Raw genomic sequence first — 111716 nt, 5'->3', positions numbered from 1 at the left:
GCGCGATCCTCAGGCGCCGCTGCCGTCCGGGGCGCCGGCCGTCCTGCCCCAACTGGAGCGGCGGACGGCCAAGCCTCACTCTTAACGCGACGTTTACCATCCAGGCGGCATTTTCTGCCTAGCGGGGCGTGAGCATTTCCCGCGAGTTTGGGGCGGGATCGCGTGGGCGGCTTTACGGCGGCGTTGCAGAAGTTCGGGATCGGCCGCCTGGCGGCGGTGCTCGGCGTCGCCGCCGGCGTCGCCGCCGTGCTGGTCGCCGTCATGCTGCGGATGGGCCAGGCCCCGGACGCGCTGCTCTATTCCAACCTGGACCTGCGCGAGGCGGGCGAGATCACCGCCGCCCTGGATCAGGCCAACATCAAATATTCGTCCAAGGGCGACGGCTCGACCATCATGGTCAATCGCGACGAGGTGGGCGCGGCCCGGATGCTGGTCGCGGGCAAGGGGTTGGTGACGTCCGGTTCGGTCGGTTACGAGCTGTTCGACAACCAATCGGTCCTGGGCCAGACCGAGTTCCAGCAGCAGTTGAATGAGCAGCGCGCCCTGCAGGGCGAGCTGTCGCGGACCATCATGTCGATGCGCGGCATCACCGCCGCCCGCGTTCACATCACCATGCCGCGCCGCGAAATGTTCACCTCCGCCGCCGGAGAACCGACCGCCGCCGTCCTGGTCGGCGTGGGCGGACGCGATCTGACCGGCGACCAGGTGCGGGCGATCCGCAATCTGGTGGCGTCGTCCGTGCCGAATCTGAAGCCCGACCGCGTCACCGTGGCCGACCAGAACAATCGCACCCTGGCCGCCGGCGGCGACGACCAGGGCTTCAACTCCGCCTCGGCCGAGGAGGCCAAGGGCAATACCGAGGCTCAGCTTCAGGCCCGCATCAAAGACATCGTCGAGGGCGTCGTCGGCGTGGGGGCCGCGCGCGTGCAGGTGACGGCCGACATCGACCACAGCCGTTCGACCACCCAGGAGCAGAAGTTCGATCCCGACGGCCAGGTGGTGCGCTCGACCACCACCAACGGCTCCCAGTCCAGCGACACGACCGGCCAACCCGATGGCGGGGTGACGGCGACCAACAACATCCCCGGCGGCGCGGCGCCGGGGACGACCCCAGTCGGCTCGACCAACGCCGAGAACGCCGAGACCACCAACTACGAAATCTCCAACACCACCACCACCACGACCAAGGAGCTGGGCGAGGTCAAGAAGCTGGCCGTCGCCGTCGCCGTGGACGGCAAGTGGACGCCGGCCAAGGACGGCAAGGGCGAGGCGACCTACGCCCCGCGCACCACCGAGGAGATCAACCAGATCAAGTCGCTGGTCGCCGCCGCCGCCGGCATCGACGAAAGCCGCGGCGACAAGATCGAGGTCGTCAACGTCCGCTTCAACCACGACACCGGCGTCGCCGGCGGGCTGGACGGCGCCTCTTCGATGTTCGACTTCTCCAAGAACGACATCATGCGGGGCGTGGAGCTGCTGGTTCTGCTGATCACCGGCGTCCTGCTGATCTTCTTCGTGCTGCGACCGCTGCTGAAGACGGCGGCAGGCGGAACGAACCTGCCGGCGCTGGTCTCGTCCGAGGGGGCGTCGGTGACGCCGGTGACGACCACCATCATCGGGCCGGACGGCCAGCCGCAGATGGTCCAGCTGCCCCCGCCCAGCGAGATGGAGCAGAAGATCGACATCGCCCGCATCGAGGGTCAGGTGAAGGCGTCCTCGGTCAAGAAGGTCGCCGACTTCGTCCAGTCGCATCCCGATGAGGCGGCCGGCATCCTGCGCACCTGGGTGGCCGAAGGCTGATGGCGAAGCTGGTCAACAAGAAGTCCGCCGTCGAGGACCCCAACAAGCTGACGGGGCCGGAGAAGGCCGCCGTCATCCTGCTGGCGCTGGGCGAGGAGCACACCGCCTTGTGGGAGCGGCTGGACGACGACGAGGTCAAGGAGATCTCCCAGGCGATGGCGACCCTGGGCAATGTCACGGCCGAGGCGGTCGAGGCGTTGATGATCGAATTCGTCTCGGGCCTGTCCGGCTCCGGCTCGGTGATGGGCAGCTACGAACAGACGCAGAAGCTGCTCAGCGCCTTCCTGCCCAAGGACCGCGTCGACGGTCTGATGGAGGAGATTCGCGGTCCCGCCGGCCGCACCATGTGGGACAAGCTGGGCAATGTGAACGAGGCGGTGCTCGCCAACTATCTGAAGAACGAATACCCCCAGACGGTGGCGGTGATCCTGTCCAAGGTCCGCACCGACCACGCCGCCCGCGTCCTGACCAGCCTGCCCGAGGACTTCGCCCTGGAGTGCGTGCAGCGGATGCTGCGCATGGAGCCGGTGCAGCGCGAGATCCTGGACAAGATCGAGGCCACGCTGCGCACCGAATTCATGTCGAACCTGGCCCGCACGTCGAAGCGCGACAGCCACGAGATGATGGCCGACATCTTCAACAGCTTCGACCGCCAGACCGAGGCCCGGTTCATCGGCGCCCTGGAAGAGCGAAACCGGGAATCCGCCGAACGCATCCGGGCCCTGATGTTCGTGTTCGAGGACCTGTCCAAGCTGGATCCCGGCGGCATACAGACCCTGCTGCGCAGCGTGGACAAGGATTCGCTGGGCCTGGCGCTGAAGGGCGCCTCCGAGGGACTGCGCGAGATGTTCTTCTCCAACATGTCCGAGCGGGCCTCCAAGATCATGCGCGAGGACATGGAATCGATGGGCCCGGTGCGCCTCAAGGATGTCGACGCCGCCCAGATGGCGATGGTCCAGGTGGCCAAGGATCTGGCCGCCAAGGGCGACATCATGCTGGCCGGCCAAGGCGCAGACGACGAGTTGATCTACTGACATGACCGCGCCCGCCGAACATCGCCGCCCCTTCGCCTTCGATACCGAGTTCGACGCCGACGGCGCCGTGGTGCGCCCCGGCGCCTGGACGCCCGCCAAGCGCGCCTATCTCCCCGCCGAGGTCGACGCCCTGGTGGCGCAAGGGCGTCTGGAGGCGCGTCAGCAAGCCCTGGCCGAGATCGAGAACATCCGCGCCCTGGCCCTGACCAGCGTGGCCCAGGCCGCCGCTGCGGCCATGCCGACCCTGCGGGCGGCGGCCCAGGCGCATCGCGAGCAGTCGGCCGCCCTGGCCCTGGCCGCCGCCCGCGCCATCGCCGGCGCCGCGCTGGAGCGCTTTCCCCAGGCGCCGCTGAAGGCCGCGCTGGAAATCCTGGCCCAGGAGATCGACGCCTCGCCGCGCCTGGTGGTGCGCGCCTCGAACCTGGACGAGGCGGCGCGGGGCCTGATCGAACGAGCCTGCGCCGACAGCGGCTTCACCGGGGCGGTCGCCTTCCGCGACGAGCCGGGCCTGCATCCCGCCGCCTTCCAGCTGGAATGGGCGGACGGCCGCGCCGACCACGATCCGCAGATGTCCGCCCAGCGCGTCGCCGAGGCCCTGACGGCCGCCTTGGCGGCGGAGGCCGGACACGCCGAAACCCTTCCCGTCGACAGGAGCATGTTCTGATGGCGTCCGACGACCTGGCCCTGGAGGAATTCTCCGCCCTTTCCGGCCCGCCGCCCATCGACGACGCGGGCGAAAAGACCGCCGCCGACCTGGCCACCGTCTTCGACGTGCCGGTCAACATCTCGGCCGTGCTGGGCAAGTCGCACATGTCGGTGGCCCAACTGCTGAAACTGAACAAGGGCTCGGTGCTGGAGCTGGACCGCAAGGTCGGCGAGGCCATCGACATCTTCGTCAACAACCGCCTGATCGCGCGCGGCGAGGTCGTCGTCGTCGACGATCGTCTGGGCGTGACCATGACGGAAATCATCAAGACCGAGGACAGCGGCGCCTGACGGGCGACGCGGTTCGAAACAGCGATTAGAGGAGAAGAACGATGCGTCTTCTGGTGGTAGGCAGACTGAGCGGCCAGCTCGCTTCGGCGGTCAAGATGGCCATGGCGCACGGCGCCAAGGTCAACCATGTCGAACGCGCCGATCAGGCGACCGAGCAGTTGCGGCGCGGGCAGGGCGCGGACCTGCTGATGGTCGACTATCAACTGGACATCGCCGGCCTGATCGCCGCCAACGAGGCCGAGCGGATCACCATTCCGGTGGTGGCCTTCGGCGTCGACGCCGATGCGCGAGAGGCCGCCGCCGCGATCAAGGCCGGGGCCAAGGAATTCATCCCGCTTCCGCCCGACGCCGAACTGATCGCCGCCGTCCTGTCGGCCGTCGCCGACGACGAAAAGCCGATGATCTCGGCCGATCCGTCGATGAAGGCCGTGCTGCAACTGGCCGATCAGGTCGCCCGCTCCGAGGCCTCGATCCTGATCACCGGCGAAAGCGGCGTCGGCAAGGAGGTGATGGCGCGGTATCTGCACGAACATTCGCGCCGGTCTGAAAAGCCCTTCATCAGCGTCAACTGCGCCGCCATCCCGGACAATCTGCTGGAATCCGAACTGTTCGGCCACGAGAAGGGCGCCTTCACCGGGGCCGTCGCGCGCCGCATCGGCAAGTTCGAAGAGGCGGACGGCGGCACCCTGCTGCTGGACGAAATCAGCGAGATGGACGCCCGGCTTCAGGCCAAGCTGCTGCGCGCCATCCAGGAACGGGTCATCGACCGCGTGGGCGGCTCCAAGCCCGTTTCGGTCAACATCCGCATCATCGCCACCTCGAACCGCGACCTGGCCAAGGCCGTGGCCGAAGGGACGTTCCGCGAGGACCTGCTGTATCGACTGAACGTGGTGAACCTGCGCCTGCCGTCCTTGCGCGAGCGGCCGGGCGACATCGGCGTGCTGGCCGATCACTTCATCAAGAAATACGCCGCCGCCAACGGCGTGCCGGCGCGCCCCATGTCGGCCGCAGCGCGCCAGGCCATCGCCGCCCATCGCTGGCCCGGCAATGTGCGCGAACTGGAAAACGCCATGCACCGGGCGGTGCTGCTGGCGACCGGACCCGAGATCGACGTGGACGCCATCCGTCTGCCGGACGGCCAGCCGCTGTCGGGAACGGGCGGGTCCCTGACGGCGGGCCGGGCCTATGAGGCGCCGCAAGGCGGCGTCGCCGCCCGCGCGGCCCAGGCGGCGGACGCCGTGACCCGCAGCTTCGTGGGCCAGACCGTGGCGGCGATGGAGAAGACGCTGATCCTGGACACCCTGACCCACTGCCTGGGCAACCGCACCCATGCGGCCAACATCCTGGGCATCTCGATCCGCACCCTGCGCAACAAGCTGAACGAATACGCCGACGAAGGCGCGGCCATCCCGGCGCCGCAGAGCGGGGTCGCGGCCTCGGGCTATGCGGCCTGACGGATGCGGCGGGGCTTTGATCGCAGGACGCTGATCGGCGGCGCGGGCGCGCTGGCGCTGGCGCTGGCCGGCTGCTATCCGCGTCGCGACACGCCCGAGGCCGAAGACGACCAGCCCGAGTTTTTGCTGTCGGATCTGGAAGCGCGCCATGGCGGACGGCTGGGCGTCGCGGCGTTCGACATCGGCAGTCAGCGCCGCGTCTCCTGGCGGGGCCAGGAGCGGTTCCCCTTCTGCTCGACGTTCAAGGCCTTCCTCGCGGCGGCCACGCTGGAGCGGGTGCAGCGGGACGAGGAGCAGCTAGACCGCGCCGTGGCGGTGGTGCGCGCCGACCTGATCCCCCACGCGCCCGTGACCGAAAGGGCTGTCGGCCGCACCCTGACGATCCGCCAACTGATGCAGGCCGCCGTCGAGGTCAGCGACAATCCGGCCGCCAACATCCTGATCCGCGAAATGGGAGGAATCGCCGTATGGCGTTCGTGGTGGCCCAGGTTCGGCGACACCACCACCCTGATCTCGCGCCTGGAGCCGGACCTGAACACCGCCTTGCCCAACGACCCGCGCGACACCTGTCTGCCCGACCAGACCGTGGCGAACATTCGCGAACTGGCCTTCGGCGACCGGCTGACGCCCGAGCACGACCAGATGATCCAGGGCTGGATGACGGCCTCGCCGACCGGCCCGAACCGCATCAGGGCCGGCGCGCCGGCGGGCTGGACCATCGCCCACAAGACCGGCACGGGGGCAAACGGGACCGGCAACGACATCGGCATGGCCATTCCCCTGTCCGGTTCGCCCATCGTGCTGGCGACCTATTTCACCGGCGCGGCCGACGCCACGGAGGACCAGCGGGACGCCGTGATCGCCGAGGCGACCCGCCGCGTCTTCAGGGCGCTGGGCCGTGACTGACGCGCCCGTCCTGATGAAGGACGGCATGGCGCGGCCGACCGGGCGCGATGTGCTGAGCTGGCTGAACCGCGGCGAAGTGCTGATGGCGGTCGGCGTGATCGGCGTGATCATGCTGCTGATCCTGCCGGTTCCGAAGATGCTTCTGGACCTGCTGCTGGCGATCTCGCTGGTGTCCAGCGTGCTGATCCTGATGACGGCCGTGATGATGAAGCGGCCGCTGGACTTCGCCATCTTCCCGACGGTCCTCTTGGTCTCGACCCTGTTCCGCCTGGGGCTGAACCTGGCCTCGACGCGGCTGATCCTGACACATGGCCAGGAGGGGCACGAGGCCGCCGGCCAAGTGATCAACGCCTTCGGCCAGCTGATGATGGGCGGCAACTTCATCATCGGGGTGATCATCTTCTCGATCATCCTGGTGGTGAACTTCGTCGTCATCACCAAGGGTTCGACCCGGATCGCCGAAGTGTCCGCCCGCTTCACCCTGGATTCAATGCCGGGCAAGCAGATGGCGATCGACGCCGACCTGTCGTCGGGCCTGATCACCGAGGACCAGGCCAAGACCCGCCGCAAGGAGCTGGAGCAGGAATCGACCTTCTTCGGCGCGATGGACGGCGCCTCGAAATTCGTGCGCGGCGATGCGGTCGCGGGCCTGATCATCACCTTCATCAATGTGATCGGCGGCATTCTGATCGGCACGCTGCAGCACGGCATGCCGGCGATGGAGGCCGCCAACACCTATGTCCAGCTGACCATCGGCGACGGCCTGGTGACGCAGGTTCCGGCCATCATCATCTCCATCGCCGCCGGCTTCCTGGTGTCCAAGGCGGGCGTGGAGGGCACGGCGGACAAGGCCCTGGTGACGCAGCTGGCCACCAACCCCGTGTCGCTGGGCGTGGTGTCGGGGGCGGCGGGCCTGATCGGCCTGATCCCCGGAATGCCGCTGATCCCCTTCGCCGCCCTGGCCATCGGTTCGGGCTTCATGGCCTGGCGTCTGGGCCGCAACCGGCTGAAGCCCCAGCCGACCGAGGCCGAGCGCGCCGCCGCCGAGGCCGCCGCCAACCCCAAAGAGGACGCCGAGGAGCCGATCGCCAACGTCCTGACCATCGACGAGGTCAAGATCGAGCTGGGCTATTCGCTGCTCAGCCTGATCAACGACCTGGAGGGACGGCGGCTGACCGACCAGATCCGCGCCCTGCGGCGGTCGCTGGCCCAGGAGTACGGCTTCGTCATTCCCCAGGTCCGCATTCTGGACAATATGCGCCTGCCGACCCAGGGTTACGCCATCCGCATCAAGGAGATGGAGAGCGGGGCGGGCGAGGTGCGCCTGGGCCATCTGATGGCGATGGACCCGTCTGGCCGTCAGGTCGAACTGCCCGGCGAACATATGCGCGAGCCCGCTTTCGGCCTGCCGGCGACGTGGATCGAGGAAGGCCTGCGGGAAGAAGCGACCTTCCGAGGCTACACCCTTGTCGATCCGTCCACCGTTCTGACCACCCACCTGACGGAAATCCTGAAGGAGAACATGGCGGACCTGCTGTCCTATGCCGAGGTGCAGAAGCTGCTGAAGGACCTGGGCGCCGAGGAGAAGAAGCTGGTGGAGGAATTGATCCCCAGCGTGGTCACGGTCACGACCCTGCAGCGGGTGCTCCAGGCCCTGTTGCGCGAGAAGGTGTCGATCCGCGATCTGCCCGCCATCCTGGAAGGCCTGGCGGAGGCGGCGCCGCACAGTTCCAGCGTCACGACCCTGGTCGAACACGTCCGCGCGCGCCTGGGGCGTCAGCTGTGCTGGCAGAACAAGGACGGGGAGGGGGCGCTGCCCATTGTCACCCTGTCGCCGGAATGGGAGGCCGCCTTCTCTGAAAGCCTGATCGGCAATGGCGAGGACAAGCAACTGGCCATGGCGCCGTCGCGGCTTCAGGACTTCATCCGCGCCGTGCGCGACACCTTCGAGCGTATCGCCATGTCGGGCGAGAACCCGGTGCTGCTGACGGGCCCCATGACCCGGCCCTATGTTCGTTCGATCATCGAACGCTTCCGCGGCCAGACGGTGGTCATGAGCCAGAACGAAATCCATCCCAAGGCCCGGCTGCGGACCCTGGGCCAAGTCTGAGCGCGACGCGGGCGCCGGCCGCCCCGCGATAATGAGGTTTGACGCCGGATCGCGCCCCGCTAAAGCTTCGCGCCATGATCCCCACAACTCGGCGGCAATGGTCGCGCTTTCAGAATTTCGTCCGCACGCCGTCGCTGGCGCGGTCGATGTCGGCCACTCTGATCCTGGCCTTCGGGCTGCTGATCCTGGTCAACGCCACGACCTTCGTGATGATCCAGCGGACGGCGGCCGTGAACCGCACCATCGAGCACGACCAGCAGATGCGGCGGGCGTCGCGGACCACCCTGATCTCCATGCTGAACGCGGAAACGGCCCAGCGCGGCTTCCTGCTGACCGGACGCGGGGACTTCCTGCAGCCCTACCGCATTGCGCGAGAGGAAATGCGGCCGGCCCTGGCCCTTCTGGACCAGGCCGCCGTCGCCGATCCGGCGTTGAGGCGGGCGGTGGACGAAATCCATCGCCTCGCCGGCCTGAAATGGGCCGAGATGGATCGCACCATCTCCCTGGCGGCCCAGGGGCGGATCGGCCAGTCGATCCAGACCGTGCGCTCGGGCGAGGGCAAACGCTACATGGACGATCTGAGGATCGCCATCGAGGCCTTCGACGTTCTGAAGTCCGGCAAGATAGCCGACCTCCAGAAGCGGTCGGAACGGTTCGCCCTGCTGACGGTGGCGATGAACGCCATCGCCGGCGTTCTGGTGATCCTGCTGGCGCTGCTGTCGGCCTGGATGGTTCGGCGCTATGTCGCCGAAATCGAACGCGCCCGCGCCGTGCTGGACGCCGCGAACGCCAGCCTGGAAGACAAGGTCAAGGAACGGACCGGGGATCTGATGCGCGCCAACGAGGAGATTCAGCGCTTCGCCTATATCGTCAGCCACGACCTGCGCGCGCCCCTGGTCAACGTCATGGGCTACACCTCCGAACTCGAGCAGGCCGGCAAGGTCATCGACAAGGCCATCCAAGAGGCGGAGAAGACGCGCGCCGTCGACGCCGAGGTCGTCACCGCTGTCCGCGAGGATATGCCGGAGGCCATCGGCTTCATCCGCGCCTCGACCGAGAAGATGGACCGGCTGATCAACGCCATCCTGAAGCTGTCTCGCGAAGGCCGGCGCAATCTGCTGCCCGAGACGCTGGACATGACGGCGATGGCGGAAGGCATCGCCAAGAGCGTCCATCACCAGACCGAAGCCTCGGGCGCCCGCATCGAGGTTCAGCCCCTGCCTGAAATCGAAAGCGACCGGATTTCGATGGAGCAGATCATCGGCAATCTGATCGACAACGCCGTCAAATATCTGGACCACGACCGGCCGGGCGAAATCGTCGTCACGGGCGAGGACGTGCCGGGCGGCTGGGTCGTCTATCGCATCGCCGACAACGGCCGCGGCATCGCGCCCCGCGACCATGAACGGATTTTCGAACTGTTTCGCCGGTCCGGCCGGCAGGATCGCGCGGGCGAGGGGCTGGGCCTGGCCTTCGTGCGCAACAGCGTCCGGCGACTGGGCGGCACGATCGACGTGCAATCCGAGCTTGGCAAGGGCTCGACTTTCCTGCTGAAATTCCCCAAACGACTGATCGTAGCCGAACCTGGAGTCGCGTCGTGACGCAGCCTGTCAAAATCATCATGGTCGAAGACGACCACGGTCACGCCAAGCTGATCGAAAAGAACATCCGTCGCGCGAACATAAACAATGAAATCAAGCATTTCGACGAGGGCGGCGCGGCGCTGGACTATCTGTTCAGCGACGAAATCCTGACCAATGGGCCGTTGCTGATCCTTCTGGACCTCAACCTGCCGGATATGTCGGGAACCGACATTTTGGAGAAGGTGAAGGGCAATGAGCGGTTGCGGCGCGCCCCCGTGGTGGTTTTGACCACGACGGACGATAAGGTGGAGATCCAGCGCTGCTACGACCTGGGCTGCAATGTCTACATCACCAAGCCGGTGGACTATGAGTCCTTCGCGGGCGCGATCCGCCAACTGGGGCTGTTCCTGTCGGTGATCCAGGCGCCGGAGATCGAGTGATCGAGGCGAACCCGCCGATCCGCCTGCTTTACATCGACGACGACCGGGGCCTGTCCCGGCTGGTCGAGAAGGAGCTGGGGCGCCACGGCTACGCCGTCACCTGCGCGCCGGACGGCGATGCGGGGCTGGAGCTGTTGCAGCGGCATGAGTACGATGTCTGCGCCTTGGACCATTATATGCCGACGCGCGACGGGCTGGACGTGCTGCCCGACATCCTGGCGCTGAGCGCGCCGCCGCCGGTCGTCTATGTGACGGGCGCCCAGGACGGGAGGATCGCCGTGGCCGCCCTGCGCGCCGGCGCAGCCGACTATGTCATCAAGGACGTGTCCGAAGACTTCACCTCCCTGCTGCGCGCCGCGCTGGAGGACGCCCTGTTGCGGCGGCGCCTTCAACGCGAGAACGACCAGGCGCAGGAGGAGATTCGTCTGGCGCGCGACCGGGCCGAGGCCATGCTGCGCGAGGTGAACCACCGGGTCGGCAACTCCCTGCAACTGGTGTCCAGCTTCATGTCGCTGCAGATGCGCCATATCGCCGACCAGGCCGCCAAGGAGGCCCTGCGCGAATCCCAGGCGCGGATCGAGGCGGTCGCCCACGTGCATCGACGCCTCTACACCTCGGGCGACATGAGCCGCGTGGCCATGGACGACTATCTGGTCGGATTGATCGACGAACTGTCCAAGTCCATCGGGCCGGATCAGGGTTCGCCGCGCCTGAAGCTGAAGGCCGCGCCCCTATCCGTCACCACGGATCAGGCCGTCTCCATCGGCGTCATCGTCACGGAACTGGTCACGAACGCCGTCAAATACGCCTATGCCCCCGGCCAGGGCGGCGAAATCCGCATACTGTTGGAGCATGAGGGCGACAATCGCGTCGTCCTGACGGTCGAGGACGACGGTCCCGGCATGGGCGACGGCGCCCCGAAGGGCACGGGCCTGGGCGCCAAGATCATCTCGGCCATGGCCTCGGGCCTGCGCTCGGCGGTCGAATTCGACGGCGCTCACAAGGGCGTGCGCGCCAGGCTGGCCTTCGACCTTTAAGGTCGGCGTCGTCATGCTTCAGTTCGGCGTCCGAAAGCCTGGTATCGACTACCGCCATCGCACCGTCGCCTTCGGCGTGGCCGAACGCGACGGGCTGATCGCCTGCGTGCGGGTGGAGCGGCCGTCCGGCCCCTATTTCGACCTGCCGGGCGGGGGGCTGGACCTGGAGGAAACCGAGGTCGAGGCCCTGCGGCGCGAGTTCCTGGAAGAAACCGGGCTGACGATCGCGCCCCTGAACCGAATCGCCGAGGCCGGGCAGTATTTCGTGCGCTCGACCGATGAGCCGGTGAACAACGTCGGCGGTTTCTGGACCGCCCGCGTCGCCGCCGAGGATCCGGCCGCCAAGTGCGAGGACGATCACACGCTGGTATGGCTGGATCCGACCGTCGCCCTGTCCCGTTTGCGCCACGATTCGCACGCCTGGGCCGTGGCGGTCTGGCTGCGTCGGCCAAGCTGAGCCTTACGGAACAAGGCTTTGGCGTTTCCGTTTTTTGATCAACGCGCGCCGCTGTCCCGGCGGCGCTGGATCAGGAGACAAGACGATGGCCGATCATGACCGCATCGAAGGCGCCGCCAAGAATATCGGCGGCAAGGTGAAGGAAGCCGCCGGCAAGATGACCGGCGACACCAAGCTCCAAGCCGAAGGCAAGGCCGACCAGGTCGAAGGCAAGGTCCAGAACGCCGTCGGCGGCGCCAAGGACAGCCTGCGCGACAAGGCTTGATCTCAGCCTGACATGCCGAATACGGGAAGCGCCGTCCGCGAAAGCGGGCGGCGTTTCGCCATGTGTGGTCAGTCGTTCTTGTCACCCCAAAGGGTCAGCGACAGCCCCTTCTTGCCGGTTTCGTCGACGGGGCGGCATTCCGAACTGAAGCCGCCTTCGACCGGGCGGGGACGGCAGTCCATCTCGCGCAGCCCGGATGGCGCGCTGGCCGCCCGCGACTGCGGCCCGCACTGGATCGAATAGGCGCCGCCGCCGGCCGACGCCTGCATCATCTGACAGTCTCCGGCCATGCCGGCGGGGCGCAGCGCCTCGGGCAGGTCCGACCCCAGAGCCGTGGCCAGTTGCGCGCGCACTTCGGTCTGGCAGGTTTCCATCGATTTCGCGCCGCGCACCAGCGGACTGCACCGCGCCCGCTCGAACCCGAACGGATCGGCCAGGCCCCAGGCGGGCACGGAATGCGGCGTGGCCGGGGCGACGGCGGTTGCTGCGGTCGCCGGCGGTTCGGCGGCGGAGGTCTCCCACACCACGGAAGGCGCGGCCTCCTGCATCAGGACAAGGGCGAAGGCGGCGGCGATCATCGGTCGAACCCTTCTGTCGCGCCTCCGGTTCGCCCCGGCGCGTCGCCTACCTTGTCAGGGCCCGCATGGCCTTGTCCAGTCCGTCCAGCGTCAGCGGATACATCCGCTGGTCCATCACCTCGCGCAGCAGGCCGACCGAGGCGGTGTAGGTCCAATGGCGTTCGTGGACCGGGTTCAGCCAGACCGACCTTTCCCACTGGTCCCGCGCCCGTTTCATCCACACGGCCCCGGCCTCCTCGTTCCAGTGCTCGACCGAGCCGCCGGGCATGGTGATCTCATAGGGCGACATGGTCGCGTCGCCGACGAAGATGGCTCGCCAATCGCCCGGATATTTGTGCAGCAGGTCCCAGGTCGGAATCTTTTCCGTGTGGCGGCGCCGATTGTCCTTCCAGACACCCTCGTAGAGGCAGTTGTGGAAGTAGAAGAACTCAAGGTTCTTGAACTCGGTCCGGGCCGCCGAGAACAGTTCCTCGACCAGCTTGACGTGACCGTCCATCGAGCCGCCGATGTCGAGGAACAGCAGGACCTTGATCGTATTGCGCCGCTCGGGCCGCATCTGAATGTCCAGCCACCCCTGGCGAGCCGTGCCGTCGATGGTGCCGTCGATGTCCAGTTCCTCGGCCGCGCCCTGGCGTGCGAAGCGCCGCAGGCGACGCAGGGCGACCTTGATGTTGCGGGTGCCCAGTTCGACCGTGTCGTCCAGGTTCCTGAACTCGCGCTTCTCCCAGACCTTGACTGCCCGGCCATGCCTTCCCGGCCCGCCGATGCGAACGCCCTCGGGATTGTAGCCGCCGTGGCCGAAGGGACTGGTCCCGCCCGTGCCGATCCAGCGATTGCCGCCGGCGTGGCGTTCCTTCTGCTCCTCCAGCCGCTGTTTCAGCGTCTCCATCAGCTTGTCGAACCCGCCCAGGGCCTCGATCTGGGCCTTTTCCTCGTCGGTCAGATATTTCTCGTTCAGCAGCCGCAGCCAGTCCTCGGGGATGTCCGCAATCGGGTCTTGGCCCGCCCCGACCGTCTCGACTCCCTTGAACACCGTTCCGAAGACCTGGTCGAACCGGTCATAGTGTTTCTCGTCCTTGACCAGGACCGCGCGCGACAGATGATAGAAGGTCTCCACCTCCCGCCCCGCCAGATCGCGATCCAACGCCTCCATCAGATGGAGCCATTCCTTCATCGACACCGGAACCTTGGCGTCGCGCAGGGCGGTGAAAAAGGGCAGCAGCATGGGTCAGACCCTATCAGGTCGGCGACAGCATTTCGATCAGTTGCTGGGCGTCGGCCGGCGCCGCGCTTTTGATGTCGTTGTCGAAGTAGACGAAAACGTCGTGGTCCTTGCGCCAGCGCCCAATGTGATCGACCCAGCCCTTGAGGGCGGCCTCGCCATATCGGCCATGGTACCGCCCTCCGGGGCCATGCCCGCGCAGATAGACGAAGTCGGCCGTGGCCGCCCACGGCGAAGGCGCGTCGTGATGGTCGGAGATGCAGAAGCCGACGCCATGGTCGCGCAAAAGGTCCAGCACGGCGGGGTCATGCCAACTGGAATGGCGGAACTCGAAAGCGAAGCGACCCCTGTGCGGCAGCGCCTTCAAGAAGTCGGTCAGCCGTTGGTCGTTCCGTCGCAGATTGGGCGGCAGTTGAAACAGGATCGGCCCCAACTTGCCGCCCAGCCCCTCGGCCCGTTGGAACATATAGGCCAGGCTGTCGGCCGGGTCGGTCAGTTTCTTGTTATGGGTGATGTAACGCGAAGCCTTCCAGGCGAAGACAAAATCGTCTGGCGTCTGTTCGCGCCATCCGGCCACCGCCTTGTCCGTGGGCATGCGATAGAAGCTGGCGTTGATTTCCAGCGTCGTGAAGCGGCGTGAAATATGGGCCAGGCGATCCTTGGCCTTGACCTCGTCTGGATAGAAGGGGCCGTTCCAGTCCTTGTAGGCCCAACCTGACGTGCCGATGCGAACCTCGCCCATGCAAGCCTAGCGGCTGGATGATCAATCGGTTCAGCCTCGCCGCAGAATGAATTCGCGGTCGCGCCAGGCGCCGACGGGATAGTCGTATTCGCCGACCTTTTCGAAGCCGTGGGCGGCGTAAAGGCGCTGAGCCTTGGCGTTGCCGCTCCAGACGCCGATCCACAGGGCGCCTGCGGTGTTCGTCCGCATCCAGTCCAGCGCCACGGTCAGCAGCGCCGTGCCCAGGCCCAGGCCCTGGGCTGTCCTGGCCACATAGAGACGGCGCAACTCCAGATCGCCGGCCCGCGCTTCGGGATGGGGCAGGCCGTTGGGGCCGGCGTTGGCGAAGGCCATCAGTTCGCCGTCGCGTTCGGCCACCCACCAGGCGCAGCCCGGCTCGGCCAGCTTCCTCCGGGTCGGCTCCAGGTCGAAGCTGGCGTCGAGAAAGGCGTTCAAATCGGCTTGCGGATAAGGAATGCCGAACCCCGTGACGAAGGTGTCCACGAATGTCTGGCGGCCCAGGGCGCCCAAGGCTGCGGCGTCGTCGGGGCGGGCGGGGCGGATCACGGGCGCGGTCATGATCCGCCCTTAGAGCGAGGGGTCAGAAGCCGTCCAGAACGATCTTGCCGATGGTCGTCCCGCTCTCCAGCCGACGATGGCCTTCCAGCAGGGTCTCGACCGACAGCGGTCCCAGGTTTTCCGTCAGGGTGCTCCGCATCGCGCCCGCATCGACCAGGCGCGAGACCTCGGCCAGCAGTTCGTGCTGCTTGATCATGTCCGGCGTCTGCTGCACCGGCCGGGTGAACATGAACTCCCAGACGAAGCCGGCCGCCTTGGGCTTCAGAAGTTCGATCGGCAGCCCCCTGAAGTCGTCGATGGCGCCGATCACCCCTTGCGCCGCCACGGCGCGGGCCAGGGCCTCGAAGTGGGACTGGGTATGGGTCAGGGCGGCGATGTAGCGGGGCGGCCGCTCGCCGGCGGCGCTCAGCGCTTCGTCGATCGGGCCGGAGTGGTCGATCACGGCGTGGGCGCCCAGGTCCAGGCACCAGTGGCGGGTGTCGGGCCGCGAAGCCGTGGCGACGACCCGCAGCCCGGTGGTGGCCCGCGCGATCTGGATCAGGGCCGAGCCGACGCCGCCGGCCCCGCCGAGCACCAGAAGGGTCTCGTCTTCGTCGCGCCCGGCCTTCATCCGGTCGAACAGCAGCTCCCAGGCCGTGATGACGGTCAGGGGCGGGGCGGCGGCCTCGGGGAAGGTCAGGGACGTCGGTTTCGGCCCCACGATCCGTTCGTCCACCGCCTGCCGTTCGGCGTTGGAGCCGGGACGGTCGATCTGACCGGCGTAGAAGACCTCGTCCCCGACCTTGAACAGGCTGACCTCTTCCCCCACGCCGATCACGGTTCCGGCCGCGTCATAGCCCAGTATGCTGGTCTCACCCGCCTCGGGCTGGCGGCTGTTGCGGACCTTGGCGTCGACCGGGTTCAGGCTGACGGCCTCCACCTGAACCAGCAGGTCGCGCGGCCGCAAAACGGGTTCGGGCGCATCGAACGCCGTCAGGGCGGCGGGGTCGGTCGCGGGACGGGGGCCGGTCGTGCCGATGGCCTTCATGGCGCTCTCCTGGGGATGTCTGGTCGCCCTGCACATCGGTTCGCGATCGGCCGGGCGCAAGGCGCTTCCGTCGCCCGGGGGGCGGGATTTCGCACAGGCCGCCCGCGCCGTCGTGCGCGCCGCGCGACAGAGGTGTTCAGGCACGGTTGTATCCGCGCGCGAGGGGGGCTACCACCTTGAAGGATCGGGCCGTTCGCCGGCCGCACACGTCGCCGCGCTTGGGGAGGACTGAGGACGCATAAAGCCTTGAAACCGAAGGCCCGTCCGCTTGTCATGTCAGCCCCCGCACTGTCCCTCGATTCGACCGAACCGCCGGCGGCTTCTTCTCCCGCCGCGCCCTCGGTCGGCGCCATGGCCGGCGTCCGGCCCGGCGCCATCATCTTGACGCGGCACGGCGAGCCCGCCCTGTCGCGCAAATGCCTGATCACGGCGCGCCAGTATGGCGACTGGTGGGCCAGATACGAGGTCGGCGGCCTGCTGGCCGGCCAGACCCCGCCCCCCGAACTGATCACCGCGGCCCAGGGTGCGGGCGCCATCTACGCTTCCACCCGCCAACGCGCCCAGGAGACCGCCGCCGCCGTCGCCGCCGGGCGCGAGGTGATGTCGGACGTCATGTTCATCGAGGCCCCCCTGCCGCCGCCGCCGGTTCCCGAATGGATCAAGCTATCGCCCAAATGGTGGGGCGTGGTGTCGCGTTTCTGGTGGCACGCCTTCGACCATCACGACGGCCAGGAGACCCGTGCCCAGGCCGAGGCGCGCGCCGCGCAGGCGGCGCGAAAACTGATCGCGCGGGCCGAAGGCGGTCAGGACGTGCTGGTCTTCGCCCACGGCTACTTCAACCATATGGTCGGCCGCGCCCTGAAGGGCGACGGCTGGAGACTGGTGCAGAACCAGGGCTTCAAATACTGGTCCCAGCGTCGCTACGAGAAGCGATGACCGCTTCGGGCGTTGAAGCGGGCGGCGACCCCCTCTAGGGTCCGCGTCATGACCGACGCCGCCCCCGCCATTCCCGCAGACCTCAGTTTCGAAGACGCCCTGCAACGCCTGGAGACCATCGTGTCCCGCCTGGAATCCGGCCAGGCCCCGCTGGAGGAATCCATCGCCCTTTACGAGGAGGGCGCGCGGCTGAAGGCGCATTGCGAGGCGCGGCTGAAGGCGGCCCAGTTGCGCGTCGAGAAGATCGTGGTCGGCCCCGACGGCCAAGCCAGGGGCGTCGAGGCGGCGTCGTTCGAATGAACCTTCGTCGTCCCGGCTTGGCGAAGGGCGGTCGGTCCTCTTGAACCGCGTCATCGCCGCCAATTCGCCCGAACAGGCGGTGATCGACCGCGTAGGCGAGATCGCCGATCTGGTCACGGTCGCGCTGGACGAGTTGCTGCCGCGCGCCGAGGGGCCGGAATCGCGGCTGACCGAGGCCATGCGCTACGCCGCCCTGGGGCCGGGCAAGCGGCTGCGGCCGTTCTTCGCGCTGGAGGCGGCGCGGTTGTTCGACATCGACGAACGCTCGGTGCTGCGCGCGGCCTGCGCCCTGGAATGCGTCCACGCCTACAGCCTTGTTCACGACGATCTGCCGTGCATGGACGACGACGATGTTCGGCGCGGCCGCCCGACCGTCCACCGGGCCTATGACGAGGCGACGGCGGTCCTGGCCGGCGACGCGCTTCAGACCGCCGCCTTCGACATCCTTCTGCACGAGGACACGCACGAGGACGCGGCCGTGCGCTGCGAACTGGCGGCGCGGCTGTCGCTGGCGTCGGGCGCGCGAGGCATGGCGGGCGGCCAGATGATCGACCTTCTGGGCGTGCGCGACGACCTGGGCGGGGTGGCGCGGATGCAGCGGCTGAAGACCGGCGCCCTGTTCGCCTATGCGTTCGAGATCCCGCTGATCGTCGCCGACGCCTCGGCCCCGCATCGCCACGCCCTGATCAGCTTCGCCCACGACGTGGGCCTGGCCTATCAAATCGTCGACGATCTGCTGGACGCCGAAGGTTTGGCCGAGGAGATGGGCAAGGCGGCGGGCGGCAAGGATGCGGCGCTGGGCAAGACCAACTTCGTCACCCTGCTGGGGCTGGAGGCGGCGCGGCACAGGGTCGCGCATCTGGCGCGGCAGGCCCGCTCCCACCTGGAGCCGTTCGGCGAAGAGGCGGAAATCCTCAGGGCCAGCGTGGACTTTGTGCTAAAGCGCCGGTCCTGATACGAAACATCCGGCCGACCTGCGGGTTGATCCGCAGACTTCTCCAAGGTTCTTACGCCTAAATGCCCGACACTCCGCTACTCGACACCGTCAGGGTCCCCGCCGACATGCGGAGTTTCGACATCGCCCAGCTGAAGCAGCTGGCGGACGAGGTGCGGGCCGAAACCATCGACGCCGTGTCGGTCACGGGCGGACACCTGGGCGCGGGTCTGGGCGTGGTCGAGCTGACCACGGCCCTGCACCATGTGTTTGAGACGCCCAGGGACATCCTGATCTGGGACGTCGGGCATCAGTGCTATCCGCACAAGATACTGACCGGACGACGCGACCGCATCCGCACCCTGCGCCAGGGCGGCGGCCTGTCGGGCTTCACCAAGCGCGCCGAGAGCGAATACGACCCCTTCGGCGCCGCTCACGCCTCGACCTCCATCAGCGCCGCCCTGGGCTTCGCCGCCGCGCGCGATCAGAAGGGCGAGAAGAACCGCGTCGTGGCCGTGATCGGAGACGGGTCGATGTCGGCGGGCATGGCCTATGAGGCGATGAACAACGCCGCCGAGGCGACCAGCGGCCAGTTGATGGTCATCCTGAACGACAACGACATGTCCATCGCCCCGCCGGTGGGCGGGATGAGCGCCTATCTGGCCGGGCTGGTGTCGGGCGGCGCCTATCGGAACGTGCGCCGGCTGGGAAAATCCGTGGCCCAGCATCTGCCGCGCCCCTTCCGCCAGGCGGCCAAGAAGGCCGAGGAATACGCGCGCGGCATGGTCACGGGCGGCACCTTCTTCGAAGAGCTGGGCTTCTACTATGTCGGTCCCATCGACGGGCACGACATGGACAATCTGGTGCCGATCCTGAAGAAGGCGGCCGCCATCGAGGACCGGCCGGTGCTGGTCCATGTCGTGACGCAAAAGGGCAAGGGCTACGCCCCGGCCGAGAGCAGCGCCGACAAGCTCCATGCGGTCGTCAAGTTCGACGTGGTCTCGGGCAAACAGGCCAAGGCCGTCTCCAACGCCCCCAGCTACACCAAGGTGTTCGGGACCGAGCTGATCAAACACGCCAAGGTCGATCCGACCGTGGTGGCCATCACCGCCGCCATGCCGTCTGGCACGGGTCTGGACCTATTCGGCCAGGCCTTCCCCGAGCGGACCTATGACGTCGGCATCGCCGAACAGCACGCCGTGACCTTCGCCGCCGGCCTTGCTGCGGACGGCATGAAGCCGGTCTGCGCCATCTATTCCACCTTCCTGCAACGGGGTTACGACCAGGTCGTCCACGACGTGGCGATCCAGTCGCTGCCGGTGCGGTTCGCCATGGACCGGGCCGGTCTGGTGGGGGCGGACGGCGCCACCCACGCCGGGTCGTTCGACATCGGCTTCATGGGGGCGCTGCCCGGCATGGTGCTGATGGCCGCCTCGGACGAGGCGGAACTGGCGGCGATGATCTCGACATCCCTGGCCATCGACGACCGGCCCAGCGCCTTCCGCTATCCGCGCGGCGACGGCGTGGGCGTGGACATCCCCGAACTGGCCGCCCCGTTGGAGATCGGCAAGGGCCGGATCGTGCGCGAAGGAACCTCCGTCGCCATCCTGTCGCTGGGCACCCGGTTGCAGGAATCGCTGAAGGCGGCGGACCTGCTGGCCGCCAAGGGCGTGTCGGCCACCGTCGCCGACGCCCGCTTCGCCAAGCCGCTGGACGCCGACCTGATCCTGCGCCTGGCGCGCGGGCATGAGGCCCTGATCACGGTGGAAGAGGGCGCCATGGGCGGTTTCGGCGCCTTCGTGCTGCAACTGCTGGCGGAAAAGGGCGCGCTGGATGCGGGGCTGAAAATCCGCACCCTGAACCTGCCCGACGTCTTCCAGGACCAGGACGCCCCGGCCGCCATGTACGCCCAGGCTGGTCTGAACGCCGACCATATCGCCGCGATCGCGCTCCAGGCGCTGGGCGTTCCGGCCAGTCGCGCCGCGCGCGCCTGACCGGCGCCTTTCAGGCCCGGTCGCGAATCCGCATTCCGCCCGGCCCCTTGCTCTCGACCTCGAACCGGCCCGTGGCGCGGATCAGATCGGACAGTTTGGCGTAGCCATAGGTGCGCTGGTCGAAGTCGGGATAGGCGTTGCGCAGCCGATTGCCGATCGCGCCGGCCGGCACCCAGCCGTCGCCGTCCTCGTCCATGTCGGCGATGACCGAGGCGATCAGACGTGCGGCCTCCGCCGGCTTGCGCTTGGCCGGGGCGGGTTCCGCGACCGTCTTCTTGCCAGCGTCGCCGTCCGGCTCGGCCTGGGTGGTCAGGTTTTCGGTGTAGATGAAGCGGGTGCAGGCCTGGCGGAAGCTTTCGGGCGTCTTCTGTTCGCCGAAGCCATAGACGTCCACGCCCTCCTCGCGGATGCGCGCCGCCAGCCGGGTGAAGTCCGAATCCGAAGACACCAGGCAGAAACCGTCGAACCGGCCCGAATGCAGCAGGTCCATCGCGTCGATCACCAGGGCGATGTCGCCCGAGTTCTTGCCCTTGGTGTTGGCGAAATTCTGCTGGGGCTGGATGGCCCAGCGGGCCAGGACCTTGGTCCAGCCGGCGATCTGGGCGCTGGAGAAGTCGCCGTAGACGCGCCGCGCAGAGGCTTCGCCCAGGGTGGCGATCTCGGTGAACAACGCCTCGGCGATGCGCGGCGAAGCGTTTTCCGCGTCGATCAGCACGGCCAGGCGCGCCGGTTTTCCATCGGCCATGACAGCCTCCTTGCCGGGTTAGAGTTGGCCCATCGTATTGTCGTGATCCACCGCCTGCTTCTTCAGCCAGGCGACGAAGGCGGTGGCGCTGGGCGACGGCGGGCGGTCGCGCGGCTGGACGACGTAATAGGCGAAACCGACCGCCTCCGACCCATCCGGGAAGGGGGCGACCAGCCGCCCCGACGCCAGGTCCGCCTGGGCCAGGGTGCGTTTGGCCAGGGCCACGCCGCGCCCGGACGCCGCCGCCTCGATCAGCAGGCTGGACTGGTTGAAGCGCGACCCCCGACGCGGATCGGGATGGCGTACGCCCCGCGCCTTCAGCCACATGGCCCAATCGGGCCGGCTGGGGTCGCCGTCGTTGGACATGTCGTGAAGCAGAGTGTGTCCGATCAGGTCGGCCGGCTTGCGGATGGGCTTGTCGCCGTCCATCAGCGACGGGGCGCAGACCGGCAGAACCGTCTCGGTCATCAGCCGGTCGACCGTCAGCCCCGGATAGTCGCCGGGACCGTAGCGGACGGCCAGGTCGATCTTGCCCTCCGACAGGTCCGCCGTCTCCATGTCGGCGGAAATCCACAGCTCGATCTCGGGATGGGCGGTGTGGAAGTCGTCCATGCGCGGCATCAGCCACTTGGAGGCGAAGCCGGGCGCGACGCTGATCGACACCTGTTTCCGGCGCGGCGGCTCGCGCAACAGGGCCGAGGCGTCCATCAGCCGTTCGAACCCCTCGCGCAGCAGGGGCACGGAGGATCGGCCGAGATCGGTCAGTTGCAGGCCCCGCGCCTCGCGCACGAACAGCGGCCCGCCCACGATGTCCTCCAACAGGCGGATCTGCTGGCTGACGGCGCCCGGCGTCACCGCAAGCTCGTCGGCGGCGCGCGAGAAGTTCAGATGACGCGCGGCGGCCTCGAAGGCGCGCAGGGCGTTGAGCGGGAGCAGGGGACGGGCCATCGCCGTTAGAAAACCTATCAGCGAGACAAAGGCAATCTGGTTTGCGGCCCTGGATCATCACGCCGATGCTCCCCGACCTGCCGTCGTCCCTTCTTCCCCTTTCGACGGCCCTGAAAGCAAGACGATGCGCGTATTTCTCGCCTCCATCCCGCTGGAGGCCGCAAAGGTCATCATCATCGGGGGCGGCGAACCCGCCCTGGCGAAGTTGCGACTGTTCCTGAACACGCCGGCCGACGTCGTGTGGTTCGCCCCCGACGGCGCGCCCCCCAAGATCGAAACGCCTCTGGCGGCGCCGGAGCCGGTTCTGCGTTCGCCAGAGGCTGGCGATCTGGCGGGCGCGCGTCTGGTCTTCATGGCCCTGGACGATGCGGACGAATTGACCCGGCTGGGCGCTTTGGCGCGTGCGGCGGGCGCCCAGATCAATGTGGTCGACAAGCCCCATCTGAGCGATTTCCAGACCCCGGCCCTGATCGACCGGGACGAGGTGGTGATCGGCGTGGCGACCGGCGGATCGGCCCCGATCTTGGCCCGCGACATCCGCACCGCCATCGAGGGCGTGATGCCGGCCGGTCTGGCTCACGTGGCGCGGCTGGCGCGCGAACTGCGCGACACGGTCAAGGCCAGCGTGCCCGATTTCATGGCCCGCCGTCGCTTCTGGGAAAAGGCCTTCCGGGGCCCGGCGGCGACCCTGGCGGCCGAGGGTCGGACGGCCGAGGCGCGCCGCGAGATGTTGCGCCTGCTGAATGTCGCCGCGCCGGAACAGGGCGTGGTCCATCTCGTCGGGGCGGGGCCGGGCGATCCCGAACTGCTGACGCTGAAGGCGCTGCGGGTGCTGCAGGACGCCGACGTCATCATCCACGACCGGCTGGTGCCCGAGGCCGTGCTGGCGCGGGCGCGGCGCGACGCCAAACGCCTGTATGTCGGCAAGGCGCGCGGCGATCATTCCGTGCCCCAGGACCAGATCGAGGCCCTGATGGTCGCCGAGGCCAAGGCCGGTCATCGCGTCGTCCGGCTGAAGGGCGGCGACCCCTTCGTCTTCGGGCGCGGCGGCGAGGAGCTGGAAGCCATGCGGGCGGCGGGCGTGCCGGTCTTCGTCGTGCCGGGCGTGACGGCGGCCTTGGCCTGCGCGGCCTCGGCGGGCGTGCCGTTGACCCATCGCGACCACGCCCAGGCCGTGACCTTCGTGACGGCCCAGGCCAAACCGGGCGGCGTCGAGGCCGACTGGACGCGACTGGCGGCGCCGAACCACACTCTGGCCATCTACATGGGCGCGGACCGCGCCGAGGAGACCGCGGCCAGGCTGATCGAAGCGGGCCGCTCGCCATCGACGCCCGTGGCCCTGGTCGAGAACGGCAGCCGCCCCGACGAACGGGTGCTGACCGGCCGGCTGGACGGCCTGGGCGCCCTGGTGCGCGGCGCCGGTCTGACCGGCCCGGCCCTGCTGTTCGTCGGCGAGACGGCCGCCTTTTCCGCCGCCCAGCTGGATGTGCGCGCGGAGGTCGCGGCATGAAGATCGTCACCGCCAACCGCCTGTCGGACGGGCGCGTCATCTATGCGGGCGTGGACAACCAGCCGGTGGACCGCATCGACCAGGCGTCCGTGCTGGACGAGACGACGGCCGACATCGTCCTGGCCGAGATCGCCGGACGCCCGGATGTCTTCGTCAATCCCTATGCGGTGGAGGTGGACGGCCATGTCCCCTCGGGCCGCGACCGGCTGAAGGAGCGTATCCGCTCGGCCGGACCGACCGTGGGCCACAGCATCGCCGGGGGCGTGGGCTGATGTATCGCTATGACGAGTTCGACCACGCCCTGGTGCGCGAACGGGTCGAGGAATTTTCCGATCAGGTCGCACGCCGCGCCTCCGGCGCCCTGACCGAGGACGAGTTCAAGCCGCTAAGGCTGATGAACGGCGTCTATCTGCAACTGCACGCCTATATGCTGCGGGTCGCCATACCTTACGGCGTGATGAGCAGCCGCCAGATGCGGCGTCTGGCCCATATCGCCCGCGCCTATGACAAGGGCTATGGCCATTTCACCACCCGCTGCAACATCCAGTACAACTGGCCGGCCCTGACCGATCTGCCGGCGATCCTGAGCGATCTGGCCGAGGTCGAGATGCACGCCATCCAGACGTCGGGCAACTGCATCAGAAACACCACGACCGACGTCTTCGCCGGCGCCGCCGAGGACGAGATCGAGGATCCGCGTCCCTGGTGCGAGATCATCCGCCAGTGGTCCACGATCCACCCGGAGTTCAGCTTCCTGCCGCGCAAGTTCAAGATCGCGGTGATCGGGGCCGAGAAGGATCGGGCGGCGATCCGCACCCACGACGTGGGCCTGCAGATCGTGCGCGGGGAGAATGGCGGAACCGCCTTCCGCGTCTTCGTCGGCGGCGGGCAGGGGCGTCTGCCCCATATCGGCCAGGAGATCGCCTCGGCCATTCCGGCGGCAGACCTGCTGGCCTATCTGACCGCCATCCTGAGGGCCTGGAACCTGCTGGGCAGACGCGACAACATCCACAAGGCGCGGATCAAGATCCTGGTCGCTTCCTTGGGCATCGACGCCTTCCGCGAGGAAGTGGACAAACACTACGCTGCGCTGCGCCACGAAGACCTGCGCGTGCCGGATGACGAACTGGCGCGTATCGGGGCCTATTTCGCCCCGCCCGCGTTCGAGGACCTGCCGAAGGCCAGCGCCCCATTCGACCGCGCCCTGCTGGCCGATCCCGACTTCGCCCGGTTCGCCCGCAACAATGTGCGGCGTCATCGCCAGGCGGGCTACGCCTCGGTGGTGGTGTCGCTCAAACCGGTCGGCGGCGTGCCCGGCGACATGACGGCGGACCAGATGGACGCCGTGGCGGACCTGGCCGAGCGTTATTCCTTCGACGAACTGCGCGCCGCCTATGAGCAGAACCTGGTCCTGCCCCATGTGAAGCTGGACGACGTTCCGGCGGTGTGGCGGGCGCTGCGCGAGGCGGGGCTGGCGACGGCAAATGCGGACCTGGCGACCGACGTCATCGCCTGCCCCGGACTGGACTACTGCAGCCTGGCCAACGCCCGCTCGATCCCGGTGGCCCAGGCCCTGTCCAAGCGGCTGGCGGACATGGACTATCAGGAGAAGCTGGGGCCGGTCCGCATCAACATGAGCGGCTGCATCAACGCCTGCGGACACCACCATGTCGGCCACATCGGCGTGCTGGGCGTGGATCGCAAGGGCGAGGAATATTACCAGATCACCGTCGGCGGCTCGCCCAACGAACAGGCGGCGCTGGGCGACATCGTCGGCAAGAGCCTGCCTTCACACGAGGTCGCGCCCGCCATCCAGCGGACGCTGGACCGCTATCTGCAAATCCGCGCCGAGGGCGAACGGTTCATCGACACGGTCCGCCGCGTCGGTCCCGATCCCTTCCGCGACGCCATCTACGAGACTCTCGATGCTGCAAACGCTTGAAGGCCGTCAGAACGGTCTGCGCCTGTCGGTCGCGACGCCGGTGGACGAGGTCGAGGCCGCCGCCGCCGATGAAGACGTGCTGGTGCTGGAGTTCGACGCCTTCCGCGACGGGCGCGGCTTCTCCCTGGCCGCCATCCTGCGCGAGCGGGGCTATGCCGGGCGGCTGATCGCGGCGGGCAAGTTGTTGCCGGACCAGGCGCGGCACCTGCGCCGGTCCGGGTTCGACGGCGTCGAACTGGGCGAGGGCGCGGACGCCGCCGCCTGGGCGCGGATGGACCAGGCCTTCAGCGCCGCCTATCAGCCCGCGGTCGACCCCGCGCCGACCATCTGGCGCCGCCGTCGCGCCGCCTCCAACGATCCCGACCTCGAGGCGCTGGCCGACCGGCTGAACCGCGAGACGGAGGGCAAGGACGCGAGCGAAATCGTCGAGGCGGCGCTGGACCCGGCGCTGGGTCTGCGCGTCGGCGCCATCTCTTCGTTCGGCGCGGAATCGGCGGTGCTGCTCGATACAATTGCTCGACAAAATCTCGACGTTCCGGTGGTTTTTTTAGAGACCGGACAACATTTTTTGCAGACCCTGTCCTATCGCACTCAGCTGACGAAGGTCCTGGGCCTGACCGACGTGCGTCTGGTTGCGCCGGACGCCGGGGAGAAGGCGATGCTGGACGCTCGCGACGACCTTTGGAAGACCGACGCCGACGCCTGCTGCGATCTGCGCAAGGTGCGACCGCTGGCGCGGGCGACGGCAGGGTTCAACGCCTTGATCACCGGACGCAAACGCTATCAGGCCGCGACGCGGGCGGCGCTGAAGCCGTTCGAGGTTCTGGACGGGGTGTTGCGGATCAATCCGCTGGCGAACTGGGACGCCGCCGATGTCGAAGCCTGGCTGGACGATCACGACCTGCCGCGCCATCCGCTGGTCGAGCAGGGTTATCGCTCCATCGGGTGCTGGCCCTGCACGCGGGCGGTGCAGGACGGGGAGGACGCGCGCGCCGGACGCTGGTCGGGCATGGACAAGGTGGAATGCGGCATCCACTTAGGCCAACGTCAGGCCGCCGCCTGATCCCTTCTCGTTTCGACCTCCTCCGAAAGCTTCGCCTTGTTTGTCACGCCTAACGTCATCGACCTGATCGGCGATACGCCGCTGGTGCGCCTGAACCGTCTGTCCGATCAGACGGGCTGCGAAATCCTGGGCAAGGCCGAGTTCTTGAATCCCGGCGGCTCGATCAAGGATCGCGCGGCCCTGTCCATCGTCCAGACCGCGCGGGCGTCGGGCGCGCTGAAGCCTGGCGGAACCCTGGTGGAGGGGACGGCCGGCAACACCGGCATCGGCCTGGCCCTGGTCGGGGCGGCCCTGGGCCATCCGGTGGTCATCGTCATTCCGCGCACCCAGTCGGAAGAGAAGAAGTCGGCCATCCGTTCGCTGGGCGCGCGCCTGGTCGAGGTGGACGCCGCCCCCTTCTCCAGCCCCAATCATTTCGTTCACTATTCGGGCCGCCTGGCCGCCGAACTGAACGACAGCGAAGAGGCGGGCGCCCTCTGGGCCAATCAGTTCGACAACACCGCCAACCGCGACGCCCATTACGCCGCCACCGGCCCCGAGATCTGGGCCCAGACGGACGGCCGGGTGGACGCCTTCGTCTCGGCGGTCGGCTCGGGCGGCACCATCGCCGGCGTCTCGGCCTATCTGCGTGAAAAGAAGCCCGATGTGACGATCGCCCTGGCCGATCCGGCGGGCGCGGCCCTGTTCAACTGGTTCAGCAAGGGCGAAATGTCGGGCGAAGGCTCGTCCATCACCGAAGGCATCGGGGTGGCGCGGATCACCGGCAATCTGGAGGGGTTCACGCCCGACCACGTCTACCGGATCGAGGACGCGGAGTTCCTGCCCCTGTTGTTCGATCTGGTGAAACACGAAGGCTTGTCGCTGGGCGGTTCGGCCGGGGTGAATATCGCCGGCGCCGTGCGCCTGGCCCGGGAGATCGGGCCGGGCAAGACCATCGTCACCTGCCTGTGCGACCCAGGCTCGCGCTATGCGTCCAAGCTGTTCAACCCGGAATTCCTGCGGTCGAAAGGCTTGCCCGAGCCGGATTGGGCCTAGGTTTCACATCGCCTTCTGCTCCGCGATCCAGGCGTCCATGCGCCGGTCCAGCAAGTCCAGCGGCAACGGGCCCTCGGTCAGCAGCGCGTCGTGGAACGTCCGCACATTGAACTTCGGCCCCAGTTCACGCTCGGCCCTGGCGCGGATTTCGCGCAGGCGGATTTCGCCGATCTTGTAGGCGGTCGCCTGGCCCGGCCAACCGATATAACGCTGCAGCTCGGTCTCGATATTGTGCGGCGCCAGGGCCGAGTTGTCGCGGAAACAGGCGCGCGCCTGTTCCTCGCTCCAGCCCATCCAATGCAGGCCGGTGTCGGCCACGAGGCGACAGGCGCGCCACATCTCGTAGGACAGCCGGCCGAACCGTTCGTAGGGCGTGCGATAGAAGCCCATCTCCTCGCCCAGATATTCGGCGTACAGGCCCCAGCCCTCGGTGAAGGCGCTGACATTGGCCTGCCGCCGGAAATAGTGTTGGCCGGCCGCCTCCTGCTGCAGGGCGATCTGGATGTGGTGGCCGGGCACGGCCTCGTGAAGGGTCAGGGCCGGCAACTCATAGAGGGGCCGCTGGTCCAGCTTGGACGTATTGACGATGTAGTGGGCGGCCACGCCGTTCTGCATCGACCCGCCGTTGTAGCGGCCTGTGGTGTAGTTCGCCTCAATCTGGGGTGGAACGAGCTGCACGTCATAGGGAAGACGGGGCAGGGTGGCGAACAGGGCCGGCAGGCCGCCGTCCGCGCGCTTGGCCATTTCCGACGCCTTTTCCAGCAGTTGTTCGCGGCTGGCGGCATAGAACCGGGGGTCGGTGCGCAGGAAGTTCAGGAAACCGGCGAAGTCGCCGGTCCAGCCCGCCGCCTTCATCTCCGTCTCCATCCGGGCGCGGATGCGGGCCACTTCGGACAGGCCTATCTGGTGGATCTGGTCGGGCGTCAGGTCGGTGGTGGTGTGCCCCCGCACCAGATAGGCGTAGAGCGCCTTGCCGCCCGGACGGGCGCCGATGCCGGGTTCGACAGGCGCCTTGGGCAGGTAGTCGGTTTCCAGGAAACTCAGCCAGGCCTGACGCGCCGGGACGATGACCGAGGCGACGGCGGCGGCGCCCTCGGCCCTCAGTCGATCCTTGTCGGCCTGGGACACGGTCGCGGGCAGGGTGTCGAAGGGTTTCAGCAATGGCTCGGCGTCGGGCGCTATCGCCACGTCGTTGCGGGCCAGGGCGACGGCGCTTTCCGTCACCGACCTGGCCTGGATCAGGCCCGTGTCCAGGCCGCGCCGCGCATTTTCGGTCGTCTGGGCGTAGATGCCGCCGAAGCCCCGGATGCGCCGGATATAGGCCTGGGCCTCCGCCGTCGAGTTCAGCCGCGTGCTTCCCCCGACATACAGGGCCCAGGTTCCCGGCCCGCCCTCGCTGTCGAACGCCAGTCGGCCGGCGTCGTAGTCCAGCCCTTCGATGCTGCGTTTCAGGCTGTAGAGCAGGAAGGCGTGGTTGATGGCGCCCGCGTGGGAAAGACTTACCGGGTCGACGGCGTCCAGCCGACGCACGAACGCCTCCAGCGGCGCCCGTTGGGCCAGTTCGAAGGCGCGCGACAGGTCGGGCACCCGGCCCATCGCCTCCACGTCGCCCTCGCCGCCGGCCGAAAAGGGGTCGACCGACTTCAGATAGGTCTCGTAATCGGCGATCAGGACGTTCAGTGCGGCGTCCGACGGCGCGGCGATCGCAGCGCTCGTGGTCTGGGCCAGGACGAATGCAGGCGAGGCCGAGGCGAGCAGGGCCGCCAAGGCCATGTGGGAAATCTTCATCGTGCGCCCTCCGGTGCAGGGGCGCAGTGCAAGCCTAGCCTTGGGGCGGCGTCAACCGCAGACGGCGAAGAACTGTTCGATCCCGGCCTTGGCGGTCGGGTGGGCGACATAGACTTCGCGTTCACCGTCGGCCCAGTTGGCGATCCAGCCCAGGCGGCGGAACCGCTGGAAGACCGGGTCCTTGGTCGCGGCGTGCGCGGTCAGCAACTCGCCTTCGTGAACGACGGCCGGCTCCGATGTCGCAGCATAGCGTTCGGTGTCGCCGCCCGATTCCAGATGGATTTCCCGGCCCGGCTTCTCGCTGGACGCCGTGACCTCCAGCGCGCCCGTGCCGGCCTGACACAGCAGATGCAGCTTCACCTCGTCGCTGTTCGCCACCCCATAGGCCAGGCTGGCCTCCGAACCGTCGCGGTTCATGAACCAGTCCAGGCCGGGCGTGGCGGCGGGGGCGCCGGACGCGCCGGACAGAGCGTCGCCCGGCGACGGCGCATGGGTGGCGCAGGCGGCCACGGCGGAGACGGCGATCAGGGACGGGATCAGGCGGGACAGGCGCATGCTTGATCTCTTCTATCCGGCGCAGCGGTCGGCGAAGCGGCGAAGCTTGGCCAGATGGGGGCGTTCGACCGTGATCGACCTGACGTCGTCGCCGACGGCTATGGTCATGCGGCCGTCGGCGACGAAGGCCGAAAAGGCGGGGTGTCCGACGGGTATGCCGGCTTCCAGCTTGCCGTCGCGTCCGACCCGCGCCTGGCTGGCCGCCGTCGCCCCGCCGGCGGTGATGCGGGCGAAGCCGGCCGAGACGGGCGGGCCGTAGACGGAGACGGTCACGGCCCCGGAACCGGGCTGACATTGAAGCGTGGCGCGCAGTTCGGCCGTGTCGGGAATGTCGTTGGCCAACACCAAGGGGCCGTCGCCTTCATAGAGGCTCCAGGTCCAGCCCCCCGAAGCGGCCTGCAACGCCAGGGCCGCCAGGGCCGAAACCATAGGAATCATGCGCCAGCCCCCGCCGACGACGCGCATCGCCGCGTCTGGCCCAATGTCGTCGGGCCGGCGCCAAACCGCAAGAGATCAGACAGCCGCACGTCCTCCCGACAGGCTTCAGCAGGACGAAACGCGGTTATCCGCGGACGGTTCAATCGGGCGGATCAGAAGGGGCTGAACCGCTCCACCAGGCTCTGGGCGGCCGGGGCCGACTGGACGCGGCTGATGTCGCCGCGCCCGCCGTAGGAGATGCGCGCCTCGGCGATCTGGGTGTGGTTGATCGCATTGGCTGAGGAGATGTCCTCGGGCCGCACGATGCCGGCGACGGTCAGTTCGCGGACCTCGCGATTGGTGCGCACTTCCTGCCGGCCCTGGATCACCAGATTGCCGTTGGCGAGGACATCGGTGACGACGGCTGCGATGGTCAGGGACACCTTCTCCGCCCGGTTGACCGAGCCGGTTCCCGCCGACTTCGATTCGCCCTCCATCCCGACCATGTTCGACGGGTCGAATCCGCCGGGGAGGATGCGGCCCAGGCTGCTTTCCAGACCGAACAGGTGAGAGACGCCGCCTGAAATGTCGTTGGAACGCGACCGCTGGGTCGAGTTCTGCGTCTGGGCGCGGTCGTCGATGTCGATCTTGACCGTCAGGATGTCGCCGATATGCCGCGCGCGCTGATCGCCGAAGAAGGTTCGGGCGCCGGCGCGCCACAGGCTGTTGGCGCTGGCGGGCGCGGTCTGGGGGGCCGGCAGATAGGCCTGCTGCACCGGGACCAGGGCGGCCGGATAGCCGATGGGAGCCAGTTCGGGGCCGCGCACCGTCTCCGCGACGGTGGAACAGGCGGCCAGGGGGGCGATGGCGGCGATGGTCAGGATGATCTTGCGCATGACGGGGTCCCTAGCGGGCGGCGAACTGTTGAGGGGCGGCGCGGGCGACGTCGGCGGCCGGACCGGCGACGGCCTGGCCGGGACCGGAGGCGACCGCGTCGATGACGCGGTTGGACGCGGTGTTCATGATGGCGACGGGTTCGCCCAGGCCGGCGCCGCGCATGGCCTTGCCCATGACGGCCAGGTTCACCCCGCCTACCTGATAGGTGACGCGAACCATGTCGTTGCGGGCGATGACCTGCTGGACCGGGCCGGGTCGATAGGCGGCGCGGGCGGTCGGCTGGACCGCGGCGGACGCAGCGGGGGCCTCCGCCATGCCCTGAACCGGCGCCTCGGCGCGACGCACGGCGACCCGGCGCAGGCCGTTGGGATTGGCCCAGTCCAGACCGGCCTGGCGCGCCTGGGCCTGAAGCTGACCGGCCTCCAGCACGACGGACGGACCCACGCGCTGGGCCACCATGACGTCGGCGGCGGGCCCGGCGCCCTCGAACAGATCGCCCAGGGTGACGCGGCCGTCGTCGTCGACCGGATTGGCGCGCAGCACGACCGGGCCGGCCCATGCCGAGCCGGCGAAGGCGCAGGCGGCGGCCGAAAGGATGAGCGTTCGGGTCAGGCGCATGGCTCAGCTCTTCACTTGCGAGGCGACCGACAGCATCTGGTCGGCGGTCGAGATGACCTTGGAATTCATCTCATAGGCGCGCTGGGCCACGATCAGGGCGCTGATTTCCGAGACCGCGTCCACGTTCGACGCCTCGGTGTAGTTTTGCAGCACCTGGCCGAAGCCCACGTCGCCCGGCGTGCCGACGATCGCCGGACCCGAGGCCGCCGTCTCCAGCAGCAGATTGTCGCCGATGGCTTCCAGCCCCGCTTCGTTGAAGAAGTTGGCCAGTTCGATCTGGCCCACGGTCGTCGGGGCGGTCTGGCCGTCCTGCGTCACCTGGACCAGGCCGGTCTTGGAGATGGTCAGCTTGGTCGTGTCCTGCGGGATGGTGATGGCGGGTTCAAGCAGATAGCCGTCGTCGGTGACGATCTGGCCTTCCGGATTGACCTGCAGATTGCCCGCGCGGGTGTAGCCGATTTCGCCGGACGGCAGGGTGATCTGGAAATAGCCCTTGCCGTCGATGGCCATGTCATAGGGATTGCCGGTCGCCTGGGGCGTGCCCTGTTCGGTGACGCGATAGACGGCGCCCGCCTTGACGCCCGCGCCGATCTGGATGCCGGTCGGAACGACGGTGCCGGCGCTGGACGACTGCGCGCCCATCCGTTCGACGTTCTGATAGAGCAGGTCCTGGAACTCGGCGCGCTGCTTCTTGAAGCCCACCGTGTTCATGTTGGCGATGTTGTTGGAGATGACCTCCACGTTCAGCTGCTGAGCAGCCATGCCCGAGGCGGCGGTGCGAAGTGCGCGCATCTTTGGGGCTCCCTTTAGGCGGCCTTGCCGAGGCGCTCGACGGCGCGGCGGCTAAGGTCGTTGGTGTTGTCGATCATCCGGGACACGCTTTCGTAGGCGCGGCTGATCTCGACCAGATTGGTGATTTCGGTCAGCGGATTGACGTTGGAGGATTCCAGCGCGCCCTGGTGGATTTGGGCGTCCGCAGCCTCGATGGGTTGGGTGTTGGATCGGTTGCGGTAAAGGCTGTCGCCGCCCTTTTCGAGTACGCCCAGCGTTTCGAACCGCACCACCGACAGCCGGCCCGTGACCTGGCCGTTCTGGGTGATCGTTCCGTCTTCATCGACGCTGGGCGCGCCCAGATCGGGGTCCAGGACGATCTCGGCGCCGCCGCCCAGCACGGCCTGGCCCTGTTTGGTGGTCAGTCTGCCTTCCGGGTCCAGGGTGAAGGCGCCGTCGCGGGTGTAGGCCTGGCCGTTCGCGCCGTCGCGCACGGTGAAGAAGGCGCCTTCCCCCGAGATGGCGAAGTCCAGGTTGCGACCCGTCTGCTGCATCGATCCCTGGCCGAAGTCGCGGCCGACGCCGTTGTCGAGCACGAAGCTGGCGGAGGGGCGGATGCTGTCGTTCCTGGCGCGCTGGCCCACCTGGACGCCGAGCATCAACTGCTCGACCTTGAAGCCGGTGGTGTTGGCGTTGGCGACGTTGTTGGCCACGATGTCCAGTTCGCGACGCAGCGTCATCTGCCGTGACAGTCCGATATAGGCGGCGTTTTCCACGAGAGGCGTGCTCCTTCGCCCGCATTCTCGCAACGGCCGTGCCAACAGGGTTAATCCAGGCGGAATGCGGGTTCTGGCGGCGCCGGGCAGGGGGCGACCCGGCAAATCCTGCCCATTGTAAACGCGGCGTTAACCAAACCCGGTCGATCTTCCCCCAAAGAGGGTCTCCGGGGCGCGCGCATGTTCAAGTTCGGCAAGAAGAAGGGCGACGCGGCTGCGGACGCCGCCCTGCCTGCCGTCCAGGACGGGGCGGCTGGGGCCGATGGCGACGCCGCCGCGGCCAAGAAGAAGAAATTGCCGCTGCTGTTCATCATCGCCCCCGTGGCGCTGCTGGTGCTGGGCGGCGGCGGGGCGGCGGCCTTCTTCATGATGAAGCCCAAGCCGGCCGAGGCCCACGGCGCCGCCGCCGAGCAGGGGCATGGCGCGGAGAAGGCCGAAAAGAAGGAAGAGAAGGGCGGCGGTCACGGCGGAGGCGGCAAGGAAGGCGAGGCCGACCCGTCGCTGGGCGTCATCGCCGCCGGGCCGGACGGCGTGACCTTCTACACCCTGCCCGACATGGTCATGAACATTCAGTCGGCCGACAGCCGTCCGACCTTCCTGAAACTGAAGCTGACGCTGGAGATGCGCGACGCCGCCGTGGCGACCCATCTTCAGGAAGAGATGCCGCGCCTGCAGGACATGTTCACCGGCTTCGTGCGCGAACTGCGCCCCGAGGACCTCAGCGGTTCGGCCGGCACCTATCAGCTGCGCGCCGAAATCCTGCGTCGTGTCAACATGATCGCCGCGCCAGGCAAGGTCGACGCCGTGCTGATCGAAGAAATGCTGGTGCAATAGGCATGAGCGACGCGGCGCAACTGGACCCGTTCGGCGGCCTGGGCGATCCGGGCGACGCCCTGTCCGAACGGGTGCTGAACCAGGACGAGATCGACAGTCTGCTGGGCTTCGACCTGGGCGATGACGACGGCGCGGAGCGTTCGGGCATCCGCGCCATCATCAACTCGGCCCTGGTGTCCTACGAACGCCTGCCGATGCTGGAGATCGTGTTCGATCGCCTGGTGCGGTTGATGACGACGTCGCTTCGCAACTTCACCTCCGACAATGTCGAGGTGTCGCTGGACAACATCTCTTCGATCCGGTTCGGCGACTATCTGAACTCCATCCCCCTGCCGGCGATACTGGCGGTGTTCCGGGCCGAGGAGTTGGACAACTACGGCCTGCTGACGGTCGATTCCAACCTGATCTATTCGATCGTGGACGTGCTGCTGGGCGGACGTCGCGGCACGGCGGCCTTGCGGATCGAGGGGCGGCCCTACACCACCATCGAGCGGGTGCTGGTCCAGCGGATGGTCGAGGTCGTGCTGAACGACGCCCGCCAGGCGTTCGAGCCCCTGACGCCCGTTCATTTCAATCTGGACCGGCTGGAGACCAATCCCCGTTTCGCCGCCATCGCGCGTCCCGCCAATGCGGCGATCCTGATCAAGCTGCGCATCGACATGGAGGATCGCGGCGGTCGGATCGAGCTGTTGCTGCCCTATGCGACACTGGAGCCGATCCGCAAGATGCTGCTGCAGCAGTTCATGGGCGAGAAGTTCGGCCGCGACAACATCTGGGAGGGCCACCTGGCCACCGAGATGTGGACCACCGAGACCGAGGTGCGGGCGGTGCTGGACGAGCAGATGATGCCTCTGTCCGACGTGCTGGATCTCAAGGTCGGCGACACCCTGATGCTGAACGCCACGCCGGATTCGGAAGTGTCGATCCGCGCCGGCTCCATCCCCCTGACGACCGGCCGCATGGGCCGCAAGGGACAGTTCATCGCCGTGCGCGTGGAAGGGCCGGTCAATCCCGAGACCGCCGCCCGCCTAGGAGGAAAATCCTGATGGCCGGAATGATCATGGATGCGGTGCTGATGCTGCTGCTGGTCGCGGCGGTCGGCTATGGCGTCAAGCTGGAGCGCAAGCTGTCGGCCCTGCGCGCCGGGCAACTGGCCTTCGCCCAGGCCGTGACCGAACTTAACGCCGCCGCCGGCCGGGCCGAGACCGCCCTGGCCACCCTGCGCGCCTCGGGCCAGGAAACCGATCTGCTGCACGACCGCATCATCAAGGCGCGCGAGGTCAAGGCGCAGCTTGAAGTCCTGATCGCCCGCGCGCCCGTGTCGACCGCCGCCCCGGCCCGCCTCGGCGAGGAAGATTTGACGCTGAGGGCGGAAGCGGCGCGTCGCGCCCCATCCGCCGCCCCGGCTCCGTCTCCGACCCCCGCCGCCCCTGCCTCCGAGGACGAGGCGCGCGCCGAACGCATGGCCGCCCTGGCCGAGCGCATCCAGGGTCTGACCGGCCCGGCGACCACCCGCCGCGCCGCCGCCGCTTCCGCCCCGATGGCCGTCCAGACCGGCCGCGACAATGTCGCCGCCATCGTCCAGGCCCTGACCGCCGGTCGATCCGCTAACCATTCCGCCAAACAAAGCCTCAACGCCGCGCGTCGTAATCTGGACGACGACCTGTTCGCCGCCTGAGTTCGGAACCGCATTTCATGGCCCGCATCCCCCGCCTTCTGCCCCTGATCGCCATCGCCATCGGCGGGGTGGTCGCCGTGCGCGCCGTGGGGGTGGCGCCGGGCTTGTTCGAGGGCGCCAAGGCCTGGGCCGAGGAGACCGCGCCCGCCGTCGCCGGCGCGCCGGCCAAGCCCGCGCTTCCGGGAACCTGCGCCGCCCTGTCGCCCGAACAATTGGCTCAGCAGGCGGGGATTTCACCGGCCGAACTGAAGATCATCCAATCCCTGTCGCAGCGTCGTGCAGCCCTGGACGCTCGCGATCAGGATTTCGCCACCACCCTGCCGCTGATGGTCGCCGCCGAACAGAAGCTGGACGCCAAGATTCAGGCCATGGCCGCCCTGAAGGCCGAGATGCGGCAGATGCTGGGCCAGGTGGACGAACGCGAAAAGGCCGAGATCGACCGGCTGGTTCAGGTCTATTCGGCCATGCGTCCCAAGGAGGCCGCGCCGGTCATGGCCACGTTGGAGGACAAGGTCCGCCTGCCGGTCGCCGCCGCCATGCGCCCGCGCACCCTGGCCGCCATCATGGCGCAGATGCAGCCGGCCCAGGCCCGCGAACTGACCGAAAAGCTGGCCGCCCGCTTCCAGGCCCAGCAGATGGCCGCCCGCGCCGCCGCCGCCGAGGCCGCCGCCCCGCCGCCCGCGCCGACCCCGGCCGTCCAGCCCGCCGCCTCGACGCCGCCCGCCGCTCAGGCCGCCCGCCCGGCGACGCCTCGTGCTTTGACGCCCCGTCCTGCGGCGTCGCGCCCCGCCCAGCGGCCGGCGGCCGCGCCCGCGCGCCGTCCCGCCGCCGCGACCTCGTCCGCGCCCGCCGGTCCCCAGGCCTATCAGCCCTCGGGCGCCCCGAACGCCCAACCGCGCCAGACGGTCCAGTAGGGCCTGCGCCGCCGACGCTTTCGGTTGGCATCCGCGCCGGGCGCCGCTATCACCGCGCCTTTCCTGAGACCCCGAGCCCGCGCCATGTCCGACACGCCCCCCGACCGCCTTTCGGTCGATCCGTCCAGCCCCCACCATGACGCCGAGGCGCTGCAACGCGGCGTGGGCGTCCGCTTCAAGGGCGAGGAAAAGACCAATGTCGAGGAATATTGCGTCTCCGAAGGCTGGGTGCGGCTGGCCCTGGGCAACCGCGTCGACCGCAAGGGCAAGGCCCTGACGGTCAAATTGCAGGGCGCCGTCGAACCCTATTTCCAGAACGGCTGACACTGAATAGGGTCCGGTTCTTCCCGTTCTGGAGCCTGCCCTCATGTCCCGTCGTCTGCCGACCGCCAGCGCCTTAGCGCTGGGCCTCGCCGTCTTCGCGCCCCTGGCGCACGCCCAGGACGCGGCCACCGTTCAGCAGGCTGTCGTCGTGCGCGACGCGGCGATGCGCGCCAACATCGCCCTGGACTACGTCACCCAACTGACCACGCGCTTCGGCGCGCGGCCGGCGGGGTCGAAGTCCGAACAGGACGCCGCCGTCTGGGCGGCCGACTACCTGCGCAGCCAGGGCTTCCAGAACGTCCGCATCGAAACCTTCCCGCTGGTGGGCTGGGAGCGGGGCGAAAGCTCGGCCGCCATCGTCGGCGACAACGCCCAGACCCTGGCGGCCGCTGCGCTGGGCCATTCGCCCGCCACGCCGCGCGGCGGGGTCGAGGCCGAAATCGTGCGGTTCGCCTCGCTCGAAGACCTCCAGGCCGCCCCCGACGCAGCCGTTCGCGGCAGGATCGTCTATGTCGACCTGGGCCAGATGCACGCCATGCAGGACGGCTCGGGCTATGGTCCCCAGACCCGCGTGCGCGGCGCAGGACCCGGCGTGGCGGCGGCCAAGGGAGCGGCGGCCTTCGTCATGCGGTCCGTAGGTTCGGACGATAACCGTCTGCCCCACACCGGCTCGACCCGCTATGTCGACGGCAAGCCGACCATTCCCGCCTTCGCCCTGGCCGCGCCCGACGCCGATCAGGTCAGCCGTCTGGTCGCCATGGGCCAGCCGGTGCGGATGCGCCTGACCTCCACCGCCCGCACCTATCAGACCCATAGCCAGAACGTGATCGGCGATCTGCCGGGCGCGACCCGGCCGGACGAGATCATCGTCCTGGGCTCGCACATGGACAGCTGGGATCTGGGCACGGGGGCCATCGACGACGCGGCCGGCGGCGCCATCACCGTCGCCGCCGCCAAGGCCATCGCCGACAGCGGCCGCCGCCCGGCCCGCACCCTGCGCGTGATCTTCTACGGTTCGGAAGAGGTGTCCCAGCCGACGCCCCAGACCGGAAACGGCGGCGCGGTCTATGCGCGCGCCCAGGGCGCGGCCCTGGACAGGCACGTCATCGCCGGCGAGAGCGATTTCGGCGCCGACCGGGTCTATGCCCTGCGCCTGCCCGCCGGCGCGCAAGGATCCGACTTCCAGAAGGCGGCGACGCGGGTGCTTTATCCGATCGGCGTCCTGGCCTCGGATCGGGTCGAGACGGAGGGCGGCGTGGATATCGGCCCGATGGGTCCGCTGGGTGTGCCCTTCTTCGGTCTGGCCCAGGACGGAACCCGCTATTTCGACCTGCACCACACGGCCAACGACACGCTGGACAAAATCGACCCGGCGCAACTGAGCCAGAACGTCGCCGCCTGGGCCGGCCTGCTGTGGCTGATCGCCGATTCCGACGTCGATTTCCGCGCCATGAAGTCCGCAGCCTCCGCCCCGGCCGCCCCCGCGCATTAGATCGCTTGGAGACCCGAACCGGTTCTGTCTATAGGGGCCGGACCAGCAAGCGGGCGTGGCGAAACTGGTAGACGCAGCAGACTTAAAATCTGCCGGACGAAAGTCCTTGCCGGTTCGATCCCGGCCGCCCGCACCAGCGGATTTCAGCGCGACCGCCCCGCGGTCAGCGACGAACACTTCCGACGGGGGAGCAAGGCGGGGCGGTCGCTCTGGCCCGGCCGAAGCCTAGGCCTGCGCCGGACGGGTCAGGCGCCAGCCCGCCAGGGCGCCGAACAGGATCGCCAGCAGCAGCAGGGTCAGCAGTTCGGGGGCGACCTCGGGGATGCGGGCGCCTGCGGCGTTCAGCTTGACGAAGGCCTGGATGGCCGAGGTCGAGGGCGATAGATGCGCCAGCCAGGCCAGGGGCTGGGGCATCAGGAACAGGGGCCAGGCCGCGCCGCCCAGGAAGAACAGCGGCACCGAGGTCCCGACCAGGATCTGCATGGCCCGCTCGTGCCGGTCGAACAGGCTGCCGATGGCCAGTCCCAGGGCCGATACGCCCGCCGCGAAGATCGGCGTGGCCAGCAGCACTCCCGCCAGGTCGCCCATCCGGGGGTAGTCCTGAAACCAGAAGACGAAGCCGAAATAAAACAGGCTGGACAGGCAGCCCACCGTGGTCAGCGCCGTCCACAGGCCCAGAAAGCCGCGCAAGGCCAGAGGCTGTGCGCCGGTCTCGCGCCGCAGGCCCGCGAACAAGGCCGCGCCCAGCAGCAGGGTCTGTTGCAGGATGATGGCGCTGACCGCCGGCACGGCGTAGCTGCCGTAGCCTTCAGCGGTGTTGTAGAGCGGGCGCTGCACCACGGACGGGGCGCGTTCTGCCAGGCGCGCGGCCTCCGATACGGGGGTCAGGGCGTGTTCGGCCGCCGCCGCCGCCGCGCCGGCCAGGGCCTTGCCCATCGCCGTCACGCGAACCAGATAGGCGCCGTTCAGATAAAGGCCCACGCCCTTGGGGTCGCCGTGGACCAGGCTGGCCTCGAAGCGGGACGGGATGTTCAGGACGGCGTCGACCCGACCGTTGCGCATCATCCGCTCGGCCTCGTCGGGGGATCGAACGATGGCCACGGGGTCCAGGGCCTGGGTGGCGGCGATCTCCCTCACCAGTCGGCGGCTAAGGGCGGAGTCGTCCTGATCCACGATAGCCAGCGGCAATTTGACCGGCGTCTGACCGGCATAGGCCAGCGGATAGTAGAAGGCGTAGGCGACGACCGCCAGCAGCAGGGTGCTGGACAGGGGGCGATGCTTGAAAATGCCTGCGAAGCCGCCCAGGAAGGCGCCGCCGAAGCTGCGGGGCGGCAGTTCCAGGCTTAAATCTTCCGCCTTGGGCGCTCGGCGGGCCAGGCGGTGCGCCAGGGGAACGGCCAGGGCGAAGGCGGCCAGGGCGACGCCCGCCAGGATCAGCAGGGACGGCAGCGAGGCGGCCAGGTCGGACCCCAGCACCATCTGCTGGCTCTGCAGACGCAGATAGTGGGTGAAGGGCAGGATGGCGCTCCAGACCTGTGAAAAGACCGGACCGTGGTTCAGGGGAAGGGTGCCGTTCGAAAAGGCGATGGCGGCCCCGGCGTAGATGGCGGTGGCCGAAAAAGTGACGTCCATGTCGCCGGTCAGGGCGACCAGCAGGGCCGACAGCGCCGCCGTCACGGCCATCAGCGCGACCAGGCCGGCGGCCAGCATGGCAAGACTGCCTTCGACCCCCCAACCGCGCCAGCCGCACAGCCAGGCGATCCAGGCCAGGCCCCACAGGGTGAAGACGACGACATAAGGCGTCAGCTTGCCGGCCAGGGCGGCCGCCAGCCGGCCGTCCATTCGCGCCGACCAGGCCATCAGAGATCCGCCGCGCAACTCGCGCCCCACGCCCATCACCGCTGCGCAGGCCATCAGCAGGTGCAGCACGCCCGGCGCGATCAGGCCGCCCAGAAACAGTTCGAAACTGAGCTGGGGATTGCCCAGCAGCGTCACCTGCACGGCCGGCGGGTTCACCTCGGCGGCGGGCAGGCCGGCGGCCCGCGCCCGTTCCAGGATCATCGGCGCGGCGGCCTCGGCCAGGGCGAGGGTCTGGGCCGTGGACGCCAGCGCCCCGACGGTCTGGAAGGCGCCGTTGTAATAGACGATCAGGGCGTCGGACTGACGAAAGGCGTTCCGCTCGATCCCCTTGGGAATATAGGCGACGCTGTAGATTCGGCCCGCGCGCATCAGGGGCCAGGTGGCCTGGAGATCGGGGGGCTGGGCCACGACGCGCAGGCCTGGACTGGACTGCATGTTGCGGATGGCGGCGCGGCTGAAGGCGGAATGATCCTGGTCCACCACCGCGACCGGCGCGTCGCGCACCACGCCTTGGAACAGCATGGCCGTGACCGCGCCCAGCAGCGCCAAGGGCATGACGACCAGCAGGACCTGGTCCCAGCGGCTGCGGGCCAGGTGCGCGATCTCGGCGCGCAGGGCGCGGGCGAAGACGCCGCCCGACCGCCGCCCGGCCGGGCTCGTCACCGGGCGGGCCAGTCGAACAGCACGCTCATGCCCGGGCGCAGGCCCTGGACGGGCGTCACGGGTTCGGCGTGAATCTCGAAGCTGCGCACGTCATAGCCGCGCGACTGACGGGTGGCGCGCCAGGTGGCGAAGTCGCCCTGGGGGCTGATGTAGGTGACGCGGAAGGGCGCGGCCTTGCGGTTCAGGGCCGGGATGTCGCCCCGCACCGTCTGGCCGATCTTCAGCCCGGCGAAGTCGCTTTCCTTCAGGTTGAACGAGACCCAGACGCGGCCGAGGTCGATCACGGTGAAGACCGGCACCCCGATCAACACCAGTTCGCCGGGGTTGGCGAAGCGTTCGGCGATCTCTCCCGCCACGGGGGCGACCAGGCGGGTCTCGCTCTGAAGCGACTGGGTTTCGCCGACGCCGGCTCGGGCGGCGGCGACCTGGGCGTCGGCGATGGCCTTGTCCTGTTCGCGGGTTCCGGCGACGGCCTTCAGATACTGCTGGCGCGCCGCCTCGGATTGGGCGGCCGAGGCGGCGCGGGCGGCGACCGCCTCGTCGCGTCGCTGAGCCGAGATGACCCCTTCGGCGAAAAGGTTTTCGGCCCGCCGGGCGGTCTGGGCCGCCAGTCGCGAAGCGGCCTGGCTGCTGCGCCAGATGGACTCCAGCGACCGCACGTCCTCGGCCCGCGCGCCCAGGCGGCTGAGCTGCTGCACCGCCTCGGCGCCTTGCAGAGCGGCGACGGCCTGCTGGTCGCGGGCCTCGATCTCGGGGCTGGACAGGATGGCCAGGGCCTGACCCTTGGCGACCCGGTCGCCGGCCGAGGCCAGAAGCTGCTCCACGCGGGCGGGGGCCTTGGTGGCCACGGTGAAGGTTTCGGCCTCGACCATGCCATGGACCTGGGGCGCGGCCGGGCGGGCGGCCAGATAAAGGCCCACGCCGATGAAGACCAGGACAGCCAGAACGGCGCCGCCGATCAGCACGGTCCTTATCGTCGCGCGGGACCGCCGGCGCGGGGCGGTCGGGGCGTCGACGGGGGCAGGGTCGGTCATGGGGCGATCACCCGGTCGGCGCGGTTGAGATAGTCGGTGAACTGGTCGCTGCGGCGGCTGGCGGCGAGCAGGGCGGCCAGGGCCAGTTCGTATTCATAGGCGGCGGCCGCGCGTTGGAGCCGGGCCGTCCCCAACAGATTGCGCGCGTCGATCAGGGCCGAGGCCGGGGCCTCGCCCTCGCGGAAGGACAAGTCCTGGATGCGCAGGTTCTCTTCGGCGGCGGCCAGGCTGGAGTCCAGCGACAGGAACTGGCGGCGCGACAGTTCGACCAGATTATAGGCGCGGATCACCAGCAGGCGCACCTCGTCGCGCGCCCCGCGCTCGACCTGTTCGGCGGCCTGGGCCCTGGCCTGGGCGGCGCCCAGCATCCTGCCCCGATCCAGCGACGACAACAGGGTGATGCGCGCGCCCACGCCCACGGCCCAGTCCGGTTCTGTCGGCAGGGCGTGGTCCGGGTTCAGATTATAGGTCCCGAAGGCGAAGACCGAAGGCTTGAACCGCGATCGGGCCAGATCGACGCCCGCCTCGGCCAGGTCGCGCCCGGCCTGGGCCTGGGCGATCCGGGGATGGTTGGCCGCCCCGGCCGCGATGAAGTCGTCGACCGGGGCGACGGGCTGGGCGTTGACGAACAGCGGGCTGGTAGGCCGCACCTGGCCTTCCACCTCCATCAGCCGGGCCAGGCTCTGGACCGCCGTATCGTGCTCCAGGTCGGCGCGGTCGACCTGACGCTGGGCGGCGTCGCGGGCGACCTGGACCTGAAGCCGCTGGCCGGCGCTGAGCACGCCTTCGCGCTCCATCAGCCGGGCGTTGCGCAGATGCAGGTCGAAACCGTCGCGGGTGTCGCGCGCGATGGTCAGGGCCTCCAGGGTCAGGGTCTGGCCGAAATAGGCGCGGACCAGGTTGACGCTCTCGATATCTCCCGCCTCGGCCTGACGGGCGCGGGCCATCTCCACATTGGCCCCGGCCGCGTCGCGCAGCGCCGGAATGGCCCCGCCGGTGTAGATCGGCGCCACCGCCGTCGCCACGGGGCGGAAGGCGGTGTCGGCGGTCCTCAGGCGCACGTTGCCCGGCAGGCTGGCGAAGAACTCGGGCAGGGCCTGCTGCAGCCGGTCGTTGATGGTCTGGAGGATGTCGCCCGGCACGCCGGGAAGATCGCCGACCAGGCCGGGCAGAAGCTGGCCCGCCACATCCTGGGCTTGGCCCAGAGCGTCGGACAGGTCGATGTCGAATGTCTTCTGATAGCGCAAAAGCTGGGCGTCCAGCGACACGGTGGGGCGGTTCAGGGTGGCGACCGCCCCGGCCTGGGCCTGGGCCGCCGCGACATTGGCGTCTGCCGCGCGGCGCACGCTGGACACCCCGTCCAGCCGGGCCGCAGCCGCCTCGAACGACAGGGCGACGCCGCTCGTCGCCGGCGGCTCCTGCGCCCAGGCCAGGGTCGTCGGCCCCAGGGCGAACGCGCCGGCCAGGATCGACAGGCCAAGCCTGCGCCGTCCGAACCTCCTCAACCTCATCGCCACCCCTTCCGCCGTTGCGAAAGGGTGACATCGCCCGCCCATCCCCTCAAGTCCAGACACCTTCCGTCGCGCCGTCACAGATTGGTGCGCGCCAATTCCAGAACCTCGTCGCCTCGGCCGTTCATGACGGCCTTCAGCATGAACAGGCTGAAGCCCTTGGCCTGTTCCTTCTTGATCTTGGGCGGGATGACCAACTCCTGGGCGGCGGTGACGACGTCCACCAGGGCGGGGCCGGGATGGGCCAGGGCCTGGGCCACCGCATCCTCGACCTGATTCGACGCCTCGACGCGGAAGGCGGCGACGCCCATCGCTCGCGCCATGGCGGCGAAGTCCGGGTTCTTCAGGTCGGTCCCCACGTCCAGGAAGCCGGCGGCCTTCATCTCCATCGCCACGAAGCCCAGCGAGCCGTTGTTGTAGACCACGACCTTCAGCGGCAGACCCAGTTGCGACAGGCTGATGAAGTCGCCCATCATCATGGTGAAGCCCCCGTCGCCGGACAGGGAGATCACCTGGCGGCCGGGGGCTGCGGCCTGGGCGCCGATGCCCTGCAACATCGCATTGGCCATCGAGCCGTGGTTGAAAGAGCCCAGCAGCCGCCGCTGGCCGTTCATGGTCAGATAGCGCGCCGCCCAGACGGTCGGGGTGCCGACGTCGGCGGCGAAGACGGCGTCCTGAGCGGCCAGTCGGTCGATCACGGCGGTCAGATATTGCGGATGGATGGGGCGGTCCGCCGGCGCGGGGCGGGCCAGTTCGTCCAACCCTTTGCGCGCCTCCGCATAGTGTTTGCGGGCGGCCTGAAGGAAGCGCGGGGAGCGATCCGTCTTCAGATGCGCAATCAGTGCGGGCACGGCCTCCGCCACGTCGCCGACGATCCCTTGCGCCAGATGGGCGCGCTTGCCCAGGGCGGAGGGGTCGCGGTCGATCTGGATGATCCTGGCGTCCGACGGGTAGAAGTTGCGATAGGGAAAATCGGTCCCCAGCATGACCAGGGCGTCGCAGTTCATCAGGGCGTGATAGCCGGACGAGAAGCCGATCAGGCCGGTCATGCCCACGTCGTAGGGATTGTCCCATTCGACGTGCTCCTTGCCGCGCAGGGCGTGGACGACGGGGGCCTGGAGCGCCTCGGCCAGGGCCAGGACCTGGTCGTGGGCGCCCGCGCAGCCGCTGCCGGCCAGTATGGCGACCTTGTCGGCGCCGTTCAGCATCTGTGCGGCGCGCGTCACGTCCTCGGCGGCGGGGCTGATGCGCGCGCGCGCGCGCGCGCTCCAGTCAGGCGAGGCGCCGTCCGGCGCCCGGGCCAGGGCGACGTCGCCGGGCAGGACGATCACCGCCACCCCGCCCTTGCCGACCGCCGTGTTCAGGGCGCGGGCCAGGATGCCGGGAATCTGGGCCGGATTGGACACCAGTTCGCAGAAGTCGCTGCATTCGCGGAACAGCTCCTGCGGGTGGGTCTCCTGGAAATAACCCAAGCCGATCTCCGACGAGGGGATGTGGGCGGCGATGGCCAGGACCGGAACCCGGTTGCGATGACAGTCGAACAGGCCGTTGATCAGGTGCAGGTTCCCAGGTCCGCAACTGCCGGCGCAGACGGCCAGTTCGCCTGTGACGGCGGCCTCCGCCCCGGCGGCGAAGGCGGCCGTCTCCTCGTGGCGCACGTGCATCCATTCGATGTCGTCGAAGCGGCGCAGACTGTCGTTCAGTCCGTTCAGGCTATCGCCCGTTACGCCCCAAATCCGCTTCACCCCAGCCGAGGCCAGGGTCTGGGCCAGAAGGTCCGCGACGGTCATCGCCATGTTAAAGTCCCCGATAGGTCCGCTGTCCGCGGCGGGCGCTCGATGCGCCCGGTCCAGCTTAACAATGCGCGGGACGGCGTTCGGCTGCGTGCGATCTGTCGCCTCGCGGCGAAGCGGCTATGCTGCGGCGATGAATCGGGCGGCGGCATGATCAAATACATCGGCTCCAAGCGCGCCCTGCTGGGCCATGTGACCGGGGCGGTGGCGGGGGTGCTGCCGCAGGGCGGGCGGGTCTGCGACCTGTTCTCCGGCACGGCGAGGGTCGGCCACGCCCTGAAGAAGCAGGGATTCCAGGTCTGGTCGAACGATGTGAACGCCTATGCCCACGCCCTGGCGACGACCTATGTCCAGGCGGATCGGGCGCGGTGGATCGCGCGGGCCGAGGCGGTGCTGGCCGAGTTGCGAACGGTGAAGCCCCAGGCCGGCTGGTTCACTCAGGCCTTCTGCCGCGACGCCCGCTACTTCCACCCCGACAACGGCGCCCGGATCGACGCGGCGCGCGAACGGATCGAGGCGATGGGGCTGGAGCCCGAACTGAAGGCCATCGTCCTGGTCAGCCTGATGGAGGCGGCCGACCGGGTGGATTCCACGGCCGGCGTGCAGATGGCCTATATGAAGCAGTGGGCGCCGCGCGCGCTGAAGCCGCTGGAGTTGCGGACGCCGGACCTGGTTCCCGCCGTGGCGGGCGGCCCCTGTCGGGCGACCCAGGGCGATGCGGTGGCCATGGCCGATCAGGTGGAGGCGGACCTGGTCTATCTGGACCCGCCCTACAACCAGCACTCCTATCTGGCCAACTACCACTGCTGGGAAAGCCTGGTGCTGTGGGACCGGCCCGAGACCTATGGGGTGGCCAACAAGCGGGTGGACGTGAAGACCCGCAAGAGCGCCTTCAACAGCCGCCCCGGCATCGGCCCGGCCCTGCGGTCGGTGGTGGAGCGGATCCGGGCGCCGAACCTGATCGTCAGCTTCAACGACGAGGGCTATCTGAGCCGCGCCGAACTGGTCGAGATGCTGTCGTCGCGGGGCCATGTGCAGGTGATCGAGGTGGCCCATTCCCGCTATGTCGGCGCCCGGATCGGCATCCACAATCCCAAGGGCGAGAAGGTCGGACAGGTCGGGCGGCTGCGCAATGTGGAGCAGCTGTTCGTGGTGACGGACCGGCCCGTGGCCCTGCCGGTCGCCGCATAATCGTCGGAAAAACAACACGACTCGCCCTGGAACGCGAATCGGGGCCTGCCGTTGTCGGTGCATGGAACCGCGTTTCGACACCGCCCGCCCCAGGCCCCGCGCCGACGCCGACATCGGCGCGGAAGGCACGGTCGCGCCGGCCGAACCGCGCTCCTGGGCGCCGCCGTGCGAGGCCCGGGCGGACCGGTCTTGGGATACGTCCCCTGCCCAGGCGCGACCCGTTTTCACCCACAACGCCGCCCGCTACGCCCGGTCGGCCGAACCCGTCGCCCCGGTCGAGCCGGTCGACCAGGAGCCGGAGCTGTCGCCGCCGCCGCGCTGGATGATGATGGTGGCGGGTGCAGCGGTCGCGGCCCTGCTGGGCGCCCTGCTGGGCGGCTTCATGCATATCTGACGCGCGGTCAGGGCTCTTCCAGCAGGGCCTTGATCGGAGACCAGCCCCGCCGGTGCGCGGGGCAGGGACCAAGCGTTTTCAGGGCTGTCTGATGGATCGGGGCGTTGTAGCCTTTGTGCGCGGCGAAGCCGTAGCCGGGATATTGGGCGTCCAGGTCGATCATCAGCCGGTCACGCGCGGTCTTGGCCAGGATCGAGGCGGCCGCGATGGACAGGGACAGGCCGTCGCCGCCGACCACCGTCTGGATTTCGCACGGCAGCTTGAACCGGTAGGCGCCATCGACCAGGGCGGCGACCGGCTGCACCTGCAGCGCCTCGATGGCGCGGCACATGGCCAGGCCGGTGGCGTGCAGGATGTTCAGGTCCTCGATCTCCTCCACCGAGGCGAAGCCGACGCCCCAGGCGACGGCGCGGGTCTTTATCTCCGGCTCCAGCGCGGCGCGGCGCTTTTCGGTCAGGGCCTTGGAGTCGTCGATGCCGGCGGGCAGATCGTCGGGGTTCAGGATCACGGCCGCGGCCGACACCGGCCCCGCCCAGGGACCGCGCCCCGCCTCGTCCACCCCGCACACCAGGCCGCCGACGCGCTGGATCAGCACGGTCTCCAGCGCCAGGGTCGGGAAGGGGCGCGCCTTGGGTCGAGTTTTGGGCGTCGTCTTAGCCATGCCCCGCCATCGCACGAACCTAGGCGTGACGAAAGCCGGTCGTCTGTCGATCGTTGACGACGCGACCGCCTGCGACGGCTGCGTCGAGTCCCATCAACCGGCTTGCGGGCGGGCAGGTGTGGCTGAAGATGACGGCCGGGATCAGATGTTAAAGCGCGATCTCGCGTCTTTCGGCCGAACTCCGCAGGCCGGCGTCGAGGATGCGCATCACCGCGAGGGCTTGGTCGGCGGGGACGGGCGGCGGGCCTTCGCCCCGGATGGCGTCGCGCATGGCGGCGTAAAAGGCCGGATAGTCGCCGCGTTCGGGCGCAGGCGTCGTGCGGACGGGCCGGCCGTCCCTGATCGTGGTCAGCACGCCGGGGCAGGGTTCGATCCCCCAGCCCGCGTCGCCGGGACGCAGGCCCGCCTTGGACTGGCCTTCCTGGGGGTCCAGGCCGTGTTTGATGAAACTGCCGCGGTCGCCATGCACCACGTAGCGCAGGCCGGATTCGGCGACGAGGTGTCCCATGTTCAGGATCACCCGCAGCCGATCGTAGCGCAGCAGGACGTGGGCGTAGTCGATGGCCGCCGCGCCGTGACGCTGGGCCTGCAGATCGGCGTAGACGCCCAGCGGCGGGCCGAACAGCTGGACCGCCTGATCGACCAGATGCGGCCCCAGATCGGCCCAGACCCCGCCGTCGCGCCTGTCCTTCCATCGGTCGGTCACGGCGGGGCGGAAACGGTCGTAATGGCTTTCGAACACGGCGACCTGGCCCAGTTCGCCCTCGGCGAGCAGGCGGCGCAGGGTCAGGAAATCGGCGTCCCAGCGACGGTTCTGGAAGACGCTGAAGACGCCCGGCGCCTGGGCCGCCACGGCGGCGACGCCTTCCGCTTCGGTCAGCGCGGCGGCGAAGGGCTTGTCCACCACCACAGACTTTCCGGCCTTCAGGGCGGCGATCGACTGTTCGGCGTGCAGGGCGTCGGGCGTGGCCACGACGATCAGACCGATGTCGGCGCGCGCCAGGGCCGCGTCCAGATCGGGCAGCACCTCTAAATCCGGCAGATCGGCGTGCACGGCCTCGGGCCGCGAGGAGACGACAGCGCGCAGGGCCAGGCCTGGCGTGGCCTGGATCAGCGGCGCGTGGAACGTCTGTCCGGCCAGGCCGTAGCCGACGACGGCGACCCCAATGGGTGCGTTTGAAGTCATGTCCGCGATCAATAGCGGTCGGGGCGCGGACCATCCAGCACATAGGGGATGACGCCGCGTTCGTTCTCGGGCACCCGCAAGGCGCGGTCCAGCGGCGGAAAGGCGCGTTGGGTGCAATCGGTGCGCTCGCAGATGCGGCAGCTGACGCCGATCCGCGTCGCCGGGCCGTTCAGGTCCAGACCCGCCGCATAGACCAGCGACCCGGCGTGTTCGACCTCGCAGCCCAGCGATAGGGCGTAGCGGCGGTCGTTGGCCAGATAGGAGCCGCTGGCCTTGGACACGCTGCGGGCGATGGAGATATAGCGCGATCCATCCGGCATCTCGGCCAGCTGCACCCCGATCCGGTCCGGCGTGGCGAAGGCTTCGTGCACGTTCCACAGGGGACAGGCGCCGCCGAAGCGGGCGAACTGGAAGCGTGTCGCGCTGTGGCGCTTGGTGATGTTGCCGGCCATGTCGACGCGGGCGAAATAGAAGGGCACGCCGCGCCAGCCGGGTCGCTGCAGCGTCGACAGACGATGGCAGACCTGTTCGAAACTGACCTGGAACCGGGTCCGCAGCCGGTCGATGTCGTGCTTTTCCTGACGCGCCGCCTCCAGGAAGGCGCGATAGGGCAGCAGCAGGGCGCCGGCGGCGTAGTTGGCCAGGCCCACGCGGGCCACGTCGCGCGCCGTGTCGGTGCGGAAAGCGGCCTGGTCAAGCTCGGTCTCGATCAGGTCGCGGAACGACAGCAGGGCCAACTGGTGCGCCAACTGAAACGACCGGGTCGCGCCGGGCTGCCAGGCGTCCAGCGTCAGAACGCGGCTGGCGGGGTCGTAGCGGCGCAGCGCCGCCTGGCCCGCCACATCGACCACCCGCACGCCATGCAGGTTCGCCAGCACCGTCTCCAAAGCCCGTTCGATCTGGCCGTCGCGCGCCACCGACGCCGACAGCCCTTCCGCCGCCGTGTCCAGGGCGTCGATGTAGTTGTCGCGATAGTGAAAGAAGTCCCGCACCTCTTCATAGGGCAGCAGGGCGACGCTGGCGCCGTGTTCGTCACGGCCCAGGGTGTCGTCCAGCGCCTTCACCCGCTCATCCAGACGGCGGAAGGTCTGGTGCAGGGCCAGGAACTGGCGGGCCAGGCGCGGGGTGTTGGCCACCGCCTGCTTCAGTTCGGCGGCTGTGGGCGGCTCAGCGCCCCCACTGATGGGACCCGCGACATCGGTGGTGGCTTCGCGCAGGTCGGCGATCAGGCGGGCGTCGCCCTCCAGGTCGAACAGGCTGGCGTCCACGTGAAAGGCGCGAGTCAGGGCGATCAGCACCCGCGCGGTGGCCGGGCGCTGGTTGGTCTCGATCTGCGACAGATAGGACGGCGACAGGCCCAGCCGTTCGGCGCAGGCCTCCAGCGTCCAGCCGCGCGCCTCGCGCAGCTTGCGCAGCTTTGCGCCCAGGAAAAGCTTCTCAGCCATTCGCAACTTTGCAGATCATCTCACAGTCCTTTGCAAGCCCGCGCAGTTCCACACTTTTTGCGAAGTTGCATTTGCGTATTTGCGATGAAGTCGCCACTCCATAAGACAACAACAGCAAACAACAACAGGGACGGTCGAACGGAACATGACCCAAGCCATCCTCGAAGAACTGGAGCGCCGTCGCGCCGCCGCGAAACAGGGCGGCGGCGAAAAGCGTATCGCCGCCCAGCACGCCAAGGGCAAGCTGACCGCGCGCGAACGGATCGACGTGTTGCTGGACGAAGGCTCCTTCGAGGAAACCGACATGTTCGTGGAGCACCGCAGCCACGACTTCGGCATGCAGGACCAGCGCATCCCCGGGGACGGGGTGGTGACGGGGCGCGGGACCATCGGCGGGCGGCTGGTCTATGTCTTCTCCAAGGATTTCACCGTCTTCGGCGGCTCGCTGTCGGGCGCCCATGCGGCCAAGATCGTCAAGCTGCAGAAGATGGCCCTGACCACCGGCGCGCCGATCATCGGCCTGTTCGATGCGGGCGGCGCGCGAATTCAGGAGGGGGTGGAGAGCCTGGCCGGTTACGCCGACATCTTCCTGCAGAACACCCTGGCCTCGGGCGTCATCCCCCAGATCAGCGTCATCATGGGCCCTTGCGCGGGCGGCGACGTCTATTCGCCGGCCATCACCGACTTCATCTTCATGGTGAAGGACACCTCCTACATGTACGTGACCGGCCCGGACGTGGTGAAGACCGTCACCAACGAGGTGGTCAGCCACGAGGATCTGGGCGGCGCGCGGGTCCATGCGGGCAAGTCGGGCGTGGCGGACGGGGCGTTCGAGAACGATCTGGAGGCCCTGTCGGAGGTCCGCCGCCTGATCGGCTTTTTGCCCCTGTCGAACCGCGAAAAGCCGCCGGTGCGCGAAAGCTATGACGAGCCGGATCGCGACGAGCCCTCGCTGGACACCCTGGTCCCGGCCAATCCGAACCAGCCCTATGACATGAAGGAGCTGATCCTGAAGGTGGTCGACGAGGCCGACTTCTTCGAGATCGGCGCCGACTTCGCCAGGAACATCATCACCGGCTTCGGCCGCCTGGACGGCCAGACGGTCGGCGTCGTCGCCAACCAGCCCCAGGTGCTGGCGGGTGTGCTGGACATCGATTCAAGCCGCAAGGCCGCGCGGTTCGTGCGCTTTTGCGACGCCTTCGACATTCCGCTGGTGACGCTGGTGGACGTGCCGGGCTTCATGCCGGGGACGAAGCAGGAGTACGGCGCCCTGATCAAACACGGGGCCAAGCTGCTGTTCGCCTATGCCGAGGCGACCGTGCCGAAACTGACCCTGATCACGCGCAAGGCCTATGGCGGCGCCTATGACGTGATGAGTTCCAAACACCTGCGCGGCGACGTCAACTACGCCTGGCCCACCGCCGAGATCGCCGTCATGGGCGCCAAGGGCGCGGTCGAGATCATCTTCCGCAAGGAGGCCGGCGATCCCGAGGCGCTGGCCGCGCGCGAGGCCGAGTACAAGGACCGGTTCGCCAATCCGTTCGTGGCGGCGGGGCTGGGCTATATCGACGACGTCATCATGCCGCACGGGACGCGGCGGCGGCTGGTGAAGGCGCTGCGGACGCTGAAGAACAAGGTCCAGGAGAACCCCTGGAAGAAGCACGACAACATTCCGCTGTGATGGGCTTCGGTTTGCACACACTCTCTCCCGTCAACCTAGGCCTTGTGCCTAGGATCCAGAGACTCCGTCGAGGACGGGGCGCACCGTCGAACACCGGGAGCCTGGATCCTCGCCACAAGGGCGAGGATGACGGGATTAACGAGGATGACGGGATTAAAAAGAGAGGCTCATTCTTCAGGCGGCGTCCAGTCGCGATACGCCTCCGGATCGGACGCCGCCTCCACGCCGTTGTTCAGCAATCCCCCGAACAGATCGTCCCAATGCGGGTTGGTCCGCTCGATCAGGTTCGTCTTCCAGTCGCGCGGCCAGCGTTTCAGCGACTTCTCCCGCTGGATCGCGCCGACGATGGTGTCGTGAAATTCGAACCAGACCAGTCGCTTCAGCCCATACCGCTTGGTGAAGCCGTCAACGAGGCCTTCACGGTGCTGAGCGACGCGCGAGATCAACTGACTGCTGACGCCGATGTAGATCACGCCGTGCATTCGACTGGTCATCATGTAGCAGCCGATCAGGCTGTTCGCCCCGACCATCGCATCCCCCATTTCCCGTCATCCTCGGGCTTGTCCCGAGGATCCAGAGTCCCGGTATCGACCGTGGCCCCTCGGCCACGACGGAGCCTCTCGATCCTAGGCGCAAGCCCTAGGATGACGACAGTGAAGGACTGACCATGTTCTCCAAAATCCTCATCGCCAACCGGGGCGAGATCGCGGTTCGGATCATCAAGACCTGCCGCAAGATGGGCATCCAGACGGTGCAGGTCTATTCGGAGGCCGACGCCGGGTCGCTGGCGGTCGAGATGGCCGACGAGGCGGTGCTGATCGGGCCGGCGCCGGCGGCGCAGTCGTATCTGCTGGCCGACAAGATCGTCGAGGCGGTGCGCCAGACGGGGGCGCAGGCCGTGCATCCGGGGTTTGGGTTCCTGAGCGAGAACGCCGGGTTCGCGCGGCGGCTGAGGGACGAGGGGATCGCCTTCATCGGCCCGAACCCCGAGGCCATCGAGGCCATGGGCGACAAGATCAGCTCCAAGAAGCTGGCGGCCGAGGCGGGGGTCTCCACCGTGCCGGGGCATATGGGGCTGATCGAGACGCCGGACGAGGCGGTCAGGATCGCCAATGAGATCGGCTATCCGATCATGATCAAGGCCTCGGCCGGCGGCGGCGGCAAGGGCATCCGCGTCGCCCATTCGGACGCCGACATGGCCGAGGGGTTTGCGGCGGTCAAGGCCGAGGCGCTGAACGCCTTCGGCGACGACCGAGTCTTCCTGGAGAAGTTCATCGTCGACCCGCGCCACATCGAGATCCAGGTGCTGGGCGACAAGCACGGCCATGTGGTCCACTTGTTCGAGCGCGAATGTTCGATCCAGCGCCGCAACCAGAAGGTCATCGAGGAGGCGCCGTCCCCCCTGCTGGACGAGGCCACCCGCGCCGCCATGGGTGCCCAGGCCGTCGCCCTGGCCCAGGCCGTCAACTACGACTCGGCCGGCACGGTCGAGTTCGTGGCGGGTCAGGACAAGTCCTTCTACTTCCTGGAGATGAACACCCGTCTGCAGGTCGAGCATCCGGTGACGGAGCTGATCACCGGGGTCGATCTGGTCGAACAGATGATCCGGTCGGCCTGGGGCGAGACCCTGGCCTTCAAGCAGGACGATCTGAAGATCGACGGCTGGGCCATCGAGAGCCGCATCTACGCCGAGGACCCCTATCGCGGCTTCCTGCCCTCGATCGGCCGTCTGGTCCGCTACGAGCAGCCCGAAGAAGGCGACCAAGGCGACTATACCGTCAGGAACGATTCCGGCGTCCGCGAGGGCGACGAGATCAGCATGTTCTACGATCCCATGATCGCCAAACTGTGCGCCTGGGGGCCGACGCGCAAGGCGGCGGTCGAGGGCATGGCCCGCGCCCTGGAGGACACCCACCTGGCGGGTCTGGGCCACAACGTGCCCTTCCTGGCGGCGGTGATGGACCAGGATCGGTTCCGTTCGGGCAACCTGTCGACCAGCTACATCAAGGACGAGTTCCCGGACGGCTTCAACGGCCTGCATCCGACGGTCGAGCAGCAGCGCATCCTGATCGCCTCGGCCCTGGCGATGCACGAGGTGATCGCCGAACAGGACGGCGATCCGTCCGATCGCACCGACTGGATCGTGATGATCGACAAGACGCCGCACGGCGTCGGCCTGTCCTACGACGAGGACGAAGAGATGATCCTGACCCTGACGGGCGGCGGCGACATCCGCCTGTCGGACATCGACTGGCGGCCCGGCCTGGCCCAGTTCAAGGCCGAGCTGGACGGCGAACCCTTCACCGCCGAGGTCAGGCGCGTCGCCGACGGCTTCGACATCCGCCATCGTGCGGCCAGGGCGCGGGTGCGGGTGCTGCGGCCGCACGTCGCCGAACTGTATGCGCGCCTGCCGGAGAAGGTCGCGGCGGACACCTCCAAGATGGTGCTGTCGCCGATGCCGGGCCTGGTGGTGTCGATCCCGGTGACGGTCGGCCAGGAGGTCAAGACCGGCGAGACCGTGGCCATCATCGAGGCCATGAAGATGCAGAACATCCTGAAAGCCGAGCGCGACGGGGTGGTCAAGGCCGTGGGGGCCAAGGACGGCGATCCGGTGGCGGCCGACGACGTGCTGGTGGAGTTCGGGTGATGCTCGCCCGCTGCGCAAACGGGAACGTCGCATGACCTTCCCAACCCCCACGCCCCTGGAATGGCGCGAGTCGGCCCAGAAGGCGCTGAAGGACAAGCCGCTCGAAAGCCTGCTGCATCTGGACGCGGACCATCTGGTCACGCGCCCGCTCTATGCCGAGGCGACGGGGGGGCAGCCGATCTTCGCGCCGCGGCCGTCAGACGCCGAGGGGCGGGCCTGGGACCTGCGGACCCTGGTCGAAGGCGACGAGCCCGAGGCGGCCAACGCCGCCGTCCTGACCGATCTGGAGAACGGGGCGGCCTCGGTGCTGCTGAAGGGCGGGGTGTTGCGGGACGCGGCGGCCCTGGCGCGGGCGCTGGAGGGGGTGGCGCTGGAACTGGCGCCGGTCGCGCTGGACGCCGGGATCGACGGGCCGGAGGCGGCCGACGCCCTGGCCGTCGTCGCCAAGGGCGCGCCGCGCGCGAAACTGCGTTTTCACATGGACCCGATCTCGGCCTTCGCCGCAGCGGGCGGGGCGCCGCGCGCCATCGAGGATCATCTGCGCCTGGCCGCCGATGCGGCGGCGCGTCACATCGGCGCCTATCCCGAGGCCGGTTTCTTCATGGCGGGCGGGCGGGTCGCGCACGAGGCGGGCGGCTCCATCGCCCAGGAGTTGGCCTTCGCGGCCGGCGCCGTCGTCGCCTATGTCCGCGCGGCGACGGAGGCGGGCCTGACGGTCGAGGCGGCCCTGCGCGGCACGGCAGTCGGCCTGTCGGTCGACCAGGAATATTTCGACAGCCTGGCCAAGGTCCGGGCCATGCGGCTGATCTGGGCCAACCTGGCGCGCGCCTTCGGCGTGGACGCCCCGGCCGTGATCGAGGCGCGGTCGTCGCGGCGGATGCTGTCGGCGCGCGATCCCTGGCCCAATCTGCTGCGGCTGACGGCGGCGGGTTTCGCGGGCGCGGTCGGCGGGGCGGACGTGGTGGTGCTGGACGGCTTCACCCGCGCCGAGGGGCGCCCTGACGCCTTCGCCCGGCGCCAGGCCCGGAACACCCAGCTGATCCTGATGGAGGAATCGCACCTGGGGCGGGTCGACGATCCGGCCTCCGGCAGCTGGTATCTGGACGCGCGCACCCATGACCTGGCCCAGGCCGGCTGGGCCGAATTCCAGGCCATCGAGGGCGAAGGCGGGCTGGTGCAGGCCTTGAAGGGCGGGATCGTCCAGCCCCGCATCGCCCGCGCCCGCCAGGTCCGCGAGGCGGCGCTGGCGAACGGCGCGGCCCAGATCGTCGGCGTGACCAAATATGTGGATACGGATGTGCGGCCTGCGCCGGTCGAGGCGGGCGGTGAGGCCGCTGCGGCGGTCGCACGGGTCTGCGAACCGCTGAGCCCGATCCGCTTCGCCGCAGCCTTTGAGGAGGCCGGCCAATGAGCGCTTCTGGGAATTTCCCTGACTTCACCCGCATCGCCCTGAGCCTCGACGCCACGGGGCAGGGGCCGGCGCGCGAGCCCTGGCTGACGCCCGAGGGGCTGACGGTCGCGACCGCCTATGGAGCCGACGCCGCGGCCGATCTGGCGCACCCGCACGGCCTGCCCGGGTTCGCCCCCTTCGTGCGCGGCCCCTATCCGACCATGTATGCGGGCAATCCGTGGACGATCCGGCAGTATGCGGGCTTCTCGACCGCCGAGGAATCCAACGCCTTCTATCGCCGCAACCTGGCGGCCGGTCAGAAGGGGCTGAGCATCGCCTTCGATCTGGCCACGCACCGTGGCTATGACAGCGACCATCCGCGCGTGAAGGGCGACGTCGGCATGGCGGGCGTGGCCATCGACAGCATCTATGACATGCGGACCCTGTTCGACGGCATACCGCTGGACCAGATGTCGGTGTCGATGACGATGAACGGGGCGGTGCTGCCGATCCTGGCCCTCTATGTCGTCGCGGCCGAGGAACAGGGCGTTCCCCACGAAAAGCTGACCGGGACCATTCAGAACGACATTCTGAAGGAGTTCATGGTCAGGAACACCTACATCTATCCGCCCGAGCCCTCGATGCGGATCATCGCCGACATTTTCGCCTGGACGGCGCAGGAGACGCCCAAGTTCAACAGCATCTCCATCTCCGGCTATCATATGCAGGAGGCCGGGGCGTCTGCGGACATCGAACTGGCCTACACCCTGTCGGACGGGATCGAATATCTGCGCGCGGGCGTCGCGGCGGGAATGCCCATCGACCGGTTCGCCCCGCGCCTGAGCTTCTTCTGGGCCATCGGCATGAATTATTTCATGGAGGTGGCCAAGATGCGGGCGGGCCGCCTGCTGTGGGCCGAGGCGGTGCGCCGGGAAGGGGGCGAGAATCCCAAGTCCCTGTCGCTGCGCGCCCACTGTCAGACCTCGGGCTGGAGTCTGGCCGCCCAGGACGTGTTCAACAATGTGCCCCGCACCATGGTCGAGGCCATGGCGGCGGCGGGCGGTCAGACGCAGAGCCTGCACACCAACGCCCTGGACGAGGCCCTGGCCCTGCCGACGGACTTCTCGGCCCGGATCGCGCGCAACACCCAGATCCTGCTGCAGCAGGAGACGGGGCTGACGCGGGTCATCGACCCGTGGGGCGGCAGCTTCTATGTCGAGCGCTTGACCCACGAACTGGCGGAACGCGCCCGCGCCCACATGGCCGAGGTCGAGGCCCTGGGCGGCATGGCCAAGGCCATCGAGGCCGGCATACCCAAGCTGCGGATCGAGGAATCGGCGGCCAGGACCCAGGCCCGGATCGACACCGGCCAGCAGACGGTGGTGGGGGTGAACAAATATCCGAATTCCGTCGCCGACGACATTCCGATGCTGAAGGTCGACAATGCGGCGGTGCTGGCGGCCCAGATCGACAAGCTGAAACGGCTGCGCGCCGAGCGGGACCAGGCGGCGACCGACGCGGCGCTGGACGCCCTGACAGAGGGCGCGCGGGGGACCGCTAATCTGCTGGAACTGGCGGTTCAAGCTGCGCGCGCAAAGGCGACGGTGGGCGAGATTTCCGATGCGCTGGAGGCCGCTTTCGGCCGCCATGTGGCGACGGTCCAGACCGTGTCGGGCGTCTACGCCAAGGAGGCGGGAACCGACGCCCGCTTCGCCCGCGCCCGCGACATGGTGGCGACCTTCGTGGAGAACGACGGCGGCCCGCCGCGCATCCTGATCGCCAAACTGGGCCAGGACGGCCACGACCGGGGTCAGAAGGTCGTCGCCACCGGCTATGGCGACCTGGGTTTCGACGTCACGGCGGGCAGCCTGTTCCAGACCCCGGCCGAAGCCGCTAGGGATGCGGTCGAAAAGGGCGTCCATGCGGTCGGCGCGTCGTCGCTGGCGGCCGGGCATCTGACGCTGGTCCCGGAGCTGAAGGCCGAGCTGGAAAAGCTGGGCCGGCCCGACATCATGATCGTGGTCGGGGGCGTCATCCCGCCGTCGGACGTCCAGCCCCTGCTCGATATGGGGGCCGCGGCCGTCTATCCGCCCGGCTCGGCCATCGCCGACACGGCGGTCGATCTGATCGAGAAGCTGAACCAGCGGCTGGGTTACGCCCAGCCCGCGCCCCCCAAAGCGAAGAGTGAGGCCAAGTCATGATCGGCGCCCTGAACCACGTCGGCGTCGCCACGCCGTCCATCGCCGAGTCGATCAAACTGTATCGCGACGTGCTGGGGGCGACCCGGATCGGCGAGCCGTTCGACCTGCCCGCGCAGGGGGTGAAGGTCTGTTTCGTGGATACGCCCACGGCCCAGATCGAACTGATCGAACCCTATGACGAGACCAGCCCCATCGTCGGCTTCCTGGCGAAGAACCCCAAAGGCGGCCAACACCACGTCTGTTTCGAGGTCGCCGACATCCATGCCGCCGTCGCGGAAATGCGGGCCAAGGGCGTGACCATCCTGGGCACGGGCGAGCCGCGCATCGGCGCCCACGGCACGCCGGTCGTGTTTCTGCATCCCAAGGCGATGGGCGGGGTGCTGATCGAACTGATGGAAACGCCGAAAGGCGATCACTGAACGCGGCAAGCGGAGCCTTTCGGGCGGTCGCCCGTTGAGGGCGAAACCTGAGGGAACGTCATCATGTCGCGCCGCCTGACCGCCTTCGCCGCCGCCGCCGCCCTGACCGGGGCCGCCTGTTCGCAACAGGCCCCGGAACAGCCGACGGCGCCCGAAGAACCGCAGGCGGCGCCCGCCTCGACCGCCCCATCGGTCGGCTTCGCCTGCGAAAGCGGGGCGACGCTTCAGGTGCAATACGCCGACAACGACAGCGCCAATGTGACCTATCGGAACCAGGCCTACGCCCTGCGCTCTGTCCAGTCGGCCAGCGGCGCGCGCTATGTCGGAGCAGGGGTCGAATGGTGGACGGCGACCCGCGATGGTCAGGAAAGCGGCACGCTGAGCCGGCTGGGGCCGGACGGGCAGACCGGGGTGGCGGTTCTGGAACGCTGTTCGCGGCCCATTCCCGGAGCGGAGGCGGCGCCGGGGCCGATCCCGACGCCGGGCCGGACGCCGGGCCGGACGCCGACGCCTGCGGCGGGCGGAGTGCTGCCGGCGACCCTGCCATGCAAGGCGCCGCAACTGAAGCTGGAGGCGGGCGAAGGGGACGCAGGCGCCGGCAACCGGGTGCGCAACTTCAGCCTTCAGAACATCGGAACCCAGGCCTGCAGCCTGACCGGCTATCCTGTCGTGACGCTTCAGGACGCGCGCGGCCGCGCCGTGACGTCGGTCCGCGCGGAACAGAGCCCCGGCAGCTATTTTCGTCAGGGGCAGGCGCCGACGCCGGTCGAACTGGCGCCCCAGGCCAGGGCCTGGTTCGAAATGGCCTGGAACGTGGTGCCGAACGAGACGATGCAGAAGACCTGTCCCGACGCCGCGACGGTGAAGGTTACGGCGCCCAGCGACACCGCCGCCCTGAGCCTGCCGTTCGCCTTCACCCCCTGCGGCGGGCGTATCCGCGTCAGTCCCATCCGGGCGGAGGCCGACCCCCAGCCCGCGACCTGAGGCGGGTGGAAACGGATCGAAAATCGGCGTAGGTCGCGGCCCATGACCCAGACCTTCTACGACCGCGTCGCCGGCGAACTGACCGACATCGACGCCCAGGGGCTGACCAAGCCCGAGCGCGTCATCGCCTCGCGCCAGGGGCCGGTGATCCAGGTCGCGGGACGCGACGTGCTGAACTTCTGCGCCAACAACTATCTGGGCCTGGCGGGCGACGAGCGCGTGACCCAGGCCGGGATGGCGGCGCAGGCGAAGTGGGGTGCGGGCACGGCCTCGGTCCGCTTCATCTGCGGGACGCTGGAGATCCACAAGGAACTGGAAGCCGCCATCGCCGGCTATCTGGGGTTCGAGGACGCCATTCTGTTCGCCGCCGCCTTCGACGCCAACGGCGGGATCTTCGAGCCCCTGTTCGGAGAGAACGACGCCATCGTGTCAGACAGCCTGAATCACGCCTCGATCATCGACGGGGTGCGGCTGTGCAAGGCCAAGCGGTATCGGTTCGCCAATTCGGACATGGACGAGCTGGAGACCCGGCTGAAGGAGGCCCGCGCTGCCGGGGCGCGCGACATCGTCATCGCCACCGACGGCGCCTTCTCGATGGACGGCTATATCGCCAAGCTGGACGAGATCCGGGCGCTGGCCGACAAATACGACGCCCTGATCATGGTCGATGACTGTCACGCGACGGGCTTCCTGGGGCCGCAGGGGCGAGGCTCTTTCGCCCATCACGGCGTTCAGGTCGATTTCGTCACCGGCACCTTCGGCAAGGCGCTGGGCGGGGCCATGGGCGGCTTCATCTGCGCCCGGAAACCGGTGGTCGAACTGCTGAAGCAGCGGGCGCGGCCCTATCTGTTCTCCAACGCCCTGTCGCCGGCGGTATGCGGGTCGTCGCTGGAAGCCATCCGCATCGCGCAAGGGTCGGAGGGCGACGCCCTGCGCACGCGCCTGTCGGCCAACGCACACCGCTACCGCGGCGCGATGGCGCAGGCGGGGTTCACCCTGCTGGACGGCGAACATCCGATCATCCCCGTCATGCTGGGCGACGCCAAGCTGGCTCAGGATTTCGCCGCGCGGGCGCTGGAACTGGGCGTCTATGTGATCGGGTTTTCCTTCCCCGTGGTGCCGCGCGGCCAGGCCCGCATCCGCACCCAGATGTCGGCGGCCCATACCTTCGATCAGATCGACCGGACGGTCGCGGCGTTTACACAGGCGGGACGGGAGCTGGGCGTCATCTGACGCCACATTTTGCCCGTCATCCTAGGCCTTGTGCCTAGGATCCATAAACTCCGTCGTGGACGTGGGGTCGCGATGGAGACCGGGAGTCTGGATCCTAGGCACAAGGCCTAGGAGGACGGTCTTCCTGCATAACCAAGGGAGAGGTCATCATGACCCAAACCATGAAGGCCCTGGCCAAGACCGGGCCGGTTGAGGGCCTGGAACTGATCGATGCGCCGATCCCCGAGGCGGGACCGGAGGACGTGCTGATCCGGGTGCATCGCACGGCTGTCTGCGGCACGGACATCCACATCTGGAACTGGGACGAATGGTCCCAGAAGAACGTCCCGACCCCGATGATCACCGGCCACGAGTTCGCCGGCGAGATCGTCGCCGTCGGCAAGGAGGTGGATCGCCCGCTGAAGATCGGCCAGCGCGTCTCGGCCGAGGGGCACGTCATCGACCTGAATTCGGAAGCGGCGCGCGCCGGTCGCTTCCACCTGGACCCGCACACGCGCGGCATCGGCGTGAACCGCCAGGGCGCCTTCGCCGAGTTCGTCGTGGCGCCGGCCTTCAACGTGATCGAATTGCCCGACGACGTGCCCTACGAGATCGGCTCGATCCTCGATCCGTTCGGCAATGCGGTTCACACGGCCCAGCAGTTCGACCTGCTGGGCGAGGACGTGCTGGTCACGGGCGCGGGCCCCATCGGCATGATGGCCGCCGCCGTGGCCCGTCATGCGGGGGCGCGGACGGTGGTCCTGACCGACATCAACGACTTCCGTCTGGACCTGGCGCAGAAGGTGGCGCCGGGCGTGCGCACCGTGAACACCACCAAGGAAGACATCCACGACGTAATGAAGGAACTGGGCCTGAAGGTCGGGTTCGACGTGGCGCTGGAGATGTCGGGCTCCCCGGTCGCCTTCAGACAATGCGTCGACACCCTGATCATGGGCGGCGGCATGGCCATGCTGGGCATTCCCGGCAAGCCCATGGAGACCGACTGGGGCGCGATCATCCTGAAGGCCCTGACCATCAAGGGCGTCTATGGGCGCGAGATGTTCACGACCTGGAGGAAGATGCTGGGCCTGTTGAAGGCCGGTCTGGACCTGAGCCCCCTGATCACCCACCGGCTGGCCTACGCCGACTATCGCGAAGGCTTCGAGGCCATGAAGTCGGGCCAGTCGGGCAAGGTCGTTCTGGACTGGGACAAGGCGGCCTGAGAACCGGCGTCCCCTCCCTGCGAAGCGGGGAGGGGACTTGCGCCGTCTAGTACCGCGCCCGCAGGGTGATCCCCACGGTGCGGGGATCGCCGGGATTGCCGATGACCAGGCCCGAGTTGCCAGACTGGACGCTGACGAACTGAAGATAGTCCTCGTCCAGCGCGTTCTTGACCCAGACGAAGGCCTCCCAGCCGTTGTCGGCGCGGAAGCCGCCGCGCAGGTTCAGGATGGAATAGCCTTCGATCTCGGTATAGCGCGAAACCGAGGCGTCGGAGTTGTAGGTCGAGCGATAGCTGGCGTCGGCGCCGCCGTAGAACTCGCCCGGCAGGCCCAGGAAGCCGCCCCGGCCATGCAGTTCGCCGCCCACCGACGCGGCCCAGGGCGAGACGCCGGGCAGGTCCTGGCCCGACAGGTCGCAGGCGACGGTCGATGTCCCGATCCGCTCCAGCGGGCAGGGACCGTTGGCGAAGGCGTCGTATTTCGCATCGGTCCAGGCGACGTTGGCGTAGAGGTCGACATGCTGGTTGGGCCTGGCGAAGGCGTCCAGTTCCACGCCCTGGATCGTCACCTTGTCGGCGTTGGCCAGATAGCCGCGCAGGGCGCCGGGGCCGCTGTCGACCACATTGGCCTGATAGTCTTCAACATCGGTGCGATAGGCGGCCAGGTTGGCGGTCAGGCGACGGCCGAACGCCTGGGTCTTCAGGCCCAGCTCATAGGTGGTGACGACCTCGGGCTTGACCACGGCGTTGGTCAGAGACGGCTGGCCGTTGGGCAGGTTGGGAATGCCCGCCATATTGATGCCGCCCGACTTATAGCCCCGCGCGACGCTGGCGTAGGTCAGGACGTCGTCGGCGACGTCATAGGCCAGGGACACCTGACCGGACAGGTCGTCGTCCGACAGGCTGGCGTCATAGGCCTGGGGGCGGGCGACGCCCAGGCGGCGCGAGATCAGGGCCGCATCGTTGGTGACGAGGCCGCCAGCCGTCGTGGCCTGATACCAGCCGGACTTGTCTTCCTTAGTGTAGCGCAGGCCCGGCGTCAGGTGCAGCCGGTCGGTGATGTTCCAGGTCAGCTGGCCGAAGACGGCGTATGAATCCGTCTCGATCCGGCTGTCGTTATACACGATATAGCCGTCCAGCAGGGCGTCGGGCACGGTCGGCAGGTTCGGCCCGATCAGCCAATAGACGGCGTCGCGGCCGTATTCGGTGACGCCGTGCGTCTCGACCGCCTGATGGAAGGCGTAAAGGCCGACGGTCCAGTCGATGCGGTTCGATCCGTTGGAGGACAGCCGCAGTTCCTGGCTCCACTGATCCTGCCACGACGGATTGGCCGACTGGCGGGTGATGTCGAGCGCGGTGTAGTCGCGGTCGTTCTTCGGACCCCAGTCCCAGGCGCGCCAGGCCGAGACCGAGGTCAGGGTGGCGAAACCGAAATCGTAGTCGACGACGGCCGAGACGCCGCGGTGGATCTGGTCGGCCTGGATCGGGCTGTCGACATCGGCGAGACGGTCGTAGGGGTCGGTGCTGGGCGGAGCATAGCCGCGCCCGGCGGCCAGGGCGGCGAACTGCTGGGCGGCGGGCTTCAGCGTCTGGCCCGCCGTGACATAGACCTGGGTGCAGCAGTCGGGCGTCAGGTCGGCGTAGTCGGCGTAGAGCCGTATGCGAAGCTGATCCGTGGGCTGGAACAGCAGCTGGCCGCGCAGGCTGATCGACTGTTGCGAGTTCTGCTTCTCGCCCGTGGTGACATTGTCCAGCACGCCGTCGCGCCGGGTGGAGACGACCGAGAGGCGGGCGGCGACCTTGTGGTCCACGACGGGGCCGCTGACGGTGGCCTTGGCCTGAAGGAAGCCATAGTCGCCGAAGCTCAGTTCGGCGCGGCCTTCGGGCGTGAAGGACGGCGCCTGGGTGGTGATGTTCAGGGCGCCGGCGGTGGTGTTCTTGCCGAACAGGGTGCCCTGCGGCCCGCGCAGGATTTCGATCCGGTCCAGATCGACGAAGTCCAGCGTCGCGGTGGCCGGGCGGCCGTAATAGACCTGATCGACATAGATGCCGACGCCCTGTTCCAGCCCGTCGTTGGCCAGGCCATAGCTGGCGCCCAGGCCCCGGATGGTGATGGCGGTGTTCCGGGGGTTCGACGTCAGAAGCTGGACGCTGGGCGCCAGCTGGGCGACCTGGCCGACATTGTAGGCGCCGGTGCGGTCCAGCAGCTCCTCGTTCACGACCGTCAGGGCGATGGGCACGTCCTGCGCCCGCTCGTCGCGGCGGCGGGCGGTGACGACGATGTCGCCGACGCTGGCGACGCCGGGCGTCGCCGCCTGGGGCGCGGGCGGCGCGTCCGGCGCGGCCCAGGCCAGGGCGGGCGCAGACAGGCCGGTAAGGAGGGCCGTGGCGGACAGCAGTCTTCGGACAGTGGCGGATGTGGCGGTCATGATCCCCTCGCGGCGTCTGGTTGCGCCACGAGCAGGAGGCGGTTTTAAAGCCTAGCGATCAAATGGAGATTTCTAATCCCAGCGATGAGAACCGCTGAGGTCAGGCGGCAAGCAAATGTTTGATCAGGGCTTTTTCGAAACCCTTGGTCTCCGATCCAGGAAGGACTTTGGCGATCTCTCCGCTTTCGAACAGGGCGAAGACCTTGGGATGGACGTAGGAGGCGCGGCAGACGGTCGGCGTGTTGCCCAACAGGCCGGCCACCGCCTTGACGCAGACGGTGATCTTTCGCTTGGCGTCGGCAGGCGAGGACGGAACCTCCGTATCGCGCAAGGCGCGAGCCGCCGAGACCGTGCCGGCCCAGGTGCGGAAGTCCTTGGCCGAGAACTGGTCGCCCATCGCCTCGCGGATATAGGCGTTCACGTCGTCGGAATCGATCGGACACAGCGTCCCGTCGGCCGTGCGGTATTTGAACAGCTGCTGGCCCGGCAGACCCTCCAGCTCGCGCACGACGCGGGCCAGGCGACGGTCCTTGACGCTGACGGCGTGATCCTTGCCGCTCTTGCCGCGAAACTCGAAGGTCAGGGCGGCGCCGTCCACGTCCAGATGCCGCTTGTGCAGGGTGGTCAGGCCGTAGCTGCGGTTCTGGCGGGCGTAGGTCGCATTGCCGACCCGGATCAGGGTGATCTCCAGAAGACGGACGGCGGTGGCCAGCACCTTGTCGCGACACACGCCGCGCAGGCCCAGGTCGTGTTCGACCCTGTCGCGCAGTTTCGGCAGGGCGCGGGAGAAGGCCGGCAGCCTGTCGAACTTGTTTTCCGAGCGGGCCGTGCTCCAGTCGGCGTGATAGCGATACTGTTTGCGTCCCTTGGCGTCGCGCCCGGTGGCCTGGATGTGCCCATTGGCCCTGGGGCAGATCCAGACGTCGGTCCAGGCGGGTGGAATGGCCAGGGCGCGGATGCGGGCCAGCGTCTTTGGATCGGAGACGGCCTGGCCCCTGGCGTCGCGATAGGACCAGCCCTTGCCTGAACGGCGGCGCGTCAGGCCGGGAGAGGCGTCGCTGCAGTAGCCGAGACCCTGGGGGACTTCGGCGGCGACATCGAAGGCGTGCGATCCGTCGGCCATTCGCCGCGTTTCCTTTTCGTTGGTCTTTCAGCCGTTTGCCGAGGACGAGCGACGAACGCGGGGCCGGGCGGGCGAGTTCCGCTTGACCGATAGGGCGCGCCGGGGGACGAGGCGGCATGAACTATCGCCACAGCTTTCACGCCGGAAACTTCGCCGATCTGGTCAAACACGCCCTGGTGCTGTGGCTGGCGGCGGCGCGCCAGGCGCAGGGGCCGTTGACGGTTCTGGACACCCATGCGGGGGCCGGGCTTTACGACCTGTCGGGCGACGCGGCGCGGTCCAAGGAGGCCGAGGCCGGGGTGGCGCGGCTGATGGGCGCCGAGGGGCGCACGCCGCTGATGAAGGCCCTGGCGGACCGGGTGGCGGCCTACAACCCGGACGGCGGGGCGCGGTATTATCCGGGGTCGCCGTTGCTGATCGCGGACGCCCTGTCCGACGGCGGGCGCTATGTCGGGTTCGAGCTGAACCCGCCGGTGCGCGCCATGCTGGCCGAAGCCCTGGCGGGACGCGCGAACGCCGAGGCGCGCGAGGGCGACGGCTACGACCTGGCGGTCGTGGAGGCGGCCAGGGCGCGCGGGCCGCTGGTGCTGATCGACCCGCCGTTCGAAAAGCCCGACGACTATGCGCGGGCCGCCGAGGCGGCGGTCGCGGTGGCGCGGCGCGACCCGAGCGCGACGGTGGCGATCTGGACGCCGTTGAAGGATCTGGAGACCTTCGACGCCTTCATCCGGCGGCTTGAGGGGCGCGCGGGGCCGACCCTGGCGGCGGAGGCGCGCCTTCGGCCCCTGACCGATCCGATGAAGATGAACGGCTGCGCCATGGTGGTGGTCAATCCGCCGGCCGGATGCGAGGCGGCGGCGAACGAGATTTGCGGCTGGGTCGCGGGCGCCCTGGGCGAGGCGGGCGGCCGGGCCGAGGTCTGGACCTTCTGAAAAGTTGGACTCCGAAAAAAACAGTCCAACGAGTCCAAGTGAGTCCGACTTTTGGGCGCAGGCGACGATGTCAAAGACCGATCGGTCATCATAACCCAGGTCGGCGAGGCGATCGGTCGATTGCGCGGCGCGGTCTGCAAAGCCTTGTGCGCCAAGGGATCGCGAGCGGCGATTAGGATGGCTGGGCCGTGTTTCGGCTGGCGCGCGGGACGCAATCGGATAGGGTTCGGCGCATGACCCGCATCGCCATTCTGGAAACCGGCCATCCGCCGGAGGACCTGAAAGACGCCTTCGACGACTATCCGGCGCGTTTTCGGGCCTTGCTGGGCGAGGGCGTGCCGACGACGCGGTTCAATGTGCAGGCCGGCCATCTGCCCGACGATCCGGCCGCGTTCCAGGGCGCCATCGTCACCGGCTCGGCGGCCGGGGTCTATGACGACCTGCCGTGGATTCCGCAGCTGGTGGATTGGCTGAGGGCGGCGCGGGGCCGGACGCGGCTGGTGGGCATCTGTTTCGGGCATCAGGCCCTGGCCCACGCCTTCGGCGGGGCGGTGGAGAAGTCGCACAAGGGCTGGGGCGTGGGCCTGCACCGCTACGAGGTGCATTCCGACGAGCCGTGGATGCATCCGCGCGCGCGAACCCTCGCCATTCCGGTGTCGCATCAGGATCAGGTGACGGCGATCTCGGACGATGCGCGGGTCATCGCCTCCAGCGGCTTCACCCCCTACGCCGGACTGGCCTGGGGGCAGGACGCCATATCGTTCCAGTGCCACCCGGAGTTCCAGCCCGAATACGCCCAGGCCCTGATCGAGGGACGACGCGGGGCGCGGATTCCCCACGACGTGGCGGACGCGGCCATCGACAGCCTGAAACGGCCGAACGACCGGGCGGTGCTGACGGCCTGGATTCGCGCCTTTCTGCTGCTGACCCCGCCGCCGGTCGAGGATCAGGGCAGCGGGATCTAAAGCCCCAGCGCCCAGATCAGCCCGAACGCCAGCAGCACCAGGGCGGCCAGGGACAGGAGAACGGCGGCGACGACCCGGCCGCCGGCGCGGGCCACGGCGCGAATGTCGGTCTGCAGGCCCAGGGCCGCCATGGCGATCACGGTCAAAAGGCCGGAGGTCGCCGCCATGGGCGACAACAGGGCTTGGGGGATCAGGTCCAGCGAACGCAGGGCGACCATGGCCAGAAAGCCGGCGATGAACCAGGGCAGCAGCCGCGTCAGGCCCGGCCTGGCGGCGCCCGGCGCCCGGTCGCGCAGGATCAGCGAAAGGACGAGTACGACCGGCCCCAGCATCAGCACCCGCACCAGCTTGACCACCGTGCCGGTCTGGATGGAAACCGCGCCGTAGGGGGCGGCGGCGGCCAGCACCTGGGGCACCGCATAGACGGTCAGGCCGGCCAGGGCGCCGTAGCGAAGGCCGTTCAGATGGATCAGACCGCCCAGCAGCGGCAGGGCCAGGACCACGATCACGCCCAGGACGGCGGTGAAGGCGATGGAGGCGGCGACCTCTTCGCCGTCCGCCTGGATCACGGGGGCGACGGCGGCGATGGCCGAATTGCCGCAGATGGCGTTGCCGCAGGCGACCAGCAGCGCCATGCGCGGGTTCAGGCCAAGGGCGCGGCCAAGGCCGAACCCGATCAGGATGGCCAGGGCGACCAGGCCGAGGATGCCGATCACGAAACCTGCGCCCAGCGCCGACAGGGTCGCCGCGCTGACCGAGGCGCCCAACAGCACCACCGCGATCTCCAGCAGCGTCCTGGCCGAGAAATCGACGCCGGCCTTGAAGCGCGCATCGGGCGTCCAGGCGGTGCGGACGGCGGCGCCCAGCAGGATGGCCAGCACCAGGGGCTCCAGCCAGACGTAGCCCAGGATGTCGCGCTCGATGCTGGTCAGGCCGACGGCCGCCAGGGTGACGAACAGGCACAGGACGACGCCTGGGCCGACGGACCGACCGAACGCCTTGATCGCCGCGAGGGGCGGCGCGACGGGGGCGGGCAGGGCGGCGGTCTTCATCCCGCCAAGCCGTGCGGCGCCGCTCGACGGCGGTCCAACGGATAGTTATGGTCGTTCCAATCCGATTAGGAGATCAATCGTGACCCTGGAACGCCTGCGGATATTCGTCGCCGTCGCCGAGCGGGACCATGTGACGGCGGCGGCGCGGGCGCTGAACCTGACGCAATCGGCCGTGTCGAACGCCATCGCGGCCCTGGAGGCGGAGCATGAGGTGCGCCTGTTCGACAGGGTGGGGCGGGGGATCGTGCTGAACGAGACGGGCCGGGCCTTCCTGCCCGAGGCGGAGGCGGTGCTGGCGCGGGCCCAGGCGGCGGAGGCCGCGCTGGCGGACATGAGCGCGCTGCGGCGCGGGCGACTGGCCGTGTTCGCCAGCCAGACCATCGCCAGCTACTGGCTGCCGCGCCGCCTGGTGGATTTTCACGCCGCCTATCCCGGAGTCGAACTGGCGGTGGAGATCGGCAATACGCGCGAGGCGACACTGGCCGTGCTGACCGGCGCCGCCGAGATCGGCCTGGTCGAGGGGGCGGTGGACGAACCGGCGCTGTCGAAGACGCAGGTGGGGTCCGACCGCCTGGCGGTGCTGGTGACGCCGGACCACCCTTGGGCGGGCTCGCGACAGCTTCAGCCGCGCGACCTGACGACCCAGCCCTGGGTGCTGCGCGAGGTCGGATCGGGCACCCGTTCGACATTGGAGGCGGCGGTGCGCGCGGCGGGCGTCGATCCGGCCGAACTGTCGGTGTCGATGACCCTGCCGTCCAACGAGGCGGTGCTGGCGGCGGCCGAGGCGGGAGCGGGGGCCACGGCCCTGTCGGAAAGCGTGGCCTATGCCTCGGTCGCGGCCGGTCGGCTGGCGACGGCCCCCTTCGCCCTGCCGGAAAGGCCGTTTCGCCTGTTAAGGCACAAGGAACGCTATCGCAGCCGGGCGGGAGATGTTTTCGAGCAGACGATGATGCGTTGATGCTCTCAATCCTGCGGATTCTTGTGTGCCGCGATCAAGGCCACTTCACCACGGGCGGCATGGACGACAGGATGGAGTCCACGTTCCCGCCGGTCTTCAGGCCGAACAGGGTGCCGCGGTCGTAGAGCAGGTTGAACTCCACATAGCGGCCGCGCCGGACCAGCTGTTCCTCGCGCTCCTCCGCCGTCCAGGGCTCGGCCATGCGGGCGGCCACGATCCGGGGATAGACGTCCAGAAAGGCCAGGCCGATGTCGCGGGTGAAGGCGAAGTCGCGATCGTAGTCGCCGCTGTCGTGATGGTCGTAGAAGACGCCGCCGGTGCCGCGCGGCTCCTGGCGGTGGGGCAGGTAGAAATAGTCGTCGCACCAGGCCTTGTAGCGGGCGTGCCAGTCTGGGTCGTGGGCGTCGCAGGCGGCCTTCATCGCGGCGTGGAAGGCCAGGGTGTCGGGATGGTCCTGGCGCCGATCCGCGTCCAGCACCGGCGTCAGGTCGCCGCCCCCGCCGAACCAGTGCTTGGTCGTGGCGATGAAACGGGTGTTCATGTGGACGGCCGGCACGCGCGGGCTGACCGGATGGCAGATCAGGCTGATCCCCGTGGCGAAGAAACGCGGATCGACCTCGGCGCCCGGCACGGTTCGGGCGTAGTCGGCGGGAAAGGCGCCGTGCACGGTCGAGACGTGGACGCCCACCTTCTCGAACAGCCGGCCGCGCATCATCCCCATGACGCCGCCGCCGCCCTCGGGCCGCGTCCAGGGGGTGCGCACGAAGCGGCCGGGCTCGCCCGGAAACAGGTCGGCGGGGGCGGCGTCTTCCAGCGCTTCGAACGCCGCATGGATGCGGTCGCGCAGATGCTCGAACCAGGCGCGGGTCTCGACCTTCTTCAGGTCGAGCGGATCGGAGAAGACGGCGTCGCTCATGCGTGCTTGAACCACGTCGCGCCCGCCGCGTCACCCGTCGTCGCGGACGCCTATCCCGCCCGTCTGTCGCAAGCCTTCCCACAGGGCGACGCCCGCCGTGACCGACAGGTTCAGGGAGCGGGCGCCGGGGCGCAGCGGCACGACGACGCGGGCGTCGGCGGCGGCGTGGACATGGTCGGGCGCGCCCGCGCTCTCCTTGCCGAACAGCAGGACGTCGTCGGGTCGGAAGACGAAGTCGGTCAGGGGCGTCGCCCCCCTGGTGGTGAACAGCACCAGCCGTCCGGCCGGGCGGTCGGCCTGGAAGGCGTCCCAGTCGGCGTGACGGGTCATGTGCGACAGGGGGCCGTAATCCAGGGCGGCGCGCTTCATCGCCCGGTCGTCGAAGCGAAAACCCGTCGGCTCGATCACATGCAGATCGACGCCGAAACAGGCCGACAGCCGAATGCACGCGCCGACGTTCTGAGGAATGTCCGGTTGAAAAAGGGCGAGACGCATTCTAAGCCCGTTGATACGCGCGGCGAGGGGGTTTGTCGCGGTCTATTTGCGAACGTTTCGCAAGAAACGTCAGCAGCTTGCGCGAAAGAGGGCGCAGGTCGGGACCGTGGGGAAACACCGGCGTCGCTGGTTGGTTTGGCGCCGTGGCTGGGGAGGCCTTTGGGCTTTTCCTGCGGCGATCGGGAGGTGGAAACTTGGCCGAATCGGTCGTGCATACCCAAGACGCTGGCGATTCCGAAAGCGACGATCCCAATCGTCGCGACTTCATCTATATCGCGGCGGGCGCCGCGGCGGTCGGCGCGGGCGCGATGGTCGCCTGGCCGCTGATCAACCAGATGAACCCGGCGGCCGACACCCTGGCCCTGGCCTCGATCGAGTTCGACCTGACCAAGGTGCAGGAAGGCCAGCAGGTCGTGATCAAATGGCAGGGCAAGCCGGTGTTCGTGCGCTATCGCACTCCGGCCGAAATCCAGAAGGTCGTGGCCGAGGGCGCCGTGGGCAGTCCGCCGCAGACCGACCAGGAACGCACCAAGGCCGGCCACGAGCCCTATCTGGTCGTCGTCGGATCGTGCACGCACCTGGGCTGCGTTCCGACCTTTGGCGCGGGCGATTACGGCGGGTGGTTCTGCCCCTGCCACGGCTCGCACTACGACGCCTCCGGCCGCATCCGAAAGGGGCCGGCGCCCCTGAACCTGGTGGTGCCGGATTACGACTATCTGTCCGACACCCGCGTCAAGATCGGCTGAGGACAAGGGGGGACCATGAGCGACCACGAGAGCACCTACGTCCCGAAGACGGGCGTCGAGAAGTGGCTGGACAGCCGTCTGCCCATCATTCGCTTCGGCGCGGACTACATGTCCCTGCCGACGCCCAGGAACCTGAACTACTGGTGGACCTTCGGCGGCATCCTGGCCCTGTGCCTGGTGACGCAGATCGTCACCGGCATCGTCCTGGCCATGCATTATACGCCCAACGTCGACCTGGCCTTCGCCTCGGTCGAGCGGATCATGCGGGACGTGAACGGCGGCTGGCTGATCCGCTACGTCCACGCCAACGGCGCGTCGATGTTCTTCATCGCCGTCTATCTGCACATGCTGCGGGGCCTCTACTACGGCTCCTACAAGGCGCCGCGCGAGATGATCTGGATCATCGGCTGCGTGATCTTCTTCCTGATGATCGCCACCGCCTTCCTGGGCTACGTCCTGCCGTGGGGCCAGATGTCCTTCTGGGGCGCCGAGGTCATCACCAATCTGATCGGGGCCATTCCCGGCGTCGGCGAGCCGATCCTGATCTGGCTGCGCGGCGGGCCGGCGATCGACAACGCCACGCTGAACCGCTTCTTCTCGCTGCACTATCTGCTGCCGTTCGCCATTCTGGGCTGCGTCGTTCTGCACCTCTGGGCCCTGCACTCGGCCGGTCAGAACAACCCTGTCGGCATCCTGATCCCCAAGGATCGCGAGAAGAAGGACATGCTGCCCTTCCACCCGTATTTCACGGTCAAGGACGGGTTCGCCATCATCCTGTTCCTGATCCTGTTCGCCATCTTCGTCTTCTATCAGCCGAACGCCCTGGGCCACGCCGACAACTACATTCCGGCCAACCCGCTGCAGACCCCGGCGCACATCGTGCCCGAATGGTACATGCTGCCCTTCTACGCCATCCTGCGCGCCGTTCCCGACAAGTTCGGCGGGGTGGTGGCGATGTTCAGCGCCATCGGCGTGCTGTTCGTGCTGCCGTGGCTGGATACGTCCAAGGTGCGCTCGATGCGCTATCGCCCCACGATGCGGACCTTCTTCGTCATCTTCCTGGTGGTGGGCGTCGGCCTGGGCTGGTGCGGCGGTCAGCTGCCGGATGCGCCGGTGATCGGGTCGTTCAAGACCTTCACCCTCTTCGATGGCGACCTGAACAGCTATCTGTGGCTGACGCGCCTGTTCACCCTCTACTACTTCGTCTTTTTCCTGATCATCCTGCCGCTGGTGGGGCTCAAGGAGACGCCCCTGCCGATCCCGGCGACGATCTCCGAGCCGGTGCTGACCGGCGCCGACGCCGTCGAGCACAAGGGGTGAGGGGCATGACGATCGGAACCAAGACCATGTCGTTCAAGACGATCATCGCCTCGGCCGCCGTCGCTCTGGGCCTGCTGGGCGCCGCGCCAGCCCTGGCCGCGGGCGGGGCCGCTCATCCGCGCTCGGGGGGCTTCAGCTTCGAGGGGCCGTTCGGGACCTATGACCAGGGCCAGCTTCAACGCGGCTACAAGGTCTATCACGAGGTCTGCGCCGCCTGTCACAGCATGAACCTGATGCATTACCGGAACCTGGGCGACCGCCACGGGCCGTTCTGGAATCCGAAATATCCGAACCCGAACGACAACCCCGTCGTGAAGGCCCTGGCCAAAGAAGTGCAGGTCCCCGACATCGACAGCGAGACCGGCGAGCCGATCCAGCGCGACGCCACGCCCGCCGACAAGTTCCGCAGCCCTTATCCCAACGCCACGGCGGCGGCGGCGGGCAACGGCGGCGCCGCGCCGCCCGACCTGTCGGTGATGGCCAAGGCTCGCCACGACGGCGCCAACTACATCTATTCGCTGCTGTCGGGGTATCGGAACCCGCCGGCCGGCCTGACCATCCGCGACGGCCAGCACTACAATCCCTATATGGCCGGCGACCTGACGCCGTTCTGGGACGAGACCAAGGGCCATGTGCCGCCCGGCGGCTTCATCGCCATGCCGCCGCCGCTGAAGGACGGGCTCGTCACCTATGACGACGGTTCGCCCCAGACGGTGGACCAGTACGCCAAGGACGTGGCCGCCTTCATCGCCTGGACGTCCGAGCCGAAGATGGTGGAGCGCAAACAGGCCGGGTTCGGCGTGCTGATCTATCTGCTGATCTTCGCCGGCGTCACCTACGCCGCCTATCGCCGCATCTGGAAGGGCGTCGCCCACTAAGCCCGCGTCGGTTCGACCTTTTGGCCCGTCGAAGCGCGCTTCGGCGGGCCTTTTCATTTGCGACATTTGGCGCAGCGCGCGGAATCGACACGATGGATTTCGCCGCCTAGGGTCCACTATCTTTTCCGGCTGTGGGGGCCCCTCAACCATGCGTCTAGTGTCTTCGTTCGCCGCGGTCCTTCTGGCCGGCGTCGCCCTGTCCGCCTGCGCCACCACGGAGACGACGCAGGCCCCGCCCGTCTTCGATGCGGCGCGGATTTCGCAGGACATCAAGACCCTGTCGGACGACAGTTTCGAGGGGCGCGGCATCGCCACCCCGGCGGAGGACAAAGTCATCCGCTACCTGAGCGAAGGCTACGCCGCCGCCGGCTTCCAGCCGGGCGGGCCGAACGGCCAATGGACGCAGGACGTGATCCTGAACCGCTTCACCCAGTCCAACGTCCGCGCCTCGCTGAAGCTGGGCGACTGGACCCTGCCGATGACCCAGGGCCGGGAGGTCGCCATCTCGACCCGACGCCCGGCCCAGCATGTCAGCCTGAAGGACGCGCCCCTGGTCTTCGTCGGCTATGGGATCAACGCGCCCGAGCGTCAGTGGAACGACTTCAAGGGCCAGGACCTGCACGGCAAGATCCTGGTCGTGCTGGTCAACGACGCCGACTTCGAGGAGCCGGCGCTGAACACCTTCGGCGGCAAGGCCATGACCTATTACGGCCGCTGGACCTACAAGTACGAAGAGGCGGCGCGTCAGGGGGCGGCCGGGGTGCTGATCGTGCACGAGATGGCGCCGGCGTCCTATGGCTGGCAGACGGTGGCCAACTCCTGGGGCGTGCCCCAGTTCGACATCCTGCGCCAGAATGCGGCGGCAGAGCGCGTGCCGATGGAGGGCTGGATCCAGCGCGATGTGGCGGTCGATCTGTTCCGCCGCGCGGGCCTGGATTTCGAAGCGTTGAAGGTGAAGGCGCGCAGCCGCGACTTCCAGCCCGTCGTCTTGGCCGGCGCGTCCTTCTCGACCGAGTTCGACGTGGCGACCAGCCAGGTCACGAGCCGCAACGTCATCGCCCGCCTGCCGGGGACGACCCATCCGGACGAGACGGTGCTCTACACCGCCCATTGGGACCACATCGGCATGGGCGAGCCGGACGCGACCGGCGACCGCATCTTCAACGGGGCGGTGGACAACGCTTCGGGCACGGCGGGCCTGCTGGAGCTGGCGCGGATGTTCGGCCGCGCGCCGCGCACCGAACGCTCCATCGTCATGATCAGCTTCACGGCCGAGGAAAGCGGCCTGCTGGGTTCGGAATACTATGCGGTCAACCCGGTCTATCCGCTGACCAGGACGGTGGGCGGCTTCAACATGGATTCGATGAACGTCTATGGCCGCGTCGCCGGCCTGGGCGTCACCGGATACGGCCAGTCCGACTTCGACGCGCGTCTGGCGGCGGCGGCCCAGGCGCAGGGGCGCGCCCTGGTTCCCGATCACGAGAACGCGGCCGGCACCTATTATCGTTCGGACCATTTCCCGCTGGCCAAGCGCGGCGTGCCGATGGCCTATGCCGGCAGCCGGGGCGATTTCCGTGACGAGCCGATCGCTGTGCGCGAGGCCGCCCGGTCGGAATACGGGGCCAAACGCTATCACCAGGCGGCGGACGAATGGTCGCCGGATTGGGACTATCGCGGCATGATCGAGGATCTGACCGTCTTCTACGACGTCGGCCGCGCCCTGGCCGACAGCCGCGACTGGCCGCAGTGGAAGCCGGGGTCGGAGTTCGCACCCGTGCGCGCGACCACGGCGTCCGAGCGCCGCTGATTCACCCGATCCTTCACGCGGGGCGGGGGGACCTCTCGCCCCGTCCGCCGTTTCCTGTCGAGCAAGCCTTATGATTCTTCGCCGTTCACCCCTGGTCGCCCTGGCCGCCCTGGCGCTGGCCGCCTGCGCCGCCACGCCGATCCCTGTCCCCAGCCAGCCGGTCGACGCCTTCGCCGTCGCCTCGGCCGCCACGCCGCAGTTCAGCGCCCAGCGTCTGTCGGACCACATCAAATACCTGGCCTCGGATCAGATGGAGGGTCGGTTCCCCGGCCTGGTCGGAGAGCGGCTGACCCTGGCCTATCTGCAGGCCCAGTACGAGGCGATGGGGCTGGAGCCGGGCGGGCGCGACGGGTCGTGGCTGCAGCCGGTCGAGCTGGTGCGGTTCACGCCCGAGCGGGCGCCGACGGCGGCCTGGACCGGGGCGGATGGGGCGCGTCACGTGCTGACGTCGGGGACCGACATCACCCTGCGCGCCGGGGCGGCCGATCCGGTGGTCCAGATCGCCGGCGCCCCGTTGGTCTTCGCCGGATACGGCGTCTCGGGCCCGACCTGGGACGACTACGGATCGACCGACCTGACCGGCAAGGTCGTCGTCGTGTTGCGCGGCCAGCCCGAAAGCATGGGGGCGGACCCCAACTTCTACGGCTCGACCACCCACAAGATGCAGGAGGCGCTGAAACGCGGCGCCGTCGGCGTCATCACGCTTCAGGATCAGGACGGCCGCTGGCGCCGGGCCGTCGGCGGGGCGGCCCGGCCCCAGATGACGGTCAAGGGCGCCGAGGACGCGCGCTTCACCGGAGCGATCAATCTGGCGACGGCGACCGCCATCGGGGGCGCGCCGTTCGAGGCCGCTCTGGCCAAGGCCAAGGTCGGCGCCCTGGGCGGGGCGGTCGCCCTGGCCGCGCGGCTGGACGTGGACATCGCCGAGACGACCGAGGTCATCCATTCCAATAATCTGCTGGCGAAGATACCCGGCACGGAGCGGCCGGACGAATATGTCTTCTACTCCGCCCACTGGGACCATGTCGGCAAGGCCAGGACGCCCAACGCGGACGGCGACGACATCTTCAACGGCGCCTGGGACAATGCGTCGGGCACCGCCGGACTGATCGAGATGGCGCGGGCGTTCAAGGCCGGGCCGGCGCCCAAGCGCACCGTCGTCTTCCTGCACGTCACGGCCGAGGAGCAGGGGTTGCTGGGATCGGAAGCCTATGCCGCCGATCCCGTCTATCCGCTGGCGAAGACGGCGGCGGACATCAACATCGACATGCTGCCCTTCACCCCGGCGACGCGCGACGTGGCCGTTTTCGGCGTCGGAAAGTCCGAGCTGGAAGACATCCTGGCCCGGTTCGCGGCGGCGCAGGGGCGGGTCGTGACCGGCGACGGCTATCCTCAGGAAGGCTTCTACTACCGCTCCGACCATTTCAACTTCGCGGCGGGCGGCGTGCCGGCCCTGATGCCCTGGACCGGGCGCGACTTCGTCCAGGGCGGGATCGAGGCGGGCAAGCCCTATTACGAAGGGCAGATGGAGCGGTACTATCACAAGCTGACCGACGAATGGCGCGCCGACTACGACTTCACGGCGGCCCTGCAGAACCTGGACCTGCTGTATCGGCTGGGGCTGACCGTGGCGGACAGCGAAAGCTGGCCCGCGTGGAAGCCGACGGCGGAGTTCAACGCTATCCGCGACCGCACGGCCGACCAGCGGCGCTAGGCCGCCCTCTGTCTCGTCATCCTGGGGCTAGGCTCAGTCGACATTCAGCCCATGAACGTCATTCCGGGGCGTCCGCAGGACGAACCCGGAACCCAGGAGGCGGGCGTCAGGCCTTGGAGGCGTTGAACAGCGCGACTGCGGCCCTGGGTTCCGGGTTCTTCGCTCCGCTCAGCCCCGGAATGACGAGCCGAAGATACCTGTCTTCACGACTGTCGATTGAACCTAGTCCTAGGATCCAGACTCCCGGTTTGACGACGACGCGCCCCGGAGACGCCGGGCGTATGGATCCTCGCCGCAACGGCGAGGATGGCGGCATCAGGACTGGTCAGGCCGTGCCGAACGGGTAGGGGCTGACGGACTTAGACCAGTCGTCGACCGCCAGCGGACGGTCGATGGGGGCGGCGGCCCGTTCGGCGCAGGGGTGGCGGTGGCACAGGCGGCAGGCGGGGCCGATGGGGGTGGCCTCCGGGCTGTCCAGGTCCAGGCCCCGCGCATAGGTCAGGCGATGGGCGTGACGCAGTTCGCAACCCAGGCCCACGGCCAGGTCGTGCCGCTCGCCATGGCCGTCGTGGCCCTGGCGCTCGACCGTGCGGGCGAAGGTGAACCATCGATTGCCGTCGGGCGTCTCGATGATCTGGGTGACGATGCGGCCGGGCGTGCGGAAGGCCGAGTGCAGCCGCCAGCGCGGGCAGGCGCCGCCGAAGCGGGAGAAGGGAAAGGCGCCGGCGGCATAGCGTTTTGATATGTTGCCCGCCTGGTCCACCCGCATCAGGAAGAAGGGCACGCCCCGCGCGGTCGGCCGCGACAGGGTGGTCAGCCGATGCGCCGCCTGTTCGTAGCTGACGCCGAACCGGCCCTGGAGCCGGGCCAGGTCGTAGCCCGTCTCTTCCGCCGCGCGCTGGAAGGCGGCGTAGGGCATCAGGATGGCGGCGGCCAGCGTGTTGGTCAGGGCGACCTTCAACAGGGACCGGGTGGGGGCGTCCGGCGCGGCCGAAGCCTCCGCCATCCGATGCAGGTCGGGCCCATGTTCGACCAGAGCCAGCTGATAGGCGATGGCGAAGGCGCGCGACGCGGGGCCGAGCGTCTCCGACAGCAGCAGACGGCGGCGGTGCAGGTCGTAGCGGCGGGTCCATTCCACCATCACCTCGGCCGGCAGGGTGCGGACGCCCAGGTCGTGCCGGGCCGCCAGGCGCTGACGCGCGGCGGGTTCGAACCCGTCGGCATGGGCCGGCGCCTCCGCGGACAGGATTTCGGCCAGGGTCTCGCCCATCTGGTCCAGTTCGGGGAAATGGTTGCCGCGCGACTGGATATGTTCGCGCACCCAGTCGGCCGGGCTGGACTCGACCAGACCCTCTCCGGTCTCGGCGGCGGCGCGCGCCTTGGCGCGGCCGTCGTCGAAGGCCTGATACAGCCGCAGCAGGGCGTCCGCGACGCCGGGCGCCTCTTCCAGCAGCTGCACCAGTTCGTGGCGGGGCGCCGACAGCCCCTTGAACAGGGGGTCGGTCAGGATTTCCGCCAGCCGCGCCTCGTCGGCTGCGCCCGCCTGGTTCAGGCTGCGCAGATCGACGTCGTAGGTTTCGGCCAGCCGCAGCAGAAGCTGGGCCGAAACCGGCCGCTGATTGCGTTCTATATGGTTCAGATAGCTGGGGGAGACGCCGAGGTCCGCGGCCATCGCCGTCTGGGTCAGCGACAGGTCGCGCCGCAACCGCTTCAGCCGTGCGCCCAAGAAAAGCTTTCGGTCGGTCGCGACGTCCATGCGCCGAAAATGTCATAAAACGACCAGTACTGCAAAGTCATTATGTGACAAAATGACTTCAATATCGCGTTTACCGATGTGTCAGTCGTGACTTCGGCGTGTTCTTATCTTGAGACGGCGGCTGCGGCCGCGCCCTTCAGAGACCGAGTTCGATCATGACCACCTTCGCCGATCTGGTTCCTTCGCCCGCCGGCCGTTTCGACGGCATCGAGCGTCCCTATACGCCTGAAGACGTGCTGCGCCTGCGCGGTTCGGTTCCCGTCACCCATACGCTGGCAGAGCGCGGCGCCAACCGCCTGTGGCAGTTGCTGCATGACGAGCCCTTCATCAATGCGCTCGGCGCCGTCACCGGCAATCAGGCGATGCAGATGGTCCGCGCGGGCCTGAAGGCCATCTATCTGTCGGGCTGGCAGGTCGCGGCCGACGCCAACACCGCCTCGGCCATGTATCCCGACCAGTCGCTGTATCCGGCGAACGCCGCGCCGGAGCTGTGCCGCCGCATCAACCGCACCCTGCAACGCGCCGACCAGATCGAGCACGCCGAAGGCGGCGCCAAGCGCGACTGGTTCGCCCCCATCGTCGCGGATGCGGAGGCCGGTTTCGGCGGGCCGCTGAACAGCTTCGAGATCATGAAGGCCTTCATTGAGGCGGGGGCCGCCGGCGTCCACTTCGAGGATCAGCTGGCGTCCGAAAAGAAGTGCGGCCACCTGGGCGGCAAGGTGCTGATCCCGACCCAGGCGCACGAACGCAACCTGGTCGCCGCGCGCCTGGCCGCCGACGTCATGGGCACGCCGACCATCACGGTCGCCCGGACGGACGCCGAATCGGCGCAGCTGATCACTTCGGACATCGACGAGCGGGACCAGCCCTTCATCGACCGGGAGAACCGCACGCCGGAAGGCTTCTTCCGCCTGAAAGAGGGCACGGGGCTGGACCATTGCATCGCGCGCGGCCTGTCCTACGCCACTATCGCGGACCTGCTGTGGTGGGAGACCAGCCACCCGGACCTGGAAGACGCCAAGAAGTTCGCCGAGGCGGTGCAGAAGAAATATCCCGGCAAGCTGATGGCCTACAACTGCTCGCCGTCGTTCAACTGGGAGGCCAAGCTGGACAAGGCCACCATCGCCAAGTTCCAGCGCGAGTTGGGCGCCATGGGCTACAAGTTCCAGTTCGTGACCTTGGCCGGTTTCCACGCCCTGAACAACTCGATGTTCGAGCTGGCCGATGGTTATCGCGACAACGGCATGGCGGCCTATTCGGAATTGCAGCAGCGCGAGTTCGCCAACGAGGCGCGCGGCTACACCGCCACCCGCCACCAGCGCGAGGTCGGCACCGGCTATTTCGACCAGGTCGCCACGGTCATCTCCAACGGCACGTCCTCGACGACGGCGCTGAAGGACTCGACCGAGACCGCCCAGTTCACCCACGCGGCTTGACCCGGAAAGGAACCGCACAATGGAACCGCTGACCCGAACCGAAGCCATCATCGACTTCTGTCTGGCCCCCCTGGCGCTGGGGACCGGCACGGAGGCCGAGCGCGAGGTGCGCCGGCGCATGACGCATGTGCTTCGCACCTATCAGGCCAAGATCGCCAATCCGGTGTCTGTGGACTTCTCGTCCATGCCGTCCCAGGTGATCAACGAGGCGGCCCACGGCTACGAATAGGTCGCCAGTCGATAAAAAGGCCCGCCTCGATCGCTCGGGGCGGGCCTTTCGTCGTCCTGGAGAACGGTCAGCGGCTCGTGGTCGGGCCGGCGTTCAGGGACTGGGTGGTGGTGACGGCCGGCGCGGCGGCAGGGGCAGGCGCCGTGGCGGCGACGGGGGTGCGGACCGGGGCGCCCGTCTCCTGCGGATCGCCGACGACGATGGTGGTGATCTGCGTCGCCTCGGTGGCGCAGGTCGCCAGGTCGCGCGTCACGTGCCGGCCCAGGCAGAAGATGTCCTCATAGCTGGGGCGCGAGGCGGCCAGGCACTGGAACAGCATCAGCTTGGACATGTTCAGGCAGAATTCGCTGTTCGGCTCGCGGGTCAGAGCCTCGGTGTTGACCCGCGCCTCGTCGCCGCCGGCGCCAAGGGCGCCCAGGGCGGCGATGGCCAGCGAGCGCACGACGGCGGGCGTATAGGGCGGGCTCTTGCGCGCCGGCTCCAACCCCAGGCCCGTTCCGCTGTTGCCGGCGGCGAACAACAGGGCCGATTCCTCGGCGGAGGGCAGCATGTCCACTTCGGACAGATGTTTGGCGCCCTCCAGCCGCACCTCGCGGTTGGCGATGGGGGTGATGGCCCAGCGGCGGCGCGGATCGCTGCGGCCCTGGATCGTATAGGCGTCCTGTTCGATGCCTTCGGCGATGGCGCGCATGGCGATCGCATCCTTGCCGATGGCGCCGGCGATCAGGCCGGCGGCGGCGTCGGCGCCGGGCAGGGTGGCGGCGTAGGCCGGATCGGCGACGATCTGGGCCACCATCTGCTGACGCTGGGTCGGATTGGAGGCGTACTGGCGCACCCCGGCGACGAACTCGGGCGACTGCATGGCGATGATTGCGCCATAGGCGATCAGGCCGCGCGACAGCTGTTCGGCGTCGTAGGAGGCGCCCTTGCGGATTGCCGCCTGGATCGATTCCGCGTCGGGGAAGCCGCCGGGCTGGATGGTGCGGGCCTCGCGCAGGAAGGCGACGTAGATGGAGGCGGCCTCGGCCACGCCCTGGTTCAGGGAGATGGGCGGGGGCTGGCGGGCGGCGGCCTCGGCGGCCAGCCGCTGGGCCTCCAGCTCGGCTTTGGAGGGTCCGCTCTCGCAGCTGGCGAGCATGACGGCGGCGACGAAGGCGACGGCGGAAACGCCGCGGCGCAGGGGGGCCGATTTCATTGGAACATCCTCAAGGCGATCACGCGCGCAAAAGCGCCAACACTATGGGCGCTTATAAGGCGATCCGTATGATTACCCGAGGGTTAATCGAACAGTTTGGAGACCGATTCCTCGTTGGCGATCCGTCGGATAGCCTCTCCGATCAGCGGAGCCACGGAAACCGCACGGATTTTCGCGCAGTTCAAAACTTCGTGGGGCTGTTCGATGGAGTTGGTGATCACCAGTTCCTTCAGCGGGCCGTCGCTGATGCGCTTGACCGCCGGGCCCGACAGGACGCCGTGGCTGATATAGGCCGAGACCTCGGTCGCGCCCTGGTCGATCAGGGCCTTGGCCGCATTGACCAGGGTGCCGCCCGAATCGACGATGTCGTCGAACAGGATGCAGCGACGCTCCTGGACGTCGCCGATGATGTTCATGACCTCGCTCTCGCCCGCCTTGGGCCGTCGCTTGTCGACGATGGCGAGGTCGGCGTCCAGGCGGCTGGCCAGGGAGCGGGCGCGGACCACGCCGCCCACGTCCGGCGAGACGATCATCAGGCTGGGGTCGCGGCCGTAGGTTTCCTTGATGTCCTGGGCCAGGACCGGCGTGGCGACCAGATTGTCGGTCGGAATGTCGAAGAAGCCTTGAATCTGGCCGGCGTGGAGATCCATCGTCAGCACGCGGTTCGCCCCGGCGCGGGTGATCAGATTGGCCACCAGCTTGGCCGAGATCGGGGTGCGGCCGCCGGTCTTCCGATCCTGACGCGCATAGCCGAAATAGGGCATGACCGCCGTGATCCGCCTGGCCGAGGCCCGCACCAGGGCGTCGGTGATGATCAGCAGCTCCATCAGATTGTCGTTGGCGGGGTAGGAGGTCGACTGCAGGATGAAGACGTCCTCGCCCCGGACGTTTTCCTCGATGACGGCGAAGACCTCGTTGTCCGCGAACCGCTTGACCTGGGCCTTGGTCAGGGGGGCGTCCAGGTGGTCGGCGATCGCCTGGGACAGCGCACGGTTGGAGTTGCCAGAGAGCAGCTTCATCGGCCGGTCATCCTTTCGCCGTCATCCGCCCCCCATGAACGACGGTCGGTTGGCGCGCTCTTTACCAGCGGAGCCGGGCAGGGCAAGTCACATGCGGAGATTTCCTCGGCATGGCGCGGCCCGGTCGCGGGTGCTAGAGATCGCCGCGTTGTTTCCGGGGGAAGGGGCCCAGCGCCTTTCCTCACACGTCATGGGGTCGTCCTTGTCCGCTTCTAAGTTCCGTTCCGGCATGGTGCTGATGGCCGCGGCGCTCGCCGCCGTGACGATTTCCGGCTGCTCGGGCACAAAGCGTCCGCGTCTGGCCTATGAGGAGCGCCCGGTCGAGGCGCTCTACAACACCGGTTACGACCGCCTGCAGCAGCGCCGCTGGTCCGACGCCGTGGACTATTTCCAGGAAGTCGAACGCCAGCACCCCTATTCGGACTGGGCGCGTCGGTCGATCCTGATGCAGATCTACGCCTATTATCAGAACAACAACTACGCCGACGCCATCGCGGCGGCCGACCGGTTCATCCAGCTGTTCCCCGGCAATCCGTCGGCGGCCTACGCCTTCTACATGAAGGCGGTCTGCAACTTCGAACAGATCACCGACGTCGGTCGCGACCAGGGCTACGCCACCGCCGCCCTGGCCGGTCTGAAGGATGTGGCGCGCCGCTATCCGGGCACGCCCTACGCCTCGGACGCCGCGGTCAAGATCGACATGGTCAACGACCAGCTGGCCGGCAAGGAAATGAACATCGGCCGCTACTATCAGCGCGCCAACCAGCCGCTGGCCGCGCTGAACCGCTACAAGGCCGTCATCGCCAATCCCGACTACCAGCGCACCTCGCACACGCCCGAGGCCCTGTATCGGCTGGTCGAGGTGAACCTGCAGCTGGGGCTGAAGGAAGAGGCCACCCGGAACGGCGCGGTCCTGGGCTACAACTATCCGGGCAGCCCCTGGTACGCCGAGGCCTACGCCCTGCTGACCGAGAACGGCCAGGCGCCCGAAAAGGCGCCGGAGGGCAAACGCGAAAGCTGGCTGAAACGCCTCATTCCGGGCTGAGGCCTGCGGCGCGCGTCGGGGCTGTAATTCCTGATTTGTTCTTTGATCCGCCGCGCTAGACTGACGGCGATGTCGAATCGCGTGCGCCCATGCTGACCGCCCTGTCCATCCGCGACGTCGTGCTGGTGGATGCGCTCGATCTCGAGGTCGAGCCGGGGCTGACCGTGCTGACCGGCGAGACGGGGGCGGGCAAGTCGATCATTCTGGACGCCCTGGGCCTGGCGCTGGGCGGACGGGGCGATGCGGGCCTGGTGCGGCGCGGCGCCAGGCAGGCGGTGGCGACGGCGGTGTTTTCGGCCCCCGACGATCCCGATCTTCTGGCCCTGATCGCGGACAAGGGGTTCGAGGCGCGGCCGGGGGAGGATCTGATCCTGCGCCGCGTCCTGGGCGCGGACGGCCGCAGCCGGGCCTATGTCAACGACCAGCCCGCCGGGGTCACGGCCCTGCGCGAGATCGGCGCGGCCCTGGTGGAGGTGCATGGCCAGCACGAGACCGTGGGCCTGCTGGACTGGCGCACCCACCGCGCGGCGCTGGACGCCTATGGCGGGCTGCAGCCCCAGCTTCTGGCCGTCGCCGCCGCCGCGACCCGGCTGAAGGCCGCAGAGGGCAAGCTGGCGGAACTGAAGGCCCAGGCCGCCGACGCCGCCGCGCGGGCCGAGGAGATCGCCCTGAACCTGTCCGAACTCGACGCGCTGGACCCCCGCGCCGACGAGGAGACGGAGCTGGCCGGGGAACGGGCCCTGCTGGGCGCGGCGGAAAAGGCCATCGCCGACCTGGCCGACGCCCGCACCCAGCTGGGCGGCGACAAGTTGAGCCAGAAGCTGGGCGCGGCCCTGCGCGCCGTCGAACATGCGCGCCAGCGGGCGGGGCAGGCGGGGGCCGAGGGCGACCACCCGGTCATCCTGAAACTGTCCGCCGCGGTGGAAGCCATCGACCGCACCATGGTCGAGGCGGCCGAGGCCGTCGCGGCCGTGGACGCCGCCGCCGACGCCTTCGACTACGAACCCGGTCGGCTGGACAAGGCCGAGGAGCGGCTGTTCGCCCTGCGCGCGACGGCGCGCAAGCTGAACACCACCGTCGACGCCCTGCCGACGCTGCGCGTGCGGCTGCGCGAGCAACTGCGCCTGATCGAGGACGGCGAGGAGGCCCTGACCAATGCCGGCCGCGAAGCCGCCCAGGCGGCCGAAGCCTATGATCTGGCGGCCGAGTTCCTGACCTCGGCGCGCGAGGCGACGGCCGAACGGCTGACCGCCGCCGTCATGGGCGAACTGGCGCCGCTGAAGCTGGAGCGGGCGCGGTTCCGCGTGGCGCTGGAGCGGATCGAGGGACGGCGGGGACCGGAAGGGCTGGAGACCGTGCGTTTCCAGATCGCCACCAACGCCGGAACCGACTTCGGCCCGCTGGACGCCATCGCCTCGGGCGGCGAGCTGGCGCGCTTCGCCCTGGCCATGAAGGCCGCCCTGGCCAGCCGCGAGGACGTGCGCCAGCCGGTGATGATCTTCGACGAGGTGGATCAGGGCGTGGGCGGCGCGGTGGCCGAGGCAGTCGGCTCGCGCCTGAAGCGGCTGTCGACCGGCGCCCAGGTCCTGGTCGTGACCCACAGCCCCCAGGTCGCCGCGCGCGGCCACGCCCACTGGAAGGTCAGGAAGGCCGAGGCCGACGGCCTGACCACCACCACCGTCGTCGCCCTGGACGAGGAACACCGCCGCGAGGAGATCGCGCGGATGCTGTCCGGCGCCGCCATCACCGACGAGGCGCGGGCGGCGGCGCGGGCGTTGATCGGCTAGGTCAGGTCGGACCGGGACGATCCGTCAGGCCGGGCGAGGGGCGCCTTGGCTCGATCTTTGGGGGGCGATCTTTGGGGTTCGATCTCAGGCGCGGAAAAACACCGTCTGAATAGTGTGAATCGTCTGAAATCTTGCGACGGACATCAATGTCAAAGACCGGGCGACCCGTGTCAGGCGCGGAAAAACACCGTCTGAATGGTGTGAACCGTCTGAAATCCTGCGACGGACATCAATGTCAAAGACCGGGCGACCCGTGTCAGGCGCGGAAAAACACCGTCTGAATGGTGTGAGCCGTCTGAAATCCTGCGACGGACATCAATGTCAAAGACCGGGCGACCAGGTTCGATCGACATTCATTCCATGACCGTCATTCCGGGGCGTCCGAAGGACGAACCCGGAACCCAGGAGGCGAGCATCAGCCATTGATGCGTCAACAGCGCGACCGTGGCCCTGGGTTCCGGGTTTTCGCTCCGCTCAGCCCCGGAATGACGCCTGTATTCAAGAATGTCGACGAACCCAGTGTCGCACGGTTTTGGAGCGTGTCAGGTCGAAAGGGGCGTCGCGCCGTCACGGCGTTGAAAAGGCGGCGGGTTTCCTTTCGGAATAGGCTGGGGGCGCGGCTCAGACCCCCAGAATCCAGCCTTCTTCCCGTTCGACCTGTTCGATCAGGTCGGGCGTGGCGGTCTTGGGCGCGCCGAAGGCCCTGGACAGGTCCCCGGCGTCGTCCATCCGGGCCAGGGCCTCGGCGGCGGCGCGGACCTGGGCCTGGTCCTTGAACTCGCCCGGTTCCGGCCGGGTCTCGAACATCGAGGGCCAGACCTCGACCACCAGGGCCGACAATGGTTCGACGTCTTCGGGCGTCAGTTCGCGCCAGCCCGTGCCGAACGGCCAGACCGCGCCGGAGGGGCCCAGGCTTTCCAGCAGGCGGCGCACCGCCGGGATGCCGACCAGGGTCTGGCCGCCGACGGCGCCGGCGCCGTGCATCTGCCAGACGCTCTTGGGCTGAAGGCGGCCCTTGCGGGCGGCGTCTTCGGCGGCGCGGAACTCGGGGATGTCGGCGCCGGCCCCTGCGGGCGGCTTGGTCGTGGTCAGCCAGCGCTGCGCCTGTTTGGCCGGGGCGCCCCAGAAGGGCCAGGCCTCGTCCGTCATGAGGCGGTTCATCTTGGCCGCGACCTGATAGCGGTTGTTGGTGTTGTCGGGCTTGTCGACGATGTTGGCGGCGAGGAATTTCCACATCAGCTGCCACGGGGCCTGCCCGGACGTCCCCTCCAGCTTCAGACGCGCGGCCGTGCCGACCGGGAAGCCCAGGTTGAAGTCCAGCCCGACGAGAACCCGGTCGCCGCGCTTTCGGTGATCGGCCAGGATCGAGGCCAGCAGCGCCTCGCCTTCGGCGCGCGTGGCGACGTTGTGGGTCTCGGCATAGAGGCGGAACCGCACGTCGCGCTTGGCCACGCCGATCCACAGAGAGGCGTCGCCCAGCTTCCTGGTCTCGGCGGCGGTCCAGTCGGCGACGACATAGGCGTCGAAAAGGCGGGCCAAGGCGGCCTCCCGTAAAAAGGCGTGTCACTGAAACGAGCGGGGGCTTCTACCGCTCCCCGGCGATAATCGCAAAGGGGCCGATTGTCCCTGTCAGCCTTTCAGCAGGGCCTCGAGATGCGACAGCCAGCGACGGCCAAGACGCAGGGCCTCGCCCGGCGATCCGGTCTGGACGGGCAGGGCGGCGTCCCACAGGGCCAGTTCGAACTCGGGATGGCGGGCGTCGGCGAACATCAGGCGCAGGACCACCTGTTCGGCGTCGGGGGCCAGGATGTCCAGCGACTTGCGCGCCTCGCCCCGGCGGATGCGGGCGACCACATGGCCGTCCACGATGATCTCGCCGCCCTCCACCTCGTCGAAGGCGTAGGCCAGGCCGTGGGCGCCGTTGGCCCACAGGACGACCACCTGTTCGACGTCGAAGTTCAGGGCGCAGGCCCGGCCCTCGCCCGGCGACTGGGCCTCGACCTCGGGCGGTGCGCCCAGGGCCTTGAGCATGGCGCGGCGCAGGCGGCGCTGCGGCTCCATCCACCAGGACAGGGCCAGCGCCAGGGTCGTCAGCAGGGCCGCCGCCAGGGCGATCAGCAGAACCACCCGAAAGACGTCGGCCATCGGCGTCAGGCCTCCAGATCGAGTTCGACCACCACCGGCACATGGTCGCTGGGCTTGTCCATGTCGCGGGCGTCGCGGTGGGTTTCGACGCCGCGAAAACGATCCGCCGCCTGGGGCGACAGCAGGGCGAAATCGATGCGAATGCCATGGTCGCGCTGCCAGGCGCCGGCCTGATAGTCCCAGAAGGTGTAGGTTCCGGCCGGTTCGCCGCCGATCTCGTGCGCATCGGCCAGACCCAGGTTTTTCAGGGCGCGGAAGGCCTGGCGGCTCTGGGGCTGGAACAGGGCGTCGCCCGTCCAGGCGGCGGGGTTCCTGGCGTCCTCGGGCTCGGGGATGACATTGTAGTCGCCGCACAGGGCCAGCGGCTCCTCGAATCGTAGCAGGTCCCGGGCGTGGCGGTTCAGGCGATCGAACCAGGCCAGTTTGTAGTCGAACTTCTCCGTCCCGATCGGATTGCCGTTCGGCAGATAGAGGGCGGCGACGCGGATGGGGCGGGGGGCCTCGACCACGGCCTCGATATAGCGGGCCTGTTCGTCCGTCTCGTCGCCGGGCAGGCCGCGCCGGATGTCGGACAGCGGATATTTCGACAGCAGGGCGACGCCGTTGTAGCTCTTCTGGCCGTGGGTCTCGACATTGTAGCCCAGGCTCTCGAAGGCCTCGCGCGGGAATTTCTCGTCCACGCATTTGATCTCCTGGAAACAGGCGACGTCGGGGGCGGCCTGCTCCAGCCAGGCCAGCACGGTGGGCAGGCGGGCGTTGACCGAGTTCACGTTCCAGGTGGCGATGCGCATGAGGGGAAGGCTAGGCCGCGTCTCGCGTTCGGAAAAGACCGTCGTTCAAAAGAAAAGGCCGCCGGATCGCTCCGACGGCCTTCCGCCCGGACCTATAAGGTCGGTCAGGGACGGCCGCCGGCGGGGGCGGGCGCGGCGGCGGTCGGGGCCGCGGTCAGTTTGCAGCCGCCGCCGATCTGCTGAGCGGTGGCGCAGGGGTAGATTTGCTGCACCGCGTTCTCGGCGTTCAGGCGGGCGATGACGCCGTCGGCGCCGTCGCATTTGGCCTCATAGAAGACGCCGTTGGCGTTGCGGCCCATCAGGCGGGCTTCGACGACATTGCAGGAGGCGGCTTCGGAACCGGCCAGCAGGGTCTTCACATAGCCGGCGTTCTCGGCGGTCGTGGTGAAGTCGCACTTCCCGTTTTCGGCCAGAACCTGGATGCAGGGGGTCTTGGTCCAGGCGCCGGCCTCCTGCTTGATCCAATAGCCGGCCGCGTCCGAACAGCCGATCTCATAGACGATCGCGCCGTCGCCGGACTGGCCCAGAACCTTGGCCTGATCGACGGCGCAGGGCACGCCCGCCTGCGTGGCGTAGGCGCGCAGGAACTTCTGCGTGTCGGCGTTGGCGGCGAGGGTGCATTGGGTTCCGACATCGGCGGCCGGATCGGCCGCGCGGCGCTGCTCGGCCGAGTGGGCCAGGATGATGCAGCTCGCGGCCTCGGGCGGGGTCTTGGTCTCCACGACATAGCCGGGCGCCGAGCCGCAGGCGACTTCGTACACGCTGGTCCCGGCGGCCGTCGCGCCCAGCAGCTTGGCTTCGCTGACCTGGCAGCCGGTCCTGGTCTGATTCATCTGCTCCTGGGCGGCGGCCAGGACCTGCTCAGCCGTGGGAGCGGCCGGCGCACGGTCGCGACGCTGCTCGTTGTTGCGCGGTCTCAGGCGCGAAGGCGACACGGCCTGGGCAGGCGTGTCCATGTTCTGCGAGCCGGACGGACGGGGGCCGCCGTCCTGCGCCATGGCCGGGGCGGCGATCGCCGCACCGAACAGAAGCGCTGCGAACGCGGAGACAAGGCGGGATTTCATGGGGAAACACCTGTGTTTCTGAAACTGGCTGACTTCGTGACCGGCTATTGGGTCAGGGTCAAGGCGGGTGTGGACGCGGCCGTTCACACCGGACTACAACTCCCCGCGTTGCGATAGGAGACGGACTTGGCGGACGAGGGCGCTGCGGCTGGGGCGAGGGATGCGCGGGGGCTGACCTATCCGTTCGACCGCGCGCCGGCGCCGGGAGACGCCGTGGAAGTCGCGCCGGGCGTGTTGTGGTTGCGGTTCGCCCTGCCGTTCCAGCTGGATCACGTGAACGCCTATGCGGTGCGCGACGGGGACGGCTGGACGCTGGTCGATACGGGTTTGCGGACGCCGGATACGGTCGCGGCCTGGGAGGCGGCGCTGGCGGGACCGCTGGAGGGGCGTCCGATCACGCGGCTGGTCTGCACCCATATGCACCCCGACCATATCGGCCTGGCCGGCTGGCTGTGCGAACGATCGGGCGCGCCGTTGTGGATGTCGCGGCTGGAATATGTGTCGGCGCGGATGCTGGCGGCCGAAGAGGCCGGCGATGCGCCCGAGGATGGGGCGGCGTTCTTCCGCGCCGCCGGCTGGACGGAGGAACAGATCGCGCGGTGGCGGGCGGATTACGGCGGGTTCGGCAAGGGCGTCGCGCCGATGCCGCGCAGCTATCGCCGGCTGTCGGACGGCGACGTGATCGGGATCGGCGGGGACGACTGGACCGTGGCGGTCGGATCGGGCCACAGCCCCGAACACGTCTGCCTGTGGCGGCGGTCGGACGACGTGTTCCTGGCCGGGGATCAGATTCTGCCGCGCATCTCGTCCAATGTGTCGGTCTGGCCCACCGAGCCGCTGGCCGACCCGCTGGGCGACTGGATGGCCTCGCTGGACCGGCTGCGCGGCCTGCTGCCTGACGGCGCCCTGATCCTGCCGGCGCACGGCGAGCCGTTCCATGGGGCGCACGCCCGGCTGGAGGCGCTGAAGCGCGGGCACGAGACGGCGCTGAAACGGCTTGAGCGGACGTTGCGTCAACCCTCTAGGGTGATCGACGGCTTCTCGGCCGTGTTCGGTCGGGCGGTCGGCGACGGCGTCCTGGGCATGGCCACCGGCGAGGCCCAGGCGCATCTGAACTATCTGGAACGACGCGGCCGCGCCCGGCGGACGCGCGACGAGAACGGCGTCGATTGGTGGACCGCCGTCGAACAGGACGAGGAAACGATATGAGCGACCATATCCGCACAGAGCTGACCGACGGCGTGCTGACCCTGACGATGGACAGGGCCGACAAGAAGAACGCCATCACCCAGGCCATGTATTCGGCCATGGCCGAGGCGACCGAGCGGGCGCGGACCGACGAGGCGGTGCGGGTGCTGCTGTTGCGCGCCGAGGGCGACAACTTCTCGGCCGGCAACGACATCGGCGACTTCATCGCCCTGGGCTCGCAGGGCGCGGGACCGGGCGAGATGGCCGTGTTCCGCTTCCTGAAGGCGCTGGCGGACCTGGACAAGCCGGCGGTGGCGGCGGTGAAGGGCCGGGCGGTCGGGATCGGCCTGACCATGCTGCTGCACTGCGACCTGGTGGTGGCGGCCGAGGACGCCCTGTTGTCCGTGCCCTTCGTCAACCTGGCCCTGGCGCCCGAGGCGGCGTCCAGCCTGCTGCTGCCGGCCGCGATCGGGCATCAGCGGGCGTTCGAACTGTTCGCCCTGGGCGAGCCGCTGGACGGCAGGACGGCCCTGGCCTGGGGCCTGGCCAATCGCGCGGTCCCGGCCGGCGAGGTCGAGGCGACGGCGGCGGACCTGGCGGCCAAGGTGGCGGCCCGCGCCCCGAACTCGATCCGCAAGACCAAGCGGCTGATGCGCGACGCCGAGGGGCTTTGGGCGCTGATGCAGCGCGAGGGCGAGGCCTTCGGATCGCAGATGCGAAGCCCCGAGGCGATGGAGGCCTTCACCGCCTTCACCCAGAAACGCGCGCCGGACTTTTCCAAGATCGGCTGACCGTCACGAGACCGCGCCTTGATTTGGCGCGGCTTTGCTTCTAGGTGCGCGCCCCATGTCGCACGCCCTGGTGATGCCCGCGGTCGTCAGCCGTATCGAAGCCGAGACCCCGGCCGACGCCGAAGGCGTGGAGGCGCTGGTCATGGCCGCCTTCGGGCCGGGACGATTCGCCAAGACGGCCGAGCGGCTGCGCGAAGGATCGAAACCGACCGCCGGTTTCGTGGCCCGCCTGAACGGACGGGTGATCGGCGCGGTGCGGCTGTGGCCTGTCGTCGTCGGCCGGACGCCGGCCCTGTTCCTGGGTCCCATCGCGGTGGACGCCGGGCGCCGCAGCGACGGCCTGGGCGCCGAATTGGTCCAAGCTTGCCTGGATCACGCCCGCGGCCGGGGCGAGATCGGGGGCGTCCTGCTGGTCGGCGACCGGGCCTATTTCGAGCGGTTCGGCTTCGTCCCTGCGCCCCAAGTCGTGCTGCCCGGCCCGGTGGACCGCGGGCGGGTCCTTTGGCTGGCGACGGGCGTGACGGTCGCGTCCGGCGGGGCGGCGATCGCGCGATAAGACTTTTTGCGCTGGATCAAGGCGGCCTGGCTCCGCAGCGCGCATCACGCCCCCGACGCCGAAGAGCGGCCGCATCAGGCGGCCTGGACGTCGGGGATAACCGAAGTGAAAGCCTATAAGTTCGCCACCCTGGTCGCCATCGCCGCGGCCGCCGTCGGCACGCCGGTTCTGGCCCAGAGCGCCGCCGGCTCGACCGCAGACGCCTGGACCGCGCCGCGCGCCGGCGACTGGATCGTCACCGGCCGCGTGACCGATGTCTTCTCCCAGGCCGACGACGCCGTCACCACGGCGGCCGGCGCGGACAGCGGCCTGCACGTCGATGTGGGCGACAGCGTCATGCCGACCCTGGGCTTCACCTATTTCCTGACCGATCATCTGGCGGTGGAGGCCATTCTGGGCGCGACCCAGCATGAGATCCGCGCCCAGGGCGGCGCGACGGATGTCGCCGTGCACGAAACCTGGGTCCTGCCGCCGGTCGTGACCCTGCAGTACCGTCCGCTGACCGAAGGCCGCTTCAGCCCCTATGTCGGGGCGGGCGTGAACTACATGGTCTTCTTCAACGGCGAGGATAAGAACAACTTCAAGGTCAAGCTGGACGACGGCTTCGGGTACGCCTTGCAGGCGGGCGCCGACATCGGCGTCAAGGGGCCGTGGAGCCTGAACGTCGATGTCAAGAAGGTCTGGTTCAATACCGACGCCGACATCAACGACGGCGCGCTGAAAAGCGACGTGGACCTGGACCCCTGGGTCGTGTCCGTCGGCTTCGGCCGGAAGTTCTGATCGACTTTCGGCCAGAGGCGCGCTGGACAGGTGACGAACCGATCCGGCGCGCCTAAGTCTTCGTGATGGTCGACGAGGCATCGAATGACGGGCTGAACGCCCTGGCCCAGGCGGCGAAACAGGCCCCCAGGGACTCCCCAGGGACTCCACGCGGCGGGGCCTGCCGCCGGTCCATCTGTGGAACCCGGATCATTGCGGCGAGATCGACATCGTCATCCGGCGCGACGGGGTCTGGATGCACGAGGGTTCGCCCATCGCCCGCAAGGAACTGGTGCGGCTGTTCTCGACCGTTCTGAGGAAAGACCCCGACGGCTATCACCTGGTCACGCCGGTCGAGAAGTTGAGGATCCGGGTCGAGGACCTGCCGTTCCGCGCCGTGAGCCTGGGGCGCGAGGGGGATGACCTGATCTTCGTGACCGATGTGGGCGACGAGGTGCGCGCCGGTCCCGACGATCCCATCATAGTGCAGACCGATCCGATCACGGGCGAGCCCGCGCCCCGCATCCATGTGCGCCGCGACCTGTGGGCGCGCATCGCGCGGCCCGTGTTCTACGAACTGGTCGAGATGGCCGAGGAGGTCGACGGCCAGTTGGTCGTGCGCTCGGGCGGCCAGGCCTTCCCGCTTGGAGCCGTGGCGTGAGCCTGGAGACGCTGAAGACGCGCTTGGCCCGGCGCCTGGTCCCCGCCGAAAACTGGCGTCCGGGGCTGAAGCCGGGCCGATCCGACTACGACCTGAATCCCGGCAGCGCGCGTCTGACGACCGATCTTCGGCCGGCGGCGGTGCTGATCCCCGTGGTGGCGCGGCCCGAAGGGGCGACGGTGCTGCTGACCCGCCGGGCGGACACCCTGGCGCGCCACACCGGCCAGATCGCCTTTCCCGGCGGCCGGCTGGACCCCGGCGAAAACGCGGTCCAGGCGGCGCTGCGCGAGGCGGACGAGGAGGTGGCCCTGAACCCGTCCGCCGTCCAGGTGCTGGGCCTGTCCGACGCCTATGAGACCGGCACGGGATTTCTGGTGACGCCGGTGATCGGCTGGCTGGACGCGGCGCCGGTCGTGACGCCATCGCCGGACGAGGTGGCGGAGGTGTTCGAGACGCCGTGGGACTTTCTGATGGATGCGGCCAACCATCGCCGCGATTTCTATGACCTGGACGAGGGGCTGCGGCGCTGGTTCTGGGCCATGCCGTGGGGTGAACGCTACATCTGGGGCGTGACGGCGGGCATTCTGAAGGGTCTGCACGCCCGGCTGTACGGCGACGAGGCCCATCCGGCCGCCGCCGCCGACGAGGATGCGGCGTGACGCTTTCCATGCGCGGCCAGCCGTGGCTGGAGGCGTCGGCCACCCGCGCGGTGATGACGGCGCTCGAGGCGGCGGGCGGGCCGGGCTGCGCGCGCTTCGTCGGAGGCTGCGTCAGGAACAGCCTGCTGGGCCAGCCGGTCGACGACATCGACATCGCCACCCTTCTGACGCCCGATCGGACAATGGCGGCCCTGAAGGCGGCGGGCCTGAAGGCCGTGCCGACCGGGGTGGAGCACGGCACGGTGACGGGGGTGTCGGAACGCCGCCCGTACGAGATCACCACCCTGCGCCGGGACGTGGAGACCGACGGCCGCCGGGCCGTGGTCGCCTTCACCCAGGACTGGGCCGAGGACGCCGCCCGGCGCGATTTCCGCCTGAACGCCCTCTATGCCGACGCCGAGGGGCGGGTGTTCGATCCGACCGGCGGGGGGCTGGCGGATGCGGCGGCGGGACGGATCGTCTTCGTGGGCCAGGCCGAGACCCGCATCCGCGAGGACTATCTGCGCATCCTGCGCTTCTTCCGGTTCTACGCCTGGTACGGACGGGGCGCGCCGGACGCGGCGGGCCTGGCGGCCTGCGCGGCCCTGAAGGACGGCATGGCGCAGCTGTCGGCCGAGCGGGTGTCCAAGGAACTGCTGAAACTGCTGGCCGCGCCCGATCCGCGTCCGGCGGTGCGGGCGATGAACGAGACGGGGGTGCTGGTCCAGGTGCTGCCGCAGGTTCAGCCGCTGACGCTGTTCCAGGCCCTGTGCGACGTGACGGAGGATCCGGTGCTGCGGCTGTCGGCCCTGCTGCCGGCCGACGCCGGGGCGGCGGCGGCTGCGGCGGCGGCCTTGCGCCTGTCCAATGCGGATCGGGATCGCCTGACTGCGGCGGTGGCCGAGGGGCCGGTCGTCGCCCCGGACATGGCCCCGGCCCAGGCGCGGGCGGCCCTTTATCGGCTGGGGCGGGTCGCGTTCGAGGACCGGCTGGCGCGGGCCGAGGCGGCGGGCGGCGGCGACGGCGACGCCTTGCGGGCGCTGGCGGCGGACTGGACCCCGCCCAGGCCGCCGGTCAACGGGCGCGACCTGGCGCGGCTGGGCGTGCCGCCCGGGCCGGAAACGGGCCGGTTGCTGAAGGCGTTCGAGGACGGCTGGATCGCCGACGACTTTCCAGTCGACGGCCATGAGGCGCGGCTGAAGGCGCTTATCTCGCCGCGCGGGTGAACTCGGTGATCACCGGCCGGTGGTCCGAGCCTGTGGCCAGGCCCAGGCGGCGGGTGATCAGGGCCAGGTCAGGCGAGCGATAGACCTGGTCGATGGTGATCCCGGCGAAGGCGGGAAGTCGACTGGGCCAGGTGCCGGGCCAGCCGGGCGCGGGGATCAGGTTCATGTCCGCCTGAATCTGCTTGCCGATGCGGGCGGTGGAGACGCTGTTGAAATCCCCGGCGGCGATGACGGGATTGTCCGGCGCCGCCAGCCGCCGTTCGGTCAGGGCCATGACCTGGGTGATCTGGCCCCATTGATACTGATAGGGCCACGGCCGCGTCAGATGCACGGCGAAGACGTCGATCGGTCCGATGGGCGTCTGGACCACGGCCCCGGCGGCGCTTAACCCGTCCGGCCGGTCGGGCAGGCGCTGCAATATCGGATAGCGCGAGGCGACGATGGACTGGGCGTGATCGCCCGGCCCGCGCCTTCGCCCGACGGCGGTGCGGTGGGGATAGCCGGCCAGCAGCTCGTCCAGCCGGGCGGCCGGCGCGTCGCCCACCTCGACCAGCACCAGAATGTCGGCGTCGGCGGCCGCGATGGAGCGCCGCATGGCCTCCACGTCGGTGTTGAAGACCCAAAGATTGGCCGAATACAGCCGCACGATGGGCGCGCCCGGCGCAGGCGTTCCGCGCGGCGGCGTCCACTGCGGCCAGGCGGCGAGCGCCAGGATCAGGCAGGAGGCCGCGCCCACGCCCGCCGCCGGCCAAAGCCGCAGCAACACGCACAGGGCGGTCGTCGCTGCGGCCGCCAGCAGGGCGGGAGCGGCGAACTGGGCCAGGATGTCCACCCACCGATGGCCGATCCCGCTAAGGGCCGCGACGCCGAACACCGCCAGCCCCGCCAGGGCCAGTCCCGCCAGCACGTTCGCCGTCAGCTTGAACAGGGACATCGGCGCACCGACCTTTCGGATTGAACAAGGGCGCGTCGTCCCGCGTTAAGGCGACGCTTGGAGGGCCACATGGCCGCACGGTCGATCCGCGATATCGAAAACATCTGGTCCAATGTCGAGGGCGTCAAGAAGCTGTCCGACCGGGTCATCGGCATCGGGCCGTTCGGCATGGGTCTGGATGCGCTGCTGACCTGGGTTCCGGTGGTGGGCACGGCCTATACGGTCGGCACCGGCGGCTGGCTGATGCTTCAGGCCGTGCGGGCCAGGGCGACGCCGGCGACCCTGGCGCGGATGGGCGCCTATATGGCCGTCGATACGGCGACGGGCACGGTGCCCATCGCCGGCGATCTGGTGGACACCTTCTTTCCGGGGCAGTTGATGGCGGCGCGCGCGCTGCAGAAACACATCGAGACCACCCACTGGGTCGAGGACAGCGAGGCCAACGCCCGCGCCAGCGGCGATCACGCGCGCCACGAAGCCACGGTCCAGGCCGACGAGGCGCTGAAGCGGATCGTCTATCTGCACGACTGAAATAGGAGGGTCGGCGCCGGCTCTCCATCCTATCGGGCGGATCGAACCCGTCTGAAAACAAGCAGTTGAGGTCGACCAGCGACCATCTTCCGGCCTGAGGACGCGGCGCGTCCAGACTGATCTCCGACGACAACGGAGATCCCCATGAGCGACGATTTCAGCGCGCGTCTGGCCCTGCCCTATCTGGCGGCGGGGCAGATGCAGAAACACGTGACCCTGAACACGGCCCTGACCCGGCTGGACGCCCTGTTGCAGACGGCGGCGGTCAGCCGAACGACGGCGATGCAGCCCGCCGAGCCCGCCGACGGCGACCTCTACATCCTGCCGGCGGAGGCGGAGGGTTCGGACTGGGCGGGGCGGTCCGAGGGCGATCTGATGCGGTTCGAGGCGGGCGGCTGGACCGCCGTGCCGACGCCGCCGGGCCTGGTCGCCCTGGTGCTGGACGTTCCGGCCGTCTGGGTTCGAGGCGAAGCGGGCTGGACGCCGCTGGGCGCCGTTCTGGGCGAGGCGCAGGGGTTGGAGCGGCTGGGGCTGGGGACGACGGCGGACGCGGCCAATCCCCTGTCGGCCAAGCTGAACGCCGCCCTGTTCACGGCCCGGGGCGTGGCGGAAGGCGGGGACGGCGACCTGCGGCTGACCTTCAACAAGGCCGGGGCCGGCGATGTCCTGTCGCTGCTGTTCCAGAGCGGATACGCCGCCTGCGCCGAACTGGGCCTGATCGGCGAGGACGACCTGGGGCTGAAGACCTGCGACGAGGTGGGCGTCTGGCGGTCGGTCTTGCGCGTGGAGCGCGCCACGGGGCGGGCCGTCTTCGATCAAGGCGCGGTGCGGCGCCAGACCGTTCTGATGACCGCCGACGGCGGCTATGCGCCCCCCGCCTGGGCGCGATGGGTCGAGGCGGTCTGCATCGGCGGGGGCGGCGCGGGCGGGGCGGGCGCGTCCGGCCCGGCCGGAACGGCGCGCTTCGGCGGCGGCGGCGGCGGGGCAGGCGGGATCAGCAGGGGACAATGGGCGGCCGAGGAATTGGAAGGCGGCCTTTCCATCATGGTGGGCGCGGGCGGCCAGGGCGCGGGCGGCGAGAGCCGGATTGCGACGAGCGGCGTGGTCCTGTTGCGCGCGGCCGGCGGATCGGCGGGGTCTGCGGGGACATCCGCGGCGGGGGCAGGCGGTCTCGGCGGACTGGGTCTGGCCGCGGGCAATCCGGGCGGGGCGTCCGCGATCGCCTCAGCGGGCGGGCGGGGCGGCGAAACCCAGCAGCCCGACGGTCCAGGCGGCGGTGCGGGCGGCGGGGGACTGAGCGCCGGCGACGCCGCGCGCGCGGGCGGGACCGGCGGCGCGGGGGGATGGTCCACGCTGCGGACGCCGGGCGGCGCAGCGGGCGCGGCGGGCGGCTCTCCCGACCCGGCCCTGTCCCTGGCCGGCGGCGGCGGCGGCGGCGGAAACGCCTCGGCCGAGGGAACGGGCGCCGCCGGCGGACCCGGCGGGGGCTTCGGCGCGGGCGGCGGCGGCGGAGGCGCGGGCCTGACGGCCGGCGGCGCGGGCGGTTCGGGCGCCGGGGGCGTGGTTCGCATCACGGCCGTCGGATGAGCCGGCGCAGACATCCGGCCGAGCCGGTCGAGGTGCTGGAGGACGAGGCCTGGGACGCCCCCGACAGTCTCAGCGACACCGAATGGCGGGCGCATTCCGGCTGGGACGGCCGGTGCGACCCCAACCCCTATGACGAGGAGGATGAACGATGAACGGGCGGAACCACAAGCCGCTGGCCGAGGGACGATGGCTTTACCGCCGCCTCTACGCCTTTGCGATCAGCGCCGGACTATGGGTGCTTCTGATGCAGGTGGTTCGGCGGATGCCGCCGCAGATGCTGCCCCGCACGGCAGAGGGCCTGATGGGGCTGCTGGCCCTGATCCTGGTCCTCTATCTGGTCGCGCCGACGGCGCAGCAGCTGATCGCCCTGTCGGCCAATGCGCGCTTGCGGATTCCGGGAGGCCGGCCATGAGCTTTCGTCTGTCCGCCCGCTCGCGCGCCCGTCTGGCGGGCGTCCATCCGGCCCTGATCGCCGTGGTCGAGGCGGCCATCGTCCGCTCGCCGGTCGATTTCATGATCACCGAGGGGCTGCGCACGCCCGCGCGTCAGGCGGCTCTGGTCAAGGCCGGAGCCAGCCGGACCCGGAGATCGCGTCACCTGACCGGCCATGCCGTGGACGTCGCCGCCCTGGTGGAGGGGCAGGTGCGCTGGGACTGGCCGCTGTATGGCCGGATCGCCGAGGTGTTCAAGGCGGCGGCGGTCGATCTGAAGACGCCCCTGGTCTGGGGCGGCGATTGGAAGACGCTGCGCGACGGGCCGCATTTCGAACTGGACCGAAAGGGCTTTCCATGAGCGGCGCGGCGACGCGGGCGCCGACCCTCTTGGGATGGCTGGCGGCGGGCGCGGCGGCGCTGGCGCTGGGGGCCGTTCTGCTGGGCGGGCTGGGCTTTCGCTGGGATCCGCTGGACCTCCAGCGGAAACGCCTGGCCGCCGCTCGGGATCAGGCGCGCCAGGCGTCCGTCGCGGCCGCGGCCCAGGCCGAGTCCCGGCGGCTGGAGGCCGAAGGCGCGGCGGCTCAGGCGCTGCGCGTGGATCACTATCAACACATCGCCACGACGGCGGAGCGGGCGACCGCCGCCGCTGTCGTCCTGGCCAGGAGCGCCGATGACGCCGACCATCCCTTGGACCCCCGCCGCGCTGTTCGCCTGCGCGATCATGACGGCCAGCTGTGCCGGCTCGCCCCCGATCTCGACGGTTGCGCCGCCGCGGCTGGCCCTGCCGCCGGCGGCGACGCGCTCCTGCGCCCTGGCGACCCTGCCGGCTGAGCCGACGACAGCGGACCTGGACGCCGCCTAAGTGCTGCGCGGGGCCCAGATCGTCGCCTGCGACGGCGCTCGCCGCCTTGCGGTCGAGACCCTGCTGGCGGAGAGGGCCATGCAGGACGCCCACAGGGGCGGGCAGGGCGGCCGGCGCTAGACGCGCCCTGCAAAAACGGCTCGGCAACTTCTGCCCGCCCGGCGGTCGGACTTGCCGGGCCGCCTCGCTGGGCGGCGAGATAAGTTCAATGAAAACAGCGATGGGGCGGGCGCGCGGGCCATTGGCGAACCTGGCCCCGCCCTTGCTCCTGATCCGACCGAGCAAAAGGCTCCTGGCGCTAAAATGGCGCCGGACATCACACGAAGTGAAAAAGGACAGCCAAAATGGCTAACAGCATCAATACGAACTACGGCGCCGCCATCGCGCTGCAGAACCTCAATGCGACCAACGCCCAGTTGGAGCGCACGCAGAACCGTGTCAACACGGGCATGAAGGTGGCCACCGCCAAGGACAACGGCGCGATCTTCGCCATCGCGACGACCCAGCGCGCCAACATGGGCGCCATGGACGCGGTCAAGAACTCGCTGCAACGCGGCCAATCCATCGTCGATGTGGCCCTGGCCGCAGGCGACACCGTCACCGCCGCCCTGGAAGAGATGAAACAGCTGGCGGTCAACATCCAGTCGTCCGTCGCCGGCTCGGACGCCGAAACCGCCTATCTGAAGGATTTCAACGCCCTGGGCGGCGAGATCGACAAGGCGCTGAAGGGCGCCAGCTTCGACGGCGTCAACCTGTGGAACACCACCACGGCGACCAGCCTGACCACCAGCGTCAGCGGCGGAACCTATGAGATCGGCTTCGGCACGACGGACAAGGCCGCCGCCGCCGCCGTCACCGCCGTCTCGGCCGGCACGGCCGTGCGCGCCGGGGCCACGACCGCCATCGTCGACGCCGCCATCAAGGAAATCACGTCCGACCTGGCGACCCTGGGCACCCAGTCCAAATCGGTGGGCCGCCAACTGACCTTCGTCGGCAAGCTGCAGGACGCGACCGAGGCCGGCATCGGCAACCTGGTCGACGCCGACCTGGCCAAGGAAAGCGCCAAGCTGACCGCGCTTCAGACCAAGCAGCAGCTTGGCGTCCAGGCGCTGTCGATCGCCAACTCCTCCAGCTCGATCCTGCTGAACCTGTTCCGCAGCTAAGGCGGACGGTTCTCGGCGCGATCCGACGCGGACGGCCTGAGCATGGCGGGCCTCCCGCCTCACCCCTCGCCCGTCGCTCGGCAAATCCTGCCGGGCGGTGCGGCTCGCCTCGGCAACTTCTGCCGGGCAGGAAGGACGGTAAATCAAAGGTTAACTAGCAAAAACAGTAGCTTATGAAATTTGTCGGTCCATGCTCGCGGCCCGGCAATTGCTTCTTACCCACCGAGCAAAAAGCTCCTGGCGACAAAACGTCGCCGGACGTCACCGAAGTGAAGGACCTGCCAAAATGGCGAACAGCATCAACACCAACTATGGCGCGGCCATCGCGCTGCAAAACCTGAACAAGACCAACGCCGCCCTGGAGACGACCCAGAACCGGGTGAACACGGGGATGAAGGTGTCCTCGGCCAAGGACAACGGCGCCATCTTCGCCATCGCCACGACCCAGCGCGCCAACATGGGCGCGATGGATGCGGTCAAGAACTCGCTGCAACGCGGCCAGTCCATCGTCGACGTGGCCCTGGCGGCGGGCGACACGGCGACCTCGGCCCTGGAAGAGATGAAAGCCCTGGCGGTCAACATCGCCTCCTCGACCGGCGACGCCCAAGTGGCCTACGTGGCCGACTACAACGCCCTGGGCAAGGAGGTGGCCTCGGCCCTGTCGGGCGCCAGCTTCGACGGCGTCAACCTGTGGACCACGGCCGCCCTCACCAATCTGACGACCAACACGTCGGGTGGAACCTACGGCATCGGCTTCGCCGCCGCGCCGTCGGCCGATGCGACCCTGACCGCCGTCAACACCGGCGCCGTCACCGCCGCCAATGCGACGGTGGCGAACGTCGACGCCGCCATCAAGAAAGTCACGGACAGCCTGGCGACCCTGGGCACCCAGTCCAAGTCGGTCGGTCGTCAGATCACCTTCGTCAACAAACTGCAGGACGCCACGGAAGCCGGCATCGGCAACCTGGTGGACGCCGACCTGGCCAAGGAAAGCGCCAAGCTGACCGCGCTTCAGACCAAGCAGCAGCTTGGCGTGCAGGCGCTGTCCATCGCCAACTCGTCCAGCTCGATCCTGCTGAGCCTATTCCGCTGAGGCCCGGAGGCGTGAGCCCGTTTCGGCGGGTCGCGCCAAGGCTTCTTAACCGGGGGGCGGCTCCGTCCGTCCGCCAACACCGAGCAAAACGCTCCCGTCGCCAAAACGGCGTCGGCCATCACGAAGTGAAGAAGGACAGCCAAAATGGCTAACAGCATCAACACCAACTACGGCGCTGCGGTCGCCCTGCAGAGCCTGAACAAGACCAACGCCCAGCTGGAGACTGCTCAGAACCGGATCAACACCGGGATGAAGGTCTCCTCGGCCAAGGACAATGGCGCCATCTTCGCCATCGCCACCAGCCAGCGGGCCAACATGGGCGCTCAGGACGCTGTGCGTAATTCGCTGCAACGGGGTCAGTCGATCATCGATGTCGCCCTGGCGGCGGGCGACACGGCGACATCGGCCCTGGAAGAGATGAAGGCCCTGGCGGTCAACATCGCCTCCTCGACCGGCGACGCCCAGGCGGCCTATCTGGCCGACTGGAACGCCCTGGGCAAGGAAGTCGACGCGGCGCTGAAAGGCGCCAGCTTCGACGGCGTGAACCTGTGGAACACCACCACGGCGACGAACGTGACGACCTCGACGGCCGCGACCGGCAACACCTACCAGATCGGTTTCGGCACGGTGGACAAGGCGGCCGCCACGGCGATCACCGACATCACCGCGACCGCGACCGCCCCTGCCAACGCCGCCGCCGCCGCCGCCTTCTCGACCAAGGTGGACGCCGCCATCAAGTCCGTGACCTCGGACCTGGCGACGCTGGGCACCCAGTCCAAGTCGGTGGGGCGTCAGATCGCCTACGTCGGCAAGCTCCAGGACGCCCTGGAAGCCGGCATCGGCAACCTGGTGGACGCCGACTTGGCCAAGGAAAGCGCCCGCCTGACGGCCCTGCAGACCAAGCAGCAGCTTGGCGTGCAGGCGCTGTCCATCGCCAACTCGTCCAGCTCGATCCTGCTGGGCCTGTTCCGCTAAGGCGACCGGACGGGGCGGCTTCCGCCGTCCCGTCCGAGCGTCCCCCGATCCTTTAGAGGCGCGCGGCCGCGGCCGCCGATGGAGCCATGACAAACCATGTCGCGAGAGTAACCAGCGTACCCCAGCCGATCGCGTCGACGACCCCGCAGGTCGCCGCGCCCGAAGCCCGCAACGACAACGCCGACGCCAGCCGCTATCGCCTGACGATCGAGGCCGTGGGCGACAATCGGTTCATCTACAAGATTCTCGACCGGGTGACGGGCGAGGTCATCCGCCAACTGCCGCGCGAAGAGGTCGAGAAACTGGCCTCCGATCCCACCTATCGCGGCGGAAAGATCGTCGACACCACGGCCTGACGGCCGTCCGATCGACCCCGGATTCGTCAACGCCGCCGGCGCGCCGGACGGCGCGATCATGGTTTCCGGCGCGTTAACCCTCCGCTCACGACTCATGGTTAATAGTGCACGGAACAGAACGTCCGGGGCTTGAAGCCATGACCACCAGCATCCACACCAATACCTCGGCGATGATCGCCCTGCAGAATCTGAACCGGACCAACGATCAGTTGGCCTCGACGCAGAGCCGGGTGAACACGGGGCTGAAGGTGCAGGGCGCCAAGGACAACGCCGCCGTCTGGGCGGTGGCCCAGGGCCAGCGCGCGGATCGCGGTTCCCTGGAGGCCGTGACCACCAGCCTGAACCGCGCCACCTCCATCGCCGACGTGTCCCTGGCCGCCGGCGAACAGATTTCCGACATCCTGGTCGAACTGAAGCAAAAGGCCACCGCCGCCGCCGATCCCAGCGCCACCGCGGCGATGCGGACCTCCTACAACGACGAGTTCCAGTCGCTTCTGAGCTCGATCCAGTCGTTCGCCGACAACGCCGTCTTCGACGGCTCCAACATCTTGGATGGGACCGCCACGACCGCGCTGAACTTCCTGGCCAGCGCCGACGCCTCCGAAACCATTTCGCTGGACCGGCAGAACCTGACGCTGGCCGGACTGTCGCTGACAGGCACGAGCCTGACCAGCGAGGCCAATGCGACCGCGGCCCTGACGGCGGTCAACGCGGCCATCGCCACCAGCAGCTCGCGCCTGGCCGAGCTGGGCGCCCAGGCCAAGCAGATCGAACGCCACACCACCTATGTCGGCAAGTTGTCGGACGCGCTGGAGGCCGGGATCGGCAATCTGGTGGACGCCGACATGGCCAAGGAAAGCGCCCGGCTGACCGCGCTCCAGGTGCAGCAGCAGCTGGGCGTCCAGGCCCTGTCCATCGCCAACCAGTCGCCGCAGATCATCCTGTCGCTCTTCAAGGGCTGATCGGGGATTTAAGGGTTCGTTATCGGGCCGGGCGGCATGATCGGGGCGGAGCCGCCTGAATGATCAACAACAGCTATCTGCTGGGTCTGTTCGGGGCGTCGACGGATACGTCGTCGCTGATCGGCGCGACCACGTCCGCCGCCACGGCCAGGAAGACCCAGCCGACCGCCCCCTGGGCCTCGACCTCCGCCGAGACGGCGCCCAAGGCCAGCGACATGGTGCGCGCCGCACTGGCGGGCCGTCGCCTGATCAACGAATCCGCCGTCGACCTGGATATGGCCGGCGCCTCGGCCGACTATCGCAAGCTCTTCGCCCTGTATCAGGGCCTGAATTCGCTGAGCGCCCTGGCCGACCGCGCCAACGCCAAGGGGCTGAGCAGCGCCGAGGCCGCCCAGGTCGGCAAACGGTTCGAAGCCGGGATGGTCGAGATGTCGGACTATCTGAAGTCCGCCTCCTTTCAGGACGTGCGGCTGGTGCAGGGCGTGTCCCAGTCCACGGTCAAGACCGGCTATGCGCTGGAAAAGGCGCAGTCCACCTTCACCACCACGCCGATCCACGACGGCGCCCTGACCGACAGCGTCAAGGCGTTCGAGGGCGATGTGGAGTTCGCCGTCACCATCCGCACCGCTGCGGGAACCCAGTCGGTCGGCGTGGACCTGTCCGACATGGGCGCGACGCCCCGGACGATGGACAATGTGATCGCCCACATCAACGGCGTGCTCGAAGACGCCGGCGTCGCCACCCGCATCGAACGCCAGATGATCGAGGCCCAGCCCAAGATCGTCAAGAGCGGCTCCAAGACCATCACCCTGCCGGCCGGTCCCGATCAGTGGGCGCTGCGGATCCGGGGCGCGGCGGGCGAAACCGTCGGCTTCCAGGCCGTCGATACGTCCGACGCCGTCTATGTGACCCAGGGGTCCGGCGTGAACGGCGCTGCCCAACTGCTGAAGTTCCAGGCCGACGGCGGCGCGGCGCCGGCCGCCCAGCAGGGCGTCGGCGATCCGTTCTGGGTCGAGGGGCGGGTAGGGCAGGCCGACCTGCCCGCCGGGGTGGCCGCCGTCCGCTCCAGCGCCACGGCCCCGGACGGTTCGGTCTGGGTCGTCGCCGACCTGACCCAGGGCGCCGACAACCAGCCGATCAAGGGCGACCGCGACGTCGCCCTGTTGAAATACGATTCCGCCGGCAATCTGATGCAGACCAAGCTGCTGGGCGCCGCCTCCATCGCCAACGGCTTCTCCATCGCCGTGGACGCCGACGGCCGGGTCGCGGTGGCCGGCTCCGTCACCGGAGCTTTGGAGCCGGGCAAGAGCGGCGACGCCGCCAATGTCGCCGACAGTTTCGTCACAGTCTTCGACGCGGACGGCAAGGAGCTGTGGACCCAGCGCCGCGGCGCCAAGGCGGCCGACGAGGCGACCGAGGTCGGTTTCGGCGCCGACGGCATGGTCTACGTCGCCGGCCGGTCCAAGTCGGCCATGCCCGGCCAGGCGGCGCTGGGCGGCTGGGATTCCTATCTTCAGACCTTCCAGGAAAAGCCGCTGACCGTCATCGGCCCCGTCGCCGGGGTCAATGTCTCCACCCTGCAGTTCGGCACGGGCGGCGACGATTCCGTCCAGGCCATGACGGTGTCCGGTTCGGACATCTATACCGCAGGCGTCGAGAGCGGGCGGGCGGTGGTGCGCCGCTTCACCCTGGACGCGGCGGGCGTTCCCACCCTGGCGGCGACGCGCGACCTGGGCCTGGCCAGCGGCTCCATCGCGGGCATATCGGTCGAGAACGGCCAGGTCGTGCTGACGGGCCAGACCGACAATCCGGCCCTGGACATCGGCGCGGTGACGAACCCCCATGCGGGCGGGACCGATGTCTTCGTGGCCACCCTGTCCACGGATCTGCAGCCTGCGTCCGGCGACCGTCTGACCTATTTCGGCGGGGCCGGAAACGACACCGCCGCCGATGTCGCGATCAAGGACGGCAAGGTCTGGATCACCGGCGCGAACCGCGAAGCGGGGGCCGAAAAGACCGATCCGACCCGGGCCTATCTGGCGCGGCTGGACCTGGCCACGGGCGCGGTCGAATACAATCAGACCTGGCGCGGGGAGGGGGATCAGGCCGCGCCGACCAGCCTCAGCCTGGCCTCGGGCGGCGCCAGCGTGCTGGACCGGCTGGGCCTGCCCCAGGGCGAGATCATGCAGGCCGATTCCAAGCTGCTGACCGTGGCCACCGCCGCGCGCGTCGGCGATCAGTTCAGCATCTCTCCGGCCGGCGGCGGGCGGGCCGTCACCGTCACCATAGACGCCAAGGACACGCTTGACACCCTGGCCAAGAAGATCGTGACCGCCTCCAACCGCCACCTGAAGGCCACGGTCGTCACCGACTCCAAGGTCGTCCCGCCGGTCCAGCGGCTCCAGATCGTCGCCGCCGACAACAAGGAGGGCGCCGTCATCTCGGCCGGGGCGGTGGGCAAGGACGCCCTGGCGGCGCTGGGCCTGTCGCCCGGCTTCGTCGGCAAGACATCGGACAAGACGGCCAAGACCTTTGGGCTGAACCTGCCCAACACATTGAACCTGAACGACGCCGCCGGCATCAAGGCCGCCATCGACGCGCTGGCCCAGGCCATGACGGCGGTCCGCTCGGCCTATCGCTCCCTGGGGCCGCAGACGACGCCCGCAACCAACACCCAGACCGGCGCCGGCTCCTCGACCGCCTATCAACAGGCCCAAGCCGCCAACTTCCAGGCCGCCCTCAACCGCCTCTTGGCCTGATCGTCCGCTCCGGTCGATCCCGAGGCGTCTTCAGCGTCTTGACCGCCACGGCGACGACCAGGACCATGACCAGGTCGAAGACCAGAAGGGTCGGAGAGGCCGAGGGCGCGGCGTTCCAGTCCAGGGTGAAGGGTTCCGCCAGCCAGGCCAGGCCGAGATTGTGCGCCATGTGGGCGCCCGTCGCGAAGGCGATCCCGCCCAGCTCCAGCGTGACCCAGGCCCACAGGGCGCCGGACAGCGTCAGGCTGAGAAACACCACCGGATCGGCGTAGAGGTGCAGGGCGGCGAACAGCACCCCGTTGACCAGGCAGATCACGGTTACGCGTCGGGTGAAGGCGGCGGTCATCTGCAGCACCAGTCCGCGAAACAGCACCTCTTCCGCCAGGGCGGCGACGAACAGGGCGACGGGCGCCGCCAGCGCATAGGCCATGCGCTGAGGCAGAGGATAGGCTGCGTCGAACACCGGAAAGAGCAGGGGCTCGCCTTCCAGCCAGCCATAGCCGAACAGCAAGGCTGAAACGACCGCGCCGCCCGCCGCCGCGCCGACGCCGAACTGTCGCAGCGACGGGCGCGCGCCGACCCACAGGAAACTGGACCACGGCCGGCGATGAATCCGCGCCGCCCCCGCCAGCGTCAAGGCGGCCCAGGCCCCCAGAATCGCCGCCAGGCCGGCCATGACCCGCGCGTCGTCGATCAGGCGATTCGGCGTCCTCGGCGCTTCCGACAGATCGAACGCCCCGGCCAGGTCCGGTGCGATCAGCCGCATCAGACCAATGGCGAGCATCAGGATCACAAGGGCGGCGACCGCCCAGCCTGCCGTGGCCAGGCTTCGCCAGAGACGGCCCGATCGTGTCACGGAGGCGATCATCGGCGGCGTGGCCGGGGCTTGCAGAAGGGACATGACGCAAGGTTCGCCCGCAGGCCGGTGGTCGTCAATCGTGGTTACGCCGCGGCGGGCCCGCCGAAGGATGGCCCCGCTGCCCGCTTGGCGGTTGACGCCCGGCGCCCGCTTGGCCTTATTGGCCCCCTCATCCGCGAAAGACCGTTCATGGCCCTTCCGAAAGACAACCGCGTCATCATAGCGGTCGGCGCCGGCGTGGTGATCATCGCCGCCGTGGTGCTGGCTCTGGTCTTCACCGCCGGGGGGGACAGGACGACCGAGCCGCCGCCGGCGTCGAAGGGCGGGCTGGTGGTCAATCTGGCCGAGGCGCCCAGCCTGGAGCCGACGCGCGAGTTGCGCTGCTTCGTGGACGGCCAGTTCGTCGGCATGGCGACCCTGGCCGACTGCGCGCGCCGCAACGGCCTGGCGACCGATGCGCTGGACGTGGGGCTGGATTCGACCGGCGCCCTTGCCGCCGCCCCCACCGCCGCCTTCGCCCCGCCGCCGGAACTGCCCGCCGTCGAGATGGCCGAGGCGCCGCCGGCGGACAGCCTGGAGCCCGCGCCTGCGCCTCGACCGGCGCCGAGCGCCTCGGGCAGCCCCTGCCTGCGGCACACGGGCTCGGACTGGCGCACCCTGTCGGGCAGCATGAGTTTGAACGCCTGCGTCCAGGCGCTTTACGCCGGAACCTGCGTGGGGCCGGGCGACGCCCAATACGGCCGATGGGGCGACACGACGCTGCGTCTGGTGCCGCGCCGGGTGGAACAGTCGAACGACAACGCGCGTTTCCGCACCTTGGCCGAGCAGGATCGCAACTGCCAATTTCCTGGAATGAACTGATGCGCCTCGCCGTTCTCGTCCCTGCCGCGGTCGTCGCCGGCGCCGCCCTTGCGAGCGCCTGTTCCAACGAGCCGAAGTTCGAGTTCGTGGACGGCGCCTGCTATTTCCTCGCCACGCCCGACAACGCCGCCCCGCGCCTGCAGAAGATCGCCGACGACCAGCCCCAGATCGAACAGTGCGCCGCGCGGCTGGAGGAGATGCGCCTGCGGTTCCTGCGCATGGGCGGTTCGAACCAGGAAGTGACCGGCGCCTATCAGGGGCGCTACATTTTCATCGACCGCGAGGGAGTCAAGATCGGCAAGAGCCTGAACGGCAGCCGCTTCTTCGCCATGGCGCGCACCGGCGACGGCCGCCTGGCCATCCCCGGCGCCATTCAGCGCGACGAGGCGGGCCGCCCCGTCGCTGTGGCGGCGGAGCCGGTCGCCAACTAGGGCTTGCGCGCCGCGAACAAAGGTGGAACATTTCGTTAATCCACCGATTTGGCGGGTCGGATGCAGAATGCGGATGGCGGCGCTCCGCTTCCGTCCTAAGACATCCGGCTGAATACCGGGGCGCGCGAGAGACTCGCGGCCTGTGCAGAGAAGGAAGTTCCCATGGCGGGCAGCGTCAACAAGGTCATTCTGGTCGGCAACCTGGGTCGCGACCCGGAAATCCGCTCCATGCCCAACGGCGACCGCATCGCCAACCTGTCCATCGCCACTTCCGAGACCTGGCGCGACAAGTCCTCGGGCGAGCGCAAGGAAAAGACCGAGTGGCACCGGGTCGTCATCTTCAACGACAACATCGTCAAGGTGGTCGAGAACTATGTGAAGAAGGGCTCGACCGTCTATGTCGAAGGCGCGCTCCAAACCCGCAAATGGACCGACCAGCAGGGCGTCGAGAAATATTCGACCGAGATCGTGGTCGGGCGCTTCAAGGGCGAACTGACCATGCTGGGCGGCCGTTCGGACGGCGCCGGCCAGGGCGGGGGCTATGGCGGCGGCCGTGGCGGCGACGACGACTATTCCTCGGGCTTCTCCACCGGCGGCGCCAACAAGCCCAGCGGACCCAAGGAAAGCTACGACCTGAACGACGACATTCCTTTCTGAGGCCCGGCCGGTGGGGCGGGGGCCTTACAGCTATCGTGACGATCCCGCCGTGCCGGCCTTTCCGGACGACAGGCCGCTGGTGCTGTTCGACGGGGACTGCGCTCTATGTTCGGGTTCGGCGCGCAAGATACTGAAGCATGATCGGGCGGCCCGGATTCGGCTGGCGCCGACGCAATCGCCGCTGGGGCGGGCGCTGCTGGTCCACTACGGCGTCGACCCGGACGATCCCTATACGATGCTGCTGATCCAGGACGGCGTGGCGCGCCGGCGCTCTGACGGCGTCCTGGGCATCGCGGCCCTTCTGCCGCCGCCCTATCGGTTCGCGGTGATCGGGCGGATCGTGCCGCGGCGCATTCGCGACATCCTCTACGATTTCATTGCCCGCCGCCGCCGCCGCTTTCCCGGCGTCGCCTGGTGCGCCATGCCGCCGCAAGGCGTCGATCTGAGCGACAGGGTGCTGGGGTGAGCGGACGGGTTCTGGTGCTGGGCGCCAACGGCTTCATCGGCGCCCATGTCGCCGCCGCCCTGGCCTCGGCCGGCTGGTCGGTGCGGGCCGGGGCGCGCCGCATCGCGGAGCCGGCACGCCGCGCGCCCGGTTTCGACTGGGCGACGGTCGACTTCGCCCGACTGACGACGCCCCAGGCCTGGACCCCGCTGCTGGCCGATGTCGATGCGGTGGTCAACTGCGTCGGCGTGTTGCAGGACGGCGGCGGCGACAGCACGCGCGTCGCCCATGTCGATGGCCCGCAGGCCCTGATCGCGGCGTGTGAGGCCGCCGGCGTCCGACGTCTGGTGCATATCTCCGCCGTCGGCGCGGACGAGGCGGCGGGCACCGACTACGCCCGCACCAAGGCCGAGACCGAACGCCTGGTCGCCGCAAGCGACCTTGACTGGCTGATCCTGCGGCCGTCCCTGGTGATCGACCGGGCGGCGTTCGGCGGCACGGGCCTGATCCGCGCCCTGGCGGCCTTTCCCTTGTTCAGCCCGGTCGTGGGCGGCGACCAGACCTTCCGTCCCATCCCGCTGGGCGACCTGTGCGCCGCCGTGGTCGCCGGCCTGGAGCCCCGGGCCCTGTCGCGCCGAAGCCTGGACATGCCGGGACCGGAGGCTGTCACCATGGCCGAAACGGTTCGGGCCTATCGCGGATGGATGGGGCTGAGACCCGCGCCGGTGGTGCGCGTGCCGCGCCTCCTGGCCGGGCCCGCCCTGGCCATGGGCGACCTGTTGGGCCGGCTGGGCTGGTCCTCGCCGATTCGCACCACCGCCATCCGACAGATGGACCATGACGTCGCCGGCCAGGACAGCGGCTGGGCCGAGGCCCTGGGGGTGCGATCGCGCGGCTTCACCGACTTCCTGGCCCAGACTCCAGCCTCGGTCCAGGACGTGTGGCACGCACGGCTTTGGTTCGTGCGGCCGGTCGCCATCCTGACCTTGGGCCTGTTCTGGCTGTTGACCGG

At 68.9% G+C, this 111716-nt stretch carries 110 protein-coding genes and 1 tRNA gene (2 of these 111 only partly in view); 75 read left to right on the top strand and 36 right to left on the bottom strand.

Annotated elements, in window-relative coordinates; genetic code table 11:
• The 13 genes from AC0L6G_RS07955 to AC0L6G_RS07895 all read left to right on the top strand — a co-directional run.
• On the top strand, window positions 1-85 hold the 3' end of the coding sequence (locus AC0L6G_RS07955; protein WP_473253158.1) for an alpha/beta fold hydrolase. The gene continues 998 nt to the left of window position 1, outside the view; only the last 85 of its 1083 coding nucleotides appear in the window; its start codon lies off the left edge, out of view; the stop codon is at window positions 83-85.
• Window positions 86-162: 77 nt separating this feature from the next.
• Entirely contained in the window at window positions 163-1800 is a 1638-nt protein-coding gene (gene fliF, locus AC0L6G_RS07950) for a flagellar basal-body MS-ring/collar protein FliF (protein WP_473253157.1), read from the top strand.
• The gene (fliG, locus tag AC0L6G_RS07945; RefSeq protein ID WP_291535759.1) at window positions 1800-2834 is read left to right on the top strand and encodes a flagellar motor switch protein FliG; all 1035 of its coding nucleotides are present in this window, start codon (window positions 1800-1802) and stop codon (window positions 2832-2834) included. Before fliF ends, fliG begins: the two co-directional genes overlap by 1 nt.
• 1 nt (window position 2835) lies before the next feature.
• On the top strand, window positions 2836-3498 hold the full coding sequence (locus tag AC0L6G_RS07940) for a FliH/SctL family protein (RefSeq protein WP_291535758.1): 663 nt from the start codon (window positions 2836-2838) through the stop codon (window positions 3496-3498).
• Window positions 3498-3830, top strand: coding sequence for a flagellar motor switch protein FliN (gene fliN, locus AC0L6G_RS07935; RefSeq protein WP_220675444.1), 333 nt, complete (start codon window positions 3498-3500; stop codon window positions 3828-3830). Before AC0L6G_RS07940 ends, fliN begins: the two co-directional genes overlap by 1 nt.
• A gap of 41 nt (window positions 3831-3871) precedes the next feature.
• A complete protein-coding gene (flbD, locus tag AC0L6G_RS07930; RefSeq protein ID WP_293827168.1) occupies window positions 3872-5284 on the top strand; it encodes a sigma-54-dependent transcriptional regulator FlbD in 1413 nt (470 codons plus the stop codon).
• Window positions 5285-5287: 3 nt separating this feature from the next.
• Window positions 5288-6190, top strand: coding sequence for a class A beta-lactamase (bla, locus tag AC0L6G_RS07925; protein WP_293827166.1), 903 nt, complete (start codon window positions 5288-5290; stop codon window positions 6188-6190).
• A 13-nt stretch (window positions 6191-6203) separates the two neighbouring features.
• Entirely contained in the window at window positions 6204-8300 is a 2097-nt protein-coding gene (gene flhA / locus AC0L6G_RS07920; protein ID WP_291535852.1) for a flagellar biosynthesis protein FlhA, read from the top strand.
• Window positions 8301-8374: 74 nt separating this feature from the next.
• Window positions 8375-9901: a sensor histidine kinase gene (locus AC0L6G_RS07915; protein WP_293827165.1), complete on the top strand. Its 1527-nt coding sequence runs from the start codon at window positions 8375-8377 to the stop codon at window positions 9899-9901.
• Complete coding sequence (locus AC0L6G_RS07910) at window positions 9898-10323, top strand: response regulator (protein ID WP_293827164.1); 426 nt, start codon at window positions 9898-9900, stop codon at window positions 10321-10323. Before AC0L6G_RS07915 ends, AC0L6G_RS07910 begins: the two co-directional genes overlap by 4 nt.
• The gene (locus AC0L6G_RS07905; protein ID WP_293827163.1) at window positions 10320-11360 is read left to right on the top strand and encodes a sensor histidine kinase; all 1041 of its coding nucleotides are present in this window, start codon (window positions 10320-10322) and stop codon (window positions 11358-11360) included. Before AC0L6G_RS07910 ends, AC0L6G_RS07905 begins: the two co-directional genes overlap by 4 nt.
• Before the next feature lie 13 nt (window positions 11361-11373).
• On the top strand, window positions 11374-11817 hold the full coding sequence (locus AC0L6G_RS07900) for an NUDIX domain-containing protein (protein WP_293827162.1): 444 nt from the start codon (window positions 11374-11376) through the stop codon (window positions 11815-11817).
• Between the two features lie 85 nt (window positions 11818-11902).
• On the top strand, window positions 11903-12082 hold the full coding sequence (locus tag AC0L6G_RS07895; protein ID WP_291535751.1) for a CsbD family protein: 180 nt from the start codon (window positions 11903-11905) through the stop codon (window positions 12080-12082).
• A gap of 68 nt (window positions 12083-12150) precedes the next feature.
• Here the strand turns inward: AC0L6G_RS07895 and AC0L6G_RS07890 are convergent, their stop codons facing one another.
• The 5 genes from AC0L6G_RS07890 to AC0L6G_RS07870 are packed head-to-tail and all read right to left on the bottom strand — an operon-like array spanning window position 12151 to window position 16209.
• A complete protein-coding gene (locus AC0L6G_RS07890) occupies window positions 12151-12660 on the bottom strand; it encodes a hypothetical protein (RefSeq protein ID WP_293827160.1) in 510 nt (169 codons plus the stop codon).
• Window positions 12661-12706: 46 nt separating this feature from the next.
• Complete coding sequence (locus AC0L6G_RS07885) at window positions 12707-13885, bottom strand: vWA domain-containing protein (protein WP_473253155.1); 1179 nt, start codon at window positions 13883-13885, stop codon at window positions 12707-12709.
• 13 nt (window positions 13886-13898) lie between these two features.
• Window positions 13899-14624: a DUF72 domain-containing protein gene (locus AC0L6G_RS07880; protein WP_293827157.1), complete on the bottom strand. Its 726-nt coding sequence runs from the start codon at window positions 14622-14624 to the stop codon at window positions 13899-13901.
• A 30-nt stretch (window positions 14625-14654) separates the two neighbouring features.
• Entirely contained in the window at window positions 14655-15182 is a 528-nt protein-coding gene (locus tag AC0L6G_RS07875; protein ID WP_293827156.1) for a GNAT family N-acetyltransferase, read from the bottom strand.
• Between the two features lie 22 nt (window positions 15183-15204).
• Window positions 15205-16209, bottom strand: coding sequence for a zinc-binding alcohol dehydrogenase family protein (locus tag AC0L6G_RS07870; protein WP_473253154.1), 1005 nt, complete (start codon window positions 16207-16209; stop codon window positions 15205-15207).
• Between the two features lie 273 nt (window positions 16210-16482).
• Between AC0L6G_RS07870 and AC0L6G_RS07865 the strand changes: the two genes are divergently transcribed.
• From AC0L6G_RS07865 to dxs, 4 genes are all read left to right on the top strand, one after another.
• Window positions 16483-17145 carry a histidine phosphatase family protein gene (locus tag AC0L6G_RS07865; RefSeq protein ID WP_473253153.1) on the top strand — a complete coding sequence of 221 codons (663 nt, stop codon included), beginning with the start codon at window positions 16483-16485 and terminating at the stop codon, window positions 17143-17145.
• A gap of 48 nt (window positions 17146-17193) precedes the next feature.
• The gene (locus AC0L6G_RS07860; RefSeq protein WP_292087452.1) at window positions 17194-17445 is read left to right on the top strand and encodes an exodeoxyribonuclease VII small subunit; all 252 of its coding nucleotides are present in this window, start codon (window positions 17194-17196) and stop codon (window positions 17443-17445) included.
• A gap of 79 nt (window positions 17446-17524) precedes the next feature.
• A complete protein-coding gene (locus AC0L6G_RS07855) occupies window positions 17525-18400 on the top strand; it encodes a polyprenyl synthetase family protein (protein ID WP_473253223.1) in 876 nt (291 codons plus the stop codon).
• 62 nt (window positions 18401-18462) lie between these two features.
• Window positions 18463-20373 carry a 1-deoxy-D-xylulose-5-phosphate synthase gene (gene dxs / locus AC0L6G_RS07850; protein ID WP_473253152.1) on the top strand — a complete coding sequence of 637 codons (1911 nt, stop codon included), beginning with the start codon at window positions 18463-18465 and terminating at the stop codon, window positions 20371-20373.
• Window positions 20374-20383: 10 nt separating this feature from the next.
• Here dxs and AC0L6G_RS07845 read toward each other — a convergent pair whose 3' ends face one another.
• Both AC0L6G_RS07845 and gcvA read right to left on the bottom strand, forming a co-directional pair.
• Window positions 20384-21118: an NYN domain-containing protein gene (locus AC0L6G_RS07845; RefSeq protein ID WP_473253151.1), complete on the bottom strand. Its 735-nt coding sequence runs from the start codon at window positions 21116-21118 to the stop codon at window positions 20384-20386.
• An 18-nt stretch (window positions 21119-21136) separates the two neighbouring features.
• Complete coding sequence (gene gcvA / locus AC0L6G_RS07840) at window positions 21137-22066, bottom strand: transcriptional regulator GcvA (protein WP_291535741.1); 930 nt, start codon at window positions 22064-22066, stop codon at window positions 21137-21139.
• 124 nt (window positions 22067-22190) lie between these two features.
• Here gcvA and cysG point away from each other — a divergent pair, with 124 nt between their 5' ends.
• From cysG to AC0L6G_RS07815, 5 genes are read left to right on the top strand one after another with little or no spacing between them, the layout of a single operon-like run.
• Complete coding sequence (cysG, locus tag AC0L6G_RS07835; protein ID WP_473253150.1) at window positions 22191-23576, top strand: siroheme synthase CysG; 1386 nt, start codon at window positions 22191-22193, stop codon at window positions 23574-23576.
• Window positions 23573-23848, top strand: coding sequence for a DUF2849 domain-containing protein (locus tag AC0L6G_RS07830; protein ID WP_293827146.1), 276 nt, complete (start codon window positions 23573-23575; stop codon window positions 23846-23848). The genes cysG and AC0L6G_RS07830 overlap by 4 nt, the downstream gene beginning before the upstream one ends.
• Window positions 23848-25518 carry a nitrite/sulfite reductase gene (locus AC0L6G_RS07825; RefSeq protein WP_473253149.1) on the top strand — a complete coding sequence of 557 codons (1671 nt, stop codon included), beginning with the start codon at window positions 23848-23850 and terminating at the stop codon, window positions 25516-25518. Before AC0L6G_RS07830 ends, AC0L6G_RS07825 begins: the two co-directional genes overlap by 1 nt.
• Complete coding sequence (locus tag AC0L6G_RS07820) at window positions 25502-26581, top strand: phosphoadenylyl-sulfate reductase (protein WP_293827142.1); 1080 nt, start codon at window positions 25502-25504, stop codon at window positions 26579-26581. The genes AC0L6G_RS07825 and AC0L6G_RS07820 overlap by 17 nt, the downstream gene beginning before the upstream one ends.
• A gap of 36 nt (window positions 26582-26617) precedes the next feature.
• Complete coding sequence (locus tag AC0L6G_RS07815) at window positions 26618-27616, top strand: cysteine synthase A (protein ID WP_473253148.1); 999 nt, start codon at window positions 26618-26620, stop codon at window positions 27614-27616.
• 3 nt (window positions 27617-27619) lie between these two features.
• Here the strand turns inward: AC0L6G_RS07815 and AC0L6G_RS07810 are convergent, their stop codons facing one another.
• The 7 genes from AC0L6G_RS07810 to flgF form a co-directional block, all read right to left on the bottom strand.
• On the bottom strand, window positions 27620-29404 hold the full coding sequence (locus AC0L6G_RS07810) for a DUF885 domain-containing protein (RefSeq protein ID WP_473253147.1): 1785 nt from the start codon (window positions 29402-29404) through the stop codon (window positions 27620-27622).
• Window positions 29405-29455: 51 nt separating this feature from the next.
• Entirely contained in the window at window positions 29456-29959 is a 504-nt protein-coding gene (locus AC0L6G_RS07805) for a hypothetical protein (RefSeq protein WP_293827139.1), read from the bottom strand.
• Between the two features lie 12 nt (window positions 29960-29971).
• Entirely contained in the window at window positions 29972-30397 is a 426-nt protein-coding gene (locus AC0L6G_RS07800; protein WP_293827138.1) for a hypothetical protein, read from the bottom strand.
• Between the two features lie 152 nt (window positions 30398-30549).
• Window positions 30550-31272 carry a flagellar basal body L-ring protein FlgH gene (gene flgH, locus AC0L6G_RS07795; RefSeq protein ID WP_293827137.1) on the bottom strand — a complete coding sequence of 241 codons (723 nt, stop codon included), beginning with the start codon at window positions 31270-31272 and terminating at the stop codon, window positions 30550-30552.
• Between the two features lie 10 nt (window positions 31273-31282).
• Window positions 31283-31891 (bottom strand): flagella basal body P-ring formation protein FlgA, encoded by a 609-nt coding sequence (locus AC0L6G_RS07790; protein WP_293827135.1) that lies wholly within the window; start codon window positions 31889-31891, stop codon window positions 31283-31285.
• Window positions 31892-31894: 3 nt separating this feature from the next.
• Window positions 31895-32683 (bottom strand): flagellar basal-body rod protein FlgG, encoded by a 789-nt coding sequence (gene flgG, locus AC0L6G_RS07785; RefSeq protein WP_293827133.1) that lies wholly within the window; start codon window positions 32681-32683, stop codon window positions 31895-31897.
• A 14-nt stretch (window positions 32684-32697) separates the two neighbouring features.
• Window positions 32698-33438, bottom strand: a complete 741-nt coding sequence (gene flgF / locus AC0L6G_RS07780) for a flagellar basal-body rod protein FlgF (RefSeq protein WP_293827131.1) — start codon at window positions 33436-33438, stop codon at window positions 32698-32700.
• A gap of 180 nt (window positions 33439-33618) precedes the next feature.
• Here flgF and AC0L6G_RS07775 point away from each other — a divergent pair, with 180 nt between their 5' ends.
• From AC0L6G_RS07775 to AC0L6G_RS07745, 7 genes are all read left to right on the top strand, one after another.
• Entirely contained in the window at window positions 33619-34272 is a 654-nt protein-coding gene (locus AC0L6G_RS07775; protein ID WP_293827129.1) for a flagellar basal body-associated FliL family protein, read from the top strand.
• 2 nt (window positions 34273-34274) lie between these two features.
• Window positions 34275-35318 carry a flagellar motor switch protein FliM gene (fliM, locus tag AC0L6G_RS07770; RefSeq protein ID WP_291535727.1) on the top strand — a complete coding sequence of 348 codons (1044 nt, stop codon included), beginning with the start codon at window positions 34275-34277 and terminating at the stop codon, window positions 35316-35318.
• A complete protein-coding gene (locus AC0L6G_RS07765) occupies window positions 35318-35950 on the top strand; it encodes a DUF6468 domain-containing protein (RefSeq protein ID WP_473253146.1) in 633 nt (210 codons plus the stop codon). The genes fliM and AC0L6G_RS07765 overlap by 1 nt, the downstream gene beginning before the upstream one ends.
• Before the next feature lie 17 nt (window positions 35951-35967).
• Window positions 35968-36864, top strand: coding sequence for a MotE family protein (locus AC0L6G_RS07760; protein ID WP_473253145.1), 897 nt, complete (start codon window positions 35968-35970; stop codon window positions 36862-36864).
• Between the two features lie 84 nt (window positions 36865-36948).
• The gene (locus AC0L6G_RS07755) at window positions 36949-37188 is read left to right on the top strand and encodes a DUF3297 family protein (RefSeq protein WP_291535724.1); all 240 of its coding nucleotides are present in this window, start codon (window positions 36949-36951) and stop codon (window positions 37186-37188) included.
• 43 nt (window positions 37189-37231) lie between these two features.
• On the top strand, window positions 37232-38680 hold the full coding sequence (locus AC0L6G_RS07750; RefSeq protein ID WP_293828043.1) for a M20/M25/M40 family metallo-hydrolase: 1449 nt from the start codon (window positions 37232-37234) through the stop codon (window positions 38678-38680).
• 49 nt (window positions 38681-38729) lie between these two features.
• Window positions 38730-38816 (top strand) — tRNA-Leu (locus tag AC0L6G_RS07745).
• Window positions 38817-38905: 89 nt separating this feature from the next.
• On the opposite strand, the gene AC0L6G_RS07740 is transcribed toward AC0L6G_RS07745, so the two are convergent.
• The 4 genes from AC0L6G_RS07740 to poxB form a co-directional block, all read right to left on the bottom strand.
• Window positions 38906-41203, bottom strand: a complete 2298-nt coding sequence (locus AC0L6G_RS07740; protein ID WP_293826848.1) for an ABC transporter permease — start codon at window positions 41201-41203, stop codon at window positions 38906-38908.
• The gene (locus tag AC0L6G_RS07735) at window positions 41200-42237 is read right to left on the bottom strand and encodes an HlyD family secretion protein (protein ID WP_473253144.1); all 1038 of its coding nucleotides are present in this window, start codon (window positions 42235-42237) and stop codon (window positions 41200-41202) included. The genes AC0L6G_RS07740 and AC0L6G_RS07735 overlap by 4 nt, the downstream gene beginning before the upstream one ends.
• Window positions 42234-43748, bottom strand: a complete 1515-nt coding sequence (locus AC0L6G_RS07730) for a TolC family protein (RefSeq protein WP_293826852.1) — start codon at window positions 43746-43748, stop codon at window positions 42234-42236. The genes AC0L6G_RS07735 and AC0L6G_RS07730 overlap by 4 nt, the downstream gene beginning before the upstream one ends.
• A 77-nt stretch (window positions 43749-43825) precedes the next feature.
• Window positions 43826-45544 (bottom strand): ubiquinone-dependent pyruvate dehydrogenase, encoded by a 1719-nt coding sequence (gene poxB, locus AC0L6G_RS07725; RefSeq protein ID WP_473253143.1) that lies wholly within the window; start codon window positions 45542-45544, stop codon window positions 43826-43828.
• Between the two features lie 147 nt (window positions 45545-45691).
• Here poxB and AC0L6G_RS07720 point away from each other — a divergent pair, with 147 nt between their 5' ends.
• Entirely contained in the window at window positions 45692-46732 is a 1041-nt protein-coding gene (locus AC0L6G_RS07720; protein ID WP_473253142.1) for a DNA adenine methylase, read from the top strand.
• A 61-nt stretch (window positions 46733-46793) separates the two neighbouring features.
• Window positions 46794-47126: a hypothetical protein gene (locus AC0L6G_RS07715; RefSeq protein ID WP_291536453.1), complete on the top strand. Its 333-nt coding sequence runs from the start codon at window positions 46794-46796 to the stop codon at window positions 47124-47126.
• A gap of 7 nt (window positions 47127-47133) precedes the next feature.
• On the opposite strand, the gene AC0L6G_RS07710 is transcribed toward AC0L6G_RS07715, so the two are convergent.
• The 3 genes from AC0L6G_RS07710 to AC0L6G_RS07700 all read right to left on the bottom strand — a co-directional run bounded on the left by AC0L6G_RS07710 (window position 47134) and on the right by AC0L6G_RS07700 (window position 50418).
• Complete coding sequence (locus AC0L6G_RS07710) at window positions 47134-47787, bottom strand: ribonuclease HII (RefSeq protein ID WP_473253141.1); 654 nt, start codon at window positions 47785-47787, stop codon at window positions 47134-47136.
• A 148-nt stretch (window positions 47788-47935) separates the two neighbouring features.
• Window positions 47936-48973 (bottom strand): oxidoreductase, encoded by a 1038-nt coding sequence (locus AC0L6G_RS07705; RefSeq protein ID WP_473253140.1) that lies wholly within the window; start codon window positions 48971-48973, stop codon window positions 47936-47938.
• 8 nt (window positions 48974-48981) lie between these two features.
• On the bottom strand, window positions 48982-50418 hold the full coding sequence (locus AC0L6G_RS07700) for a helix-turn-helix domain-containing protein (RefSeq protein WP_291536450.1): 1437 nt from the start codon (window positions 50416-50418) through the stop codon (window positions 48982-48984).
• A gap of 145 nt (window positions 50419-50563) precedes the next feature.
• Here AC0L6G_RS07700 and AC0L6G_RS07695 point away from each other — a divergent pair, with 145 nt between their 5' ends.
• Complete coding sequence (locus AC0L6G_RS07695; RefSeq protein WP_473253139.1) at window positions 50564-52099, top strand: acyl-CoA carboxylase subunit beta; 1536 nt, start codon at window positions 50564-50566, stop codon at window positions 52097-52099.
• Between the two features lie 167 nt (window positions 52100-52266).
• Here AC0L6G_RS07695 and AC0L6G_RS07690 read toward each other — a convergent pair whose 3' ends face one another.
• Window positions 52267-52641 (bottom strand): GIY-YIG nuclease family protein, encoded by a 375-nt coding sequence (locus AC0L6G_RS07690; RefSeq protein ID WP_366099012.1) that lies wholly within the window; start codon window positions 52639-52641, stop codon window positions 52267-52269.
• A 125-nt stretch (window positions 52642-52766) separates the two neighbouring features.
• Here AC0L6G_RS07690 and AC0L6G_RS07685 point away from each other — a divergent pair, with 125 nt between their 5' ends.
• From AC0L6G_RS07685 to tdh, 7 genes are all read left to right on the top strand, one after another.
• The gene (locus AC0L6G_RS07685; RefSeq protein ID WP_293827361.1) at window positions 52767-54746 is read left to right on the top strand and encodes an acetyl-CoA carboxylase biotin carboxylase subunit; all 1980 of its coding nucleotides are present in this window, start codon (window positions 52767-52769) and stop codon (window positions 54744-54746) included.
• A 31-nt stretch (window positions 54747-54777) separates the two neighbouring features.
• Window positions 54778-56157, top strand: coding sequence for a methylmalonyl-CoA mutase family protein (locus tag AC0L6G_RS07680; protein ID WP_293827359.1), 1380 nt, complete (start codon window positions 54778-54780; stop codon window positions 56155-56157).
• Window positions 56154-58337, top strand: a complete 2184-nt coding sequence (gene scpA / locus AC0L6G_RS07675; protein ID WP_293827357.1) for a methylmalonyl-CoA mutase — start codon at window positions 56154-56156, stop codon at window positions 58335-58337. The genes AC0L6G_RS07680 and scpA overlap by 4 nt, the downstream gene beginning before the upstream one ends.
• A complete protein-coding gene (mce, locus tag AC0L6G_RS07670) occupies window positions 58334-58756 on the top strand; it encodes a methylmalonyl-CoA epimerase (protein WP_291536445.1) in 423 nt (140 codons plus the stop codon). The genes scpA and mce overlap by 4 nt, the downstream gene beginning before the upstream one ends.
• Window positions 58757-58819: 63 nt before the next feature.
• Window positions 58820-59740 (top strand): DUF4232 domain-containing protein, encoded by a 921-nt coding sequence (locus AC0L6G_RS07665; RefSeq protein ID WP_293827354.1) that lies wholly within the window; start codon window positions 58820-58822, stop codon window positions 59738-59740.
• A gap of 42 nt (window positions 59741-59782) precedes the next feature.
• The gene (locus AC0L6G_RS07660; RefSeq protein ID WP_293827353.1) at window positions 59783-60973 is read left to right on the top strand and encodes a glycine C-acetyltransferase; all 1191 of its coding nucleotides are present in this window, start codon (window positions 59783-59785) and stop codon (window positions 60971-60973) included.
• A gap of 149 nt (window positions 60974-61122) precedes the next feature.
• Window positions 61123-62175, top strand: coding sequence for an L-threonine 3-dehydrogenase (gene tdh, locus AC0L6G_RS07655; RefSeq protein WP_293827350.1), 1053 nt, complete (start codon window positions 61123-61125; stop codon window positions 62173-62175).
• A gap of 46 nt (window positions 62176-62221) precedes the next feature.
• Here the strand turns inward: tdh and AC0L6G_RS07650 are convergent, their stop codons facing one another.
• Together AC0L6G_RS07650 and AC0L6G_RS07645 are read right to left on the bottom strand one after the other, a co-directional pair.
• Window positions 62222-64603 (bottom strand): TonB-dependent receptor, encoded by a 2382-nt coding sequence (locus tag AC0L6G_RS07650; protein ID WP_473253138.1) that lies wholly within the window; start codon window positions 64601-64603, stop codon window positions 62222-62224.
• Between the two features lie 100 nt (window positions 64604-64703).
• Window positions 64704-65726 carry a DNA topoisomerase IB gene (locus tag AC0L6G_RS07645; protein WP_293827346.1) on the bottom strand — a complete coding sequence of 341 codons (1023 nt, stop codon included), beginning with the start codon at window positions 65724-65726 and terminating at the stop codon, window positions 64704-64706.
• 116 nt (window positions 65727-65842) lie between these two features.
• Between AC0L6G_RS07645 and rlmJ the strand changes: the two genes are divergently transcribed.
• Both rlmJ and AC0L6G_RS07635 read left to right on the top strand, forming a co-directional pair.
• Window positions 65843-66658, top strand: a complete 816-nt coding sequence (gene rlmJ, locus AC0L6G_RS07640) for a 23S rRNA (adenine(2030)-N(6))-methyltransferase RlmJ (RefSeq protein WP_293827344.1) — start codon at window positions 65843-65845, stop codon at window positions 66656-66658.
• A gap of 233 nt (window positions 66659-66891) precedes the next feature.
• Window positions 66892-67623, top strand: coding sequence for a glutamine amidotransferase-related protein (locus AC0L6G_RS07635; RefSeq protein WP_293827342.1), 732 nt, complete (start codon window positions 66892-66894; stop codon window positions 67621-67623).
• Here AC0L6G_RS07635 and AC0L6G_RS07630 read toward each other — a convergent pair.
• Window positions 67620-68675, bottom strand: a complete 1056-nt coding sequence (locus tag AC0L6G_RS07630) for a YeiH family protein (RefSeq protein ID WP_293827340.1) — start codon at window positions 68673-68675, stop codon at window positions 67620-67622. The genes AC0L6G_RS07635 and AC0L6G_RS07630 overlap by 4 nt on opposite strands.
• 79 nt (window positions 68676-68754) lie before the next feature.
• On the opposite strand from AC0L6G_RS07630, the gene AC0L6G_RS07625 reads away from it, so the two are divergent.
• Window positions 68755-69633, top strand: a complete 879-nt coding sequence (locus AC0L6G_RS07625) for a LysR family transcriptional regulator (RefSeq protein WP_293827338.1) — start codon at window positions 68755-68757, stop codon at window positions 69631-69633.
• A gap of 34 nt (window positions 69634-69667) precedes the next feature.
• Here AC0L6G_RS07625 and hemF read toward each other — a convergent pair whose 3' ends face one another.
• Window positions 69668-70549, bottom strand: a complete 882-nt coding sequence (hemF, locus tag AC0L6G_RS07620) for an oxygen-dependent coproporphyrinogen oxidase (protein WP_293827335.1) — start codon at window positions 70547-70549, stop codon at window positions 69668-69670.
• A 30-nt stretch (window positions 70550-70579) separates the two neighbouring features.
• Window positions 70580-71044 (bottom strand): tRNA (cytidine(34)-2'-O)-methyltransferase, encoded by a 465-nt coding sequence (locus AC0L6G_RS07615; RefSeq protein ID WP_293827332.1) that lies wholly within the window; start codon window positions 71042-71044, stop codon window positions 70580-70582.
• A 194-nt stretch (window positions 71045-71238) separates the two neighbouring features.
• Between AC0L6G_RS07615 and petA the strand changes: the two genes are divergently transcribed.
• The 5 genes from petA to AC0L6G_RS07590 all read left to right on the top strand — a co-directional run bounded on the left by petA (window position 71239) and on the right by AC0L6G_RS07590 (window position 77509).
• Window positions 71239-71790 carry a ubiquinol-cytochrome c reductase iron-sulfur subunit gene (gene petA, locus AC0L6G_RS07610; protein WP_291536428.1) on the top strand — a complete coding sequence of 184 codons (552 nt, stop codon included), beginning with the start codon at window positions 71239-71241 and terminating at the stop codon, window positions 71788-71790.
• A gap of 15 nt (window positions 71791-71805) precedes the next feature.
• A complete protein-coding gene (locus AC0L6G_RS07605) occupies window positions 71806-73110 on the top strand; it encodes a cytochrome b (RefSeq protein WP_293827329.1) in 1305 nt (434 codons plus the stop codon).
• A 5-nt stretch (window positions 73111-73115) separates the two neighbouring features.
• Complete coding sequence (locus AC0L6G_RS07600) at window positions 73116-73988, top strand: cytochrome c1 (RefSeq protein ID WP_293827328.1); 873 nt, start codon at window positions 73116-73118, stop codon at window positions 73986-73988.
• A gap of 148 nt (window positions 73989-74136) precedes the next feature.
• Window positions 74137-75795 carry a M28 family metallopeptidase gene (locus AC0L6G_RS07595; RefSeq protein WP_293827327.1) on the top strand — a complete coding sequence of 553 codons (1659 nt, stop codon included), beginning with the start codon at window positions 74137-74139 and terminating at the stop codon, window positions 75793-75795.
• A 70-nt stretch (window positions 75796-75865) separates the two neighbouring features.
• Window positions 75866-77509: a M28 family peptidase gene (locus AC0L6G_RS07590; RefSeq protein ID WP_293827326.1), complete on the top strand. Its 1644-nt coding sequence runs from the start codon at window positions 75866-75868 to the stop codon at window positions 77507-77509.
• A 325-nt stretch (window positions 77510-77834) separates the two neighbouring features.
• Here AC0L6G_RS07590 and AC0L6G_RS07585 read toward each other — a convergent pair whose 3' ends face one another.
• Window positions 77835-79265 (bottom strand): helix-turn-helix domain-containing protein, encoded by a 1431-nt coding sequence (locus AC0L6G_RS07585; protein WP_293827965.1) that lies wholly within the window; start codon window positions 79263-79265, stop codon window positions 77835-77837.
• A gap of 155 nt (window positions 79266-79420) precedes the next feature.
• On the opposite strand from AC0L6G_RS07585, the gene aceA reads away from it, so the two are divergent.
• Window positions 79421-80701 carry an isocitrate lyase gene (aceA, locus tag AC0L6G_RS07580; protein WP_291536421.1) on the top strand — a complete coding sequence of 427 codons (1281 nt, stop codon included), beginning with the start codon at window positions 79421-79423 and terminating at the stop codon, window positions 80699-80701.
• Between the two features lie 19 nt (window positions 80702-80720).
• The gene (locus AC0L6G_RS07575) at window positions 80721-80930 is read left to right on the top strand and encodes a hypothetical protein (RefSeq protein WP_293827963.1); all 210 of its coding nucleotides are present in this window, start codon (window positions 80721-80723) and stop codon (window positions 80928-80930) included.
• 67 nt (window positions 80931-80997) lie between these two features.
• On the opposite strand, the gene AC0L6G_RS07570 is transcribed toward AC0L6G_RS07575, so the two are convergent.
• Together AC0L6G_RS07570 and AC0L6G_RS07565 are read right to left on the bottom strand one after the other, a co-directional pair.
• The gene (locus tag AC0L6G_RS07570; protein ID WP_473253137.1) at window positions 80998-82125 is read right to left on the bottom strand and encodes a hypothetical protein; all 1128 of its coding nucleotides are present in this window, start codon (window positions 82123-82125) and stop codon (window positions 80998-81000) included.
• Between the two features lie 83 nt (window positions 82126-82208).
• Window positions 82209-83144, bottom strand: a complete 936-nt coding sequence (locus tag AC0L6G_RS07565) for a ribose-phosphate pyrophosphokinase (protein WP_293827959.1) — start codon at window positions 83142-83144, stop codon at window positions 82209-82211.
• A gap of 190 nt (window positions 83145-83334) precedes the next feature.
• Between AC0L6G_RS07565 and AC0L6G_RS07560 the strand changes: the two genes are divergently transcribed.
• Window positions 83335-84189 (top strand): outer membrane protein assembly factor BamD, encoded by an 855-nt coding sequence (locus tag AC0L6G_RS07560; RefSeq protein ID WP_291536416.1) that lies wholly within the window; start codon window positions 83335-83337, stop codon window positions 84187-84189.
• 89 nt (window positions 84190-84278) lie between these two features.
• Entirely contained in the window at window positions 84279-85976 is a 1698-nt protein-coding gene (gene recN, locus AC0L6G_RS07555) for a DNA repair protein RecN (protein WP_293827957.1), read from the top strand.
• A gap of 621 nt (window positions 85977-86597) precedes the next feature.
• On the opposite strand, the gene AC0L6G_RS07550 is transcribed toward recN, so the two are convergent.
• From AC0L6G_RS07550 to AC0L6G_RS07535, 4 genes are all read right to left on the bottom strand, one after another.
• A complete protein-coding gene (locus tag AC0L6G_RS07550) occupies window positions 86598-87515 on the bottom strand; it encodes a cobalamin biosynthesis protein CbiG (RefSeq protein WP_291536410.1) in 918 nt (305 codons plus the stop codon).
• Window positions 87516-87605: 90 nt separating this feature from the next.
• The gene (locus AC0L6G_RS07545; RefSeq protein ID WP_291536408.1) at window positions 87606-88121 is read right to left on the bottom strand and encodes a hypothetical protein; all 516 of its coding nucleotides are present in this window, start codon (window positions 88119-88121) and stop codon (window positions 87606-87608) included.
• Window positions 88122-88126: 5 nt separating this feature from the next.
• Entirely contained in the window at window positions 88127-88912 is a 786-nt protein-coding gene (gene xth / locus AC0L6G_RS07540; protein WP_473253136.1) for an exodeoxyribonuclease III, read from the bottom strand.
• A gap of 104 nt (window positions 88913-89016) precedes the next feature.
• Entirely contained in the window at window positions 89017-89976 is a 960-nt protein-coding gene (locus tag AC0L6G_RS07535; protein WP_473253135.1) for a hypothetical protein, read from the bottom strand.
• A gap of 126 nt (window positions 89977-90102) precedes the next feature.
• Here AC0L6G_RS07535 and AC0L6G_RS07530 point away from each other — a divergent pair, with 126 nt between their 5' ends.
• The 7 genes from AC0L6G_RS07530 (at window position 90103) to AC0L6G_RS07500 (ending at window position 95795) form a co-directional block, all read left to right on the top strand.
• Window positions 90103-91185: an MBL fold metallo-hydrolase gene (locus AC0L6G_RS07530; protein WP_473253134.1), complete on the top strand. Its 1083-nt coding sequence runs from the start codon at window positions 90103-90105 to the stop codon at window positions 91183-91185.
• Entirely contained in the window at window positions 91182-91955 is a 774-nt protein-coding gene (locus tag AC0L6G_RS07525) for an enoyl-CoA hydratase (RefSeq protein WP_291536401.1), read from the top strand. Before AC0L6G_RS07530 ends, AC0L6G_RS07525 begins: the two co-directional genes overlap by 4 nt.
• Window positions 91956-92010: 55 nt before the next feature.
• Window positions 92011-92511, top strand: coding sequence for a GNAT family N-acetyltransferase (locus AC0L6G_RS07520; RefSeq protein WP_473253133.1), 501 nt, complete (start codon window positions 92011-92013; stop codon window positions 92509-92511).
• 105 nt (window positions 92512-92616) lie between these two features.
• Window positions 92617-93291: an OmpW/AlkL family protein gene (locus tag AC0L6G_RS07515; protein WP_473253132.1), complete on the top strand. Its 675-nt coding sequence runs from the start codon at window positions 92617-92619 to the stop codon at window positions 93289-93291.
• 160 nt (window positions 93292-93451) lie between these two features.
• Window positions 93452-93931: a DUF1285 domain-containing protein gene (locus tag AC0L6G_RS07510; protein ID WP_473253222.1), complete on the top strand. Its 480-nt coding sequence runs from the start codon at window positions 93452-93454 to the stop codon at window positions 93929-93931.
• Window positions 93928-94590, top strand: a complete 663-nt coding sequence (locus AC0L6G_RS07505; protein ID WP_293827948.1) for a CoA pyrophosphatase — start codon at window positions 93928-93930, stop codon at window positions 94588-94590. The genes AC0L6G_RS07510 and AC0L6G_RS07505 overlap by 4 nt, the downstream gene beginning before the upstream one ends.
• The gene (locus AC0L6G_RS07500) at window positions 94587-95795 is read left to right on the top strand and encodes a CCA tRNA nucleotidyltransferase (RefSeq protein ID WP_473253131.1); all 1209 of its coding nucleotides are present in this window, start codon (window positions 94587-94589) and stop codon (window positions 95793-95795) included. The genes AC0L6G_RS07505 and AC0L6G_RS07500 overlap by 4 nt, the downstream gene beginning before the upstream one ends.
• Here AC0L6G_RS07500 and AC0L6G_RS07495 read toward each other — a convergent pair.
• Window positions 95776-96729, bottom strand: a complete 954-nt coding sequence (locus AC0L6G_RS07495; RefSeq protein WP_473253130.1) for an endonuclease/exonuclease/phosphatase family protein — start codon at window positions 96727-96729, stop codon at window positions 95776-95778. The genes AC0L6G_RS07500 and AC0L6G_RS07495 overlap by 20 nt on opposite strands.
• Before the next feature lie 69 nt (window positions 96730-96798).
• On the opposite strand from AC0L6G_RS07495, the gene AC0L6G_RS07490 reads away from it, so the two are divergent.
• From AC0L6G_RS07490 to AC0L6G_RS07435, 12 genes are all read left to right on the top strand, one after another.
• Complete coding sequence (locus AC0L6G_RS07490) at window positions 96799-97260, top strand: DUF4112 domain-containing protein (protein WP_291536393.1); 462 nt, start codon at window positions 96799-96801, stop codon at window positions 97258-97260.
• A gap of 144 nt (window positions 97261-97404) precedes the next feature.
• The gene (locus AC0L6G_RS07485; protein ID WP_473253129.1) at window positions 97405-98847 is read left to right on the top strand and encodes a DUF2793 domain-containing protein; all 1443 of its coding nucleotides are present in this window, start codon (window positions 97405-97407) and stop codon (window positions 98845-98847) included.
• On the top strand, window positions 98844-98999 hold the full coding sequence (locus tag AC0L6G_RS07480) for a hypothetical protein (protein ID WP_473253128.1): 156 nt from the start codon (window positions 98844-98846) through the stop codon (window positions 98997-98999). The genes AC0L6G_RS07485 and AC0L6G_RS07480 overlap by 4 nt, the downstream gene beginning before the upstream one ends.
• Entirely contained in the window at window positions 98996-99259 is a 264-nt protein-coding gene (locus AC0L6G_RS07475; protein ID WP_293828819.1) for a hypothetical protein, read from the top strand. Before AC0L6G_RS07480 ends, AC0L6G_RS07475 begins: the two co-directional genes overlap by 4 nt.
• Entirely contained in the window at window positions 99256-99639 is a 384-nt protein-coding gene (locus tag AC0L6G_RS07470; protein ID WP_293828817.1) for a M15 family metallopeptidase, read from the top strand. Before AC0L6G_RS07475 ends, AC0L6G_RS07470 begins: the two co-directional genes overlap by 4 nt.
• Window positions 99636-100112 (top strand): hypothetical protein, encoded by a 477-nt coding sequence (locus AC0L6G_RS07465; RefSeq protein ID WP_293828815.1) that lies wholly within the window; start codon window positions 99636-99638, stop codon window positions 100110-100112. The genes AC0L6G_RS07470 and AC0L6G_RS07465 overlap by 4 nt, the downstream gene beginning before the upstream one ends.
• 375 nt (window positions 100113-100487) lie before the next feature.
• Window positions 100488-101306 carry a flagellin gene (locus tag AC0L6G_RS07460; protein ID WP_291536386.1) on the top strand — a complete coding sequence of 273 codons (819 nt, stop codon included), beginning with the start codon at window positions 100488-100490 and terminating at the stop codon, window positions 101304-101306.
• Window positions 101307-101592: 286 nt separating this feature from the next.
• Entirely contained in the window at window positions 101593-102399 is an 807-nt protein-coding gene (locus AC0L6G_RS07455) for a flagellin (RefSeq protein WP_293828813.1), read from the top strand.
• Window positions 102400-102543: 144 nt separating this feature from the next.
• Complete coding sequence (locus AC0L6G_RS07450) at window positions 102544-103374, top strand: flagellin (protein WP_291535863.1); 831 nt, start codon at window positions 102544-102546, stop codon at window positions 103372-103374.
• Between the two features lie 86 nt (window positions 103375-103460).
• Complete coding sequence (locus AC0L6G_RS07445; RefSeq protein ID WP_291535864.1) at window positions 103461-103730, top strand: flagellar protein FlaG; 270 nt, start codon at window positions 103461-103463, stop codon at window positions 103728-103730.
• A gap of 137 nt (window positions 103731-103867) precedes the next feature.
• Window positions 103868-104692: a flagellin gene (locus tag AC0L6G_RS07440; RefSeq protein WP_291535865.1), complete on the top strand. Its 825-nt coding sequence runs from the start codon at window positions 103868-103870 to the stop codon at window positions 104690-104692.
• A 59-nt stretch (window positions 104693-104751) separates the two neighbouring features.
• Entirely contained in the window at window positions 104752-107451 is a 2700-nt protein-coding gene (locus AC0L6G_RS07435) for an NHL repeat-containing protein (RefSeq protein ID WP_293827293.1), read from the top strand.
• Here the strand turns inward: AC0L6G_RS07435 and AC0L6G_RS07430 are convergent.
• Complete coding sequence (locus tag AC0L6G_RS07430; RefSeq protein WP_293827292.1) at window positions 107432-108352, bottom strand: CPBP family intramembrane glutamic endopeptidase; 921 nt, start codon at window positions 108350-108352, stop codon at window positions 107432-107434. The two genes, AC0L6G_RS07435 and AC0L6G_RS07430, sit on opposite strands and share 20 nt — an antisense overlap.
• A gap of 147 nt (window positions 108353-108499) precedes the next feature.
• Here AC0L6G_RS07430 and AC0L6G_RS07425 point away from each other — a divergent pair, with 147 nt between their 5' ends.
• The 5 genes from AC0L6G_RS07425 to AC0L6G_RS07405 all read left to right on the top strand — a co-directional run.
• Window positions 108500-109171: a hypothetical protein gene (locus AC0L6G_RS07425; RefSeq protein ID WP_473253127.1), complete on the top strand. Its 672-nt coding sequence runs from the start codon at window positions 108500-108502 to the stop codon at window positions 109169-109171.
• A complete protein-coding gene (locus AC0L6G_RS07420; RefSeq protein ID WP_291535868.1) occupies window positions 109171-109602 on the top strand; it encodes a hypothetical protein in 432 nt (143 codons plus the stop codon). The genes AC0L6G_RS07425 and AC0L6G_RS07420 overlap by 1 nt, the downstream gene beginning before the upstream one ends.
• Before the next feature lie 162 nt (window positions 109603-109764).
• Entirely contained in the window at window positions 109765-110259 is a 495-nt protein-coding gene (ssb, locus tag AC0L6G_RS07415) for a single-stranded DNA-binding protein (protein WP_291535869.1), read from the top strand.
• A 10-nt stretch (window positions 110260-110269) separates the two neighbouring features.
• The gene (locus AC0L6G_RS07410; RefSeq protein WP_293827289.1) at window positions 110270-110725 is read left to right on the top strand and encodes a thiol-disulfide oxidoreductase DCC family protein; all 456 of its coding nucleotides are present in this window, start codon (window positions 110270-110272) and stop codon (window positions 110723-110725) included.
• Window positions 110722-111716, top strand: partial view of an SDR family oxidoreductase gene (locus tag AC0L6G_RS07405; protein WP_293827287.1) — the 5' portion only. 307 nt of this gene lie beyond the right edge of the window; the window shows 995 of its 1302 coding nt (coding positions 1-995); the start codon lies at window positions 110722-110724; its stop codon lies beyond the right edge, outside the window. The genes AC0L6G_RS07410 and AC0L6G_RS07405 overlap by 4 nt, the downstream gene beginning before the upstream one ends.

The organism is Brevundimonas sp. D3-1P, assembly GCF_055809335.1.
This window is presented reverse-complemented; position numbering and strand designations above follow the sequence as displayed.

Bases quoted from the DNA above. Each gene is read 5' to 3' on its own strand.
- AC0L6G_RS07600 (WP_293827328.1), top strand. From the start codon at position 73,116: ATGACGATCGGAACCAAGACCATGTCGTTCAAGACGATCATCGCCTCG.
- AC0L6G_RS07820 (WP_293827142.1), top strand. From the start codon at position 25,502: ATGCTGCAAACGCTTGAAGGCCGTCAGAACGGTCTGCGCCTGTCGGTC.
- AC0L6G_RS07545 (WP_291536408.1), bottom strand. From the start codon at position 88,121: ATGGCCGACGTCTTTCGGGTGGTTCTGCTGATCGCCCTGGCGGCGGCC.
- aceA (WP_291536421.1), top strand. From the start codon at position 79,421: ATGACCACCTTCGCCGATCTGGTTCCTTCGCCCGCCGGCCGTTTCGAC.
- AC0L6G_RS07790 (WP_293827135.1), bottom strand. From the start codon at position 31,891: ATGCGCCTGACCCGAACGCTCATCCTTTCGGCCGCCGCCTGCGCCTTC.
- ssb (WP_291535869.1), top strand. From the start codon at position 109,765: ATGGCGGGCAGCGTCAACAAGGTCATTCTGGTCGGCAACCTGGGTCGC.
- AC0L6G_RS07485 (WP_473253129.1), top strand. From the start codon at position 97,405: ATGAGCGACGATTTCAGCGCGCGTCTGGCCCTGCCCTATCTGGCGGCG.
- AC0L6G_RS07810 (WP_473253147.1), bottom strand. From the start codon at position 29,404: ATGAAGATTTCCCACATGGCCTTGGCGGCCCTGCTCGCCTCGGCCTCG.
- AC0L6G_RS07890 (WP_293827160.1), bottom strand. From the start codon at position 12,660: ATGATCGCCGCCGCCTTCGCCCTTGTCCTGATGCAGGAGGCCGCGCCT.
- AC0L6G_RS07650 (WP_473253138.1), bottom strand. From the start codon at position 64,603: ATGACCGCCACATCCGCCACTGTCCGAAGACTGCTGTCCGCCACGGCC.
- AC0L6G_RS07475 (WP_293828819.1), top strand. From the start codon at position 98,996: ATGAACGGGCGGAACCACAAGCCGCTGGCCGAGGGACGATGGCTTTAC.
- AC0L6G_RS07710 (WP_473253141.1), bottom strand. From the start codon at position 47,787: ATGGCTAAGACGACGCCCAAAACTCGACCCAAGGCGCGCCCCTTCCCG.
- AC0L6G_RS07535 (WP_473253135.1), bottom strand. From the start codon at position 89,976: ATGAAATCCCGCCTTGTCTCCGCGTTCGCAGCGCTTCTGTTCGGTGCG.
- AC0L6G_RS07460 (WP_291536386.1), top strand. From the start codon at position 100,488: ATGGCTAACAGCATCAATACGAACTACGGCGCCGCCATCGCGCTGCAG.
- bla (WP_293827166.1), top strand. From the start codon at position 5,288: ATGCGGCGGGGCTTTGATCGCAGGACGCTGATCGGCGGCGCGGGCGCG.
- AC0L6G_RS07720 (WP_473253142.1), top strand. From the start codon at position 45,692: ATGATCAAATACATCGGCTCCAAGCGCGCCCTGCTGGGCCATGTGACC.
- AC0L6G_RS07895 (WP_291535751.1), top strand. From the start codon at position 11,903: ATGGCCGATCATGACCGCATCGAAGGCGCCGCCAAGAATATCGGCGGC.
- AC0L6G_RS07735 (WP_473253144.1), bottom strand. From the start codon at position 42,237: ATGACCGACCCTGCCCCCGTCGACGCCCCGACCGCCCCGCGCCGGCGG.
- AC0L6G_RS07760 (WP_473253145.1), top strand. From the start codon at position 35,968: ATGGCCCGCATCCCCCGCCTTCTGCCCCTGATCGCCATCGCCATCGGC.
- AC0L6G_RS07885 (WP_473253155.1), bottom strand. From the start codon at position 13,885: ATGCTGCTGCCCTTTTTCACCGCCCTGCGCGACGCCAAGGTTCCGGTG.
- AC0L6G_RS07445 (WP_291535864.1), top strand. From the start codon at position 103,461: ATGACAAACCATGTCGCGAGAGTAACCAGCGTACCCCAGCCGATCGCG.
- AC0L6G_RS07730 (WP_293826852.1), bottom strand. From the start codon at position 43,748: ATGAGGTTGAGGAGGTTCGGACGGCGCAGGCTTGGCCTGTCGATCCTG.
- AC0L6G_RS07915 (WP_293827165.1), top strand. From the start codon at position 8,375: ATGATCCCCACAACTCGGCGGCAATGGTCGCGCTTTCAGAATTTCGTC.
- AC0L6G_RS07695 (WP_473253139.1), top strand. From the start codon at position 50,564: ATGACCCAAGCCATCCTCGAAGAACTGGAGCGCCGTCGCGCCGCCGCG.
- AC0L6G_RS07875 (WP_293827156.1), bottom strand. From the start codon at position 15,182: ATGACCGCGCCCGTGATCCGCCCCGCCCGCCCCGACGACGCCGCAGCC.
- flbD (WP_293827168.1), top strand. From the start codon at position 3,872: ATGCGTCTTCTGGTGGTAGGCAGACTGAGCGGCCAGCTCGCTTCGGCG.
- AC0L6G_RS07595 (WP_293827327.1), top strand. From the start codon at position 74,137: ATGCGTCTAGTGTCTTCGTTCGCCGCGGTCCTTCTGGCCGGCGTCGCC.
- AC0L6G_RS07490 (WP_291536393.1), top strand. From the start codon at position 96,799: ATGGCCGCACGGTCGATCCGCGATATCGAAAACATCTGGTCCAATGTC.
- AC0L6G_RS07525 (WP_291536401.1), top strand. From the start codon at position 91,182: ATGAGCGACCATATCCGCACAGAGCTGACCGACGGCGTGCTGACCCTG.
- AC0L6G_RS07700 (WP_291536450.1), bottom strand. From the start codon at position 50,418: ATGGCTGAGAAGCTTTTCCTGGGCGCAAAGCTGCGCAAGCTGCGCGAG.
- AC0L6G_RS07860 (WP_292087452.1), top strand. From the start codon at position 17,194: ATGACCGACGCCGCCCCCGCCATTCCCGCAGACCTCAGTTTCGAAGAC.
- AC0L6G_RS07865 (WP_473253153.1), top strand. From the start codon at position 16,483: ATGTCAGCCCCCGCACTGTCCCTCGATTCGACCGAACCGCCGGCGGCT.
- AC0L6G_RS07940 (WP_291535758.1), top strand. From the start codon at position 2,836: ATGACCGCGCCCGCCGAACATCGCCGCCCCTTCGCCTTCGATACCGAG.
- AC0L6G_RS07870 (WP_473253154.1), bottom strand. From the start codon at position 16,209: ATGAAGGCCATCGGCACGACCGGCCCCCGTCCCGCGACCGACCCCGCC.
- gcvA (WP_291535741.1), bottom strand. From the start codon at position 22,066: ATGGCCCGTCCCCTGCTCCCGCTCAACGCCCTGCGCGCCTTCGAGGCC.
- AC0L6G_RS07575 (WP_293827963.1), top strand. From the start codon at position 80,721: ATGGAACCGCTGACCCGAACCGAAGCCATCATCGACTTCTGTCTGGCC.
- AC0L6G_RS07800 (WP_293827138.1), bottom strand. From the start codon at position 30,397: ATGATTCCTATGGTTTCGGCCCTGGCGGCCCTGGCGTTGCAGGCCGCT.
- AC0L6G_RS07805 (WP_293827139.1), bottom strand. From the start codon at position 29,959: ATGCGCCTGTCCCGCCTGATCCCGTCCCTGATCGCCGTCTCCGCCGTG.
- AC0L6G_RS07690 (WP_366099012.1), bottom strand. From the start codon at position 52,641: ATGGGGGATGCGATGGTCGGGGCGAACAGCCTGATCGGCTGCTACATG.
- fliM (WP_291535727.1), top strand. From the start codon at position 34,275: ATGAGCGACGCGGCGCAACTGGACCCGTTCGGCGGCCTGGGCGATCCG.
- flgH (WP_293827137.1), bottom strand. From the start codon at position 31,272: ATGCGCAAGATCATCCTGACCATCGCCGCCATCGCCCCCCTGGCCGCC.
- AC0L6G_RS07440 (WP_291535865.1), top strand. From the start codon at position 103,868: ATGACCACCAGCATCCACACCAATACCTCGGCGATGATCGCCCTGCAG.
- AC0L6G_RS07705 (WP_473253140.1), bottom strand. From the start codon at position 48,973: ATGACTTCAAACGCACCCATTGGGGTCGCCGTCGTCGGCTACGGCCTG.
- AC0L6G_RS07425 (WP_473253127.1), top strand. From the start codon at position 108,500: ATGGCCCTTCCGAAAGACAACCGCGTCATCATAGCGGTCGGCGCCGGC.
- AC0L6G_RS07520 (WP_473253133.1), top strand. From the start codon at position 92,011: ATGTCGCACGCCCTGGTGATGCCCGCGGTCGTCAGCCGTATCGAAGCC.
- AC0L6G_RS07495 (WP_473253130.1), bottom strand. From the start codon at position 96,729: ATGTCCCTGTTCAAGCTGACGGCGAACGTGCTGGCGGGACTGGCCCTG.
- AC0L6G_RS07755 (WP_291535724.1), top strand. From the start codon at position 36,949: ATGTCCGACACGCCCCCCGACCGCCTTTCGGTCGATCCGTCCAGCCCC.
- poxB (WP_473253143.1), bottom strand. From the start codon at position 45,544: ATGGCGATGACCGTCGCGGACCTTCTGGCCCAGACCCTGGCCTCGGCT.
- AC0L6G_RS07450 (WP_291535863.1), top strand. From the start codon at position 102,544: ATGGCTAACAGCATCAACACCAACTACGGCGCTGCGGTCGCCCTGCAG.
- xth (WP_473253136.1), bottom strand. From the start codon at position 88,912: ATGCGCATCGCCACCTGGAACGTGAACTCGGTCAACGCCCGCCTGCCC.
- AC0L6G_RS07435 (WP_293827293.1), top strand. From the start codon at position 104,752: ATGATCAACAACAGCTATCTGCTGGGTCTGTTCGGGGCGTCGACGGAT.
- AC0L6G_RS07465 (WP_293828815.1), top strand. From the start codon at position 99,636: ATGAGCGGCGCGGCGACGCGGGCGCCGACCCTCTTGGGATGGCTGGCG.
- AC0L6G_RS07615 (WP_293827332.1), bottom strand. From the start codon at position 71,044: ATGCGTCTCGCCCTTTTTCAACCGGACATTCCTCAGAACGTCGGCGCG.
- flhA (WP_291535852.1), top strand. From the start codon at position 6,204: ATGAAGGACGGCATGGCGCGGCCGACCGGGCGCGATGTGCTGAGCTGG.
- AC0L6G_RS07585 (WP_293827965.1), bottom strand. From the start codon at position 79,265: ATGGACGTCGCGACCGACCGAAAGCTTTTCTTGGGCGCACGGCTGAAG.
- AC0L6G_RS07830 (WP_293827146.1), top strand. From the start codon at position 23,573: ATGAAGATCGTCACCGCCAACCGCCTGTCGGACGGGCGCGTCATCTAT.
- AC0L6G_RS07605 (WP_293827329.1), top strand. From the start codon at position 71,806: ATGAGCGACCACGAGAGCACCTACGTCCCGAAGACGGGCGTCGAGAAG.
- AC0L6G_RS07420 (WP_291535868.1), top strand. From the start codon at position 109,171: ATGCGCCTCGCCGTTCTCGTCCCTGCCGCGGTCGTCGCCGGCGCCGCC.
- dxs (WP_473253152.1), top strand. From the start codon at position 18,463: ATGCCCGACACTCCGCTACTCGACACCGTCAGGGTCCCCGCCGACATG.
- AC0L6G_RS07845 (WP_473253151.1), bottom strand. From the start codon at position 21,118: ATGGCCGATGGAAAACCGGCGCGCCTGGCCGTGCTGATCGACGCGGAA.
- flgG (WP_293827133.1), bottom strand. From the start codon at position 32,683: ATGCGCGCACTTCGCACCGCCGCCTCGGGCATGGCTGCTCAGCAGCTG.
- AC0L6G_RS07660 (WP_293827353.1), top strand. From the start codon at position 59,783: ATGACCCAGACCTTCTACGACCGCGTCGCCGGCGAACTGACCGACATC.
- AC0L6G_RS07565 (WP_293827959.1), bottom strand. From the start codon at position 83,144: ATGAAGCTGCTCTCTGGCAACTCCAACCGTGCGCTGTCCCAGGCGATC.
- AC0L6G_RS07480 (WP_473253128.1), top strand. From the start codon at position 98,844: ATGAGCCGGCGCAGACATCCGGCCGAGCCGGTCGAGGTGCTGGAGGAC.
- recN (WP_293827957.1), top strand. From the start codon at position 84,279: ATGCTGACCGCCCTGTCCATCCGCGACGTCGTGCTGGTGGATGCGCTC.
- cysG (WP_473253150.1), top strand. From the start codon at position 22,191: ATGCGCGTATTTCTCGCCTCCATCCCGCTGGAGGCCGCAAAGGTCATC.
- AC0L6G_RS07880 (WP_293827157.1), bottom strand. From the start codon at position 14,624: ATGGGCGAGGTTCGCATCGGCACGTCAGGTTGGGCCTACAAGGACTGG.
- rlmJ (WP_293827344.1), top strand. From the start codon at position 65,843: ATGAACTATCGCCACAGCTTTCACGCCGGAAACTTCGCCGATCTGGTC.
- AC0L6G_RS07750 (WP_293828043.1), top strand. From the start codon at position 37,232: ATGTCCCGTCGTCTGCCGACCGCCAGCGCCTTAGCGCTGGGCCTCGCC.
- AC0L6G_RS07430 (WP_293827292.1), bottom strand. From the start codon at position 108,352: ATGTCCCTTCTGCAAGCCCCGGCCACGCCGCCGATGATCGCCTCCGTG.
- scpA (WP_293827357.1), top strand. From the start codon at position 56,154: ATGAGCGCTTCTGGGAATTTCCCTGACTTCACCCGCATCGCCCTGAGC.
- AC0L6G_RS07765 (WP_473253146.1), top strand. From the start codon at position 35,318: ATGGCCGGAATGATCATGGATGCGGTGCTGATGCTGCTGCTGGTCGCG.
- mce (WP_291536445.1), top strand. From the start codon at position 58,334: ATGATCGGCGCCCTGAACCACGTCGGCGTCGCCACGCCGTCCATCGCC.
- tdh (WP_293827350.1), top strand. From the start codon at position 61,123: ATGACCCAAACCATGAAGGCCCTGGCCAAGACCGGGCCGGTTGAGGGC.
- AC0L6G_RS07590 (WP_293827326.1), top strand. From the start codon at position 75,866: ATGATTCTTCGCCGTTCACCCCTGGTCGCCCTGGCCGCCCTGGCGCTG.
- AC0L6G_RS07900 (WP_293827162.1), top strand. From the start codon at position 11,374: ATGCTTCAGTTCGGCGTCCGAAAGCCTGGTATCGACTACCGCCATCGC.
- AC0L6G_RS07685 (WP_293827361.1), top strand. From the start codon at position 52,767: ATGTTCTCCAAAATCCTCATCGCCAACCGGGGCGAGATCGCGGTTCGG.
- AC0L6G_RS07635 (WP_293827342.1), top strand. From the start codon at position 66,892: ATGACCCGCATCGCCATTCTGGAAACCGGCCATCCGCCGGAGGACCTG.
- AC0L6G_RS07470 (WP_293828817.1), top strand. From the start codon at position 99,256: ATGAGCTTTCGTCTGTCCGCCCGCTCGCGCGCCCGTCTGGCGGGCGTC.
- AC0L6G_RS07715 (WP_291536453.1), top strand. From the start codon at position 46,794: ATGGAACCGCGTTTCGACACCGCCCGCCCCAGGCCCCGCGCCGACGCC.
- AC0L6G_RS07665 (WP_293827354.1), top strand. From the start codon at position 58,820: ATGTCGCGCCGCCTGACCGCCTTCGCCGCCGCCGCCGCCCTGACCGGG.
- AC0L6G_RS07455 (WP_293828813.1), top strand. From the start codon at position 101,593: ATGGCGAACAGCATCAACACCAACTATGGCGCGGCCATCGCGCTGCAA.
- AC0L6G_RS07645 (WP_293827346.1), bottom strand. From the start codon at position 65,726: ATGGCCGACGGATCGCACGCCTTCGATGTCGCCGCCGAAGTCCCCCAG.
- AC0L6G_RS07630 (WP_293827340.1), bottom strand. From the start codon at position 68,675: ATGAAGACCGCCGCCCTGCCCGCCCCCGTCGCGCCGCCCCTCGCGGCG.
- hemF (WP_293827335.1), bottom strand. From the start codon at position 70,549: ATGAGCGACGCCGTCTTCTCCGATCCGCTCGACCTGAAGAAGGTCGAG.
- AC0L6G_RS07775 (WP_293827129.1), top strand. From the start codon at position 33,619: ATGTTCAAGTTCGGCAAGAAGAAGGGCGACGCGGCTGCGGACGCCGCC.
- AC0L6G_RS07560 (WP_291536416.1), top strand. From the start codon at position 83,335: ATGGGGTCGTCCTTGTCCGCTTCTAAGTTCCGTTCCGGCATGGTGCTG.
- AC0L6G_RS07680 (WP_293827359.1), top strand. From the start codon at position 54,778: ATGACCTTCCCAACCCCCACGCCCCTGGAATGGCGCGAGTCGGCCCAG.
- fliG (WP_291535759.1), top strand. From the start codon at position 1,800: ATGGCGAAGCTGGTCAACAAGAAGTCCGCCGTCGAGGACCCCAACAAG.
- AC0L6G_RS07825 (WP_473253149.1), top strand. From the start codon at position 23,848: ATGTATCGCTATGACGAGTTCGACCACGCCCTGGTGCGCGAACGGGTC.
- fliN (WP_220675444.1), top strand. From the start codon at position 3,498: ATGGCGTCCGACGACCTGGCCCTGGAGGAATTCTCCGCCCTTTCCGGC.
- AC0L6G_RS07570 (WP_473253137.1), bottom strand. From the start codon at position 82,125: ATGAAATCGGCCCCCCTGCGCCGCGGCGTTTCCGCCGTCGCCTTCGTC.